This window comes from Oerskovia merdavium (assembly GCF_014836755.1).
Taxonomy (GTDB): domain Bacteria; phylum Actinomycetota; class Actinomycetes; order Actinomycetales; family Cellulomonadaceae; genus Oerskovia; species Oerskovia merdavium.
In genome coordinates this window covers 28,017-129,084 of record NZ_JACSQF010000005.1, presented here as the reverse complement: position 1 = coordinate 129,084, position 101,068 = coordinate 28,017, and the positions used below count along the sequence as shown (strand labels likewise).

The window sequence follows — 101,068 nt, the reverse complement described above, 5'->3', positions numbered from 1 at the left end:
GGGGGGGGGGGGGGGGCCCCCCGGGCCGTCCAGAATCGTCATCGTGGGACCCGGTGCCCTACTCCGCCACGACCGAGGCAGCGGCCGCGGCGTCGGCTCCCTGCGCGGACTTGGCGGCGATGAAGCCCGCCTCGAGGTCCGCGAGGATGTCGTCGACGTGCTCGATCCCGACGGACAGGCGGACGAGGCCGGGCGTGACGCCCGCCTTGACCTGCTCCTCGGGGGTGAGCTGGGCGTGCGTCGTGGACGCCGGGTGGATGACGAGCGAGCGGACGTCGCCGATGTTGGCGACGTTCGAGTGGAGCGCGAGCGCCGAGACGAACGCCTGGCCGGCCTCGGCCCCGCCGTCGAGCTCGAACGCGACGATCGCGCCCGCACCGCGCGGCGTGTACTTCTGCGCGTTGGCGTACCAGGGGCTCGACGGGAGTCCCGCGTAGCCCACGGACAGGACGTCGTCGCGCGACTCGAGCCAGGCCGCGACGGTCTTGGCGTTCTCGACGTGACGCTCGACGCGCAGCGACAGCGTCTCGATCCCCTGGGCGATGAGGAACGCGTTGAACGGCGAGATGGCCGACCCCAGGTCGCGCAGGAGCTGCACGCGCGCCTTGAGGATGTACGCGAGGTTCGCGCCGAGGATGCCGTCCACGCCCAGGTCGCGGGCGTACACGATCCCGTTGTAGCTGGGGTCCGGCGTGTTGAAGCTCGCGAAGCGCTCGGGGTCCTTCGAGAAGTCGAAGCTGCCGGAGTCGACGATCACGCCGCCGATCGCCGAGCCGTGCCCGCCGAGGTACTTGGTCGCGGAGTGGATGACGATGTCCGCGCCGAACTCGATGGGGCGCAGGAGGTAGGGCGTCGCGACCGTGTTGTCGACGATGAGCGGGACCCCGACCTCGTGCGCGGCGGCGGCCACGGCCTCGATGTCGAGGATGTCTGCCTTCGGGTTGGGGATGGTCTCGGCGAAGAACGCCTTGGTGTTCGGGCGGGCCGCGTCGCGCCACGCCTGCGGGTCGTGGGGGTCGGTGACCCACGTGGTCTCGATGCCGAGCTTGGCGAGCGAGTACTGGAGCAGGTTGTACGTGCCCCCGTACAGCGACGGGCTGGCCACGACGTGGTCGCCCGCCTCGGCGACGTTGAGGATCGCGAACGTCGTCGCGGCCTGGCCCGACGCGAGGAGGAGCGCGCCCACGCCGCCCTCGAGGTTGGCGATGCGGTTCTCGACGACCTCGGCGGTCGGGTTGCCGATGCGCGTGTAGATGGGGCCGAGGTCCTTGAGGGCGAACCGGTCGGCCGCGACGCCCGCGTCGGGGAAGACGAACGACGTGGTCTGGTAGATGGGCAGCGCGCGGGCCCCGGTGGTGGGGTCGGGCGTCTGGCCGGCGTGGATCTGTCGGGTCTCGAAGGACCAGCGGGGCTCGGTGCTCATGATGACTCCTGGAAGGGGGAGGGGAGCCGCAGGAGGGGCCGTTCCTGGCCGGGGTCCGCGGCGGGGCAGTGGGTGGACTGGTGCGCACGCGGGGGTGCGGGCCTTCCGGACGAGGCTGGCCGGCTCCTGCCGACGTCGTGGTCGGCGGGTGCAGCTCGTCCCGGAGGGGGTCCGCAGGCAGGCGAACGTGCGCTGGGGGTCAGCTACACATTCGGCGGCAGGTCATGCTGTCGAGAGTAGGTCGGTATCTCATCCGGCGAAACCCGCGTCTTGCGATGTGAGATCTGCCGGGTCGCGCGGCACTGTCCGACCCTGTTGCGTGCCAGGGTCGGCTCGCGCGCGGTCGCGCGACCGGGGAGACTGGACGTCCGCCGCGCCCGCGGCGGCGCCCGTCCGCCCGTCGCGGCAGGGGTGTGTCGTCGATCGATCGGGGAACCCTGGTGCACCCGTTCCCCCCTGCCCGACGGCGCAGCGCGCCCCTCGAGGGCACGTCACCACGGCGAGCGGGCCGTGCCGTGCTCGTCGGGGCCCTGGTCGTGACGCTCGGCGGCGGGATCGCCCCGTCCGTCCATGCCGAACCGCCGACCGACGACGACGTCCGTTCTGCCCAGCAGGACGAGCAGGCCGCAGGGTCGCGGGTGGCCGAGATCGAGGCCGACCTCGCCAGGCTCGCCGAGCAGCGGGACGACGCCTGGGTCCGGGCCGGCCTCGCAGCCGAGGACTACGCCGACGCGCAGGCTGCGCTCGACGCGGCACGCATCGAGGTCGAGGCAGCGCAGACCGCCCTCACGACGGCCGAGGCCGGCGAGGCCGAGTCCCGCTCGGCCATGGGCGCCGTCTACCGTGCCTCCCGGCAGTCGGGCGGGTCGCTCGACGCGCTGCAGGTCGTCGTGGAGTCGGACGGGCTCGACCAGATCGTCGAGTCCGAGCGCGCCCAGAAGCTCACGGGCCGCAAGGTCCAGACCGTCGCCGACGGGCACCGCACCGCCCGGGCGCTCGCGGACGCCGCCAGGGCACGGGCGACCGCCGCCGAGGAGGCGCGTGTCGCGGCCTCGGAGCGTGCCGAGGAGACGTTCGCCGCGGCGCAGGAGGCGCAGCAGGCGATCGAGGGCTCGATCCGGACCGCAGCCGCTCGGCGCGACGAGCTCATCGCCGACCTCGCGGCCGCGCGTGCCACGACCGTCGAGGTCGAGCGGGCGCGCCAGGACGCGCTCGACGCCGAGCGCGAGCTCGCTGCCGAGCGCCAGGCGCAGGCCGAGCGCGACGCCCTGGCCGTGCCCACGCCTCCCGTGACGACTCCCGACCCCCCGGTCGTTCCGCCGTCGGGCGGGGGGAGCGCTCCGGTGACCCCGCCCGTCACGCCTCCCGTGACGACTCCCGACCCCCCGGTCGCCCCACCGGTGGCGCCTCCCGTCACGCCGCCCGTGACGCCCCCGGTCACTCCGCCGGTGACACCTCCCGTGACCTCGCCCGGGTCGGGCGCCGCCAAGGGGCAGGCCGCCGTCGACTGGGCGCGCACCAAGATCGGCGCGCCGTACCTGTGGGGCGGCAACGGGCCCGCGTACGACTGCTCGGGCCTCACGTCGCAGGCCTGGGCCAGCGTGGGCGTGAGCATCTCGCGGACCTCGCGCTCGCAGTACGCGAAGGTCGCCAAGATCGGCTACGACCAGCTCCGACCCGGCGACCTCATCTTCTACGGCGCCGACCCGCAGGACCCGAGCTCGATCTGGCACGTCGCGATGTACGTCGGGAACGGCCAGATGATCGAGGCCATCTACGCGGGCGTTCCCGTGAAGATCAGCGCCGTCCGCTACAAGGACTCGATGCCGTACGCAGGGCGGCCGTAGGCCTCTCCCAGGGACCGTCTCGACGGTGCCGGCCGGACATGACCGTGCCGGCCGGACATGACGGTGCCGGCCGGGCTCGACGTCCGTGATCGGGACGGTGCCCGACGAGGGCGGCGGCGAGGGGACGCAGGCGCGTACGACCCGACGCACGAGGACCCGGCCTCCTGGTGAAGACCGGGTCCTCGTGGTGGTTCGTGGCCGTTCGTCGGCCGGCCCTGCAGAGTGCGCGAGGGTCAGTGACCGGGCGTGTGGTAGCCGCTGTCGATCGCGCGCTGGATGGAGCGCTCGATCTCGGCCTCGGCCTCGGTGCGACCGGTCCAGTGGGCGCCCTCGACGGACTTGCCCGGCTCGAGGTCCTTGTAGACCTCGAAGAAGTGCTGGATCTCGAGACGGTGGAAGTCCGACACGTCGTCGATGTCCTGGCGCCACGCGGCACGCTGGTCGCCTGTCGGCACGCACAGGACCTTGTCGTCGCCCCCGGCCTCGTCGCGCATGCGGAACATGCCGAGCGCGCGGCAGCGGATCAGGCAGCCGGGGAACGTGGGCTCCTCGAGCAGGACCAGGGCGTCCAGCGGGTCGCCGTCCTCGCCGAGGGTGCCCTCGATGAACCCGTAGTCGTCCGGGTAGCGCGTCGAGGTGAACAGCATGCGGTCAAGACGGATGCGACCTGTCGCGTGGTCGACCTCGTACTTGTTGCGCTGGCCCTTCGGGATCTCGATCGTGACGTCGAACTCCACTGTTCTCCTCCAGTTGAACCGGCGCACCCGCTCTGTCGCGGTGTGGCGGTCATGAAATCGGCTGTCGTGCGCACACGGCTCCGGTGGTTCTCTGCCAGGTGGTCCGTGGGCCGACCCGAAGGGCGGCGCGGACCATCGAGGGAGACCGGGCCATCATGCGCCCTCTAGTGTGACACGAACGACCTGGGACAGCAGTGGCCCGTCCCCGGGAACGTTGCGGTTCCTGAGTGATAATGCGCACGGAGAGCGGCCCCACCCGAGGGCGCCGCCGCAGGAGGGAAGAGGATCAGATGGGTTGGGCAGCACGGTCGGCCATCACTGCGGGGATCGTGGTGGTGCTCGCAGGCGGCTACCTGACGGCCGACGCGTACGACGTCGTCCCCGGGATCCTCACGACCGCGCCCGCGGTCGCGCCCGCTGCCCCCTTCCCGGCGCCCCCGGGCGCCGTGGACGCCGCGTCACCTGCGCAGACGCTCCCGGTCCTCGACGAGAGCGCGCCCGTGCCGGACGCCGCGGAGATCGCCTCCTCGCTCGACGCGCTGGTCAAGGACCCTCGGATGGGCAGCCAGGTCGGTGGCGTCGTGCTCGACCGGATCACGGGCGAGGTGCTCGCGCAGAGCAACGCGGGGACCCCCCTGGTCCCGGCCTCGACGCAGAAGATCTTCACGGCCGCCGCTGCTCTCGCGTCGCCCGGACCTGAGGTGACGCTCACCACGAAGGTGGTCGACCTCGGGTCGGGGACGATCGCCCTCGTGGGCGGCGGCGACATGATGCTCGCGGCCGGTGCGGGGGACCCCCTCGCGGTCAACGGCCGGGCCGGGCTCGCCGACCTGGCGGCCCAGGTGGCCGGGAAGCTCCAGCTCACGGGTGCGACGACCGTGCGGCTCGTGGTCGACGACCGGTACTTCTCGGGTCCCACCGTCAGCCCGGCGGTCTTCGAGGGGAACGTGACCGCGGGCTACATCGCGCCCGTCACGGCCCTCGGGGTCGACGTGGCCCGGCTCAGCGACGCGGAGTACGCCAAGCGGAGCCCCGACCCCTCGCTCGCCGCGGGCGAGATCTTCGCGCAGCGGCTCGCCGACGTGGGCATCACGGTCACGGGCGCCCCGGAGCGAGGCGAGGCCCCGGCCGACGCCAAGGTCCTCGGGTCGGTCGAGTCCGCGACGCTCGAGGAGATCGTGGGCTACTTCCTCCAGCACTCCGACAACACCATCACCGAGGTCGTCGGTCGCCTCGTCGCGATCGACGCGGGCCTGCCCGCGACGTTCGACGGTGCGACCGAGGCGGTCCGCGCGAGCATGGGACGCCTCGGGGTCGACATGCAGGGCGCGGTGCTCGCCGACTGCTCCGGGCTGGGCGACGGGTCGGCCGTGACGGCGGACCAGCTCGCCGAGACGCTCATGCTCCTGACGGACCCGGAGCAGCCCGGCCTGCGCGCCGGTGCCGTGGGCCTGCCGATCGCGGGCCTGTCGGGGACGCTCGACGACCGTTTCCTGGCGTCTCCCGGGCGCGGCCTGGTCCGCGCCAAGACGGGCAGCCTGCCGGGCGTGACCTCGCTCGCCGGGACGGTCGTCACCGCGCAGGAGCGTCAGCTCGTGTTCGTCCTCCTCGCGGACGCGCTGCCCGAGGGCGGGTCCTACGGTGCCCGGCTGCTCATGGACGGGTTCGTCGGGGGCCTCGCGGACTGAGCGCGCTGTCGTCGGCGGGCTGGGAGCAGCGGCTACGGTGGGGCGATGACGTCTCCCGCGGTCGGTGCGCCGCTCGTCGACTGGTCCGCAGCCGCGCAGATCGCGGGCCGGGTGGCCCGGCCGGGCCCCCTGGCCTCGCGGGACGAGCTCGCGGAGCTCGTCGCGGGTCTGCGGACCGCGGCGTCGGACGCGGTCCCGCACGTGCTGCGCGTCACGCGCATGGTGCCGGCCGTGCTGCCCAGCGGTGCTGCGCCGGGGGCCGTCGCGAGCGAGGGTCCCACCGAGCTGTCGCAGGTGTTCGTGGTCGACCGCTCGCGCTGGGCGCGGGCGAACACCGAGGTCATGGCGAGCCTGACCGACGGGGTCGCGGACGCGCTGACCGGGAAGGACGACAAGCCGGTCTCGGCGACGACGGCCCTGGTGGGCGCGGCGCAGGTGGGGGCGGTGCTCGCAGCGCTGTCGAGCAGGGTGCTGGGGCAGTTCGATCCATACAGCGCCGCAGGCGGTAGTGCTGACAGCGCCGCAGGCGGTAGTGCTGACAGCGCCGCAGGCGGTGGTGCTCACGGTGCCGGAAACCCCGGCCGCCTTCTTCTGGTCGCGCCCAACGTCCTCCAGCTCGAGCGGGACCTCGACCTGGTCCCGGCCGACTTCCGGCTCTGGGTGTGCCTGCACGAGCAGACGCACGCGCTGCAGTTCGCGGCGGCACCGTGGCTCGCCAACCACCTGCGGGCTCGTGCGCACGACCTGCTCGTGGGGCTCTCGGAGTCGTCGCGCCAGATGGCCGACGCCCGGTGGCGGGAGAAGGTCGCGACCGCGGGCCGCGTCGTCGTGCGGGCGGTCCGTGGCGAGGGCGGCGTGGCCGACGGGCTGCTCACGGCGGACCAGAAGGCTGTGCTCGAGGAGGTGTCGGGGGTCATGGCGCTCCTCGAGGGGCACGCCGACGTCATGATGGACGCCGTCGGTCGCCGGACGGTCCCCACGGTGCGTCGGATCCGGGCCCAGTTCGAGGCGCGCCGCGACGGGCAGGGCAGCAGCACGCTCGACACGGTGCTGCGCCGCTTCCTCGGGATGGACGCGAAGCTCGCGCAGTACCGCGACGGTGCGGCGTTCGTCCGTGCCGTGGAGAAGCAGGTGGGGCGCGACGGGCTCAACGCGGTCTGGTCGGGCCCCGAGACCCTGCCCTCGGCGCTCGAGATCGCGGAGCCCGGCGCCTGGGTGCGTCGGGTCCACGGCTGACGGGCCGCGCCGTGGTCGGACCTCACCCCGCCGACGCCGCGGCACGGCGTGCCGTGCGCGCCGCGCTGCGCGACCTCGCGCCCGGCTCGCTCGTGCTCGTGGCCTGCTCGGGCGGTGCGGACTCGCTCGCGCTCGCGGCCGCGACCGCGTTCGTCGCCTCGCGCGACGGCGTGCGGGCGGGCGCGGTCGTGGTGGACCACGGTCTCCAGGAGGGGAGCGGCGACGTCGCGGCGCGGGCGGGCGAGCAGTGCCGTGCCCTGGGCCTCGACCCGGTCGAGGTGCGCAGCGTCCGGGTGGTGGAGCGGGGCGGGCTCGAGGCGGCCGCGCGGCACGCGCGCTACGCCCTGCTCGACGACGTCGCTCACCGCACGGGGGCGGCCGCGGTCCTGCTGGGGCACACGCTCGACGACCAGGCCGAGACCGTGCTGCTGGGTCTCGCGCGCGGGTCGGGCGCCCGCTCTCTCGCGGGCATGGCCGCGCGTCGGGGGATCTACCGGCGCCCCCTGCTGAGCCTGCGCCGGTCCGACACCGAGGCCGTGTGCGCCGCGAACGGGCTGACGTGGTGGACGGATCCCACCAACGGGGGTCCGGCCCCGCTCGACGCCGCGACCCCGGACCGGGCCGGTGGTGACCTGCCGCTGCGCTCGCAGGTGCGCACCCGGGTGCTCCCGGTGCTCGAGGACGTGCTCGGCCCGGGTGTCGCGCTCACGCTGGCCCGGACCGCCGACCAGCTCCGTGAGGACGCCGACCTGCTCGACGACCTCGCGGCCCGGCTGCTCGACCAGGCACGGGTCGACGAGCCCGACGAACCCCCCGCACCGGCGGGAGCGAGCGCCGGCGACCGGGCGGCTCCGGGCGGGTCGCCTACCGCGACCCGTGCCGTGGAGCCGGCGACCCGAGCGGACGTCGCTGTGGTGCTCGACACCCAGGTGCTGGCGGCCGCCCCGGCCGCGCTGCGCCGTCGGGCACTGCGCGCCGCGGCCCAGGAGGCCGGGAGTCCCGCCGGTTCGCTCTTCGCGAGCCACGTGGCGACGCTCGACGCCCTGGTCACCGCGTGGCGAGGCCAGGGCCCCGCCCACCTCCCGGGCGACCTTCGCGCCTCGCGCACCCGTGGGAGACTCTTCCTACGGCCTGCACGGCCCCCCTCGCTCGCGCGAACCCCATCAGCAGAACCAGCACAGGAGTGAAACCCGTGGACTCATCCGACGTCGGCAACGACCTCGAGAACATCCTCCTCACCGAGGAGCAGCTCCGCGGGAGGCTGGACGAGCTCGCCGAGCAGATCGACCGCGACTACGCGGGCAAGGACCTGCTCCTCGTGGGCGTCCTCAAGGGAGCGGTCATGGTCATGGCCGACCTCGCCCGCCGCCTGCACCACGACGTCGAGATGGACTGGATGGCCGTCTCGTCCTACGGCTCGGGCACCAAGTCCTCGGGTGTCGTGCGGATCCTCAAGGACCTCGACGCCGACCTCACGGGGCGCCACGTGCTCATCGTCGAGGACATCATCGACTCGGGCCTGACGCTCTCGTGGCTGCTGTCGAACCTGCGCAGCCGCGGCCCCGCCTCGGTCGAGGTCGCGGCGATGCTCCGCAAGCCCGACGCCGCGAAGACCGAGGTCGACGTGCGCTACATCGGCTTCGACATCCCCAACGAGTTCGTCGTGGGCTACGGCCTGGACTACGCGGAGAAGTACCGCAACCTGCCGTTCGTGGGCACGCTCGCCCCGCACGTCTACTCGTCCTGACGCCTCACACCAGCCCCGACCGGTGACGGCGGCGGGGGCGACGACCTCGGTCCCGCCTCCGCCGCCCGCCACCGCGGGGCGAGCCGCGGCCCACGCCGCGACCCGCGCGGGACGCCGCTCCTCGAAGCCACGCCCTGGGCGAACAGACCAGCCAACTGCCAGGTTGTGCGTGTAACTTCACTGGCGGAACCATTGCGCGAGTGGAGGGATGCGGGGGCTCGTCCCCGTCGCCGATGAACATCAAGAAGATTCTCAGCGGGCCGATCGTCTGGATCGTGGTGGGTCTGGCGATCCTCGGGATCGCCTTCATGGCCCTGTCCGGACCCAGCGTCCACCGCGTCGACACCTCGACCGGGCTCGAGCTCCTCAAGGACGGGAAGGTCGAGCAGGCCCTCCTGGTCGACGGGGACCAGCGCGTCCAGCTCACCCTCACCGAGAACTACGAGGTCGACGGCAAGTCCCAGGGCAAGAGCGTGGAGTTCTTCTACGTCGCGCCCCAGGGTGAGGCCGTGGTGAACGCCGTGACCGAGGCGAACCCTCCCAAGGGCTACAACTCGGAGATCGCGCGTCCCTCGTTCCTCGCGTCGGCGCTCTCGCTCATCCTGCCCTTCCTCATCATCGGGCTCGTGTTCTGGTTCCTGCTGTCCCGCATGCAGGGCGGCGGCTCCAAGGTCATGGGCTTCGGCAAGTCCAAGGCCAAGCTCGCCTCGAAGGACACCCCGCAGGTCACGTTCGCGGACGTCGCGGGCGCGGACGAGGCCGTCGAGGAGCTCTACGAGATCAAGGAGTTCCTCGCGGAGCCGGACAAGTTCCAGGCCGTGGGCGCCAAGATCCCCAAGGGCGTGCTCCTCTACGGGCCTCCCGGGACCGGCAAGACCCTCCTCGCGCGCGCCGTCGCCGGCGAGGCGGGCGTGCCGTTCTACACGATCTCCGGCTCGGACTTCGTCGAGATGTTCGTGGGCGTCGGCGCGAGCCGTGTCCGTGACCTGTTCCAGCAGGCCAAGGAGAACTCGCCGGCCATCATCTTCGTCGACGAGATCGACGCGGTCGGCCGTCACCGCGGCGCCGGCATGGGCGGCGGGCACGACGAGCGCGAGCAGACGCTGAACCAGCTCCTCGTCGAGATGGACGGGTTCGACGTCAAGACGAACGTCATCCTCATCGCGGCGACCAACCGCCCCGACATCCTCGACCCCGCACTCCTGCGCCCGGGCCGTTTCGACCGTCAGATCGCGGTCGAGGCCCCCGACCTCAAGGGCCGCGAGGCGATCCTGGCCGTGCACGCCCAGGGCAAGCCGATCGTCCCCGAGATCGACCTGGCGGCCGTCGCACGTCGCACCCCCGGCTTCACGGGTGCGGACCTCGCGAACGTGCTCAACGAGGCCGCGCTGCTCACCGCGCGCTCGGGAGCCCAGCTCATCGACGACCGCGCGCTCGACGAGGCGATCGACCGTGTGATCGCCGGCCCGCAGAAGCGGACCCGCGTGATGAACGTCAAGGAGCAGAAGATCACGGCGTACCACGAGGGCGGACACGCCCTGGTCGCCGCGGCCATGCGCTACACGGACCCCGTCACCAAGGTGACGATCCTGCCGCGCGGCCGTGCGCTCGGGTACACCATGGTCATGCCGCTCGAGGACAAGTACTCCACGACGCGCAACGAGCTGCTCGACCAGCTCGCCTACGCCATGGGCGGCCGCGTGGCCGAGGAGCTCGTGTTCCACGACCCCACGACGGGCGCCTCGAACGACATCGAGAAGGCGACCGCGATCGCCAAGAAGATGGTCACCGAGTACGGCATGAGCGAGCGCGTCGGCGCGATCAAGCTCGGGACGGGTGCGGGTGAGCCCTTCATGGGCCGCGACATGGGCCACACGCGCGACTACTCCGAGTCGGTCGCGGGCACGGTCGACCACGAGGTCCGACGCCTGGTCGAGTCGGCCCACGACGAGGCCTGGGAGGTGCTCGTCCAGTACCGCGACGTGCTCGACCACCTGGTCCTCGAGCTGCTCGAGAAGGAGACGCTCAACCAGGCCGAGCTCGCCGAGATCTTCGCTCCCGTCGTCAAGCGCGACGCGCGCGAGGTCTGGCTCTCGAGCGAGCAGCGGTCGGTCTCGCAGCGGCCCCCGGTCCTGACCGAGGCCGAGAAGGCCACCATGCCCAAGGACCCCCAGGGGCACCCCATCGTGGTCCCGCAGGACGAGGCCGCGGCTGCCGCCGACGAGCTCCCGCCCGAGCGTATCGGCGAGCTCCCTGCGGACCGTGTGGTCGACGACGGGCAGGCCTGACGTGGCCCAGGTGCCCGACCAGGGGCTGCGCGCCCCGGCGGACGTCCCCGAGTACGACGAGGAGCGGGCCCGCGCCGCGGTGCGCGAGCTCCTGCTCGCCGTGGGGGAGGACCCGGACCGCGAGGGCCTCCGGGAGACCCCGTCCCGCGTCGCCCGCGCCTACCGCGAGATCTTCGCGGGTCTGCGCCAGGAACCCTCCGACGTCCTGACCACCATGTTCGACCTCGGTCACGAGGAGATGGTGCTGGTCAAGGACATCGAGGTCTACTCGACGTGCGAGCACCACCTGGTGCCGTTCCACGGCGTCGCGCACGTCGGGTACATCCCCAACGCGGACGGACGCATCACAGGGCTGTCCAAGCTGGCCCGGCTGGTCGACGTGTTCGCGCGCCGTCCCCAGGTCCAGGAGCGCCTGACGTCGCAGATCGCCGACGCGCTCGTCGAGAACCTCGCGCCCCGTGGCGTGATCGTCGTGGTCGAGTGCGAGCACCTGTGCATGTCCATGCGGGGCGTGCGCAAGCCCGGTTCGCGGACCGTGACCTCGGCCGTGCGCGGCCAGATGCGCGACGGCGCGACCCGCGCCGAGGCCATGAGCCTGATCCTGGGACGGTAGGCACGACGCGGTGCGGTACACGCAGCACAGCACGGCCCCCGCTCTCCTGCCCGAGCTGGGGGAGCTCGACCGGACGCTCGTCATGGGCGTCGTCAACGTCACGCCCGACTCCTTCTCGGACGGCGGCGAGTGGTTCGAGCCGCGCGCGGCGATCGAGCACGGCCTCGAGCTCCTCGCCGAGGGCGCGGACGTCCTCGACGTCGGGGGCGAGTCCACGCGACCCGGTGCGGGGCGCGTCCCGGTCGAGGACGAGCTGGCCCGGGTCCTGCCCGTGATCTCCGCGCTCTCGGCCCAGGGTGCGGTCGTGAGCGTCGACACGACGCGGGCGCTCGTCGCCGAGCAGGCCGTCGCGGCGGGCGCGCGCATCATCAACGACGTCTCGGGGGGCCTCGCGGACCCGGACATGGCCGGGGTGGTCGCGAGGACCGGAGCCGTGTTCGTCGTCATGCACTGGCGCGGGCACGCGGACGTCATGGACGACCTGGAGCAGTACGACGACGTCGTGACGGACGTGCGCGACGAGCTCGCCGCACGCGTCGAGGCGCTGCGGTCGGCGGGCGTGCGGGACGAGCAGATCGTCCTGGACCCGGGCCTGGGGTTCTCCAAGGCGGGCTCCACGAACTGGCCTCTCCTGACGCACCTCGACGTCCTGCGCGGGCTGGGCTTCCCGATCCTCGTCGGTGCCTCGCGCAAGCGGTTCCTGGGGCACCTCCTCGCGGGTCCGGACGGCGAGCCCGTGCCCCCGCTCGCACGCGACGGGGCGACCGCGGCCATCACGGCTCTCGCGGCGGCAGCGGGTGCCTGGTGCGTGCGGGTGCACGCGGTCCGGTCCTCGGCAGACGCGGTGCGGGTCGCCGCGGCGTGGACTCGGGCCGGGGCGACGGGGGAAGATGCCTCCGGGGGAACGGTCGCCGAGGCGGTCGCCTCCGGCACACCGGCGGGAAGGACCGCTGGTCCCGAGGACCTGCCCGACCGGGCGGAGCAGCGGGCGCACGGCAGCGGAACGAACGACAGCGACGACAGGAGTACGACGTGAGCACAGCGTTCCAGGGAGCGGTGCACGGGACCGACGGTCGCCCCCTCGACCAGATCCGGCTCACGGGGCTCAGCGCGACGGGGCACCACGGAGTCTTCGAGCACGAGCGGATCGACGGTCAGCTGTTCCGTGCCGACGTGGTGCTGCACCTCGACACGCGGCGCGCGGCGTCCGGCGACGACCTCGAGGACACCGTGAGCTACGCGGTCGTCGCGGAGGACGTCGTCGAGGTCCTGGCCGGTTCGCCCGCCGACCTCATCGAGACCGTCGCCGAGCGGGTCGCGGCGGTCGCGCTGCGTCACCCGACGATCGAGGCGGTCGACGTCGCGATCCACAAGCCGCAGGCGCCCATCACGGTGCCGTTCGACGACGTCGAGGTCGTCATCCGTCGCGACCGCGTGAAGGTGCCCGTGGTCGCGGTCGAGTCCGCTCGCGTGGTTCCCCTCCCGGTCGGGTCGATCACCCCCGCGGTGCTCGGGAACGTCTCTGTAGGGGAGCCCGGCCCCGCCGCTGGGGCGTCCGTCGAGGCACCCGCCGTGATGCCTCCGTCGATCCCGCCCGCGGCCCCCGTCGCGGCCCCCGACCGTTCGACCGACCAGGGCTTCCTCGCGGTTCCCGAGGACCTCGGCGCTCCTGCGGCGGAGTCCGTGACGAGCAGCGTCTCGGACGCTGAGTTCGTCGAGGCGCTCGACTCGTTCTACAGCGCACCCGAGGACGCCCTGAGCGCGCCTGCTCCCGCCCCGTTCGTCGAGGAGGTCGTGGTCGAGCCCGCGGCCGTCCAGGAGGTCTCTGCCCCGGAGGCAGCTCCGGCCGTGCCCGACGACGTCGCACCGGTCTCCCTCGAGGCCCCGGCTCTCCCCGAGGCCGTGGCGCCGGAGCCGGCTCCCGACTTCGCTCCCGTGGTCGTCGAGGACGTCTCGCCCGCGCCGGCGCCGGCCGTCGTGGACGGGCCGGTCGCGGTCGACGAGGTCGTCGCGCCCGAGGCGCAGAGCGCCGAGCCGCCCGTGGTGCACGGAGCCGCGGCGTACGAGCCCGTTCCTGCTGAGTCGTTCGTGCCGGTCGTGCCCGTCGCTGCGGCCGAGCCGGTCGCAGACGAGGAGCTGGACACCCCTGCCGAGCACCCCGCAGCGGCACCCGTGCCCGCAGCCCTCGTCGAGCCGAGCGCGCCCGCGGCGTCCGTCGAGCCCGCCGTCGCCTCGATCCCCTCGGAGCCCACTGCGCCGGAGGCCCCGGCAGCGTCTGACCAGCCGGTCGAGCAGGCTCAGCCGGCGCCGATCGAGTCCTTGGCGCCGGTCGCCCCGGTCGACCCGGTCGCCCCGGTCGCCCCGGTGGCCCCGGTCGACCCGGTCCCCGTGCCGGAGCAGCCCGTCGAGATCGTGCACGTCGCGCACACCGAGCCGCCCGTCATCGGCGAGCTCGCCGAGACCGCTGAGACGGTCCCCGCGCTGGAGGCCGCCCAGCTCGCGGCCGAGGCGCCGGCCGCGGCCGAGCCGACGCCTGAGCCCGCGCTCCCTCCGGCGGCGGCCCCGGCTCCCGAGCCGACCGTACAGCCGGCACCCGAGCCCGAGCCCGTGCCGGTGACCGATCGTCTCGACGAGGCTCCTGCGGGCTTCGTGCCGGTCGTCCTCGCCCTGGGGGCGAACCTGGGAGACGCCCAGCAGACGCTCCGTGACGCGGTCACGGACCTCGACCGGATCTCCGGCCTGGAGATCACCGAGGTCTCGCCGCTCGCCCGGACCGCAGCAGTCGGCGGGCCGGACCAGCCCGACTACCTCAACGCGATCCTGCTCGCCCGCACCACCCTGTCGCCGCGAGCCCTGCTCAGGGCCTGCCAGGGCGTCGAGAACGCCCACGGACGAGTGCGTGCGGAGCGCAACGGCCCGCGCACGCTGGACGTCGACCTGATCGTCTACGGCACGGTCGCGGAGATCACCGAGGACCTCGAGCTGCCGCACCCCCGCGCGCACGAGCGGGCGTTCGTCCTGGAGCCCTGGGCGCAGGTCGCCCCCGAGGCGTTCCTGCCCGGGCTCGGCGGTGGGCCGGTCGCGACGCTCGCCGCGACGGCTCCCGACCGTGGGGGCATCCGTTGGCTCGCGCTGGACTGGTTGACGGACGCAGAGCCCGAGCCCGCCCCGGCCGCGACCCCGCCGGCGGTGCCCGTCGACGAGCCGGCTGCCGCCCCGGCGCAGGCCACCCCCGACCAGCTCGCTCCGGCCGAGCCCGCAGTCTCCGAGCCGGCGGTCCCCGAGAGGCCGGACGAGCCCGAGGCTCCTCAGGCAGCGCTCGAGCAGCCCGCGTTCGCACCTGCACCTGCACCCGCACCTGCACCGGCACCTGCACCCGTCGTCCAGGAGCGGCCGGCTGCTCCGGCGGAGCCCGCGCCGTTCGTCCCGGCCTTCCACCCCGTGCACCCCCAGGACGGTCAGGAGCCGCCGCACCCGCAGGTCCCGCCGCTGTGGTCCGACGTGTCGGCGCAGGGCGCCGCGGACCACCTGGGCGCCACCCCGCCGACGGGCTCCTCGGACGACGAGGCCCCGGCCCTCCCGAGCTGGTCCGCGCTGACGGCTCCGGCGCAGCAGGCTGCACCCGGACCGCAGCTCCCGCCGCAGACGGCAATCGCCCCCGAGCCCGTCGACCGCCCTGCCCCGGCCCCCGAGCCTGCCGCACCGGCGTTCCGCCCGGTCCATGAGTCGCCCGCCAGCGCCTTCCAGCCCGTGCACCCGGCACAGCCCGTCCCCCCTGCCCAGCCGGTCAAGCAGGAACCGATCACGGGTGTGCCCATGTCCTTCCCGGCTGACCTGCGCGGTCCGTCGAGCTGATGCAGCGCACCAAGGTCACGACGCTCCTGCTCGTCACGGTCGCCACGACGCTGCTCGGGTGGCTCGTCGTCGTCGGGCTCGAGCGCCGCGCGACCTACCTGCCCGCGGTGCCCTGGATCGTGGACGTGGCACTGGTCGGGCTGGCCGCGGCCGTGTTCTGGGCGGGGTGGGCGGTCCGCTCGTACCTCAAGGGACGTCGGCCGTCGCTCGACCCGCTGCGCGCGGCACGCACCCTGGTGCTGGCCAAGGCGGCTGCCCTCACCGGCTCGCTCCTCGCCGGGTGGTACCTGGCACAGGTCGTCGCGGTGCTCGGCGACCTGGCGATCGAGGCACGCCGCGACCGGGCGATCGCCGCAGGGATCGCGGCGGCGTGCGCGCTCGTGCTCGCCGTCGTCGGGCTCGTGGTGGAGAAGTTCTGCCAGCTCCCGCCCGAGGACACGGAGCCGGGGAACGGCGGTCGGTCGCGGGCGCCCGGCGATCACGAGCCCGAGGCCGACGCCGCGGGCTGACGCGCGTCAGCACTTCGGAGGACGCGGTGCGTGCGCCCTGGATGGGAAGATGGGGCCATGACCGACCACGCCTCCGACCATCCCGTCGACCGGGTCCCGGCGACGGCACCCAGCGGACCCTTCGACCCGCCCGGGGTGACCTGGCAGGGTGTCTCGAGCCGGCTCGTCACCGCACGGCTCGTCACGGTGGCGATCTCGCTCCTCGTGCCGTTCGTCCTGGGGGCTGTCTTCGCGCTGGTCTTCAGCCTCGTCTGGTTGTGGATCATCCCGGCCGTCGCCGTCGTGATCGGCGTCTGGTGCGTCGTGGTCGTGCCTCGGCAGGTCCGTGCGATCGGCTACGCCGAGCGCGACGAGGACCTCCTGATCCGCAAGGGCGTGATGTTCCGCTCGCTCGTGGTGGTGCCCTACGGCCGCATGCAGTACGTCGACGTGCAGGCCGGCCCGCTGGCGCGCAGGCTCCGGATCGCGCAGGTCCAGCTGCACACCGCGTCGCCCGCGACGGACGCGTCGATCGAAGGGCTCGAGCCCGCCGAGGCCGAGCGCCTGCGCGACCGTCTCGCATCGCGCGGAGAGGCACGGTTGGCCGGGCTATGACCGAGCGCAGCACTCCGCCCGAGTCTCCGCCGACCGACCTGACCTGGCATCGCGTCCATCCTGTGACCCCGGTGGTCCGGGGCTGGTCCGTGATCGCGGTCCTGCTCGTCATCGTCGGCAACCGGACCCTCGAGGGGCTCCCCGAGGGGCAGAACATGCTGGCCGGCAACGGCTGGTGGCAGATCCTGGGTGCGATCCTCGTGGTCGGCCTGATCGGCCTGGGCTACTCGGCCCTGGCGTGGCGCATGACGACCTACGCGATCGACGACGAGTCCGTCCGCCTGCACACGGGGGTCCTGTTCAGGCAGCAGCGCAAGGCGCGCCTGGACCGCCTCCAGGCGGTGGACATCGTCCAGCCGCTCGTCGCGCGCCTGTTCGGGCTCGCCGAGCTCAAGCTCGAGGTCGCAGGTGGCTCGGACTCGGGCATCAAGCTCGGCTTCCTCAAGCTCGACGAGGCGAACCACCTGCGGGCCGAGCTGCTCGCGCGGGCGGCAGGCCTGCGTCTCGGCGCGGTGCCCGCACGGCGCGCGGTCGCTCCGGGGACCCCGGCAGGGGGCGCCGTCGGTAGCCCCGCCGTCGGCGACGCTCCCCGTGGGGAGCTCGTCGCGGGGGCTCCCGTCGACGGCGCCGGTGCCCCCGGGGTGGGGGACGTCGTCGGGCACGTGCACCTGGACGCGCCCGAGGCACCCGAGCAGCCCGTCATGGAGGTCCCGCCGGGCCGCCTCATCTGGTCGCTGATCCGCACGGTCGCCATGATCGTCCTCGTCGTGGCCGTGCTCGGCCTGATCGGGGTCGCAGTCGGCACGCGCGAGATCGGGACGCTGTTCACGGCGCTCCCGCTGGTCCTGGGCGTCGGCGGCTACCTGTTCGGACGGTTCACGCGCGAGTTCAACTTCCGCAGCGCGATCTCGCCCGACGGCATCCGGCTGCGCCACGGCCTGCTCGAGACCCGCTCGCAGACCATCCCGCCCGGTCGGGTGCAGGCGATCCGTCTCACGCAGGGGCTCCTGTGGCGCAGCGCCGACTGGTGGCGCGTCGAGGTCAACGTGGCGGGCTACGGTCAGAGCTCGGACGGGACGACCAACAACAGCGTCCTGCTGCCGGTCGGCACGCGCGACGAGGCCCTGGGCGCGGTGTGGCTCGTCCTGCCGGACCTCGGCACGGCCGACCCGCGCGCGCTGCTCGACGAGGCCCTGTCCGGGATCGACGCCGGGGCGCACTTCACGACGGCCCCGCGGCGCGCGCGGATCCTCGACCCGTTGTCCTGGCGCCGCAACGGCTTCGCGGTCACGGGCCGGGCCCTGGTCCTGCGTCGCGGACGCCTGGTGCGCAGGGTGGAGATCGTGCCGCACGAGCGCACGCAGTCGCTCGGCCTCGAGCAGGGACCGTGGCAGCGGCGCCTGCGGGTCGCGACGTTCGCGGTCCACTCGGTGCCCGGCCCCGTCACGCCGTCGGTGCCCCACCTGGACGAGCACGTCGCGGGAGCGCTCATGGACGAGCAGGCACGGCGTGCCCGCGAGGCGCGTGCGCACGCGGGGCCCGAGCTGTGGATGCGGCGCGACGAGGTCGCGGCAGCGGTCGAACGGATCGAGAGCGGTGAAGGAACAGGTGACTGAGGGATGACCGACCAAGGAACGCCCGAGCGCAGGCGCCCCGGGCGGCTGGGCGTGGGGGTCGTGGGCGCGGGCCGCGTGGGCGCGGTCCTGGGCAGCGCGCTGCGCGCGACGGGCCATGCGGTGGTGGGGGCGAGCGGCATCTCCGAGGCGTCGCGCGAGCGCATCGAGATGCTCCTCCCCGGGGTCCCCGTGCTCGAGGTCGAGGAGGTCGTGCGGCGTGCGGAGCTCGTCCTGCTCGCGGTGCCCGACGACGCGCTCCCGGGCCTGGTCTCGGGCCTCGCCGAGGTCGGGGCGTGGCAGGGCGGGCAGATCGTCGTGCACACGTCCGGACGGTACGGCGCGGGGGTGCTCGACCCGGCGCGCGCGCTCGGCGCGATCCCGCTCGCGATCCACCCTGCCATGACGTTCTCCGGTACCTCGCTCGACCTGTCGCGCCTCGAGGGCACGACGTTCGCGGTCACGGGACCGGCACCGGTCCAGCCCATCGGGCAGGCGCTCGTGGTCGAGCTCGGTGGCGAGCCGGTGATCCTCGAGGAGGGGGCGCGCGGGCTCTACCACGCCGCGCTCGCGCACGGCGCGAACCACCTCGTGGTCCTCGTCGCGCAGGCCGCGCAGGCCCTCGAGGCCGCGGGCGTCGAGCAGCCGGGGCGCGTGCTGGCCCCGTTGCTGTCGGCCGCGCTCGACGGCGCGACGCGGTCCGCCGACGCGGGCGGGGGAGCGGGCCCGGGGGCCATCTCGGCCCTGACGGGTCCGGTGTCGCGCGGGGACGTGGGCACGGTCGCCGAGCACCTCGAGGTCCTGCGCGCGCTGGCCGTGACCTCGGCCCAGGAGTCCGCTCCGCACGTCGCCGCGACCGACGTGCCCGCGTCCTACCGCGAGCTCAGCCGCGGAGCCACCAGCCGGGCCCTGGCCGCGGGGCGCATCGACGCCCGCCAGGCCCAGGAGCTGCTCGACGTCCTCGAGGAAGGTCAGTGATGTCTGTCCCCACGCCCACCACCGGTGCGCAGCCGCTCGTCGTGCGGACCCGCTCCGCGCTGCGCACGGCCCTGGAGGCCCCTGCCCGGACCGCCGCCCGCGCGCCTGCGGGCGCTGCGCCGTCGGGCACCCAGGGCACCGGCCCTGCCGGACCCGACGGGCACGGCGACGCGGACCGCGCGACGCGGGCCGTCGTCATGACCATGGGTGCGCTCCACGACGGGCACCTGCAGCTCGTGCGCGCGGCGCGCGAGCGCGTCGGCCCCACGGGGCAGGTCGTCGTCACGGTCTTCGTGAACCCCTTGCAGTTCGGGCCCGACGAAGACCTCGACCGCTACCCGCGCGACCTCGACGCCGACGTGGCGCTCCTCGCAGGGCTCCCCGAGCCCGCGCCCGGCCGCCCGGCCGTGGACCTCGTGTTCGCGCCCTCGGTCGAGGAGATGTACCCCGGGGGGGACCCGATCGTGCGCGTCACGTCGGGGCGCATCGGCACGGTCCTCGAGGGGGCGTTCCGCCCCGGCCACTTCGACGGCGTGCTGACCGTGGTGCTCAAGCTCCTGCACCTGACGCGGCCCGACGTCGCGTTCTACGGCGAGAAGGACGCGCAGCAGCTCCTCGCGATCCGCCGCATGGTCGCCGACCTGAACGTCGACGTCGAGGTCGTCGGTGTGCCGATCGTGCGCGACGACGACGGGCTCGCGCTGTCCTCGCGGAACGCGTACCTGTCCGCGCAGGAGCGCGCCGACGCGCTGACGCTGAGCCGGGCTCTGCGTGCCGGAGCCGAGGCCGCCGCGGCGGGACAGGGCGGTGCGGGGGCCATCGAGGTGGCCTCGGGAATGCTCAACGAGCACCCCGGCGTTGTGGTCGATTACCTCGCGCTGGTCGACCCGACTACCGTGGACGACCTGGAACCGGAGTACGTGGGACCCGCGCTGCTGCTCGTGGCGGCACGTGTGGGCTCCACCCGACTGATCGACAACCTGGCCGTGGACGTGGCGCCCCCCGTCACGAGCACGGCCCGCCCAGGAGGCACGCAGTGACCCAGACGGGACCGCAGGACGGCACGCGCCGCCCCGCTTCCTTGCAGCGACCCATGATGATCGGGAAGATCCACCGCGCCACCGTGACGCAGGCGGACCTCCACTACGTCGGGTCCGTGACCGTGGACGTGGACCTCCTCGAGGCCGCGGACATCATCTCCGGCCAGCAGGTCGACATCGTCGACGTCACCAACGGCTCACGCCTGACGACGTACGCGATCCCGGGCGAGCGCGGCTCGGGCAAGGTCTGCATCAACGGTGCGGCCGCGCACCTGGTGCACCCCGGGGACACCGTCATCCTCATCGCCTACGGCATGATCGCCGACCACGAGGCGCGCCACTTCTTGCCGAACGTCGTGTTCGTCGACGAGGAGAACCGCATCGTCGAGGTCAGCGACGAGCCGGGCCTCGTGCCCGAGGGGTACGACCTCGAGCCGAGCGGGCTGCCCATCGCCCCCTTCCAGTCCGCCTCGGTCGAGTGACCCAGGCCGCGCAGGCGCCGCTCGTCGAGTCCGCGCAGGGCTACCTGCCGGGCGTGGACGGCCGGGTTCCCCGCCGTCTCGCCCGCCGCCTGGCGGCCCCCGCCCCGGGGTGGACGACGACGGCCGACGCGATCGTCGTCGGATCCGGCATCGCGGGGCTCACCGCGGCGCTCGAGCTGCGCACGCACGTCCCGCGCGTCCTGCTGGTGACCAAGGGCGAGCTGTCGTCCGGGTCGACCGTCTGGGCGCAGGGCGGCATCGCCGCGGCGCTCGACCCGTCGGACTCCCCGGCAGCCCACCTCGAGGACACGCTCGCAGCGGGCGGGGGCCTGTGCGACCCGGCAGCGGTCGAGGTCCTCGTGACCGAGGGGCCGGAGCGCGTGCGCGAGCTCGTGGGACGCGGGGCGAACTTCGACCTCGCGCCCGGCGGCGACATCGCGCTCACGCGCGAGGGCGGCCACCACGCGGACCGCATCGCGCACGCAGGCGGCGACGCCACGGGCGCGGAGATCTCCCGGGCGCTCGTGGCCCAGCTCGAGGCCGTGCTCGCCGACCCGGGCATCGAGGTCATCGAGAACGCGCTCGTGCTCGACGTCCTGACCACCTCGCCCGACGCCCCGGGCGGCGAGCGGGCGTGCGGCGTCACGCTCCACGTGCGCGGCGAGGGGTCGCGCGACGGCGTGGGCGCGGCCCTCGGCCGGGCGGTCGTGCTCGCGACGGGCGGGATCGGCCAGGTCTTCCGCTCCTCGACCAACCCGCCCCAGGCCACGGGCGACGGCATGGCAGCCGCGCTGCGGGCCGGCGCGACGCTCGGCGACGTCGAGTTCGTGCAGTTCCACCCGACCGTGCTGTGGCTCGGTCTCGGCGCCAAGGGGCAGCTCCCGCTGATCTCGGAGGCCGTGCGCGGTGAGGGCGCGATCCTCCTCGACACCGACGGCCACCGGTTCATGCCCGCGGTCCACCCGATGGCGGAGCTCGCTCCGCGGGACGTCGTGGCGCACGCGATCGTGCGCCAGATGGCGGCCACGGGCTCCGACCACGTCCTGCTCGACGCCCGGCACCTCGGCGCCGACTTCCTGCGCAAGCGGTTCCCGACGATCACCGAGCGCCTGCTCGACCAGGGCATCGACCTGACCGAGGAGCCGATCCCGGTCGCGCCCGCCCAGCACTACCACTCGGGCGGGATCGTCACGGACCTGCACGGGCGCTCGACGCTCGACGGCCTCTACGCCGTGGGCGAGGTCGCGTGCACCGGGGTGCACGGCGCGAACCGGCTCGCGTCGAACTCCCTCCTGGAGGGCCTGGTCTTCGCCTACCGTGCCGCGCGGGAGATCACCGCGCGCGTCGCGGCCGGCGAGCTGCCGCTCGGCGAGCCCGTGGAACGGGCCGGCGAGGCCGCGCTCGTGCCCGCGGCGGCCCGGTCGCGCGTCCAGTCGATCTCGTCGGCAGGGCCGGGCGTGATCCGCGACGGCGAGGGGCTGCGCACCGCGGCCGACAAGCTCGCGGCGGTCCGCACGGACGCCCACCGGGCGACCGACGTGGTCGCGGCGCCGCAGACCGCCGAGTGGGAGACGACGAACGTCCACCAGGTGGCGACCGCGCTGACCGAGGCGGCGCTGCTGCGCGAGGAGAGCCGGGGCGGGCACTTCCGCACCGACTTCCCGGAGGTTCGCCCCGCGTGGGCCCGGCGGATCGAGGTCACGCTCGGTGCCGACGGGGAGCTGCGGCTCGTCTGAGGTACGGAGCGGACCGGGGGGCGCGGCCGACCGGGGGTAGCGTGAGCGCGTGAACTCTCCCTCTCTCATCGAGCCCGGTCTCGACCCCCGGTGGGTCGCCGACATCGTCACGCGTGCCCTCGACGAGGACCTCGGCCCCACGCCCGGCCGGGACGTGACCACCCAGGCGACCGTGCCGCCGTCGGGCACGGGGACGGCCCACCTCGTGGCGCGCGCCGACGGCGTCGTGGCCGGCCTCGTGGTCGTGGAGGAGGTCACCCGGCAGGTCGCCGAGCGCTTCGGGCTCGCGCCCGTCACGGTCACCTTCACCGCGCAGGACGGCGACGCCGTGACCCGCGGCCGTGTCCTCGCGGCCCTCACGGGCCCGGTCCAGGTGATCCTCACGGCCGAGCGCACGCTCCTCAACCTCGCGAGCCGGGCGAGCGGCGTCGCGACCGCGACCCGCGCGTGGGCCCGCGAGCTCGACGGCACGGGCGCCCAGGTGCTTGACACGCGCAAGACCACCCCGGGCCTGCGCGCCCTCGAGAAGTACGCGGTGCGCGCCGGCGGTGGCACGAACAAGCGCATGGGGCTCTACGACGTCGCGATGGTCAAGGACAACCACGTCGTCGCCGCGGGCTCGGTGGCGGGAGCGATCGAGGCCGTCCGTGCGATGTTCCCCGACGTCCTGATCCAGGTCGAGGCCGACACGACCGACCAGGCCATGGAGGCCCTCGACGCGGGCGCCGACTTCCTGCTCCTCGACAACATGCCCACGCCCGTGCTCGCGGACACCGTCCGCCGGGTGCGCGAGCGCGAGGGCGTCCCGGGCGGTCCCGCGAAGATCGAGCTCGAGGCCACGGGCAACCTGACCCTCGACCGGGCGCGCGAGGTCGCCGGGACCGGGGTCGACTACCTGTCGGTCGGTGCCCTCACGCACTCGGCGCCCATCCTCGACCTGGCCCTCGACCTGATCGGCTGAGCCGCCCCGCCCTGCGGACGGGACGGGACGAGCACCGCGGGGGAGCGCCGGAGACCCTTCCGGCGCTCCCCGGTAGAATCGACGCGTGACCTCCCCCGATCCCGCTGCCGCTGCCGTGCCCGCTTCCGACGAGACGCCCGTCGTGCCCACCGCCCCGGTGCCGGTCGACGAGTCCGACGACCTCCCCGAGCAGCTGCGGGTCCGGCGCGAGAAGCGCGAGCGCCTGCTGGCGCAGGGCGAGGAGGCGTACCCGGTCTCGGTGCCGCGCACGCACACGATCGCCCAGGTCCGTGCGGCGTACGAGCACCTGGAGAGCGGCCAGGAGACCGACGACGTCGTGGGCGTGGCCGGTCGTGTCGTGTTCCTGCGCAACACGGGCAAGCTCTGCTTCGTCACGCTCCAGGACGGTGAGGGCAACCGTCTCCAGGTCATGCTGAGCCAGGCCGTCGTGGGCGAGGAGTCGCTCGCCGCGTTCAAGGCCGACGTCGACCTGGGGGACCACCTGTTCGCCCACGGGCGCGTCATCAGCTCGCGCCGCGGTGAGCTGAGCATCTTCGCGGACGAGTGGAAGATCGCCGCGAAGTCGCTGCGTCCGCTGCCCGTGCTGCACAAGGAGCTCTCGGAGGAGAGCCGGGTCCGCCAGCGCTACGTCGACCTGATCGCCCGCCCTGCCGCGCGCGACATGGTCCGCCTGCGCGCGGGCGTGGTGCGGTCGTTGCGCGAGAACTTCCACGAGCGCGGCTATCTCGAGGTCGAGACGCCCATGCTGCAGACCATTCACGGTGGTGCGGCGGCGCGTCCGTTCACGACGCACATGAATGCGTTCGACATGGAGCTGTATCTGCGGATCGCTCCCGAGCTCTTCCTCAAGCGTGCGGTCGTCGGAGGTGTCGAGCGCGTGTTCGAGATCAACCGCAACTTCCGTAACGAGGGCGCCGACTCGACGCACTCGCCGGAATTCGCGATGCTCGAGGCGTACGAGGCCTACGGCGACTACAACACCATGGCCGAGCTGACCCAGAACCTCGTGCAGCGTGCCGCGCTGGACACCTTGGGAACCACGGTGGTCGAGCTTCCGGGCGGTGAGGAATACGACCTCGGCGGTGAATGGGCGCAGCTCAAGATGTACGACTCGCTCTCCGAGGCGCTGGGAGAGGAGATCACCCCGGAAACGTCGGTGGAACACCTGTCCAAGATCGCGGACCGCCTCGAGATCTCCTACGACACCAAGCGTGCCGGGCACGGCAAGCTCGTCGAGGCGATCTGGGAGCACCTCGTGGGCGACCACCTGTACGCACCGACGTTCGTCCGCGACTTCCCGGTCGAGACCTCCCCCTTGACCCGCGACCACCGCACCGTCAAGGGGCAGGTCGAGAAGTGGGACCTCTACGTCCGCGGATTCGAGCTGGCCACGGCCTATTCGGAGCTCGTCGACCCGGTCATCCAGCGTCAGCGTTTCGAGGCGCAGGCGCTCCTGGCCGCAGCGGGTGACGACGAGGCCATGCGCCTCGACGAGGACTTCCTCACAGCCATGGAGTACGCGATGCCCCCGTCGGGCGGCATGGGCATGGGGCTGGACCGCCTGCTCATGGCCCTGACCGGCCACGGGATCCGCGAGACCATCCTCTTCCCGCTGGTCAAGCCTGCTCAGTGACGTCCAGGTGACGGTGCGGGGGCTGGGTGCGTCGCGGGAGACGTACCCAGCACCCGTGAGCCGGTCGTAGACTGGCGGGCATGACTGATTTCTGGCCGGCCGTCTATGCGCTGATCCCGTCGGTCGGGGTCGGTATCCTCTTCTTTTTCGCGATGCGCGCCATCATCCGTTCGGACCGCACGGAACGCCTTGCCATGGCAGAGCTCGACGCCCAGGCGGACGCGGCAGAGCGTCAGGAACGGGCGGCACAGGAATCCTCGACGACTTCTCGGTAGCCCGGCACGCTGCTTTCGCTTTGACGTGATTCCATGAGAATGGCACACTTCGAGATACCAGCATCAATTCTCGAAGACGCGAGGTAGCACTGTGGCACAGAAGGTTCAGGTAATTCTCGTCGACGACGTCGACGGTGGGTCTGCCGACGAGTCCGTGACGTTCGCCCTCGACGGCGTCTCCTACGAGATCGACCTCAGCTCGGCGCACGCCGAGGAATTGCGTGAAGCATTCTCGAAGTGGGTCGGTCACGCGCGCAAGGTCACGCGTGGCGCTGCGCGTCCGGCGGCCAAGAAGGCGCGTTCTTCCGCAGCCGGCCCGTCGCGTGCGACGGAGATCCGTGAATGGGCCCGGAACAACGGCTACACGGTGAGCGAGCGCGGTCGTATCTCGGCCGACATCCAGCAGGCATTCGACGCGGCGAACTGAATTCGCCGACGTCTTCCGTCAGGGGCGTCCTGACCGGTTCTCCGCAGCGCGGAGGCCTGGTCAGGACGCCCCTGACGCATGTCCGGGTGCTACTAGGCTCTGTGCATGACTTCTACCTCGTCGGCGCCCGTGGCCGCCGCGACCTCTCGGACCCTGTGGCTCGGTACGTACCCGGACGGGGCGGACGCCGGGAGCGGCGAGGGGATCTGGCGTCTCGAGGTCGACGCGGCCACGGGTGAGCTGGGCGAGGCGGCACTGGTCGCGGTCACGCCCTCGCCGTCCTTCCTCGCGCTCGACCCGGACGGCTCCCGGCTGTACGCGGTCACGGAGACCGAGCACGGTGCGGTGAGCGGGTTCGCGCTCACGGCGGACGGTGGGCTCGCCCCGCTGGGCGTCGTGCCCAGCGGTGGCTCCTACCCCTGCCACGTCGTGGCGGTCGACGACGCCCTGTGGGTGGCCAACTACGGTGACGGCACGTTCGCGGTGCTGCCGCTCGACGCCGAGGGAGCCCCGACCGAGGCGCTGCGGCTCGGGCACCAGGGCACGGGACCCGACGCCGAGCGCCAGGAAGGACCGCACGCCCACTTCGTCGGCGAGGTCGGGGGCGCGCCGGTCGTGGCGGACCTGGGGACGGACGAGCTGCGCGCCTACCCGCGCGCGCTCGACGCGCTGCGGGCCCAGGCGGACGGCGGGGTCCCCGCGCGAGTCCTCGCGACGTTCCCCGGCGGTGCGGGGCCGCGTCACTTCGCGGTCCTGCCCGGCGAGGCCGGGGCGCAGGGAGCCCCCGCGGCCCTGCTCGTCGCGACCGAGCTCGACTCGCGCGTCTACGTCCTGGTCCCGGCCGCGGACGGCTCGTTCGAGGTGGCGAGCTCGGTCCCGGCGACCGCGGCCCCGCTGCCCGCGGGGGGCCGCAGCTACCCCTCGCACGTCGCGCTGAGCGCGGACGGCTCGTGCCTGTTCGTCGCGATCCGGGGGGCGGACGTGCTCTCGACGTTCGCCGTCACGCGGGACGCCGCAGGGCCCGACGGCGCCGCTCCCGTCCTCGAGCACCTCGCCGACTCCCCGCTGGGCGGGGCGTGGCCGCGGCACTTCGCGGTGCTGGCCCCCGTGGGCGACGGCACTCCTGCGGGCGACCTGGTGGTCGTCGCGAACCAGAACTCCTCCAACCTCACGGTCCTGCGGATCGACCGGGAGGACGGGTCGGGCGTGCTCGTCGACGAGCTGGCGGTCCCCGTGCCCGCGTGCGTCGTGGAGGCCTGAGCGCCGTGAAGGAGTCCCCGCGCATCGCGATGCTCTCGGTGCACACCTCGCCGCTCGACCAGCCCGGGACGGGCGACGCGGGCGGCATGAACGTGTACATCACCGAGCTGTCGCGGGCGCTCGCGCGACGCGGGGCGAAGGTCGAGATCTTCACGCGCGCGACGTCGTCGGCCCAGCCTCCCGTGGTCGAGGTCGAGGACGGTGTCCTGGTCCGCCACGTCGTGGCCGGTCCGTTCGAGGGGCTCGACAAGAACGACCTGCCGGGCCAGCTCTGCGCCTTCACGGCCGGGGTCCTGCGGGCCGAGGCCCGGCGGGACGCCGGCTGGTACGACGTGGTCCACACGCACTACTGGCTCTCGGGACAGGCGGGCTGGCTCGCGGCCGACCGCTGGGACGTCCCGCTCGTGAACTCGATGCACACCATGGCCCGCGTGAAGAACGCCGCGCTGGCGCCGGGTGACGCCCCGGAGCCGCTCGGTCGGATCATCGGCGAGGAACAGGTCGTCGCCGAGGCCGACGCGCTCGTGGCGAGCACGCCCGAGGAGTTCAAGGACCTCGTCGACCAGTACGGGGCCGACCCCGCGAAGGTCCACGTCGTGCCGCCGGGCGTGGACCTCGAGCTGTTCTCGCCCCCCGCGCCGGGGGAGTCCAAGGAGGCGCTGCGTGCGGCGCTCGGGCTCCCGACGGCGGGCAGGCTCGTGCTCTTCGCCGGGCGCGTCCAGCCGCTCAAGGCGCCCGACGTCCTGGTCAGGGCGCTCGGCGTCCTCGCGGACCACGACGAGCCGCTGCCGACCCTCGTGGTCCTTGGCGGCGCGAGCGGTCGTCTGACGGCCGTGCGCGAGCTCGAGGCGCTCGCGTTCCAGATGGGCGTCGCCGACCACGTGATCGTGCGCCCGCCCGTGCCGCGCGAGCAGCTCGTGCGTTACTACCGGGCCGCGGACGTCGTCGCGGTGCCGTCCCACAACGAGTCGTTCGGGCTGGTCGCGGCCGAGGCGCAGGCGTCGGGCACGCCCGTGGTCGCCGCGGCCGTCGGCGGGTTGCGGACGGTCGTCGAGGACGGGGTGTCGGGCATCCTCGTCCCCGACCACAACCCGTGGACGTGGTCGCGCACGCTGAGCGACCTCCTGGCCGACGACGCGCGTCGCGCCGAGCTCGCCTCAGGCGCCCGGCGCGTGAGCGAGCGCTACGGCTGGGACGCGACGGCCGAAGCCATGCTGTCGGTGTACGCGCAGGCGGCCGAGGTGCGGGCCGCGCGCCCCCGCTGAGAGACCGGTCGACGACTCGGTGCAGCCCGCGGAGGCGCGGCGCCCGCCGTCGTCCGCGACGAGCGGTGCCCGTGCTCGCCGGGCACCGCTGCGGACCGCTCGGGTCAGTCCTGGCGTTCGAGCACGAAGACCGGGATCTCGCGGTCGGTGCGCTCCTGGTAGTCGGCGTACGGCGGGTAGGCCTCGACCGCGCGCTTCCACCACAGGGCCTTCTCCTCGCCCGTGACCTCGCGCGCCGTGTAGTCGTGGCGCTCGGGGCCGTCCTGGAGCTCGACGTGCGGGTCCGCCACGAGGTTGTAGTACCAGACGGGGTGCTGGGGCGCTCCGCCGAGCGAGGCGACGACGGCGTAGTCGCCGTCGTGCTCGACGCGCATGAGCGGGGTCTTGCGGATCTTCCCGCTCTTGGCGCCCAGGGTCCACAGGATGACGACGGGCATCCCGTTCATGGTCGTGCCCTTGGTGCCGCCCGAGCTCTCGTAGAGCTCGGTCTGCTTGCGTGCTCGGTCGTCGGGGCTCGGTGCGTACTCTCCGGTGATGGGCATGTCTGTTCCAACGCGTGGCGCGCGTCACCATTCCCGCGGCGCGAGCTCCCGGTTCGCCGCCGGAAGTTCCACCAGGAGTTCCGTCGTGCTCCCGTGAGCTCCCGCCCGAGCTCCCCCGACGCCCGACGTGTTCCACCTTCTTCGGGGGGAACTTCCCGTTCCGTAGATGTTCGGTGACCATTTCCCGGGACAGCGCTGCCACGGTCGCCGGGGTACGGGATGATGTTGACCATGACCTACACCCTCGTGCTGCTCCGCCACGGCGAGAGCGAATGGAATGCCAAGAACCTGTTCACCGGCTGGGTGGACGTCGCACTCTCGGAGAAGGGCGTCGAGGAGGCGAAGCGCGGCGGCGAGCTCCTCAAGGAGGCCGGCATCCTGCCGGACGTCGTCCACACCTCCCTCCTGCGTCGCGCGATCACCACGGCGAACCTCGCCCTGGACGCTGCTGACCGTCACTGGATCCCCGTGAAGCGCTCGTGGCGCCTCAACGAGCGCCACTACGGTGCGCTCCAGGGCAAGGACAAGAAGCAGACGCTCGAGGAGTTCGGCGAGGAGCAGTTCATGCTGTGGCGTCGTTCCTACGACGTGCCGCCGCCCGCGATCGAGAAGGGCTCGGAGTTCTCGCAGGACGCCGACCCGCGCTACGCCGGCGAGCCCGAGGTCCTCACCGAGTGCCTCAAGGACGTCCTCGAGCGCGAGATGCCCTACTGGGAGTCGGACATCATCCCCGACCTCAAGGCCGGCAAGACCGTCCTGGTCGCCGCTCACGGCAACTCGATCCGTGCGATCGAGAAGTACCTCGACGAGATCTCGGACGAGGACATCGCGGGCCTGAACATCCCCACGGGCATCCCGGTCGTCTACGAGCTCGACGAGAACTTCAAGCCGATCGTCAAGGGTGGCACGTACCTGGACCCCGACGCCGCGGCAGCCGCCGTGGCCGCGGTCGCGAACCAGGGTCGCTGACCTCGACGCACAGCCACGAACGCCCGACGGCGCCGCACCCCCCGGGGGGGGGGGGGGGGGGCGGGGGGGCGTTCGTGGAGCGGGAGACGTGCACCGTGACGCTCGGCCCGGCACACCGGGAGGAGGGGCCCCCGGGAACCCGTTAGGCGCGCGCGGCCTGCCCGCGGTCGTCCGCGAAGTCGCCCGTGACGAGGAACGTCACGCGCTTGGCGATCGAGACGCCGTGGTCGCCGAACCGCTCGTAGTAGCGGCCCACGAGCGTCACGTCGACCGTCTCCTGCGGGGTCCCCGTCCAGTCCGGGCCCAGGACCGCCGCGAACGTGTCCTGGTGCAGGTGGTCCAGCAGGTCGTCGTCGCGCTCGACGTTCGCTGCGACCGTCAGGTCACGCGTCGTCAGGAGCGTCGTGGTGCGGCGCGCGACCCGCGTCGCGGCGTCGTGCATCTGGGCGAACGTCCCCTCCAGCAGAGGGTGGATCGCGTGCGCCGGGTAGCGGCCGCGTGCGACCTGGGCGACGTGCCGGGCGAGGTCGCCCATGCGCTCGAGCGTCGCGCTCATGCGCAGCGCGCTCACGACGACGCGGAGGTCGGTCGCGACCGGCTGCTGCTGCGCGAGCAGCAGGACGCAGCGTTCGTCGAGCTCGCGCTCGAGGGCGTCGATCGCGTGGTCGGACGCGATGACGGACTGTGCGAGCTGGAGGTCGGCAGTGAGCAGCGCCGTCCCCGCCCGACTGATGGCAGACTCGACCAAGCGACTCATCTCGGCAAGGTCGTCACCGACCTGCTTGAGCTCGGCCTCGAAGATTTCCCGCATCGCATCCCTTTCATGGTGACCAGCAACCCCCACCATGTCAGGCCAGGTGAACCGGGAGGTGAACGGTCAGGTGAACGACAGGACGCCGCCAGGTGAACTCTTGGGCGCGCCGCACCGGAACCGTCCCGGAACGGGCGCGGACGGTCCGGCGGGGTCCTCTCCGACCGTACGCTGGAACCGTGGAAGGAATCCAGGAGGGCGTCGGGCTGCTCGTCGCCGGGGTCATCGGGCTGCTCGTGGGCGTGTTCGCGACGCTCGCGTTCCGGTTCAGCGAACGCAGCGCCCACCGCATGCCCGACGGGGAGGCCCCCGAGCTCGACGAGGGGCTGGTGCGCGTGCTCGCGGTGCTGCGCTCGGCCGCCGTGGTCCTCGACGGCGAGGGCGAGGTGGTGCGGGCCAGCCCACCGGCCTATGCCTTGGGCGTGGTGCGGGGTGACGCGGTCGTGCATGCCGCGATCCTCGACATGATCGCCGAGGTCCAGCGCGACGGGGTGATCCGCGACGAGGAGCTCGAGCTCCCGCGCGGCCCGGTCGGCCGCGGCATGGTCATGCTCCAGGTCCGCGTCGCGCAGGTCGGCCCGCACCACATCCTCGTGCTCGCCGAGGACCGGACCGAGGCGCGACGCATCGACGCGATCCGCCGTGACTTCGTCGTCAACGTCTCGCACGAGCTCAAGACCCCGGTGGGCGCGCTCGCGCTGCTCGCCGAGACGGTCCAGGACGCCGCGGACGACCCCGTCGCGGTCCGCCGGTTCACCGGACGCATGCAGCAGGAGGCCACGCGCCTGTCCGCGCTGGTCCAGGAGATCATCGAGCTCTCCCGCCTCCAGGTCGCCGGCGCGCTCCAGGCCGTCACGACCGTCCCTGTGCGGGGCGTGGTCGAGGAGTCCGTCGACCGGGCGCGCACCAACGCCCAGGGCAAGGGCATCGTCCTGACGGTCGGAGGCGACCTCGACGCGGTCGTCTACGGCGACCACGCGCTGCTCGTGACCGCGGTCCGCAACCTGCTCGACAACGCGGTCGCCTACTCGGGCGAGAACACGCGCGTCGGGGTGGGCGTGAGCGTCGTCGGAGACCTTGTCGAGATCGCTGTCGTCGACCAGGGCATCGGGATCTCCGCAGGCGAGCAGCAGCGCGTGTTCGAGCGGTTCTACCGGGTCGATCCCGCGCGCTCGCGCGACACGGGCGGCACGGGCCTCGGCCTCAGCATCGTCAAGCACATCGCTGCCGACCACGGCGGCGAGGTGACCATGTGGTCCGAGCCCGGCCGTGGTTCCACGTTCACGCTGCGCATCCCGGCGGCGGACCCGACCGCGGTGGAGGCTTCGCCGTCGGGCACCGAGGGTGCTGAGGACGCAGGCGGCGCAGAGAACACCGACGGCGCGGCGGACGTTCCCGTGACCCCGCCCCTCACCGAGGCCCAGGCCCCGACCGACGTCGCCGCCCCCTCCCGGGCGGGCGACCCACAGACCGATCCCTACCCCGGCACGTCCCCCAGAACCAAGGAGGTGGGTGCGTGACGCGCATCCTGGTCGTCGAGGACGAGGAGTCGTACCGCGACCCTCTGACCTATCAGCTGGCCCGCGAGGGCTTCGACGTCGTCGAGGCGGCGACCGGGCCCGAGGCTCTGGCCGCCTACGACGCGGGCGGTGCGGACCTCGTGCTGCTCGACCTCATGCTCCCCGGCCTGAGCGGCACCGAGGTCTGCCGCGAGCTGCGCCAGCGCGGCAACGTGCCCGTCATCATGCTCACGGCCAAGGACTCCGAGATCGACAAGGTCGTGGGGCTCGAGCTCGGTGCGGACGACTACGTGACCAAGCCCTACTCGTTCCGGGAGCTCCTCGCGCGCGTGCGCGCCGTGCTGCGGCGCCAGGGCGGGCCGGAGGCCGCCGCGGGGGAGCCCGAGGACGACGGGGCGCTCGAGGTCGGTCCGGTCAAGATGGACGTCGAGCGGCACACGGTCTCGGTGCACGGCGAGCTCGTCTCGTTCCCGCTCAAGGAGTTCGACCTGCTCGAGCTGCTGCTGCGCAACGCGGGCCGGGTCCTGACGCGCGGGCAGCTCATCGACCGCGTGTGGGGGGCCGACTACGTGGGTGACACCAAGACCCTCGACGTGCACGTCAAGCGCATCCGCTCGAAGATCGAGCCCGACCCGGCGACCCCGCGCTACCTGCTGACGGTGCGTGGGCTGGGCTACAAGGTGGCCGACGGCGACGCGTAGCTCAGGTGCGGTGCCGACCCGTCGGGGCGGGCACCGGCGTGTCCGGGCCGGAGAGCTCGGACACGCCGCTCAGCCGCCGCTGGTCCCGCCGGGGTCACCGGTTCCGCCGGGGCTACCGGACGTGACGGGGCTACCGGACGTGCCGGGGCCGCTCGGCTGGTCGCCGCCGGGGCGGCGCCTCGGGCGCCCGCGCAGGGCACCGCGTCGTTCGGGTCCTCGCCGCTCCGCGGCAGGCCTGGGCGCCTGGGGGACGTCGCTGCCGTAGAGCTCGTCCCACTGCTCGGAGATGGTCTCGGTCACGCGGCGCGTGACGTGCTGGGTGAGGACCAGGCGGGCCTGGGCCCGTTCGGCGCGCAGGATCGCGCTGTGCTCCTCACGCAGCGCGATCACGGTCGACAGGGCCATGCCGATCATGACGACCGAGAACGGCAGGGCGATGAGGATCGCGGCCGTCTGCAGAGCGGTGAGCCCACCCGAGATCAGGAGGGCCATCGCGAGGAGGCCCGACAGCACGGCCCACAGGATGCGGTTCCAGACCGCGGGGTGCGGGTCGCCACCCGAGGTCAGCATCCCGACGACGAACGAGCCCGAGTCGGCCGACGTCACGAAGAACACCCCGATGAGCACGATCGCGAGCACCGTGAGGACCGGGCCGCCCGGCAGGTCGCCCAGGAGCTGGAACAGCACGGTGTCGGTGTCGACGCTCCCGTCGGCGCCTATGAGCCCGCCGTCGCCGAAGATCTGCCGGTAGAGCGCCGAGCCGCCGAAGATCGAGAACCACAGGAACGTCACGAGCGTGGGGACCAGGAGCGTGCCCATGACGAACTCGCGGATGGTGCGCCCGCGCGAGATGCGCGCGATGAAGACGCCCACGAACGGGGCCCACGAGATCCACCAGCCCCAGTAGAAGATGGTCCACGACGACTGCCACTCGAGCCCGGCGTCGCCCTGGAAGGCCGTGGTGTCGAACGTCAGGCGGATGACGTTCTGGAGGTAGTACCCCATGGACTGCACGTAGTCGCGCAGGAGGAACAGCGTGGGGCCCACCACGAGCACCGTGAGGGCCAGGACGCCGGCCAGGACCATGTTCCCGTTGGAGAGCCATTTCATGCCGCGCCCCAGGCCCGAGGCGACCGAGAGGGTCGCGACGGCCGTGATCCCGATGATCAGGCCGATCTGGAGCGCCAGGCCCGGCTCGGCGACGTTCAGGAAGCCGAGCCCGGCCCCGATCTGCAGCACACCGAAGCCCAGCGAGGTCGCGACACCGAACACCGTGCCCAGCACCGCGACGACGTCGACCACGTCGCCGAGGCGGCCCTTGACCCGGTCGCCGAGCAGGGGTTCGAGGGCCCACCGGATCGAGACGGGCCGCCCCTTGCGGTGGATCGCGTAGGCGAGCGCGAGGCCCGCGACGACGTAGATCGCCCAGGCGTGCACGCCCCAGTGAAGGTAGCTCTGCCCCATCGCGGCCTGCGCGAGGGCCGCCGGGTCGCCCGTGACGCCCGGCTTGGGCGACGCGTAGTGCGTCAGCGGCTCGGCCGCTCCCCAGTAGACGAGCCCGATCCCCATGCCGGTCGCGAACAGCATCGCGAACCACACGGGCAGCCGGAACAGCGGGGTCTCGTCGTCCTTGCCGAGGACGATGTCGCCGAAGCGGCTCAGGCCCATCCACAGCGCGAAGATGACGAACCCGGCCACGATCAGCACGTAGTACCAGCCGAACGCTCCGATCACGTCGGCCTGGAGCGTGCCCAGGACCGCCGTGGTCCCGTCCGTGAACACCATCGCGAGCAGGACGAACAGCAGGATCAGGCCGGCCGCAGGGTAGAAGACGCGGGGGTACATGCGCCCGGGCGGCACGGGGAGGGCCGCGGCGGCCCCGGCCCCGGCCTCGGTGCCCGACGCCGGGGCGGGAGCGGGGGAGGCGGCGCTGTCGCCCGCCGGCGCGGTCCCGTCCTCGCTCGCATCGCTGGTGGGGTGGTCGCTCGTGCCGTCGTCGCTCACGCGAGGTCTCCTGACGTTCGTCCGTGCGGGTCGTGCGGTGCCCGTGAGCGAGGGGCCGACGACGTGCAGGTCCGGCTCGGTCTGCTCGACGACCTGTTCCTGCCAGCGTTCCCGACCTGCCTGGATGAGGCAACCGCTGGCCCCCGGGAGGGGGCCGCGGCGACCCCGTCACAGTGGTTTATCCACAGGCCGCAAGAGTCTGTGCACTGTTCATCTGTCGTTCACCCGGACAACCGGAGCGCGTCACCCGGGCTGCTTAGCGTCGTTGTTGTCACCGGCGCTCGCTGGTGCCGCCCCCGCGTTGAACAGGATGGAAGAAGAGAGTGAAGCTCAGCCGATTCACCCGCGCAGGTTCCGCAGCAGCCGTCGGCATGCTCGCGTTGACGTTGGCAGCGTGCGGCTCGAACAGCACCGACTCCGGTGGCGACGCCACCACTGATGGCGCAGCGAGCGGCTCGACCGAGGACCTCACGGGCACGCTCGCCGGTGCCGGCGCCTCGTCCCAGGAGAAGGCCGTGGCCGGCTGGATCGCCGGCTTCGGCGACATCGCCCCCGGCGTGACCGTCAGCTACGACGCGGTCGGCTCCGGCGGAGGCCGCGAGCAGTTCCTGTCCGGCGCCACGCAGTTCGCCGGCTCCGACGCCGCCCTCAAGGAGGACGAGCTCGCGACCGCGACCGACCGCTGCTTCGGCGGCGAGGCGATCGAGGTCCCGCTCTACATCAGCCCCATCGCCGTGATCTACAACCTGCCCGGTGTCGACACCGAGCACCTCCAGCTCTCGGCCGAGACGCTCGCGAAGATCTTCAACCGCGAGATCACGACCTGGAACGACCCGGCGATCGCCGCGGAGAACGAGGGCGTCGAGCTCCCCGCGACCGCGATCATCCCCGTGAACCGCTCGGACGAGTCCGGCACCACGGAGAACTTCACCGAGTACCTCGCGGCCGCCTCGAACGGCGCCTGGCCGCACGAGGCCAGCGGCGACTGGCCCCTGTCCGGCGGTCAGTCGGGTCAGGGCACCCAGGGTGTCGTCGACACCGTCACGGGTGCCGAGGGCGCCATCGGGTACGCCGACGCCTCGCGCGCCGGTGACCTGGGCACGGTCGCGATCAAGGTCGGCGAGGAGTACGTGCCGTTCTCGCCCGAGGCCGCGGCCAAGGTCGTCGACGCCTCGCCTCGTGCGGAGGACGCGACCGACAAGCGCCTCGTCGTCGAGATCGACCGCACCACGACCGAGGCCGGCGCCTACCCGCTGGTCCTCATCTCCTACTCGATCGCCTGCGACACCTACGACAAGGCCGAGGACGCCGCGAACGTCAAGGCGTACCTGACCTACGTCGCCAGCGAGGAGGGCCAGGCACGCGCTGCCGAGGCCTCCGTCGCCGGCTCCGCCCCGATCTCGGACGCCCTGCGCACCGAGGTCCAGGCAGCGCTCGACTCGATCACCGTCAAGAGCTGATCGCAGAACTGCACACGGTCACACACCCAGGGGCGGGTCGCGTCGAGGCTGTCAGCCTGATGCGGCCCGCCACGGGCGCGTGACTCCCGGATCGTCGTCCTACCACCGCCGCACCTCAGTCATCGGAGCATCAGTGGCCGTCACCTCTCCTCCCTCCACCCGAGCCGGGCTCGGGTCCGAGCCCCAGGTCCCCGCGACCAAGGGCGGCCTGGCCGGCCGGGTCTTCGCCGGCCTGTCGACCGGTGCCGGGATCCTCATCCTCGTGGTCCTCGCCGCGGTGGCCGTGTTCCTCGTCATCGAGGCGTGGCCCGCGCTGACGGCCAGCCCCGAGGAGCTCCAGGAGATCTCCTGGTTCAAGGCGGACTCGCTGCTCGCGTACGTCGGCCCGCTCGTGTTCGGGACGCTGCTCGCCTCGATCCTGGCGCTCGCGATCGCGGTCCCGGTCTCGGTGGGCATCGCGCTCTTCATCTCGCACTACGCGCCACGGCGCCTGGCGCAGGGGCTCGGCTACCTGATCGACCTCCTCGCGGCCATCCCGAGCGTCGTGTACGGCCTGTGGGGCGCCCTGTGGCTGCTCCCGATCCTCAACCCGTTCTTCACGTGGCTGAGCGGGACGCTGGGCTTCATCCCGCTGTTCGCGGGCTACCAGGCCCCGGCCAAGAACATCATGTCGGCCTCGATCGTCCTCGCGGTCATGATCCTGCCGATCATCACGGCGGTCTCGCGCGAGGTGTTCCTCCAGACCCCGGTGCTCCACGAGGAGGCCTCCCTGGCCCTCGGTGCGACGCGCTGGGAGATGGTCCGCATGGCGGTCCTGCCGTTCGGCCGCTCGGGCGTGATCAGCGCCTCGATGCTGGGCCTCGGCCGCGCGCTCGGCGAGACCATGGCCGTGCTCATGGTCATCTCGCCCGGGTTCCTCTACTCGCTGTTCCTCCTCAAGCCGGGGCAGCAGCAGACGATCGCCGCGAACATCGCCTCGAAGTTCCCTGAGGCGAGCGGCCTCGCGGTGAGCACCCTCATCGCGACGGGCCTCGCGCTGTTCGTCATCACGTTCGTCGTCAACATGATCGCGCGCTGGATCATCGCGCGCCGCAAGGAATTCTCGGGAGCGAACTGATGACGGTCACCGACCTCACCCCCGCCACGCCCGGCGTCCCGGACGGCTCGGGCACCGTCCAGCTCGTCGCGACGCAGAAGCGACTGCCGCGCTGGGCGCCGTGGGCCTTCGCCGCGGGCGGCGTGCTCGTCGCGTTCGGCATCCTCGCGGTCACGGGCACCCCGACGATCGCGGGCGTCCTGGGGCTGGGAGCCGTGCTCTACGCCCTGGGCCTCACCATCACCTCGCGCGTCGTCGAGGGCGCCCGCTGGGCCACCGACCGCCTCGCGACCACGCTCGTCACGTTCGCGTTCCTGCTCGCGCTCATCCCGCTGGTCTCGCTCCTGTGGATCGTGGTCACGCGCGGCGCGAAGCTCTTCGGGGCGACGTTCCTGTCGACCGACATGGTCGGCGTCTACGGCGACATGACGAGCGGCGGGATCTGGCACGCGATCGTCGGAACGCTCCTCATCACGGGGGCCGCGACGATCATCTCGGTCCCGATCGGCCTGCTCACCGCGATCTACCTCGTCGAGTACGGGCGCGGCGCCCTGGCCCGCTGGATCACGTTCCTCGTGGACGTCATGACGGGCATCCCGTCGATCGTCGCGGGGCTGTTCGCGTTCTCGCTCTTCACGCTGATCTTCGGCCCGGCGTACCGCGCCGGGATCATGGGCGCGGTCGCGCTGTCGCTGCTCATGACCCCCGTCGTGATCCGTTCGGTCGAGGAGATGCTGCGCCTGGTCCCCAACGAGCTGCGCGAGGCGTCGCTCGCCCTGGGCGTGCCCAAGTGGCTCACGATCGTCAAGGTCGTCCTGCGGACCTCGATCGCGGGCATCGTCACGGGCGTCATGCTCTCGATCGCCCGCGTCATCGGGGAGACGGCACCCCTGCTCCTCACGGTCGGTCTCATCACGCAGGTCAACTGGGACCTCTTCGACGGTCGCATGGCGACCCTCCCGGTCTTCGCCTACCGCCAGTACGAGCAGGGCGGCGTGGGGATCGACCGGGCCTGGGCCGCGGCCCTGACCCTGATCCTGATCGTCATGCTGCTCAACCTGATCGCCCGGCTCATCAGCCGCCTGTTCTCGCCCAAGACCGCTCGCTGAGCCGAGCCCACCAGTCGAGCCGGACCGCGCACCCCGCGCGACCGGCCACCGGAAGGAAGCACATCATGTCCAAGCGAATCGACGTCTCGGACCTCAACGTCTACTACGGGGACTTCCTCGCCGTGGAGGGCGTGACCATGGCGATCGAGCCACGCTCGGTCACGGCCCTGATCGGCCCCTCGGGCTGCGGGAAGTCGACGTTCCTGCGGACGCTGAACCGCATGCACGAGGTCATCCCGGGCGCCCACGTCGAGGGCAAGGCCGTCATGGACGGCCAGGACCTCTACGCGCCCGACGTCGACCCGGTCGCGGTCCGTCGCCAGGTCGGGATGGTCTTCCAGCGTCCGAACCCGTTCCCGACGATGTCGATCAAGGAGAACGTCCTCGCGGGGGTCAAGCTCAACAACAAGCGCATCTCCAAGTCGGACGCGAACGACCTGGTCGAGTCCTCGTTGCAGGGTGCGAACCTCTGGAACGAGGTCAAGGACCGCCTCGACCGTCCGGGTTCCGGACTGTCCGGCGGTCAGCAGCAGCGCCTGTGCATCGCCCGTGCGATCGCGGTGCGCCCGCAGGTGCTCCTCATGGACGAGCCGTGCTCCGCGCTCGACCCGATCTCGACCCTCGCGATCGAGGACCTCATGTCCGAGCTCAAGGACGACTACACGATCGTGATCGTCACGCACAACATGCAGCAGGCGGCCCGCGTGAGCGACCGCACGGCGTTCTTCAACATCGCGGGCACGGGCAAGCCGGGCAAGCTCGTCGAGATGGGGGACACCGCGACGATGTTCTCCTCGCCGACGGTGCAGGCGACCGAGGACTACATCTCGGGCCGCTTCGGGTGATCGGTGCGGTGCCGGCGCGCGGAGTCGGGGGCGCAGCCTCCTGAGGCCCGCGGGCGGCACCCCGGGCGAGATGCACGACGGCGAGGCTCCCCCAGGAGGGGAGCCCCGCCGTCGTGCGTGGGGCAGCGGTCAGATCGCGGAGCCCTTGAGGGATCCGGTCGTCGGCTCGGTGCCCGCGGTGATGAAGCACTGGACCACGCGGTCGTCGTCAGTCTCCCACCCGACCTGGACCGGGAGCATGGGCCAGATGTCGAGCGACGACTCCTCGTAGCTCAGGCCGACGAAGCCCTCGAACTCGGCGAGGCAGAACTCCTCGGTCAGCGAGGCGATCGCCTCGTCTCCCGGGTAGTCCCCGGCCTCGAGCTCCTTCTCGGCGTAGAGCTCGTCGGTGTGCGGGTCGCCGCACGGGACGACGGGCATGGAGCTGACTTCTTCGTAGTCGTCGCTGTCGGTCGGCTGCTCCGCGTCGGCAGCCACCTGGTTGACGCAGTCGCCGATCTGGAGCGAGAACACGTCGGCGTCGGAGGCCGCGGTGACCTCGCCGTTCGGCTCGTCGCGCTGGGCCTCTTGCGGGCCGAGGATCGCGCTGCAGCCGGAGACGAGGAGCACCGACGTGAGGAGAACTGCGCCGACCGCGAGAGATCGCGTGGGGCGGAGGCGGGCAAGAGCCACGGGCGTGCCGTTTCTACGAGGGGGAGGCCACGACGGCCGATCCCGATGGCGGGATGCTATCGGTCGCCGCCGACACGCGTCAGGGTGATTTCTCCGGTCCGTCCCCGGGGGAAGCACGACGGCGAGGCACCCCTCCTGGGGGCGCCTCGCCGTCGTGCACCGCTCGTCGCGCGGACGGGCACCGACCCTTCCGTCGTGCGGAGGCCGGGCCGTCAGCCGCGGATCAGGGCAGGTAGTCCTCGTACTCCGGCAGCAGGCCGTTGAGCACCGGGACCTCGGCGGTCTGGGTCTCGCCCGTGCTCGACGTGAGGGTCACCGAGATGGTGCCGCCCGGCGGCACGTCGATGTTGCCGAACTGGGCCTCGAAGCCGTTGTCGACGCTCAGGTAGACGGTCTCGCCGGCCTCGAGCGGGATGTCGATCGGGTCGGTGCCCTCAGGGGCGACCGTGATCTCGACGGGCTCGTCGGAGTCGTTGGCCATGCCGCCCAGCAGCGTGCCGGGCTCGCCCTCGGCGGCCGAGATGATGAGCAGGTTGAGCCCGCGCACCTCGTCGGTGAGGTTGATGCGCACGCCGTCGGACGGCGAGTAGGCGATGTCCGTCGTGATGGGCGAGCAGGCCGACACGGCGAGGACGCCGGCCACGATCGCGGGGATCGCGAGCACGAGCGATCGCCGAGTCGTGGTCAAGCGGGACGGGGTGCTGGTCACGTGCGCTCCAATGTGCTGCGGGCAGTCTCGGTGTGCGACGGGTGGGGCCGGTGCTCGGCGCCCGGGCGCACATGACCACAGCCTAGTCGCTCCGACGGATGCGCCGCTCGGGCGGCGTGGCGACGACGTGCGCGCCCCGAGCAGAGCGGCCTGGTCGCAGCCCGGGGCGCCATGGCAGGCGATCCCGTCGGCCGCGATCCGTGCGCCCCGGGCCCCACGGGACGGGTGAACCGCCCGTGAACGGCCTCGGACGTCAGGGGACTGCGGGCGTGATCAGCGGAATCACGGGGCTCTCGCGGGCCACGGGCGAGGCGAGGGCTCGGAATCGCAGGGGCCCCCGTGGTAAGATCGACCTCCGCGAAAGGGGACATCTGCAGATGACGTTCACAGTAGGCGAGACCGTTGTCTACCCACATCACGGTGCCGCAAAGATCGAAGAGATCAAGACCCGCACCATCCGCGGGGAGGACAAGATCTACCTGAAGCTGAAGGTGGCTCAGGGCGATCTGACGATCGAGGTCCCGGCGGACAACGTCGACCTGGTGGGCGTCCGCGACGTCGTCGGCCAGGAAGGTCTCGACAAGGTCTTCGAGGTTCTTCGCGCACCATACACGGAAGAGCCGACCAACTGGTCGCGCCGCTACAAGGCCAACCTCGAGAAGCTGGCCTCGGGTGACGTGATCAAGGTGGCAGAGGTCGTCCGCGACCTGTCGCGTCGTGACGCAGACCGCGGCCTGTCGGCCGGGGAGAAGCGCATGCTCGCGAAGGCTCGACAGATCCTGGTCTCGGAGCTGGCCCTGGCCGAGCACACCGAGGAGGACAAGGCTGAGGCCATCCTCGACGAGGTCCTGGCTTCCTGAGCCACGAACTCACCACGTACCACCGACGACGCACGGGCTGCTGGCAGCCCGTGCGTCGTCGTCTGTGGGCGGTCGGCCGCGCGGGCGCGACGAGCTCCTCGACAGGGCGCTCAGGGCTCTCGGCGCCGACCGGTCGTCTCGACCGCGGGCCGACGACGGTCCACAAGCCGAGATCGTCTACCGTGACGTTGTGACGACCCTTGCCATCCTGACCGCCGCCGGCTCCGGCACGCGCCTCGGTTTCGATCTCCCCAAAGCCCTGGTCCCGCTCCGTGGACTGCCCCTCGTGCTGCACGCCGCGCGCCGCCTCACCGCGTCGGGCGTGGTCGACGCGCTGGTCGTCACGGCACCGAACGGGCTCGTGTCCGCCATGTCGGACGTGCTCGAGCACGACCCGCACGTGAGCGTGCCCGTCGTGGTCGTCGCGGGTGGCGCCACGCGCCAGTCCTCCGTGGCGGCCGGGTTGTCCCGTGCACGCGCGGACGTCGACGTGGTCGTCGTGCACGACGCCGCGCGCCCGCTCGCCCCGGCAGCCATGATCCGACGCATCGTCGAGACCGTGCGCGAGGGGCACCAGGCGGTCATCCCGGGCCTCCCGGTCGTCGACACGATCAAGCTCGTCGCACCCCGGGACCCTCAGAGAGCTCTCCCGGACGGGGTGGACCGGGTCGCCTCGACCCCCGAGCGCACCCTGCTGCGCGCGGTCCAGACTCCTCAGGCGTTCGACCGCGCCCTGCTGGTGCGCGCGCACGCCGCGGGAGCGGCACGAGCACGCACCGAGGCCACCGCGGCGACCGACGACGCGAGCCTGGTCGAGGCGCTCGGCGAGGAGGTCTTCGTGGTGCCGGGACACGAGCTCGCGATGAAGGTCACGACGGCGCGCGACTTCTACTACATCGAGAAGCTCCTCACGGAGGAGGTCCGATGAACCTGCCGCGTACCGGGATCGGGGCCGACGTGCACGCGTTCGCGCCCGAGGGGCAGGACCGCGACCTGTGGCTCGCGGGGCTGCACTGGCCGGGCGAGCGCGGCCTCGCCGGGCACTCCGACGCCGACGTCGCGGCGCACGCGGCCGCCGATGCGCTCTTCTCGGCGTCCGGCCTGGGCGACCTCGGCTCGAACTTCGGGACGAGCGCGCCCGAGTGGGCCGGGGCGAGCGGGGCGTCGTTGCTCGCCGAGGCCGCGCGGCGTGTCCGCGCCGCGGGGTTCGAGATCGGGAACGTCGCGGTCCAGGTGATCGGCAACCGTCCCCGCCTCGGGCCGCGCCGTGCCGAGGGGGAGGCCGTGCTGAGCGCGGCCGCCGGCGCTCCCGTGACCGTCACGGCGACCACGACCGACGGTCTGGGGCTCACGGGGCGCGGCGAGGGTGTGGCCGCGATCGCCACGGCGCTGGTCGTCCCGACCTCGGACTGACGCGCGACGCGGCGGACGCCTGCGTCGTCGGGGACGCAGGGAGGTGCGTCCTGGGCCGTGCGGGCGGGTCCGGGGCCAGGACCCCCGGTGCCCGCACGCACGGCCCAGGACGGGTCGGGTCAGGCTGTCGGGAGCCAGATGCGCATGGTCGACGGGCCACGGTTCGCCCAGTCGTGGTACGGCGTCAGGACGACGTCGAACGGATCGTCCGCTCGGCCGGGGCCGTCGCCCGTGCCGCCCGGAGCCGCCCCCGGGCTCTCCGGGTAGGGCCACGCGGCGTCCACCGGTGCAGACCTCCAGCCGGTCGCGACCACGTGCCCGCCCTGCTCGCGCAGGGGGGAGGACGGGTCGACCACGAGAGCGGCGACGTCGTCGACGGCCTGGTCGAGCGACTCGGCGCACAGCACCTCGGGACCCCGCTCGACCGCGACGCAGCCGCGCACGGCGTCGATCCTGTCGTCGGCCGTCACGACGCGGGGCGACACGTCGAGCTCGAGGAGCACCTCGTCGCCCGCCCGGAAGGCCCGCCGGACCTCGGCCGTGCCAGGCTCGACGCTCCAGGTCTCACCACCCGAGGACAGCCTGGCCGAGGCCGACCACGCCGGGACCCGGACCCGCAGGGACAGCTCGCGGCCGGTGTCCCGCAGCACGCGGAAGGTCACGGCCCCCGAGTCGGGGAAGTCGGTGTGCACGTCGACCTCGACGGGCGTCCCGTCCGGCAGAGCCGTGCGGATCTCGGCGTCGGCGTACTGGTGCACCTGGAGGCCGTCCTCGTCGACGGTCGCGAAGTACGTGGCGAGGCTCGCGAACGTGCGTGCGACGTTGGGCGGGCAGCATGAGACCTCGAACCAGGGGGCCCGGAGCGAGGAGGAGGCGCGCGCGCTCGCGACGTCGACCGGTGGTACGACGCCCGGCACCCGCTGGTGCAGGGTGTTCGTGTAGTAGAACGACGTGCCGTCGTGGGCCGGTGACGTCGCGACGACGTTGAAGAGCGTGCGCTCGACCAGGTCGGCGTAGCGCGCCTCGCCCGTGGCGAGCAGGAGGCGCCAGCTCGTCATGATCGAGCCGATCCCGGCACAGGTCTCGGCGTACGCACGGTCGGGCGGCAGGACGAAGTCCTCGCCGAACGCCTCGTCCTGGTGGTGGGAGCCCTGGCCGCCCGTGATGTAGGTGCGCCGAGCGACGGTGTTCTCCCACTGGGTCGCGACCGCGCGCAGGAGGTCGTGGTCACCCGCGTCGGCGGCGACGTCGAGCGCACCCGCCGCGAGGTAGTTGGCGCGCACGGCGTGCCCCCGGAAGACGGTCGCCTCCCGGACGGGCTGGTCGTCCTGGAAGTAGGAGCGACCGAACTCGATGTCGCGCAGCGTGCCGTTCCCGTGCCGCTCGACGAACAGCGCCGCCTGGTCGAGGTAGCGTCGCTCACCCGTGACGCGGGACAGCTCGGCGAGCGCGACCTCGATCTCGGCGTGCCCGCAGATCCCCTGGTTGCCCTGGTGCCCGAAGGTCGCGCACACGTGGTCGGCGGCACGCCGGGCCACCTCGACCAGGAGCTGGTCGCCTCCCGTGCGGGCCCGGGCCACCGCGGCCTGGATCAGGTGGCCGTAGCAGTAGAGCTCGTGCCCCCACTCGAGGTCCGAGTAGCGCGCCCCCTGGCCGGGACGTCCGAACATCGTCGACAGGTAGCCGTCGGGCTCCTGCACGGCGGCCACACGCCGGACGATCGCGTCGAACCGGGCGTCTAGCTCGTCGTCGGGCCTCCTGCCCAGCTCCCAGGCCATGGCCTCGAGGAGCTTGTACACCTCGGAGTCGGAGAACTCGCGGCCCCGGCGGGCTGCGGGAAGGCGACCCTCGACCGCGGCGTCGAAGTTGCCCAGCCAGCCCTCCTTCTCGAGCCAGTGCTCGATGTGGGTCAGGGTCGCGACGCGGTTCGTCTCCTGACGGTCGGCCCAGAAGCCGCCCGTGATCCGGACTTCGTCGAGCCCGAGCGGGCGCAGGACCGACGAGACGGGGACGACCGGTCGGCCGCCGGTCGACCGGCTGGTGGTGGTGGTCACGGATTTCCTCCGGTGAGGTCGATGCCCACGAGGATGGGCGAGGTGATGGGTGGGGCGGGACGGCGCGGGACGACCGGAGGTCAGCCCTTGAGGGCGCCCGACATGAAGCCCTGGACGTAGTGGCGCTGCAGCAGCAGGAAGAGGACGACGCACGGCAGTGCCAGGACGACCACGCCCGCCTCGGTGGCCCCGTAGTCGACGATGCCCATGATCTGCTGACGCATGTTGGCCACGGCCAGCGGCAGCGGGAGCTTCGACGAGTCGGAGATGAGGATCAGCGGCGCGATGAAGTCGTTCCAGGCCGCGAGGAACGCGAAGAGGCCGACCGTGATGAGCCCGGGCTTGACCGCGGGCAGCAGGACCCGGCGCAGGGCTCCGAACGACGTGCACCCGTCGACCAGGGCGGCCTCCTCCATCTCGGTGGGGACGGACTCGAACGAGATCCGCATCATGAAGGTCGCGAACGGGAGCTGGAACATGGTCAGGACCAGCGCGAGGCCCAGGAGCGAGTTCTGCAGGTGCAGGGCGTTCAGGAGGACGTACAGCGGGATCAGCAGGGTCGCGTAGGGCACCATCAGGATCCCGAGCGTCAGCATGAACAGGATGTTCTTGCCGGGGAACGCGAAGCGGGCGAACGCGTACCCGCCGAGGAGCGAGGTCACGAGGGTGAACAGGACCGTCAGGCCGGAGACGACGACCGAGTTCAGGAGGTACTGCCCGATCCCGGCCTGGTAGCCCGCGAGGGTCACGTAGTTGCCGAACCCCCAGCCGTCGGTCTGGGCGCTGCCCGCCTGGGGCGAGACCGAGGCGACCCCGGCCCAGATGAGCGGGAAGAGGAAGATCAGGGCGAGGCCGCCCGTGAACACGTAGTACGGGGTCCGCAGGGCGAGCCCCCCGAGCGTCGTGGTCGGGGCCGCGCGTCCCACCATCCGCCGACGGCGCCGAGCCGCAGGGGGTGCGGCCGGGGCGGGCGACGGGACGGGAGCGGACGGGGTCTCGGTCGTGGTGGGCATGTCCGGGGTCCTCACTTCTCGTCCGTCTGGCGCATGCCGCGGAACTGCAGGGCGTTGATGACGATCAGGGCCAGGAGCACGAGGATCGACAGAGCGGCAGCACGGCCCAGGTCGTTCTGTCCCTGGAACGCCATGTTGTAGATGAGCTGGACGACCGTGATGGTGCTGTTGTCCGGGCCGCCCTTGGTCAGGATGTAGAACTGGTCGAACGCGAGCAGCGACCCCGTGACGCACATGATCGTGCAGAGCATGAGCGAGGGGCGCAGGAGCGGCAGGGTGATGCTCCGGAAGATCTGGAACGGCTTGGCACCGTCGATGCGCGCCGCCTCGTAGACCTCACCAGGGATGTTCTGCAGGCCCACGAGGAGCAGGAGCATGTAGAAGCCCGCGAAGCGCCACACGATGAGGAAGACGGTCGACCAGAGGGCGGCCGTGGGGGTGCCGAGGAACGAGATCGGCTCGTCGACCAGGCCGAGCTTCTCGAGGAAGGGGCTGATCGGGCCGGACTGCGGGGAGTAGAGCGCGTAGAAGAGGAGCGAGGCCGAGGCCAGCCCGAGCGCGCTCGGGACGAGGAACGCCGTGCGCAGGAACCCCTTCCACCGGGTGCTCTCCTGGACCAGCAGCGCCATCCCGAGCCCGAGGCCAAGGAGGAGGACCGTCGCGATCACGGTGTACTTCAGCGTGAAGACGATCGAGGGCCAGAAGTACTTGTTGGCGACGACGTCCTGGAAGTTCTCGGGGAAGTTGGGCCCGCGGTTGCCCGCCAGGAGGGGCCAGTCGGAGACCGACATCTGCACGACCAGGAGGATCGGGACGATGAAGAAGAGGCCGACGAAGACGGCGGTGGGCATCGCGTAGAGCCAGCCCTGGGCTCCCCGGCCTCGCAGGGCGCTGCGTCGACTGCGGCGCCCGGCGGGGCGCGCCGCGGGCCTCGGGGTGCTCACGGGGGCCGTGGTGTGCGTGGTCACGGGAGTCCTCTCTGACTCGGGTGGACCGTGGTGGGGGCGACGGTCCGCACCCACCACGGTGCTCGTCCTGGGTGGACGGAGCTGGCTACTGGTCGAGGACGGCCGTGATCTCGTCGTTGTCGGCGTCGATGCTCTTCGCGTCGCCGAACACCGCTCCGCGCACGAGCGTCAGCCACGGGCTGTCGGGAGCGTTGAACGCCTGCTGGAAGTTGATCGCGACGGGCGTGCTGCCCTTGGCCGCGACCTCGTTGATGGTCACGAGGCGCGGGTCGACGGCCGCGTACTTGTTGTCGGCCAGGTCCGCGCGCGACACGACGTCGTTGTTCTTGGCCAGGACCTCGACCTGCGCGTCCTCGCTCGTGAGCCACGAGAGGAAGTTCCAGGCTGCGGCCTCGTTCTTCGAGTCCTTGGAGATGCCGATCCCGTCACCGCCCACGAACGTGGACTCCCCGCCGTCGGGTCCGGGGATCGGGGCGACGCCGACGTCGACGGTCTCGGCCGCGGTCGACAGCAGGGTCGCGGGGTACGGCATCACGCCGACCTTGCCCTCCTGGAAGGGACCGGTCCACGTCGCGCCGGTCTCGTCCTTGGTGCCGTTGCCGATCGCGCCGGAGTCGACCATGTCCTTGTAGACCGCGTAGACGTCCTTGGCGGTGTCGCTCGCGAGCAGCGACTCGGTGCCGTCCGCGCTCAGGACCTGGTCGCCGCCGGCCCAGACCGACGGGAACCACGTGAAGAGCGTGCACCCGCCGCAGTTGCCGCCGAAGTACGTGCCGGACACGCCGTCCTTGCCCAGCGCGCTGATGGCCTTGGCGTGCTCGCCGTACTCCTTGAGCGTCGTCGGTGGCTTCTCGGGGTCGAGCCCGGCCTCGCGGTAGAGGTCCTTGTTGTAGAACATGACCGAGAGGTCGAGGACGAACGGCAGGACGTACTCCTGGTCCTCGTACGTCCCGGCGTCGATGTGGCCCTGCGCGAGCTCGTCGGCGTAAGGGAGCCCGTCGATCCGGTCGGTGATGTCGGTGAACAGGCCCTGGGAGGTCCAGTTCGGGACGTAGACGATGTCCGCGGCGAAGAGGTCGGGGAGGCTGCTGCTGCCTGCCGCCGCGCCCACCTTGGCGACGTAGTCGTCGTTGGGCGTGATGGTCAGGGAGACCTGGTTCTCGTGGCTCGCGTTGTACGCGTCGACCAGGAGGGTGGCCTGCTTCTCCATCGGGGCGCGGGTCCACAGCGTGAGCTGGGTACCGTCGTCGACCCCCTCGGGCGAGTCGCGGCCGTGTCGCCGCCCGCCCCGCTGTCGCTGTCCTCGGCGGGCGAGCACGCCGCCAGGCTCGTGACCAGCATGCCGGCCGTGAGGAGGGCCGCCAGCGGGCGGACTGCGCGGATCGACTTCCGTGTGGTGCTCATTCGAGCCTCCAAGCTCTCTTCGTTGAGGGTGGTGCGGGGTGTTCGGGTGCTGCTCTGCACGTCCAGGGGTCCTGCACACGGCGACGAAACCGTTTCGGAAGCGCGTCACGATCATCTGGCGATCGAGATGCACCGGCCTCTACGGCGAGATCCTTTCGCTGAATGAGGCCGCTAGGAGCAGGTTAGCGCTCACATCGCCTCTTGCGAAAGATGCCGAAAAGGTTTTCTGAGACTATTGCGGAGTCGGGGAGCCGTCAACCCGCTCAGGGGGTTACAGTTTCGTCACGACCTCCGGATCCATCAGGGACCGGGACATCTCGAGGGAGCAGGACGATGGTGCGCGAGGACGAAGGGGGATCCCCGCCGGTCGACAGGGCCAAGCGTTCTGTCACGCTGACCGACGTCGCACGGCTCGCAGGGGTCTCGGTGGCGACGGCCTCCAAGGCGCTCAACGGGCGCGACCAGGTCAAGGCCGAGACCAGGACGCGGGTCATGGAGGCCGCCGAGCGGCTCTCGTTCCAGCCCAACGCGCTCGCCCGCGGCCTCCTCGCGGGCAGGACGGGGACGGTCGGCCTGCTGACGAGCGACCTCGAAGGGCGCTTCGTCATCCCCATCCTCATGGGAGCCGAGGACGCGTTCGGCGCCGGTCGCGTCTCGGTCTTCCTGTGCGACGCGCGAGGCGACTCGATCCGCGAGCAGTACCACCTCCAGGCCCTGCTCTCGCGTCGTGTCGACGGGCTGATCGTCGTCGGGCGCCAGACCGACCCGCGTCAGTCCCTGGGGCAGCGGCTCCCCGTGCCGGTGGTCTACGCCTACGCGCCGTCCCAGGACGACGCGGACCTCTCGATCGTCCCCGACAACGTCGCGGGCGGCCGGGTCGCCGTCGAGCACCTGATCGCGTGCGGGCGTCGCCGCATCGCCCACGTCTCGGGCGACCCCACGTACGCCGCAGCCCAGGACCGGGCGGCCGGCACGGCAGCGGCGCTCTCGGCCGCGGGCCTCGAGCTCGCGGGTGACGGCGTGCTGTTCGGGGAGTGGTCGGAGCGATGGGGGCGGAGCGCCACGGCCATGCTCCTGGCCAAGGACCCGTCGATCGACGCGATCTTCGCGGCGAGCGACCAGATCGCCCGAGGCGTGCTCGACACCCTCCGTGAGCTCGGCCGCGACGTGCCGGGCGACGTCTCGGTCATCGGCTTCGACAACTGGGAGCAGTTCGCGCTCGGTGCGAGGCCCGAGCTCACGAGCGTCGACAACAACCTCGAGGTCCTGGGACGCTACGCCGCACAACGACTGTTCGCCGCGATCGACGGGCAGCGGGCGTCGGGCGTCGAGAAGCTCCCGTGCCGCCTCGTGCCGCGCGGATCGACCTCGCCCGTCGGCGCGCTCGGGGCCTAGGCGCGGCAGCCCGTCACCCGGCGGGCGTCACGACCAGGCTGTCGGTCACGGCGCGGGCCTGTGCTGCGCCGTCGGTGTCCTGCGTCGCGTACGACTCCGTGACGAACACGAACGCGGTCCCCGTCCCGGTCGCGACCTCGACGATCGTCTCGACCTGGGAGACCTCGACGCCGTCGACCGAGCGCGTGCCGCCGAACCGGTGGGCGGGGAACCCTGCGAGCTCGATCGGCCCTGGCTGCGTCGGGTCGACGGTCCAGTCGTCCGTCTGCGCCAGGTAGTCGGCGGCTGCGGCGGTCTGCTCGGCGAGCGTCGAGGTGCCGGGGGCCTCGGTCGTGACGACCACGTTGGCCGTGAACCCCGGGTCGCCGAACGGCTTCTCCGTCCGGACGACGAGGGGCGCGTCCTGCCCGGCACGGTCCCAGCCCGCGGGGACGGTCAGCGTGACCGAGACCCCGTCGTCCGTGATCTCGGCCGCGTGCGCGGTCGCGGTGGGCGGCGCCGCTTCCTGCGTGGTGCCGCCGCACCCCGCGAACAGGGGCACGAGCAGCGCGCAGGCGGTGACGAGGAAGAGCGGGCGGTGCGAGCGGGCCACTGGTGTCCTTTCGGCCGAGACGTTCCCGACGGGAACCGATCCTCCCAGCCTGCCACGTCCAGGTCGTGGCCCGTCCTGTCCTCGCGGCTCCCACATGCGAATATGCGACATTGAAGGCATGGTGGACAGCAGCGGGCGACGTTCGTGCGCACCACCGAGGTCGGTCACGAAGGAGTTCGACGATGAGCCGCATGTCCATCGAGGAGCGCCGCGCACAGATCGTCGACGCGGCGATGTCGATCGCCATCCGTGAGGGTGTGGAGGCCGTCACGGTGCGCGGGGTCGCGGCCGAGGCCGGGATCTCGCTCGGGACGGTCCACTACTGCTTCGAGGACAAGGACGCGATGCTCCGGGCCATGGGCCACAGCGTCGCGCTCGTCGCCTCGGACCCGGTCCGCATGGCGCTGGACCCCACCCAGGACCTGTACACGATCGCGCACGCGGCCGCCGACGGGCTGTGGCAGGGACTCACCCCGCGCCGCCACATGCGGCTGCTGACGTTCGAGTTCGCGACCGCCGGGTCGCGCAACGGTGCGCTGCGCCCGGTCGCGCGGGCGCACCTCGAGCAGACGTGGGCCATGACGCAGGGAATCCTGGACCAGCTCTCGGAGATCGCGGGCATCACCTACTCGATGGACACGCCGTTCCTGGCGCGCATCGTCGCGGGGTACATCGACGGGATCGAGATCGCGTGGCTCGTCCAGCAGGACGACGAGGCGACGATCCGCAGCTTCCACGCGCTCGCGGACTACGTCCTGTCGCTCGTGGTGCACCCTGACGGGGCGGCGGACGCTGCGGGCCCCGCCGAGGCGTCCTAGCGGGCCCAGCAGCCTCGGCGGCCGCCGTCCGGTCCGCAGGTCGCTGTCGGTCCGCAGCAGGCCCGACGGCGCCGCTCACCCCGGGTGGTCCGCTCACCCGCGCGGGGCGCCGTCAGCGCGGCCCGAACACCTGGTCCGTGTACGGGTTCGCGAACACCCCGCCCGGGTCGGCCTGGGCGCGGACCCGACGGAAGTCCTCGAAGCGCGGGTAGCGCTCGGCGAGGTCCTCGGCGCCCAGGGTGTGGAGCTTGCCCCAGTGCGGTCGTCCGCCCACGCTCGCGACGATCTTCTCGACGCCCTCGAAGTAGCGTTCGTGCGGGAGCCGGAGGTACTGGTGGACCGCGACGTAGGCGCTCTCGCGTCCGTGGGCTGTGGAGAGCCACACGTCGTCGGCCGCGGCGAACCGGACCTCGACGGGGAACGGGACGTTCTCGCCCGAGGCCCTGACCCAGGCGTCGATGTCCTCGAGCACGTCCACGAGGGCGGCGCGCGGCACCGCGTACTCCATCTCGCGGAAGCGCACGCGCCGCGGCGAGACGAACACCTCGTGCGAGGGAGCGACGTAGGTACGGGGAGCGAGGGCGCGGGCGGAGAGCGCGTTGATGCGGGGCGTCGCGCGCGGCAGCGCCGTCGCGAGCCGGTTGACGACCTCGAACGCGCCGTTGGACAGCAGCTCCTCGTCGACCCAGGCGCGCGCCCGGGTCACGGCGTCCGGCCGCTCGCCGCGGGCCGCGTGCAGGGAGGCCGCGGCCTCGTCGTCGGGCGCCAGGCGGTCGTTGCGCTTGGTGAGCGCGCGGCGCGTGTGCGGGAACCAGTAGAACTCGAAGTGGTCGTGCGCGTTCTCGAGACCCTCGGCGTCCGTGCCGCCCCCGCGGCCGCCCGAGGCCGTGCTGAGCTCCTCGAGGACCCGGTCGAGCGGCCAGGGCTCCTCCTGGGCGCGCAGGTGGAACGCCGGGACGACGTCGAGCGTCACGGCAGCGAGCACACCCGTCGAGCCGAGGCCCAGACGGCTCGCCTCGAACAGGTCCGGGTTCTGCTCGGGCGTGGCCTCGGTGACCGAGCCGTCGGCCCCGACCACGCGCACCCCGCGGACCTGGGTCGCGAGCCCGCCGAGCGAGGCCCCCGTGCCGTGCGTGCCCGTCGAGATCGCGCCCGCGATCGACTGGCGGTCGATGTCGCCGAGGTTGCGCATCGCGAGCCCCGCCGACGCCAGGACCTGGTTGAGCCGGTGCAGGCGGATGCCTGCCCCCACGGTCACGCGCGCGCCGGTCTCCGTGCGCGTCACGTCCTCGACCGTCTGCAGGTGGTCGAGGCTCAGCAGGAGACCGTCGGTGACCGCGGCTCCCGTGAACGAGTGCCCGGCGCCGACCGCACGGACGTGCAGGCCGTCGTCGGCCGCTCTGCGCACGGTCCGCGCGAGCTCGTCGGTGTCCCGCGGGGCAGCGCGGCGCAGGGGATCAGCGGTCTGGTTTCGCGCCCAGTTCGTCCATGAACCGGGAGCCTGCTGGCTCGTCACACCCGGCACTATCTCACGAGGGGTAGGTTTCCTACCATGACGTCGACGCCCGTGCAGAGCAGCACGCAGGACCCGTCCGCCCGGTCCCTCGGGGACGGTGTGACCGGTAGGTCCCGACCATCCGCTCCGTCCGCGGAGCCGCGCACCCTGGGCGAGCGGCTGTCGGCCGCGACCGAGCGCGTCCCGGGCCCGGTCGCCGTCGTCGACCTCGACGTGTTCGACGCCAACGCGCGCGAGCTCCTGGCCCGGGCCGGGGGAGTGCCCGTGCGCCTCGCGTCCAAGTCGGTTCGCGTGCGCTCGCTCGTCGAGCGCGCCGGCCGGCTCGGCTTCGCGGGGATCATGGCGTACTCGCTGGCCGAGGCGCTCTGGCTCGTCGAGCAGGGCGCGCGCGACGTGCTGGTCGCGTACCCGACGGTCGACCGCCAGGCGCTCGGGGAGCTCGCCGCGGACCCGGCCGCACGGCGGGAGATCACCCTCATGGTCGACGACGTCGCGCAGGTCGCGCTCGTGGCGACCGCGCTCGCGGGGCACCGGGGAGCGGACGCGGCGGAGCGCGCGGCCGGTGACGCGGGCGAGGTGGACACCCCGCCCGTCCTGCTGTGCCTCGACATCGACGCCTCGCTGCGGTTGGGGGTCGGACCCTTCACGGTCCACCTCGGGACCCGCCGCTCGCCCGTCCACACCCCCGCGGAGGCCGCGGCGCTCGCGCGCGCGATCGCGACCCTGCCCGGGCTGCGCGTGCGCGGCCTGATGTTCTACGAGGCGCAGGTCGCGGGGCTGCCCGACACGAGCCCCGCGGTGCGGCTCGTCAAGAAGGCCTCGGTCGCCGACCTGTCCACACGCCGGGGCGAGGTCATCGCAGCCGTGCGCGACGCCGTCGGGCACGAGCTCGAGCTCGTGAACTCCGGGGGGACCGGCTCGCTCGAGACGTCCGCCGCAGACCCCGTCGTGACCGAGGTGACGTCCGGCTCGGGCCTGTTCGTGCCCGGCCTGTTCGACGGGTACCGCTCGTTCGTGCCGCACCCCTCGGCGTACTTCGGGCTCGACGTCGTGCGCGTCCCCGCGCCCGGCTACGCGACCGCGTTCGCGGGCGGGTACGTGGCCTCGGGGCCTGCCGGTGCCGCGCGCGTGCCACGCGTCGTCGAGCCCGGGTGGCGGCTCACGTCGTCCGAGGGCGTCGGGGAGGTCCAGACCCCCCTGCACGTCGCCCGAGGGCACCGCGACGCGCGTGAGCTCGCTGTGGGCGACCGCGTCTGGTTCCGGCACGCCAAGGCGGGCGAGCTCATGGAGCGCTTCGACCGCGTGCAGCTCGTGCGCGGCGACCAGGTCGTCGAGGAGGTCCCCACCTACCGGGGCGAGGGCAAGAACTTCGGGTAGCGCCGCCGTCGGGCCCGCGTCCCACCTGCTGAGAAGGTGGCGACCTGCGGGAATACACGCGCGCGCCGCGCGATTGAGCACGGCATGACGAGCCTTCCCGACGCCGCCAAGGCGCTCCTCGACGCCCCCGAGTTCGCCACCGTCGCCACGCTCGAGGCGGACGGCAGCCCGCAGACCTCGGTCGTGTGGATCGCGCGCGACGGCGAGGACGTCGTGTTCTCGACGATCCACGGACGCCGCAAGACCGACAACCTGCGCCGCGACCCCCGCCTGAGCGTGCTCGTCTACCCGCGCGACGCCCCGTACCAGTACCTCGAGGTGCGCGGCGAGGCCGCGATCGAGGAGGACCCCTCGGCCTCGCTCATCCACGCGCTCGCCCAGAAGTACACGGGTGCCGAGCGCTACACGGGTGACGACGGCACGGACAACCGTCGCGTGGTCGTGCGCGTGACCCCGACCAAGGTCCACTGGCGCGACTGACCACTGCCCCGTACCGCTGCGCCGTTCCGCGGCTGCCGCGACGACGGCCCCCCGGGACGACGACCTCCGGGCGACGACCGTCCCGAGAGACCCGCCCGCGCGGGTGAAGACGCGCACCGGTACCCCGCCCCCGACGGGGCGGGTTCTGCCGGGAGGGGTGCACCCCGGTAACCTTGCGGGCGTGAGCCTTCGACTGTTCGACACCGCGACGCGGGACGTGCGCGACTTCATCCCCCAGAACCAGGGTGAGGTCGGCATCTACCTGTGTGGGGCGACGGTCCAGTCGGCGCCGCACATCGGGCACATGCGCTCGGCCGTCGCGTTCGACGTCCTGGTGCGCTGGCTGCGCCGCACGGGCTCGCGCGTGACCCTCATCCGCAACGTCACGGACATCGACGACAAGATCCTCGCCAAGTCCGTCGACGCGGGCGAGCCCTGGTGGGCGTGGGCCGCGATCAACGAGCGCGCCTTCACCGCGGCCTACGACGCGCTGGGCGTGACCCCGCCCACCTACGAGCCCCGCGCCACGGGGCACGTCCCGGACATGGTCGAGCTCATGCAGCGCCTCGTCGACTCGGGGCACGCCTACACGACCGGCCCCGGCGACGTGTGGTTCGACGTCCGCTCCTGGGCGGACTACGGCTCGCTCACCAACCAGCGCCTCGAGGACCTCGCCCCCGCCCCTGCGGACCCGGCCGAGGACTCCCTCAAGCGCGACCCCCGCGACTTCGCGCTCTGGAAGGCCCCCAAGCCCGGCGAACCCGCCACGGCCTCGTGGGACACCCCGTTCGGGCGCGGACGGCCCGGCTGGCACCTCGAGTGCTCGGCCATGGCCCACCGGTACCTGGGGAGCACGTTCGACATCCACGGCGGCGGCCTGGACCTACGGTTCCCGCACCACGAGAACGAGCAGGCGCAGTCCCGCGCGGCCGGCGACGGGTTCGCCCAGTACTGGCTGCACTCGGCCTGGGTCACCCAGGGCGGCGCCAAGATGAGCAAGTCGCTCGGCAACGGGCTGCTCGTCCGCGAGGTGCTCTCCACGACCAGCCCGGCCGTGCTGCGCTACGCGCTCGCCGCGGTCCAGTACCGCTCGATGCTCGAGTGGACCCAGGACACCGTGACCGAGGCCGAGGCCACGTGGGAGCGGCTCAGCGGGTTCGTCCAGCGTGCGAGCGAGCGCGTGGGCGAGGTGGACGTCGCCGACGTGCGCGAGGCCGAGCTCCCGACCGCGTTCGTGACGGCCATGGACGACGACCTCAACGTGCCGGCCGCGCTCGCCGTGGTCCACGAGCACCTGCGGGCGGGCAACTCCGCGCTCGCGGACCGCTCGCCGGCCGCCGACGCGGTCGCCCGTCACCACCTCGTCTCGCTCCGCGCGATGCTCGACGTGCTGGGGCTGGACCCCGCGGGCGAGCAGTGGGCCGACGCCGGGGACACCCGGTATCGGCACGCGCTCGACGCGGTCGTGACCGCCGAGCTCGACGCCCGCGCCCAGGCACGGGCGGCACGCGACTTCGCCACCTCCGACGCGATCCGGGACCGCCTCGCGGCCGCCGGGGTCGTCGTGGAGGACTCCAGCGACGGGGCCCGCTGGTCCCTCGCTGCACGCCAGGGCACCTGACCAGGGGCCCTGGCCCGACGGCCGGACGGCGCCCACCGGGGCGCAGGGTCCGCCACCGACAACTTCACTCACTCACATCGACCGACGGGGCAGACCCATGGCTGGAAACTCACAACGACGCGGCGCGACCCGCAGCAGCAACAAGAAGGGCGCCGTCGCCGGCACGGGCGGCAAGAACCGTCGCTCGCTCGAGGGTCGCGGCCCGACGCCCAAGGCCGAGGACCGCACCTACCACAAGGCGCACAAGGCCAAGGTCGCTGCCGAGCGCCGCCAGGCCACCTCGACGGGGCCTCGCGCGCACGACGCCAAGAGCGCAGCCCGTGGCGGGCGTCCGAGCGGTCGCACGCCCTCGCGCACGACCCGTTCGAGCAGCGCCAACGAGGTCGTCAACGGCCGGAACGCGGTGCTCGAGGCCCTGCGTGCCTACATCCCGGTCTCCGCGGTCTACATCGCGACGCGCCTCGAGGCCGACGACCGCACCAAGGAGATCCTGAACATCGCCTCCGGGCGCGGGTACAACCTCCTCGAGGTCACCAAGGCCGAGCTCGACCGCATGACCGACGGCTCGGTCCACCAGGGCGTCGCGATCCAGGTCCCGCCCTACGACTACGCCGACCCCGAGGACCTCCTCGACCGTGCGCACGAGGCGGGCGAGCCGCCGCTCATCGTCGCGCTCGACGGCGTGACCGACCCGCGCAACCTCGGCGCCGTCCTGCGGTCCGCGGGCGCGTTCGGTGCGCACGGCGTCCTGGTGCCCGAGCGCCGGGCGGCCGGCGTCACGGCCTCGGCCTGGAAGGTGTCCGCCGGTGCCGCGGCGCGCGTGCCCGTGGCCCGTGCGACCAACCTCGTGCGCACGCTCACCGAGTACAAGGCCGCAGGCTGCTTCATCGTCGGGCTCGACGGCGGCGGCCCGGTCGCCGTGGGCGAGCTCGCGTTCGGCAAGGACCCGCTCGTGCTCGTCGTCGGCTCCGAGGGCAAGGGCCTCTCACGCCTCGTGCGCGAGACGTGCGACGTCGTCGCCTCGATCCCGATCCTCTCGGACGTCGAGTCGCTCAACGCGGGCGTCGCGGCCGGCATCTCGCTCTACGAGGTCGCGCGCCTGCGCGCCGCCGAGGACTGAGCCTCCGCACCACGCCGCCCCAGGGCGCCCCGCAGACCGCCACCAGGCGGCGCGCGGGGCGCCCTGCGCGCTTCCGGGGCTCTTGGGGGCTCAGGACGCCGGGCCTGGGCCCCGAAGCGCGGCGCGGGTCCGGGCTCCGCGGGTGCGCCCCGTGGACTCCCGGGGCATGCTCGCGACATGGACCCTCGCCCCGTGCATCGGCACTACCGGGTGCTGCTCCTCGTCCTGACGTTCTCGACGGGCATCATCGACGGCATCTGCTACCTGGCGCTCGACCAGGTCTTCACGGCCAACATGACCGGCAACGTGCTCATCCTCGGGATGGGGCTGGCCGGCGGGCAGGACGTCCCCACCGCCGGCCCGCTCGTCGCGCTCCTGGCCTACGTCGCGGGGGCTGCGGTCGCCGGCTACGCGTTCCGCAACCATCCGGCCGGCTGGCACCGGACGACCACCGGGTTGTTCGCGGGCGTCGGCGTGGGGGTGCTCGCCGCCTCGGTCGTGGTGTACGTGGTGGGCGAACCCCGGGGGTGGCGCCTGCTCCTGGTCGTGGCGGTGCTCGGCGTGTCGATGGGGGTGCAGGCCGCGACGGCGCGGCACCTGTCCGTCAAGGACCTCACGACGACCGTGGTCACCTCGACCCTGACGGGGCTGGCCGCCGACTACTTCCAGGACAGCCACGGCCGCGAGGCGTGGGTCCGGCGCGTCTCGGCCGTCCTGGCGCTCGGCGCGGGGGCCGCGACCGGGGCGCTCGTGCTGCGCGCAGGGCTCGAGGTGGCCCTCGTGGTGCCGGGGGTCATCGCGCTCGGTGCAGCCCTCGTGGGCGAGCGCTACCGGCGCCAGGACGTCGGGGCAGCACGAGCAGCCCGCCCCTTGCCGTCGGGGTCCTGACCGTCGCGGCCCTGGACCCCGGAGCCCGGCGCGCCGGTCCCTACCCAGGGAACCTCACTCCTGCTGGTCGACCTCGCCCGGCGCCAGGCCCAGGATCGCCTTCTCGTCGGGCCGGTGCCGCAGCACGTTCTCCACGTACGACGCCGTGGCCTCGGGCATGGGGATGTCACGCCCGGCCTTCTCGGAGATGAACCAGCGGTGGTCGAGGATCTCGTGGAAGAGCTGCGCAGGCTGCAGCTTGCGCCGCAGGTCGCGCGGCACGGCCTGGATCGTGGGCTCGAACACGCCGCTGAGCCAGTCGTGCGCGACGAACTCCTCGTCGTCGTTCTGCCGCTCGGCCGCCGCCCGGTAGGAGTCGAGGTCGTTGAGGAGCCGGCGCGCCTGGTTCTCCTGGACGTCGAGCCCCGTGAGCCGGATGAGGCGGCGCGAGTGGTGCCCGGCGTCGACGACCTTGGGCTGGATCTGGACCGTGGTCCCGTCGATGTCGGTCGTGATGTCGAGCTCGCCGACGTCGAACCCCAGGTTGTTGAGGCGTTCGATGCGGGCCGCGACGCGCCACCGCTCGTCGGACGCGAACGACTCGGCGTTCGTCAGGGCGTCCCAGAGCTCGTTGTACCGGGCGACGAGCGCGTCGCCCACGAGGATCTCGTCGATGTCCTCGTCGAGCAGCTCACCCGCGGAGAGGTCCATGAGCTCGCCGATGATGTTGGTCCGGGCGAGGTCCACGTCGTAGCTGCGCTGGCCCGGGCTCAGCTCGCGGTGCAGGTCACCCGTCTCCGCGTCGACGAGGTAGGCCGCGAAGGTCTCGGCGTCGCGTCGGAAGAGCGTGTTGGACAGCGACACGTCGCCCCAGTAGAAGCCGATGAGGTGCAGGCGCACGAGCAGCACGGCGAGGGCGTCGATGAGCCGCGTCGCGGTGTCCGGCTGGAGGGCCTGGCTGAAGAGCGCGCGGTAGGGCAGCGAGAACTGCAGGTGCTCGGTGATGAGCACGGCCTCGAGGCGCTCGCCGTTCGCGTCCGAGCGGCCCGTGATGACCCCCACGGGCACGACGCTCGGCACGTCCATGCGGCTGAGCTGGCGCAGGAGCTCGTACTCGCGGTACGCGACGGACTCCCCGATCTCCTTGATCGCGATGACGCGCCCGGACATGCGCACGAAGCGCACGATGTGGCGGGAGATACCGCGGGGGAGGGCTGCGAGCACCTCGTCCGGCCACTGCTCGAGCGGGATGTCCCAGGGGAGGTCGAGCAGGGCTGGGTCGGGGGCTGACGCGGTGATCTGCAGGTTCTGCACCATGACAGGTCCTTTCTCCGCGGTGGCCGGTCGCGCGGGGTGGCTCGACGGACTGCGGTGCGCGCCGTGCGGCAGGTCGCCGCGGGTCCGCACCCGACGTCGGTCACGACTGCGGACGTTCCGCAGCCACGGGGAAGGATATGCGAAAGGGGCGGACCCGGCACACAGCCGAGCCCGCCCCCGTGTCGCTGTGGGTCAGCTGAGACGCAGGCCCGTCGCGGTCGAGAAGATGTGCGTGTTGCCCGGGCGGATCGCCACGTGGATGCGCTCGCCCTTGGCGGGCACGTTGCGCGGGTCGACGCGGACGATGATCTGGTTGTCACCAGCACCCGAGTGGACGTCGGCGCTGGCCAGGTCACCCTTGAGGGTGCCGTAGACGAACGCGTCGGAGCCGAGCTCCTCGACGATGTTGACCTCGACGGCGAACGCGTTCTCGTTCGCCTGCGTGGTGACCTCGAGGGACTCGGGGCGGAAGCCGACCGTGACCTTGCCCTTGTCCGCCTCGGTGATCTTGGCGACGACCTCGCGGTCGAGCGGGATGCGCGCCGCGCCGACCTCGGCAGCACCGTTGTTCACGGTGAAGGTCGCGAGGTTCATGGCCGGCGAACCGATGAAGCCGGCGACGAAGACGTTGGCCGGGGTGTCGTACATGTCGCGCGGCGTGCCGACCTGCTGCAGGAGGCCGTCCTTGAGGACCGCGATGCGGTCACCCATGGTGAGGGCCTCGGTCTGGTCGTGCGTGACGTAGACGGTCGTGACGCCGAGACGGCGCTGGAGCGACGCGATCTGCGTACGGGTCTGGACACGGAGCTTGGCGTCGAGGTTCGACAGCGGCTCGTCCATGAGGAAGACCTGCGGCTGGCGGACGATCGCGCGGCCCATGGCCACACGCTGGCGCTGACCACCCGAGAGGGCCTTGGGCTTGCGGTCCAGGTACTCGGACAGGTCGAGGATCTTCGCAGCCTCCTCGACGCGCTGGCGGATGTCCGCCTTGGGCGTGCCGGCGATCTTCAGCGCGAAGCCCATGTTGTCCGCGACGGACATGTGCGGGTACAGCGCGTAGTTCTGGAACACCATCGCGATGTCGCGGTCCTTGGGCTGCACGTCGGTGACGTCGCGGTCACCGATGAAGATGTGCCCGCCGTTGACGTCCTCGAGGCCCGCGAGCATGCGGAGCGAGGTCGACTTGCCACAACCCGAGGGGCCGACGAGGACGAGGAACTCGCCGTCCTCGATGTGCAGGTTGAGCTGGTCCACCGCGGGGCGCTCGGTCCCCGGGTAGAGCCGCGTTGCGTGGTCGAAAGTGACCGTAGCCATGATGGGTACATCCCTCCACCGGCAGGTACGTGCCGGACGATCCGTTGTGTAGTGACGTGCCGCGCTTTCACGTGGTGCGTGTCTGCTGTGACACAGAAGAAGTCGAACCTCCAGGGTTTCCGGTCGCCCGGGGACCTGGGGGTCCGACGTCATCGTTGCTCGGCATCCTACCCCTGCCCGCTGAGTTCTCCGTCACACCCCGGTCACGTCCGGGTAACGGTCCTCAGGCGCCCAGCAGGTCGGCGAGCGCCGTGAGGGCCCGGGCTGCCTCGGCGGGGTCGGCGACGCGTCGGCGTGCGAGCGTCTCGCCCGGGCCGACCTTGATCCCGAGGTCGGCCGCGCCGAGCACGGCGAACGCCCTCTCGTCGGTCACGTCGTCGCCCAGGTAGAGCACCGCCGGCGACCCCAGCCTCGTGCGCAGCGCGTCGAGCGCGATGCCCTTCGAGGTGCTCGTGACCGCGATCTCCACGACGTTCTTCCCCGTCATGGCGTGCGCGCCCAGCTCGTCGCCGAGCCGAGCCGCGGCGGCCGAGGCCTTGTCGGCCGCGGGGTGGGGAGACAGGCGGGTGTGCAGCACGGCCGCCGAGGGCTTGTGCTCGACCCACGCTCCCTCGACGGGGTCCGCGATCTCCTCGAGGCCCTGCGTGACGTGGGCCAGGAGGGCCGTCTGGGCGTCGTCGAGCGCGACGGGCACGAGGCGGACGCGGGCCGTGGTCCCGTCCGCGCGGACCTGGCTCCGCGCGCCGGGCGCGACGCCGGTGCGGTCCTCCCCGCCGGCATCGCCGGCAGCACCAGGACCACCGGCCGGACCGCCCTCGGGGGCAGGAGCGAGGACCTCGCCCGTCTCGGCGCCGTGGCTCCCGACGAGCAGCGCCCCCACGGGCGGCGAGGCCAGGCGCGCGAGGTCCTCGATCCGTCGACCCGACACGAGCGCGACCCGCACGCGGTCCGGGCCGAGCGCCGCGAGCCGCGCGAGCGCCGCGGCCGCGGCCGCGGTGGGGCGCGACGCGAGAGGGTCGTCGCCCAGGGGGGCGAGCACCCCGTCGAAGTCGCTCGCCACGAGCAGGGGGCCGCCCGCCGGCGCGCCGCCGTCGGGCGTGCGGGGGACGAGCGCCGCGAGCGCGGCGAGGTCGCGTCCGAGCCCGTCGTCGAGCGAGGTCACGGGGCCCGACGCCGTCACGCGCCCTCTCCCTCGACCGGCTCCTGGCGTCGGGGCGTGTCGCGCGACGGCATGGCCTGCAGCACGCCCAGGAAGGACTCGGACCACTTCGAGACGTCGTCCGCGAGGACGCGTCGACGCAGGCGGCGCATCCGCTTGCGCTGCTCGCGCGGGTCCATGTGGGCCGCCGCGACGATGATGTCCTTCATGCCGTCGATGTCGTGCGGGTTGACGAGCAGAGCACCGCTCGCGAGCTCGTCGGCCGCGCCCGTGAACTCCGACAGCACGAGCACGCCCTGGTCGTCCGAACGGGCCGCGATGTACTCCTTGGCGACGAGGTTCATGCCGTCGCGCAGCGAGGTGACGAGCATGACGTCGGCCGCGAGGTAGAGCGCGGCCATCTCCTCGGGCGGGTACGAGTGGTGGAGGTAGTGGATCGCGGCGTGGCCGATCTCGGCGTACTCGCCGTTGATGCGTCCCACGAGGGCCTCGACCTGCTCGCGCAGCTCCTGGTAAGCGCCCACGTTCTCGCGGCTGGGGCTCGCGACCTGGACGAGCGTGACGTGCTCGACGTCGATCCGCCCGTCCTGGAGGATCTCGCCGTAGGCCTTGATCCGGTGCCGGATGCCCTTGGTGTAGTCGAGCCGGTCGACCCCGAGCATCATGACCTCGGGATCTCCGAGGTCGGCCCGGATCTCGCGCGAGCGGGCCTGGACCTCAGGGGTCCGGGCGAGCTCGTCGAACGTGTGCGAGTCGATCGAGATGGGGAAGGCCGCGGCGCGCACGTGGCGGGCGGGGCTGTCCTCGGTCGCCGGGGTCGTGACGATGGGCCCGCGGGTCGTGTAGCCGGTCAGGCGACGCACCGCCCGGATGAAGTTCGAGGCGTCGCCCGCGCGCTGGAAGCCGATGAGGTCCGCGCCCAGGAGCCCGTCGATGACCTGGCGGCGCCACGGGAGCTGCTGGAACAGCTCGAGCGGCGGGAAGGGGATGTGGTTGAAGAAGCCGATGCGCAGGTCCGGTCGCTGCTCGCGCAGCATGCGGGGCACGAGCTGGAGCTGGTAGTCGTGCACCCAGACGGTCGCGCCCTGCTCGGCCTGGGCCGCGGCGGCGTCGGCGAAGCGCTGGTTGACGCGCCGGTAGGCGTCCCACCACTGCCGGTGGAACGCGGGGGGAGCGATCACGTCGTGGTAGAGCGGCCACAGCGTGTCGTTCGAGAAGCCCTCGTAGTAGCGCTCGATCTCGGTGGCCGACAGCGTCACGGGCACCAGGCGCATGTCGTCCGCGTCGAAGGGCTCGACCTCGAGGTCAGGCGCGCCGGACCAGCCCACCCAGGCGCCGTCCGACTTCTGCATGACCGGCTCGAGAGCCGTGACGAGTCCTCCCGGAGAGCGCTTCCAGTCGACGCGTCCCTCGTGGTCGACCGTGAAGTCGACCGGGAGCCGGTTGGACACCACGACGAGGTCGTAGCCGTCTTTGCCAGTCAATGGAGATCTCCTTGATATTCGGTTGAACGTCCGTGAATCTCCACCCAGGTTATCCGTGCCGCGTCTCACCTGCTCACGGGAGAGCAGGGCGCGGACGCGAATTGTCGATACCTTGACACCATGGAGGAGCCCAGCAGCAGATCTGTCGACCCGGCGCGGAGCAGCGGCACCGCGCGCCGTGGCGGGCTGCCGGCGGGCAGCGAGGTCGGGGGCTACCGCATCCTCGCGCGGCTCGGCGCCGGCGCGATGGGGGCGGTCTACGAGGCCGAGGACGGCGGCGGGAACCTCGTCGCGATGAAGTTCCTGCACGCGCACCTCGACGTCGACGCCCAGGGCCGCGACCGCCTGCGCCGCGAGGCCGTCGCGCTCCAGCGGCTGCGGCACCCCGCCGTCGCGCAGATCCTCGACGTCGAGCTCGACGGCTCGGACGCCTTCATCGTGACCGAGCTCGTCGACGGCCCCAACCTCGAGGAGGAGATCGCGACGGGCGGCCCGCTCGACGCACGCGACCTGTTCGAGCTCGCGGACCAGCTCGCCGAGGCCCTCGAGGCGGTCCACAGCGCGGGCGTGGTGCACCGCGACCTCAAGCCGAGCAACGTCCTGGTGACCCAGAACGGCCCGGTCCTCATCGACTTCGGGATCGCGCACGGGCTCGACGAGGCCCGCGCGACCTCGACCGGCCTGGTCATGGGCACGCCCGGGTACCTCGCCCCCGAGCTGCTCGAAGGGGCGGCGCCGAGCGCGAACAGCGACTGGTGGGGATGGTCGGCCGTGCTCGCCTTCGCCGCAACGGGCCGCCCGCCGTTCGGCATGCGTCCGGTCGAGGCGGTCCTGGCGCGCGCACGGACGGGCGAGGCGGACCTCGCGGGACTGGGGCCCCGCACTGCGGCCGCGCTCGCGGCGGCGCTCCGGGCAGATCCGGCGCAGCGCCTGGGGCCGTCGGAGGTCGCGGAGGTCCTGCGGCGTGCCGCGGACGAGGGGGACGGCCCGACGGCGCCACCCGCCACGGGAGCGACCGCGATCGTCCCGCCCACCTTCAGCGGGCAGGGGGTCGGCGCAGCGGCGGCCGGGGCCCTCGCCGCGACGCTCGCGGCCGCGGGCAGCGCGGCGGCCACCACCCCGACGGTCCCCGCCGCGACGCGGCTCGCGGGCGCTGGTGCCGGTGCTGCGGCCACCGTGGTGCTCCCCGCGTCGGCCGTCGACGTCATGCCGACGAGCGTCGTGTCCGCGACCCGTTCGGCGGTCCCGGTCCCCGGCGCTCCCTCGATCCCGCCGCTCGCGGCAACCCAGGTCCTCGCCAACGACGGGCGGACCGTCGCGATGCCTGCGGTCCCGCCGGGGGCACCGGTGCCGGCGCCGCAGCCGCCGCCCTCGGTGGTCCCGCGCGTCTCCCCGGTCCAGCTCCAGGGCCCCGTCCCCGCTGCAGCGCCAGGGCGGGCCCCGGTCCCTCCGCCCGGGTACGCCGTGCCCCCGTCCGCCACGACCCCCTACCCGCCGCAGCCGGGCCGACCCGCCGGTGCCGCGCCGTCGGGCACCGTGGCGCAGCCCGGGGGACCGGTCGCGGCGCCGCCCGGGCGGGACCCGTTGTTCGACGCGTTCGGTCAGCCCGTCGTGGCAGCCCCCGCCGATGCGTACGCCCGCCCGTCCCACCGGCACCGGAGCGGGACCCTGCTCGCGCTCGGCCTCCCGCTCGTGCTGCTCGCGGGCAGCCACCCCGGGGTCGCGTTCGTGCTCCTGTGCCTGCTCGTGGTCGCCGCGCGCGTCGTGGGCGTCGCCGCCGACTCGTTCCACGCGCACCGCGAGCGCAAGGGCGTCCAGCGCAGCGACGGCGTCCGGGTCGCGGTCTCGGTGCCCTGGTACGCGCTGCGGGCGGCCGTCGGAGCACTGCCGTCGCTCCTCGTCGCGCTGTGCGGCGGGCTGCTCGTCGCGGTCGGGGCGTGGTGGCTGCTCGCGCCCGGGATGGTCGTCCTCGCGCCCCAGCAGACGGTCGAGGCGCGGTCGGCAGGAGGCATGAACGAGGACTGGGTCTTCACCGTGGTGCTGTGCCTCGCGATGGCGGTGGCGGTGCTCCTCGCCTGGTTCGGCCCGCTCTCCGCGCTGACGCGGTTCGGGGCGCGCACGACCCTCGTGCACGTCGCACCGGGACGGGTGGGGGCGATCGTCCTCGTCGTGGTGGGGCTCGCGCTCGCGGCCATCGTGCTCTTCTCGCTCGGGAACGGGGCTCCCGTCGAGTGGGCGCCGTTCCCGGGTCCACCCCCGAGCATCTGATCCCGCAGCCTCACCGAAAACTCCCAGGCTGTCCGAGTACGCTGACCCCGTGACCAGGACGTCCGCACCGGGCGCACCACACGGTGCGTCGCCCGGAACGCCCCCGAACGAGACCGCGCCACGCGCTGCGGTCCGTACGGTCGTGCGCGCGCAGTCCGTCCGCGCGGGCTCCGCAGAAGCCTCGGTCCGCCGGTTCTCGACCGTGACCTCGCTCGTCGTCGCCGGGTTCCTGCTCGTCGTCGGGACCCTGTCCCTCCTCGCGGACCGCGGCTTCAGCGTCGTCCACCAGTGCCTGCCCGCCCCGGGAGGCTGGGGCGTCGCCGGTATCCACCTGGCCCTCCTGCGAGAGACCGCCGAGTGCCCGGCCGGGACCGCCGCCCTGGGGGGAGACCCCACGCGGGTCGTCACGGTCGTCGGGGTGCTGGCCCTGCCCGTGCTGCTCGCGCACCTCGCGCTCCTGGTCGCGGGCTGCGGCCTCGCCGCCGTCGCGCTGCGCGTCCGTGACCGGCTCGTAGGCGTCCTGCGCCCCCGGAACCTCGCTGTGCTGCTGCACCGCCCGCTCGCCCCTGTCGCCGACGCGTGCCGCCAGGTCGTCCGCTCGGCCACCAAGGTCCTGCACCATCTGGCGCTCGCCGCGGTGCGGTCGCTGCGGGGGCCACCGGTGGCTCTCGCGGCCGCCTGACGACTCGCCACCCGACTCGTCACCGCCGCGCGACCGGTGCCACCCGCACCCCGGCGCGCGCGGCACGGCCGCCTTCACGCGACCTGCGCGGCCCCTTCCGGGACACCGCGCCCCGAACGACTTCCAAGGACTCTCATGTCGACGAACGAATCCCGTCAGACCAAGGCCGACCGCCGCGACGCGGCCCGAGCCGAGGCCCTCGCGCTGCGCGAGGCACAGGCCAAGCGCGACAAGCGCAACCGAGCGATCACGATCGGCGCCCTCGTGGGCGGCCTCGCGGTCCTCATCGGCGCCTTCCTCTGGGTGTTCATCCCAGCGATGAACCAGAAGGAGGCTCGCGTCACCGAGCCGCTCACCGGAGTCACCGCGCCCGGCACGGCGAGCGACACGGCCGGCATCTCCATCGGGGCGGACGGTGTGGCCGGCACCAGCACCGACGGCGCGGTCGACGTCGGCGTGTACTTCGACTACATGTGCCCCATCTGCGGGCAGTTCGAGGAGATCAACGGCGCCTCGCTCGACCAGCTGCGCGAGGCCGGCGACGTGAACGTCGTGCTGCACCCCGTGGCGATCCTCGACCGCATGGCGAACGCCCAGCAGTTCTCGACGCGCTCGGCCGCTGCCGCCGCCTACATCGCCGAGCACGCTCCCGAGCAGCTCAACGCGTTCAACTCGGCGATGTTCGTCAACCAGCCCGAGGAGAACAAGGAGACGCTGACCGACCAGCAGATCGCCGAGATCGCCAAGAGCGTGGGCGTCCCGGCCGACGTGGCCGACAAGATCGCCGCGGGCGACGCGGTCGACCAGTTCGGCGACTGGGTCGAGGGCGCGACGAACCTGGCGACCCAGAACCCGGACCTCGCCAACCCGCAGAGCGGTGGGTTCGGCACGCCGACCATCACGATCAACGGTGAGCGCTGGGACGGGAACTGGAGCGACCCGACCGCGCTCTCCGCTGCGGTCGAGGCGGCCAAGGGCTGATCCCCTTCCGGTGCCGAGCATGCGGTTGCCGTCGTTCCCGGGCTGGGAACGGACGCCGACCGCATGCTCGGCGCACGCCGACCGCATGCTCGTGCCGCGGCGGCCCCCGGCGATGCCCGGTCGAGGGACGTCCATCGGATGCACCGGACGTCCACGGCACGCCCGGCACCCGGTAGGCTGTTCGCGCACCTCAGGGTGCCGCTGCCCTCGGGTGGCGTGCCGCCTTAGCTCAGCTGGTAGAGCACTCGCCTTGTAAGCGAAAGGTCGTCGGTTCGAACCCGACAGGCGGCTCCGTCAGGAACGACGAAGGCCGGTGTCCCGCAGCTCGAGCTCGCGGGACACCGGCCTTCGTCGTCGCAGCACCAGGGGGTGCTCGTGCCTCAGGGACGCCGACACCCTGCAGGCGCCCGGGCCTTGTGCCCGGCTCGCTACTGCGACTGCACGGGCGTCAGCACGGGCACCTTGGGCTCTCGCAGGTCGCCCGAGGACTGCCCGCGGAGCCGCCGCGTCGCCCACGGGTACACGTGCACCCGCACCCACTCGGCGTTCTGCCGGGCGCGGTCGAGGAGCGGGACGGGCGGCAGTGGCGACAGCGGGTCGTCCCACGCGGCGTCGTCGGGCGCCTGGCCCAGGCCCACGAGCGCGGCCTGCGCGACGCGCCGGTGCCCGTCCGGGGTCAGGTGGATGCGGTCCTCGGACCACATGCGCCAGTCGTGGAGCGACGCCATGCCCCACAGGTCCAGGACGTGCGCGCCGTGACGGCGCGCGATCGACCAGATGTGGGTGTTGTAGACGCCCACGCGGCCGCGCGTGAGGCCCACGAGGGGCGACCCCGACGTGTCGAAGCCCGTGCCCAGGAGGACGTCGATGCCCTCGGCGCGCAGCCGGGCGACCGCGTGCTCGAGGTTGCGGGCCAGGCGGTCGACGTCGGCCGCGGGACGCAGGATGTCGTTGCCACCGCCGATGAGGCTCACCAGGTCCGGCTTGAGCGCGATCGCGGCCGGCACCTGCTCGGTCAGGATCGAGCGCAGGAGCCGGCCGCGGATCGCGAGGTTGGCGTACTGGAGCGGGGCCCGGCCTGCGGCGCTGCGTCGCGTCGACAGGTGCCCTGCGAGGAGGTCGGCCCAGCCGCGCTGGCGGTCCGGGTCGTTCGGGTAGGGGTCCCAGAGTCCTTCCGTGAACGAGTCGCCGATCGCGACGTAGCTGGCCCATCGGGGCGTGTTCTCATCGTCCGGGTGCGAGGTGGTCACCGGTCCATTGTGTGACAACGGGGGCCGTGCGTCGCGTGACCTCCCGGCCCGACGGCACGACCCGGCCCGGCCCGACGCCGTGCCTCAGGCCGCTGGCAGCGTCCAGTCGACGGGGGCCGCACCCTGGGCGACGAGCAGCTCGTCGACGCGCGAGAACGGCCGGGACCCGAAGAACCCCCGCCGGGCGGACAGCGGGCTGGGGTGCGCGCTCTCGACCACGGGCGTGCTGCCCAGGAGCGGCTTGAGCGTCGCGGCGTCGCGTCCCCAGAGGATCGCGACGAGCGGGCGGTCGCGGGCCACGAGCGCGCGGATCGCGGCCTCGGTGATGGCCTCCCAGCCCTTGCGGCGGTGCGACCCGGCGTCGCCGTCGCCGACCGTCAGGACCCTGTTGAGCAGCATGACGCCCTGGTCGCTCCACGCGGACAGGTCGCCGTGCACGGGCGTCGGGGTCCCGAGGTCGGTCGCCATCTCGGCGTAGATGTTCTGGAGCGAGCGTGGCACGGGGCGCACGTGCGGCTGGACGGAGAACGACAGGCCCATGGCGTGGCCGGGTGTGGGGTAGGGGTCCTGGCCCACGATCAGGACGCGTACGTCGGCGAGCGGGCGCTGGAAGGCCCGCAGGATGTCCGACGGCGCAGGCTGGTACGGGCGTCCGGCCGCGGTCTCCGCGCGGAGGAAGTCGCCCACGGCGCGCAGCTGCGGCTCGACGGGAGCGAGGGCGGCCGCCCAGTCGGGGGCCATGATCTCGTCGAGCGGTCGTTGCGAGACGGTGGCCGAGGAACGGTCGAGGGAGTCGGCGGAGGCGGGCGTCGCGGAGCTGTTCACGCGGCGAGAGTACGCGAGCCGTTGAATGACACCTTTGTCGTTCGCGCGTAGGCTGAAGACGCCCAGGTCCCCACCGTTCGTCGGTGCAGGACGTCCCGACGAGTGAGGAACTGCCCATGAGCGAAGCGTTCGCCGAGACCGAGCACCTCGTCGCACCGTCCCTGGACAGCACGGGGCCGGACGAGCAGCAGGGTTCTGGACTCTCGGAACGCGACCAGCAGATCCTCGCTTTCGAGCGTCAGTGGTGGAAGTACGCGGGCGCCAAGGAGCAGGCTGTCCGCGAGCTCTTCGACATGACGGCGACCCGCTACTACCAGGCGCTCAACGCCCTGATCGACTCCCCTGAGGCACTGGCCCACGACCCCATGCTCGTGAAGCGTCTGCGCCGGATGCGGTCCACGCGTCAGCGCGCCCGCTCAGCTCGCCGGCTCGGCGACGTTTAATCTGCCGGGCGAGACGGGCTACCCTGTCGGCGTGAGCAAGAGCGATTACCCCTACGCGCCCGACGAGTTCGACGTCCCCGCGCCCGAGGGCGCGCCCGTCGGGGTGTACCGCGCTCCGCGCAGCAGGTGGAGCAAGACCTGGCCGTTCCTGCTCGTCGCCGGGATCTTCGCTGTCGTCGGGATCGGCGGCGTCTACGCGGTCTCCGGAGGTTTCGGCGGAACGACGCCCGAGGCCGAGGCCAAGCCCCCGGCAGCGTCGGCTCCCGCCGAGGAGCCCGCGACCGAGGAGACCCCGGTCGAGGAGGAGCCCTCGACCGAGGAGACGCCGGTCGAGGAGGAGTCGCCCGCGGACCCCGCGACCGACATCACCGCCCTGCTGGCAGCAGCCGACAAGGGAGCGTTCGTCCGCGTCCTCAACGACAAGGGCCCCGAAGGGGAGTCTCGTGTCGGCAAGGCAGCCCTGGACGCCAAGGGGTTCACCAAGGTCGAGTTCGCGGCCTACCCCGGTGACTCGGGCGTCACGGTCAACTCGATCTGGTACGCCGCGGACCGCAAGGAGACGGCGATGGCCGTCGCCGCTGTCCTGGGTGTCCCGGCCGAGCAGGTCAAGCAGGTGGACGTCCGCGAGGGCGACGTCCTGGTGATCGTGAAGTCCGCGCTGACCGTCGCCCCCTGACCTGCCGCGTGCGGGTCTGCGGCGGCTTCTCGTCGGCTGACGGACCGCAGCGCTCAGGGTCCCGTCCGTCGCCGCCCCCGTCCTGAACGTCCTCGGCGTGCACGGCGTCGCGCGTACCGGTGACGGCGCGCACCCCGCGGGCTAGGCTCGGAGGCACCGAGGGCGGTGGTCGTCCTCGGGCGACCGCGGCAGGTCCGCGCCGGCACACGAGGAGACGTCCATGGCCCAGGGCACCGTCAAGTGGTTCAACGCCGAGAAGGGCTTCGGCTTCATCACCCCCGACTCGGGCGGCCAGGACCTCTTCGTCCACTTCAGCGCGATCCAGAACGACGGCTACCGCACCCTCGACGAGGGGCAGGCCGTCGAGTACGAGCCAGGACAGGGCCAGAAGGGCCCCCAGGCAGAACAGGTGCGCCCGCTCTGAACGCCGTGACCCCGGCGCGTCACCTGACCGAGGTGGACGTCGTCGTCGTCGGATCCGGGCCCAACGGCCTCGCCGCGGCGGTGACGTGCGCCAGGGCCGGGCTGTCCGTGCGGGTCCTCGAGGCACAACCCACGATCGGGGGCGGGTCGCGGACCCTGGACCTGGGGCTGGCCGAGGGCTTGGTCCACGACATCTGCTCCGCGGTGCACCCCATGGCGTGGGCGTCGCCGTTCTTCCAGGCGTTCGACCTTCCCTCGCGCGGCGTCGAGCTGCTCGTCCCGGAGGTCTCGTACGCCCAGCCGCTCCCGGGGGGCCGCGCGGGGATCGCCTACCGCGACCTCGACCGGACGGTCGACGGGCTGGGGGTCGACGGCGCCGCGTGGCGTTCGCTCGTCGGCTCGCTGTCACGCAACACGGGCCATGCGGTCGCGACCGCTCTGGGCGACAAGCGGAGCATCCCGGCGGGGCTCCTCCCGCGCGGGGTACCGACCGCGGCCCGGTTCGGGCTCGGCGTCCTCGAGCAGGGCACCCGGGCCTGGGACCGACGCTTCGTCGGGGACGTCGCCCCCGCACTCTTCACGGGCGTCGCAGCGCACGGGATCGCGCCCATGCCCTCGCTGGCCTCGGCCGGGGTGGCGATGCTGCTCGCGTCGCTCGCGCACACCGAGGGCGGCTGGCCCGTCCCGCGCGGCGGCTCGGGGGCGATCGTGACCGCGCTGGTCGCGGACCTCGAGGCGCACGGGGGTGAGGTCGTGACGGACCACCCGGTGCGCTCGGAGTCGGACCTCCCGCCCGCCCGGGCCGTCATCTTCGACACGACTCCCCGCACCGTGGTCGAGGTGTTCGGTTCCCGTCTCACGGGACGCGCGGCCAGAGCGCTCACGGCGTTCCCCTACGGCAACGCGGCCGCCAAGGTCGACTTCGTGCTGCGAGGCCCCGTGCCGTGGCAGAACGCCGAGGTCGGGCGTGCCGGGACGGTCCACGTGGGTGGCGCACGGGCCGAGATGGCCGCCGCGGAGGCCGCGGTCGCGCAGGGGCAGCACGCCGAGCGGCCCATGGTCCTCGTGAGCGACCCGAGCCTCGTCGACGAGACGCGTCGGGTCGGTGACCTGCGACCCCTGTGGTCGTACGCGCACGTCCCGGCCGGCTCCACGCTCGACGTCACCGAGGCGATCACCGCCCAGATCGAGCGCTTCGCACCGGGCTTCCGCGACGTCGTCGTGACCTCGCGGTGCGTGCCCGCCGCGCGCATGAGCGAGCACAACGCCAACTACGTGGGCGGGGACATCGCGGCGGGGGCCGTCAGCATGTGGCGCGTCCTGGCACGCCCGAGCGCGCGCCTCGACCCGTACGCGACCGGCCTCGACGGGGTCTACCTCTGCTCGGCGTCGACCCCACCGGGACCCGGTGTCCACGGGCTCGGCGGGTGGTACGCGGCCCAGCGCGTGCTGCGGCGGGAGTTCGACGTCCCGCACCTGCCCGCGCTGGCTCCCTGACGGCTGCCCGACCTCGGACCGCGCGAGGAAAGCACGAGGGCCCCACGAGGGAGCTCCTGCGTCCGGACCCGCAGGGAGCCGGGTCTCGGGTGGTTTAGGCCCAGGCCCAGGCCCAGGCCCAGGCTCAGGGGGCCGGGGCCGCCGCCTCGGCCGCCGCCTCGATACGCCGGTCCTCGAGCTCGACCAGCGTCAGCACCACGAGCGACGAGCTCCACGTGAGCGGTGCGACCGCCGCGGGCGAGCCGTCCGCGAGGACCTTCTCGGGGATCGCGCCGGACGCCGTCCGGTGCGTGCCGAGCCAGTCGAGCCAGCTCTCGGCGGCCTCCTCCTCGCCGATCGAGGCGCCCGCGAGGGCGAACAGCGCGGTCTGCGGCGTCCAAGACACGCCGTCCGTCCGCCAGCCCGCTCCCGGGGCCACCCCACCGGCCGGACGGAGCATCGACATGACCGAGGACCGCCAGGCGTCCTCCGCCCCGCTGAGCGCCGTGGGCTGGAACGGCGGGAGCGCGAAGGTCGTCGCAGCGTCCTGCGCCCCGCCCGACACGGCCCGCGGGTAGCCCTGCGAGCCGAACCGGTCCTCGATCGCGGACCGCAGGCGCATCGCGGCGCTCGCCGCGCCCGCCGCACGGTCCCACCGCTCGCCGTCGCGGTAGAAGGCCATGGCGCCCTCGAGCCCGGCGAGCAGGGGGGCTGCGGTCCCGAGGGTCAGGTCGGTCGGGTGCACCTCCCAGTAGTCGCTCGACGGCGGCGGCAGGTCCGTGTCGTCGTCGAGCAGCGCGAGCACGTGCTCGGTCGAGGCGTCGACGAGGGGCGCGAGGCGCTCACGGGCGTCGTCCCGGGCGCCCGGGGCGTCGATCTCGTCGAGCACGGTCCATGCCGCCCACAGGGCCCACCCGTTGCCGTCCGACTGGATCCCGCGGTCGTCAGGGACCCCTGAGGCGTCGGGGAGGTATCGGGCGTGGAACGAGCCGTCGGGCTCCTGGACCGAGCGCAGGAAGTCGAGCACGCGCAGCGCGTCGTCGACGTGACCGGTCCGCGCGTACGCGGCCGCCGTGAACGACGAGTCGCGCGGCCACACGTAGCGCCAGCGCGGGGACGCCGCGGCGAGCGAGGCGCCGTTCTCGAGCGTCAGGGTGTGCAGGTCGAGCAGGGCGTCCTCGCCGAGCTCCTCGAAGCGGGTGCCTGCGCCCGGGACCCGGCCGGCGGCGAGCCAGGCCCGGGACGCGGCTCCGCGCGCTCGGCGCCCGCGACGTCGAGCAGGGACCCGGCGGTCACGGGGGAGCCCGCGACCTGGCTGAGCCGGTCCACCTCGCCGTCGGCCGCGTCGATCCCGTCCGTGAGCCAGGCGGGGTCGAGGGCTGCCGGGTCGAGGACCCTGCTGCCGTCGAGGTAGGTGGCGCCCATGCCCGCGGGGAGCCGCAGGAGGACGCCTGGGCCTGCGGTCGCGACGCCGTCCTGGTACAGGTCGATCTGGACGTCGGTCGGCTGCGGGGTCGGGGTGGCCCCGGCCGTCACGAGCACCACGACGGGGGCGATCGCCGCTCCGAGCACCGCCAGTCGCCACCTCTTTGTCGCGAATCTCACACTGGGCATCCTAGGGCGAGCCGGACGTGCGTCGTTCCGCTGGGGGCGATAGGGGTCGTACGGCCTTGCACTCGCACCGGCAGAGTGCCAATAATGGCGTTAGCACTCTCGTCATGAGAGTGACAGTTTTCTCTGGTCGTCAGGTGAGGCCCGCGAGTCGGCGTGACAGGAACGTCGTCGTGCGCGAGCCGTCCGTCGCGGGCGCCGACCGACCGTCACACGCCACCAGCGGAGGATCAATCCCCATGGCAAAGATCATCGCCTTCAACGAGGAGGCACGTCGCGGGATGGAGCGCGGGCTCAACGTCCTCGCCGACACCGTGAAGGTCACGCTCGGCCCCAAGGGCCGCAACGTCGTCCTCGACAAGAAGTGGGGCGCGCCCACCATCACCAACGATGGTGTGAGCATCGCCAAGGAGATCGAGCTCGACGACCCGTACGAGAAGATCGGTGCGGAGCTCGTCAAGGAGGTCGCCAAGAAGACCGACGACGTCGCGGGTGACGGCACCACCACCGCGACCGTGCTCGCCCAGGCGCTCGTGCGCGAGGGCCTGCGCAACGTCGCGGCCGGGTCCAACCCGATCGCCCTCAAGCGCGGTATCGAGAAGGCTGTCGAGGCCGTGACGGCCCAGCTGCTCGTCGCCGCCAAGGACATCGAGACCAAGGAAGAGATCGCTGCCACGGCCGCGATCTCGGCCGGTGACCCCGCGATCGGCGAGCTCATCGCCGAGGCCCTCGACAAGGTGGGCAAGGAAGGCGTCATCACCGTCGAGGAGTCGAACACGTTCGGCCTCGAGCTCGAGCTCACCGAGGGCATGCGCTTCGACAAGGGCTTCCTGGCCCGCTACTTCGAGACCGACCCCGAGCGTCAGGAAGCGGTCCTCGAGGACCCGTACGTCCTGATCGTCGAGTCGAAGATCTCGAACGTCAAGGACCTGCTGCCGCTGCTCGACCAGGTCATGAAGGCCGGCCGCAGCCTCCTCATCATCGCCGAGGACGTCGAGGGCGAGGCCCTGGCCACCCTCGTGCTGAACAAGATCCGTGGCACGTTCAAGTCCGTCGCCGTCAAGGCTCCGGGCTTCGGCGACCGCCGCAAGGCCATGCTGCAGGACATCGCGATCCTCACCGGTGGCCAGGTCATCTCCGAGACGGTCGGCCTCAAGCTGGAGACCGCGACCCTCGACCTGCTCGGCCAGGCTCGCAAGGTCGTCGTCACCAAGGACGAGACCACGATCGTCGAGGGTGCCGGCGACGCCGACCTCATCGCGGGTCGCGTGAACCAGATCCGTTCCGAGATCGAGAAGTCGGACTCCGACTACGACCGCGAGAAGCTCCAGGAGCGCCTCGCCAAGCTCGCCGGTGGTGTCGCGGTCATCAAGGCCGGCGCCGCGACGGAGGTGGAGCTCAAGGAGCGCAAGCACCGCATCGAGGACGCCGTCCGCAACGCGAAGGCTGCCGTCGAGGAGGGCATCGTCGCCGGTGGTGGCGTGGCCCTCATCCAGGCCGGTGCCGTCGCGTTCGAGACCGCCGCGATCACCGACCTGGTCGGCGACGAGGCGACCGGTGCGCAGATCGTGCGCGCCGCGATCGACGCCCCGCTCAAGCAGATCGCGATCAACGCCGGTCTCGAGGGTGGCGTCGTGGCCGAGAAGGTCCGCAACCTCCCCTCGGGCCACGGCCTGAACGCCGCGACCGGCGTCTACGAGGACCTGCTCGCCGCAGGCGTCAACGACCCGGTCAAGGTCACGCGCTCCGCGCTGCAGAACGCTGCGTCCATCGCAGCGCTCTTCCTCACGACCGAGGCGGTCGTCGCGGACAAGCCGGAGAAGAACCAGCCGATGCCGGGTGGCGACGGCGGCATGGGCGGCATGGACTTCTGATCAGTCCGTCCGCGCCGCGGGGCTCGTAGAGCCCGCGCAGCCGACACGAAGGGCCGTCCGACCAGGGAGACCTGGCCGGGCGGCCCTTCGCCGTTCCCGGTCCCGGCCGGCACGGCGCCTCAGCCCGTGACCCGATCGTGACCCGGGAAACGGAGCGTTAACACCGCGGGCAGCGCCGGCGAAACACCGTCTCCCTAGCGTCTACACCAGTGGGCACAGCGTTGTATACGCCCCTCGTGGACGGCCGGGAGAGGTCGCCAGAGGGCGCCCACCGACCGCACGACGGACCGCTCGGCACCGAGCGCTCCGGTCCTGTCGACCTTCGGTGAAAGGAACCTCGGTGGCCACCTCACGAGCAACCGCACGCGCTCTGCCCGCTGCAACCCTCGTCCTCGCGCTCGTCCTCTCCGGGTGCGGCGCCCGGACCGACGCGAGCGGGGGGAGCGCCTCGTCCGCGGCGGCCAGCTGCGTCGACGTCTCGGGCGACAGCGTCAAGATCGGACTCCTCAACTCGCTCTCCGGGACCATGGCGATCTCCGAGCAGACGGTCCACGACTCGCTCCGGCTCGCGGTCGCGGAGATCAACGCCGACGGCGGCGTGCTCGGCAAGCAGCTCGAGGTCGTGGCCGAGGACGGCGCGTCCGAGCCCACGACCTTCGCGGAGAAGGCCGAGAAGCTCATCACGGACGACTGCACCGCGGCGGTCTTCGGCGGCTGGACCTCGGCCTCGCGCAAGGCCATGCTCCCGGTCTTCGAGAACAACGACGCGCTGCTCTTCTACCCCGTGCAGTACGAGGGCCTGGAGTCCTCCCCGAACATCTTCTACACGGGCGCCACGACCAACCAGCAGATCGTGCCGGCCCTCGACTACCTCAAGGAGCAGGGGGCGACCTCGATCTTCCTCGTGGGATCCGACTACGTCTTCCCGCGCACGGCGAACAAGATCATCAACGCCTACGCGGAGGCCAACGGCATCGAGGTCCTCGGCGAGGAGTACGCGCCGCTGGGCCACACCGACTTCTCCACGATCGTCAACAAGGTCAAGGCCGCCGGTGCGGACGCCGTGTTCAACACGCTCAACGGCGACTCCAACGTGGCGTTCTTCAAGGAGTACAAGAACGCGGGCCTGGGCCCGGACGCCATGCCGGTCGTGTCGGTCTCGATCGCCGAGGAGGAGGTCGGGGGCATCGGCATCGAGAACGTCGAGGGCCAGCTCACGGCCTGGAACTACTACCAGACCATCGACAGCCCCGAGAACACCACGTTCGTCGAGGCCTTCAAGGCCGAGTACGGCGACGACCGGGTCACGTCCGACCCCATGGAGGCCGCGTACGCCTCGGTCTACCTCTGGAAGGGCATGGTCGAGAAGGCGAAGTCCTTCGCGGTCGGCGACATCCAGGAGGCCGCCGGCGGCGTGACCTTCGACGCCCCCGAGGGGACCGTCACGGTCGACGGCGAGAACCACCACATCGCCAAGACGGCGCTCATCGGCAAGATCGGCCCCGACGGGCTGATCCACACCGAGTGGAGCTCGGGCGAGCCCATCGAGCCCGACCCGTTCCTCACGGGCTACGACTGGGCCGAAGGCCTGTCCTGACCTGACCCCGCACCCCGGTGGGGCCCGACGGCGGAACGCACGCTCCGCCGTCGGGCCCACCGGGGGCGCGGCGCCCCCGTCCCGCACGCACCCCACCGGAAGGCTGACCGCCCATGGACGTGCTGTTCTCACAGCTCTTCGCCGGGCTGAGCCTCGGCTCGGTCCTGCTCCTGGCCGCCCTCGGCCTCGCCCTGACGTTCGGCCAGATGGGCGTCATCAACATGGCCCACGGCGAGCTCATGATGGCCGGCGCCTACACCGCGTTCGTCGTCCAGGGCGTCGTCTCGGACGCGGGACTCTCGCTCCTCGTGTCGCTGCCGGTCGGCTTCCTGGTCGGCGGGCTCCTGGGACTCCTCCTCGAGGTGACCCTGATCTCGCGCATGTACCGGCGCCCGCTCGACACCCTCCTCGTGACGTGGGGGGTCGCGCTCGTGCTGCAGCAGGTCGCGCGCGACGTGTTCGGGGCGCCCAACGTGGACGTCCGCGCCCCGTCCTGGCTGAGCGGCGCCGTCGAGATCTTCGGCGTCGGGATGCCCAGGACGCGCGTGTTCATCCTCGTGCTCGCGCTCGTCTGCGTGGGCGTCCTGGCGCTGGTCCTGCGGACGACGCCCCTGGGGCGCCGCATCCGCGCCGTGGTGCAGAACCGCGACCTCGCCGAGGCCTCGGGCATCTCGACGCGCCGCACCGACCGCCTGACGTTCTTCATCGGCTCGGGCGTCGCGGGGGTCGCGGGCGTCGCGCTCACGCTGCTCGGCTCGATCGGCCCGACGCTCGGCACCAACTACATCGTCGACGCGTTCCTCGTGGTCGTCGCGGGCGGGATCGGCCAGATCAAGGGCACCGTGATCGCCGCGTTCGGCCTCGGGATCCTCCAGGCGACCTTCGAGTACTCGACCACGGCGAGCGTCGCCAAGGTCCTCGTGTTCGTCGTGATCGTCCTCTTCCTCCAGGTCCGCCCCCAAGGACTGGTCACCGTCCGGACGAGGAGCCTCGCATGACCTTCCTCCAGCGTCTCCTCACCAACCCCCGCAGCCGGGTCCTCCTGGGCTTCGCGCTCGCCGCGGTCCTGCTGTTCGCGGTCGCCCCGGCGACCATGTCCACGTTCCGGCTCAACCTGCTCGCCAAGTTCCTGTGCCTCGCGATGGTCGCGGTCGGGATCGGTCTCGCCTGGGGCCGGGGCGGGATGCTGACGCTCGGCCAGGGCGTCTTCTTCGGTCTCGGCGCGTACATCATGGCCATGCACCTCAAGCTGGCCGACGCGGGCCCGGGCGGGGTGCCCGACTTCATGATGCTCTACGGGTCGGGCGTCGTCCCGGCCTGGTGGGAGCCGCTGCGCAACCCCGTGCTCGCGGTGCTCCTGGTCGTGCTCGTCCCCACGGCTCTCGCGGTGGTGCTGGGGCTCGCGATGTTCCGTCGGCGCGTGCGGGGGGCGTACTTCGCGATCCTCAGCCAGGCGCTCGCAGCCGCGTTCGCGATCCTCCTGGTGGGGCAGCAGGCGACGACGGGCGGGACCAACGGTCTCAACGGCTTCCGGTCGTTCTTCGGGTTCGACCTGACGGACCCGGTCAACAAGCGCATGCTCTTCTTCATCGCCGCGGGCACGCTGCTCGTGATGGTGGCCGTGGTCCGTCAGCTCATGCTCTCGCGGTTCGGCGAGCTCCTCGTGGCGGTGCGCGACCAGGAGAACCGGGTGCGCTTCCTGGGGTACGACCCCGCGACGATCAAGGTCGTCGCGTACGCGGCCGCCGCGGCCATGGCGGGGATCGGCGGGGCGCTGTTCGTGCCGGTCGTCGGGATCGTCTCGCCCGCCGACGTGGGTGTGGTGCCCTCGATCGGGTTCCTCATCGGCGTCGCGATCGGCGGTCGGGCCACGCTCCTGGGCCCGGTCCTGGGCGCGGTGGCGGTGAGCTGGGCGCAGACCTCGCTCTCCGAGCAGTTCCCGTCGGGCTGGATCTACTTCCAGGGCGCGCTGTTCGTCCTGGTCGTCGCGTTCCTGCCGGGCGGTCTCGCGTCGCTCGTCTCGCGGTGGGCCCGACGCCGGAGCGCGCCGCCCGCGCCCGGTGCGCCAGCCGCGGGGCTCGCCCCGGAAGAAGCGCCCGTCGTCGGGAGGTCGGCATGACGCAGGAGGAGAACATGGAGACGACCGAGGGTCCGGCCCCGGTGGGCATCGACCTGGCTGCGGCCGACGCGGTCCTGGGGGCCGACGACGAGCGCTTCCGTCACGACTACCTCGAGGTCCGGGGCCTGCACGTCGAGTTCGACGGGTTCGTCGCGGTCCAGAGCGTCGACCTCACGGTCGTCCAGGGCGAGCTGCGCTTCCTCATCGGTCCCAACGGTGCGGGCAAGACGACGATCGTCGACGCGATCACGGGGCTCACGCGCGCGAGCGGGTCGGTGCGTTTCGGCGGGACCGAGCTGCTCGGGCGCAAGACGCACAAGATCGCGCGCGCCGGCGTGGGGCGCACGTTCCAGACCGCGAGCGTGTTCGAGGAGCTCACGGTCCTGCAGAACCTCGACATCGCCGCGGGGGCCGGCCGGGGGCCGCTCACGCTGCTGCGGCAGCGCCGGGGCGTGCCCGAGCCGGTCGAGCAGGCCCTCGAGACGATCGGCCTCGCGCACCTGCGCGACACCCGCGCGGGCATCCTCGCGCACGGGCAGAAGCAGTGGCTCGAGATCGGGATGCTCCTGGTCCAGGACGCGCGCCTCCTGCTGCTCGACGAGCCGGTCGCGGGCATGAGCCAGGCCGAGCGCGAGCAGACGGGGCTGCTGCTCCAGCGGGTCGGCGAGCAGCGCACGGTCGTCGTCGTGGAGCACGACATGGAGTTCCTGCGGAGCTTCGCGTCGTCGGTCACGGTGCTCCACATGGGGTCGGTGCTCTCGGAGGGGACGTACGCGCAGGTCCAGGCGGACCCGCGCGTGCAGGAGGTCTACCTCGGTGCGGCGGGGGCCGCGCGCGGTGCCCGACGGCGCCGCTCGCCCGGGGCCGGGACCTCGCCCGGTGCGGAGGTCCCCTCGGGCGGGCCGGCTCTCTCGGGCGAGGCGGCCGCGCCTCTCCGGGCGCCTGCCGACCCGATGCCCGCCAACCCCGACGAGCCGTCGCCGAACGAGGCCCCCGTGGCTCCGGGCACGGCAGCCGTCCAGGACCCCTCTGCTGGGGCCGACCGCACGGCCGTCGCACCGACGACGAAGGAGAGCTGATGCTCGAGATCACCGACCTGCACGTCGGCTACGGACGCACCGAGGTGCTGCACGGGGTGGACCTGAGCGTGCCCCCGGACGGGGTGGCCGCGGTCCTGGGGCACAACGGGGCGGGGAAGACCACGCTGCTGCGTGCCGTCGTCGGGCTGCTGAAGGTGCGCACGGGGACCGTGTCCTTCGACGGGACGGACATCACGCGCCTGCCCACGTTCGAGCGGGTCCGGCGCGGGCTCGCCTACGTGCCCCAGGGGCAGCAGGCTTTCGGCGACCTCACGGCCAAGGAGAACCTCCAGCTCGTCGCCGACACCCGGCGAGACGGGGCCCGGCGCACCGACGAGGCGCTCGACCTCTTCCCCGCGCTGCGGGGACTGCTCGACCGCCGGGCCGGGCTGCTGTCCGGCGGTCAGCGGCAGCAGCTCGCGATCGCGCGCGCCCTGGTGACCGCGCCGCGGCTGCTGATCCTCGACGAGCCGACCGAGGGGATCCAGCCCTCGGTCGTGACCGAGATCGAGGACGCGATCCTCTCGCTCACCGAGGCCGGCGGGCTCTCGGTGCTGCTCGTCGAGCAGCACGTGGGCTTCGCGCTCGGGGCCGCGGAACGCTTCGTGGTCCTCGAGTCCGGCCGGGTGAGCGCCGAGGGCGAGGGCGGCGCGAGCGCCGAGGCCGACGTGCGCGCGATGATGGCAGTGTGATGACGGGTCGGGCGCTGCCTGCACGACCCGACGGCGGAGGGAAGTGGGCCAGATGAGTGGGACGACCGAGGCGGCGGAGGTCGCGCCGACCTCCCTGCGAGAAGCGGTCTACGCGGCCCTGCGGACCGAGATCCTCAACGGGCGCGTCGGGCCGCGCGAGCGGCTCACCGAGCCCAAGCTCAGCAAGCGGTTCGAGGTCTCGCGCACGCCCGTGCGCGAGGCACTGAGCCGGTTGCTGTCCGACGGCCTGGTCGAGCGGACGGACTTCGGCTACGCCGTGGTGCTGCCGAGCCTCCAGGACCTGCGCGACCTCTACGAGCTGCGGGTCACGCTCGAGCTGCGCGGGGTGTCGAGGATCATCGAGAACGCCGACCTCGCGTACGACCTCCCGGCCGTGCGCGCCGAGCTCGACCGGTGGTACGAGATCCGCGAGGACGTCCCGCCACCGGACCCGGGCTTCGTGATGCTCGACGAGCAGTTCCACACCGCGCTGTCCCGTGCGGCGGGCAACCAACGGCTGACCGACGCCCTCGTGGTGGTCAACGAGAAGGTGCGTGCCGTGCGCATGTACGACTTCATCGAGCACGAGCGCATCCAGGTCACGGTCGACGAGCACATCGAGATCATGGAGCTCGTCCTGGCCGACGACCTGCTCGCGGCCAGGACGGCGCTGCACAAGCACGTGGGCGAGTCGCTCGAGGTCGTCATGGAGCGGGCCAGCGGTGCCATGTCCCGCATGGCGCTCGCGGGCTGAGCGGCCGCGGCCGGTCCGGACGGGTCCTGCCCGACCGGACCGGCCGTCTCGTAACACGCGCTTAACGGCGTGACCGACCCTGCGAAACAGCCGCTTCCTAGCGTGTGAGCACTGGATACCGAGGTGTATACACCCCGGTCCACCTGTGCTCCGGACCGACCGGAGACCGTCCTCACGGGGGTCCTCATGTTCGACACGCTGCTGGTCGCCAACCGGGGCGAGATCGCCGTCCGGATCATCCGGGGGGCGCAGGGCCTCGGTCTGAAGACCGTGGCCGTCTACTCCGACGCCGACCGCGACGCACCGCACGTCCGGCTCGCCGACGCCGCGGTCCACCTGGGGCCCGCTCCCGCCGCGCAGAGCTACCTCGACGTCGAGCGCGTGCTGGGCGCGGCCGCGGAGTCCGGTGCCGGTGCGGTGCACCCCGGCTACGGCTTCCTGTCCGAGAACGCGGCGTTCGCGGCCGCGGTCGAGGCGCGCGGGATGGCTTTCGTCGGTCCGACCCCCGAGCACCTGCGGGTGTTCGGCGACAAGGCCTCGGCCCGGGAGGCCGCCGCGCGCAGCGGGGTCCCGCTCGTCGCCGGCAGCGGAGTGCTCGACGGCGTCGAGGACGCCCTGGCGCAGGCCGGGCGCATCGGGTACCCCGTGATGCTCAAGGCCGTCGGCGGGGGCGGCGGGATCGGGATGCACGCGTGCCACGGGCCCGCCGACCTGACCGACGCCTACCTGCGCGTCGAGCGGCTCGCGGCGTCGAGCTTCGGGTCGGCGGGACTGTTCCTCGAACGGTTCGTCACGCGGGCCCGGCACCTCGAGGTCCAGCTCTTCGGTGACGGGAGGGGCAGGGTCGTGTCCCTCGGCGACCGCGACTGCTCGCTCCAGCGCCGCCACCAGAAGGTCGTCGAGGAGGCCCCCGCGCCAGGGCTCGACGACGCGCTGCGCGAGCGGCTGCACTCCTCGGCGCGCCGCCTCGCGGCCTCGGTGGGTTACCGCTCGGCGGGCACGGTCGAGTACGTCTACGACGTCGAGCGCGAGGAGCTCTCGTTCCTCGAGGTCAACACCCGTCTCCAGGTCGAGCACCCGGTGACCGAGGCCGTCACCGGGGTCGACCTCGTCGCCTGGATGCTCCGCCTCGCGGGCGGCGAGGACGACCTCCTCGACGGCGTGCCCGACGAGGGCCCGACCCGCACGGGGCACGCGGTCGAGGCGCGCGTCTACGCCGAGGACCCGCGCCGGGGCTACCGGCCGAGCGCAGGTCTGCTCACGCACGTCACTCTCCCCGAGGACGAGCCGGGCATCCGGGTCGACACCTGGGTCGAGGCCGGCCAGGAGGTCACCTCGCACTACGACCCGCTGCTCGCCAAGGTGATCGGGCACGGGGCGGACCGCGAGGCGGCGCTCGACGCCCTGGCCGCGGCGCTCGCGGGCTCGCGGCTCGTGGGCCTGCAGACCAACCTGCCGCTCCTGCGCAGCGCGCTCGACGACGCCGTGGTGCGCGCGGGCGAGCACACGACCGGGACCCTCGCGTCGGTCGTCGACGACGAGCCGTGGATCGAGGTCCTGGCCCCCGGCGTCATGACGACCGTCCAGGACTGGCCCGGGCGCGTGGGGCACTGGGACGTCGGGATCTCGCCCTCGGGCCCCATGGACGACCTGTCGTTCCGGCTCGGCAACCTGGTGCTGGGGAACGGTGAGGGAGCGCCCGGGCTCGAGTGCACCCTCACGGGGCCGCGGCTGCGCTTCTCGCACGGCGCGACCGTGTGCGTGACGGGGGCCGACGCGGTCGTCACGGTCGACGGGGAGCCCGTGCCCCAGTGGGAGCCCGTGGTCCTCGCCGCAGGCTCCGTGCTCGAGGTCGGGGCCCCGCTCGACGCGGGGCTGCGCACCTACGTCTTGATTGCCGGAGGCCTCGACGTCCCCGACTACCTGGGCTCGGCCTCGACGTTCACGCTCGGCGGGTTCGGCGGGTACACCGGTCGGGCCCTCGTCCTCGGTGACGTGCTGGTCCCGGGCGAGGCCGAGGCGTCGACCGGGGCTGCGGCTCGCGCCGTGCCCGTGGCCGACCGCCCCGTCCTGGGGCACGCGTGGGAGATCGCGGTCCAGGAGGGACCCCAGCCGGCGCCCACCTACTTCACGCGGGGCGACATGGAGCTGATCTACGGCACCACCTGGGGCGTCCAGTCCCACGCGAACCGCACCGGGATCCGGCTCACCGGGCCCGCGCCGACCTGGGCGCGCCCCGACGGCGGGGACGCGGGCCTGCACCCGTCGAACCTGCACGACAACCCCTACTCGGTCGGCGCGCTCAACGTCAGCGGCGACACGCCCATCCTGCTCGGCCCCGACGGACCCAGCCTCGGCGGCTTCGCGTGCCCGGTCACGGTCGTGGCGGCCGCCCGCTGGAAGCTCGGTCAGATCCGGCCGGGGGACACCGTCCGGTTCGTGCCGGTGACCCCGGCCGCCGCGGACGAGCTCCGTGGCTCCGACCGGCTGCGTGCGCAGCCCACCGTCTCGCCCGGGTCCGTCCGGACGACGGGCGACGACGGCGTCCTGGCGACGTCGGGCGTGCGGCGAGGGACGCCGTCGGGAGACCGGCCCGAGGTCGTGTACCTGCGCGGAGGCGACGACAACGTGCTCGTGGAGTACGGCGAGCGGACGCTCGACCTGGGCCTGCGGATGCGCGTCCACGCGCTGTCCGAGGCGCTGCTCGCGCTGGGGCTCGCGGGTCTGGTCGACGTGACGCCGGGGGTCCGGAGCCTGCACCTGCACGTCGATCCGGACGTCCTGCCCGTCGGGCGGCTCGTCGGGATCCTGCAGGACCTCGAGGAGGACCTGCCCGCGACCGTGGACCTGCGCGTGCCCAGCCGCCGCATCCACCTGCCGCTGAGCTGGGACGACCCCTCGATCCAGGAGGCCGTCTCCCGGTACGCCGCGGGCGTCCGCCCCGAGGCCCCGTGGCTCCCGTCCAACATCGAGTTCATCCGGCGCATCAACGGCCTGGACACGGTCGAGGACGTGCGACAGGCGGTGTTCGACGCCGAGTACCTGGTGCTGGGCCTCGGCGACGTCTACCTGGGTGCGCCCCTCGCGGTGCCGCTCGACCCGCGCCACCGGCTCGTGACGACCAAGTACAACCCGGCCCGCACGTGGACCCCGTCGGACGCGGTCGGCCTCGGGGGCAAGTACCTGTGCGTGTACGGGATGGAGAGCCCCGGCGGGTACCAGCTCGTCGGCCGGACCGTGCCCATCTGGAGCGGGCACCGTCAGCGCGGCGTGTTCGAGCAGGGCAAGCCCTGGCTCCTGCGCTTCTTCGACCGGGTCGTGTGGCACCCCGTGAGCCCCGAGGAGCTGCTCGAGCAGCGCGCCGACTTCGCGGCCGGGCGGCTCGACGTCGAGGTCGACGACGAGACGTTCGGCCTCCGCGAGCACCTCGACTTCCTCGCGGAGAACGCGGGGTCGATCGAGGCGTTCACCGCTCGCCAGGACGTCGCCTTCGCCGCCGAGCGCGCGGCCTGGGCGGCCTCGGGCGAGCTCGACCGGGGGAGCGAGGGCGAGGCTCCCAGACCGTCGACGGGGACCGGCGCGGCCGACGGCACGCTCGACGTCGACGTCCCCGACGGCCACCACGTGGTGCACGCCCCCATGGTCGCGAGCGTCTGGCGGCTCGAGGTCGAGGTCGACCAGGTGGTCGAGCAGGGGGACCCGCTGCTCGTGCTCGAGGCCATGAAGCTCGAGCTGCGGGTGACCGCGACGGGTGCCGGTCGCGTCGCCCGCCTCCTGGTCGAGCCCGGGCGGCTCGTCGGACCCGGGACGCCGCTGGTGCTCGTCGCCGACGCGTGAACGCGCCGCGCCCCCTACCTGCCGGCCAGCAGGTCCGGGGCGCCTACCCAGCCCAGTCCCGCACGAACGACGGAGAGCCGAATGACGACCACGCACGACCACGCGACGACCGACGGGCGAGCGCTCACCCCTGACGGACCGGACGGCCCCGAGGGGTCGGCCGCCGACCGGGCAGCCGGTCACCCGGACGGCCGGGAGGCGGGTCCTGCCGTGACGAGGGTCGCCGCGGCCTATGCACGCCTGCGCGAGGTCGACCGGCCGGAGGTGTGGATCACGGTCGTGGACGAGGCCGCGGCGCTCGCCGCCGCGCGCGAGGTCGACCGCCGGGCAGCAGCGGGCGAGGACCTGCCGCTCCACGGCACGGCGCTCGCGGTCAAGGACAACATCGACGTCCGGGGGCTCCCGACGACCGCCGCGTGCCCGTCGTTCGCCTCGGTGCCGGGAGCGAGCGCGACCGCGGTGCAGCGGCTCGTGGACGCCGGGTGCGTCGTGATCGGCAAGACGAACCTCGACCAGTTCGCGACGGGGCTCGTCGGGACGAGGAGCCCGTACGGCGCGGTCCGGCACGCGTCGCTGCCCGACCGCGTCTCGGGCGGTTCGAGCTCGGGCTCGGCCGTCGCCGTCGCGCTGGGGATCGTCGACGTCGCGCTGGGCACCGACACGGCCGGCTCCGGGCGCGTCCCGGCTGCCCTCCACGGGATCGTGGGCATCAAGTCGACGATCGGGCTCGTGCCCGTCACGGGGGTCGTCCCCGCGTGCCGGAGCTACGACGTCGTCACCACGTTCACGCGCGACGTCCGGCTCGGCGTGACCGCGACCGCGGTCATGGCCGGGCCGGACGGCACGGACCCGACCGCCCGGACGTGGCCCGTGGACGCCCGGGCCGCGCTGCGCGAGCGACCTGTCGTGGGGCTGCCCACGAGCGAGGGCCTCGCGGCGCTCCAGCCCGCATGGCGGGGTGCGTTCGAGAGCGTGCGCGGGCGGCTCGCGGCGATCGGTGCCGAGGTCGTCGAGGTCGACATCCGTCCGATGCTCGACGCCGCGAGGCTCCTCTACGACGGCGCGATCGTCGCGGAGCGGTTCGCCGCGGTCGGTGCGCACATCGAGGCCGGGGGGCCGGGGCTCGACCCGACGGTCGCGGCGATCATCCTGGGAGGCAAGGACATCCCCGCCGCGCGGTACGTCCAGGACCGCGAGACGCTCGAGCGTGCACGGGTCGCGACCCTCGCCGCGATGGCGGGGGTCGACCTCCTGGTCCTGCCCACCACGACCGAGCACCCCACGCTCGCGGCGGTCGCGGCGGAGCCGGTCGAGATCAACCGTCGCATGGGGACGTTCACCAACTTCGTGAACCTCCTGGACCTTGCGGCGGTCGCGGTCCCCGCGGGCGAGGCCGACGGCGGGCCGTTCGGGATCAGCGTCATCTCCCGGGCGTTCGACGACGCGTCGGCGCTCGACCTCGCCGAGCGGTTCGTCGCCGGGGGAGAGGTCGGGCTCGCGCCCGGGGGGCGGGGGGACGGCGGGCCACGGTTCGGGCCGCCGGTCCGGCGCCTCGCGGTGTTCGGGGCCCACCTGCGGGGCCAGCCGCTCAACGGACAGCTCCAGGACCTCGGGGCACGCTACGTGGGTCCCACGCGGACGAGCGACGCGTACCGGCTCGTGGCCCTGCCGACGACGCCGCCGAAGCCCGGGCTCGTCCGCGTGGCGCCGGGCGAGGGGGCGCCCGTCGAGGGCGAGGTCTGGGAGGTCACCGACGGGGCCCTCGGACGCTTCCTGGCCGACCTGCCCGCACCCATGACCCTGGGTCAGGTCGAGCTGGAGGACGGAGGGTCGGTCGTCGGGTTCGGGTGCTCGCACCGTGCCGCGGAGCAGGGGGCCGACATCACGCACCTGCGGTCGTGGCGGGCGTACCTGGAGGTGAGCGCCTCGGGGAAGGAGGTGCTCGCGCTCGACTGACCCTCGCGAGAAGGGGCGGGCCGTCCGGCCGGGGAGACCTGGCCGGGCGGCCCGCCGGTGTTCCCGGCGACGCCGGGGGCGGAGACGAAGGACCGGACAGGTCCCCAGAGCGTACGAGATGGCAGATCGTCATGATCTGTCCGTTCCTTGGACGCCCCGTTTCGGGCGCGCGAACTTTCTCCGTTCTCGTCGTAGATCTCGCGCGGCCCGACAGGCGGCCCGACGGGCCCGTCACGACGCACGTGGACGACCGTGGCTCCCGGCCCGACGGCGTAGCTCGACCCCTCGTCGACCGGCCCGAGGTCCCGGCTCGCCGTGACCTGACCCTCCGGACCCAGGACCGAGACGACCATGGCGTCCGCGGTGCCCGACAGGCACAGCAGAGGACCGGCCTCCTGGACGAAGGTTTGCCACGTGCCGGACCGGCCGCAGATCGCGTCCGGTCCGACCACCGCCTGCCACACCTCGTTCCCGGACAGGACGTCGACGGCCGTGAGGCCCTCGACGCCGACCTGGCCCAGGAGCAGGCCCCCGGACGGCATCCAGACGCGGTCGCTCAGGTCGAGCGACCACAGCTCGCGCGGTGGTCCGGTGAAGGGAAGCACGCCGCCCTCGCTCGCGACGAGCCGCGACGCGGTGCGTCGCTCCTCGATCTCCCCGCCGATCGCGAGCCCGCCGACCACGAGGGCCAGGACGCCGGCGGCGGCCGTCCACGGCTTCCAGCGGATCGCCCGCCCGCCCGACGGCGCGTCCCCGACCCCGGAGGCCGGCTCACCGAGGCGCCTCGGGGCGACGTCAGCACCCTCACCAGCACCGCTGCCGAGGTCCCCGGCCGGAGGGGAGCCGTCGGCCGCCGCTGCCTCCGCCGAGGCTCCCGGGGGCACGAGCTCGTCGTCCAGGTCCTCGACGACCTCGAACGGCACGGCACGGGAGGCGGCGGACTGGCGGCGGCGCGGCATGGAGGGGAGCCTAGCGGCCTCCGCGAGCCCGGTCCTGCGGGGTCAGCGCAGGAACAGCCTCGACGCCTGGGCCTCCGCGTCGGCGTACGTCTGAGCGGCCGATCCCAAGGCTGCGGTGATCGAGTCCAGCGCTGTCTCGACGTGCACCTGAGCCCCCTGCCACTCGGTCATGACCCCGGCGAACGCGGTCGCCGCGCCGCCCTGCCAGCTCGCCTGGAGGTCCTGGAGATGACGCAGCATCGCTCCGACCTCGGTGCGGATGGCCGTGACGGAGCCTCCGACCGCGGTGCTCGCCTGCGCGACCCGTGCACTGTCGACCTCGTACCTGCTCATGACGTCCTGCCTCTCCAGCGTCCGCGGGGGCACCGGTCGGCGCCCCGACCCGGCGCGGAGTGCGCGACCGGGTGAGCAGGACGCTAGAGGGGAGCGACGTCGTCGGGCAGGGAGCGACCCGGCGCCTGTGGACAGGGCCTCACGAGGCGAGGCCGTGCACGGCCCGTCCCACGGGGACGGCACCGCGGGGTGGCGGCGCGCGAGGAGGAGCTGCTCAGGAGGGAGACGGTGCGACGAGCGCCGGCGGCGCCGACGCCTGCAGCTTGGCCTGCTCCTTGCGCAGGCGCTGGAGCTCGGCATCCAGGTTCTGCCGTGCCGGCTCCTCCCACGCGGCGCCCATGGGGCTCGAGAAGAGGGTGCGCCGGTCGAGCAGCTTGGTGATGATCGCGATGCGCGCCCGCAGGTAGTCCGGGAGCGGGATGTGCGCGTACTCGTCGCGCACGTCCTTGAGGTACTCCTTGTACCGCTGCGGCTCGCCCGCGAGCATCGCGAGGTCCGCGTCGCACAGCACCGCGCAGTCGAAGTCCGCGGGGTCGGGGGCATGTCGCACGAGCGCGTTCACGAGGAACGCGACCCGCCGGCACGCCTTCTCCGGCACGCCCAGCGAGGAGAGCTGGTCGAACGCGAGCGCGGCGCTCGCGGTCTCGTCCTCTCCGCCCTTGTTGGCGTACGCGGCCTTGCGGGCCGCGTCGAAGATCGCGCCGTGGTACCAGGCAGCGAGGCGGACCACGTCGGCGTCGTGCGTCTCCTGCGCGAGCTCGTCGACCCGGCCGAGGACGTCGGCGAGGTGCCGCACGTTGTGGAAGTGACGGTCCGGCTGGCTCCAGCGCTCGAGGAGACCGTCGCCCACGGCGCGGATCTCGTCGTCGGGGGCGGTCGCCCCGGCGCCTCGGCAGCTACGGGTCCAGGAGGTGAGCAACCACTGCGGTGCGTCAGAGGTGGTGACGCCCATGAGATCAGCCTTCTTCGATGCGGGAACGGGGTGCGCCGTCGGTCCACAGGTTCATCTCGAGCCTACGTCCGATCGGGCGACGACCCGTCATCGTAGCGTCGTGTCGGGAGTTCCACATGAACCGTGAGGCCACCGCCCTGCGTGGGGGCCACCGAGATGTGTCCCTGGTGCGCCCCGACGATCGCGGCGACGATCGCCATCCCGAGTCCCGAGCCTCCCGAGGCGCGGTTGCGCGACGAGTCGGCGCGGTAGAACCGCTCGAACACGTGGGCCGCCTGCTCGGGCGTGATGCCCGGCCCGTGGTCGCGGACCTCGAGCACCGCGACGTCCGCCCCGCCGCCCTCCTGGGGCGCGCCGGTCCCGAGCGCGATCTCGACCGGGGTACCTGCGGGGGTGTGCTGGGAGACGTTGCCGATGAGGTTGGCGAGCACCTGCCGCAGCCGGTCCTCGTCCCCGATCACGGTGAGCTCGGACGGCGCGTCGGCCGCGCCCCCGCCCAGGCCGACGACACGCACCGGACGGGTCGGGTCCAGGGCGTGCAGGTCGCCCGCCGAGTCCCGGGCGAGGGCCGCGAGGTTCACGGGCTCGTGGCGGATGGGACGTCCCTCGTCGAGGCGGGCGAGCGCGAGCAGGTCGTTGACGAGCGTGCCCATGCGCGTCGCGGAGTCCTCGATCCGCCGCATGGTGTCGTCCATCTGCTCAGGAGTCGTCAACGCCCCCATCCGGTACAGCTCGCCGTAGCCGCGCACGGTCGCGAGCGGTGTGCGCAGCTCGTGGCTCGCGTCCGAGACGAAGCGTCGCATGCGGGCCTCGGACGCCTCCGAGGCTGCGAACGCCCGTTCGATGTGGTTGAGCATGGTGTTGAGCGAGGCCGCGAGCGAGCCGACCTCGGTGCTCGGCGGGGCGGGGCGGATGCGCCGGGTCAGGTCGCCGCCCGCGATGTCGGCTGCGGTCTCCTCGATCTCGCGCAGCGGGCGCAGCGCCCGCTGGACCGCGAGGTAGGCGACCGCGCCACCGATCAGCGCGATCCCCAGGGCGCTGACCGCGAGCGTCCTGCCGAGCACCTTGACGGTCTCGTGGATGCCGCTGAGCGGGAGCGCGACGTAGGCGGTGCCGACGGTCTCGCCCGTGAGCTTGCTGATGACCGGGTAGGGCACGACGCGCCACTCGGCCGGCTTGGTCCCGCCGACCGACGAGACCGTGAACGGCGTGCCCGTGCGCGTCGCCACCTCCTGGGCCATGAACGTCGGGATCTGCGGCGTGCCCGAGCGCTCGACGACCGGGTCCCAGTAGTTGGGCGTCTCGGCGCCGTTGTTCCAGCGGATCAGGACGTAGTACTCGCTGGGCAGCGTGGACCTCGACTCGTTGCCTCGGAACGTCTCGTCGGCGACCGCGGAGGCGGTGAGGTCGAGCTGCTGGTCGACCTGCCCCACGAGGTACTGCGCGACCACGGTCGTCGTCGCGAGGGCCGTGATGCCCAGGCCCGCGGCGAGCAGCAGCGCGATGATCGCGACGAGACGTGCCCGCAGGGGCACCCGGGCGAACCAGCCCCAGTTCTCGGTGGGGACGGGGCGACCGTAGGGGCGGGGCTCGTCGGGCGAGGGGACGGGTGGCGCGTCGGGGCCGTGGCCACCGGCGCTGGGGGGACCGCTCGCGCGGTCGGCACCGCCGGAGCCGCCGCTGCCGGAGCCGGGATCGCCGCCCGACGGCGCCGCCTTCCTCCCAGGACGCGCCGCACCCTGGGTGCGGGGCGTCGAGGAGGGGCGTGACGTCGTCGGGCCGGACGACCGGGACGGCGGAGGCGGCGGGACCGGGGGCAGCGCGCCCCCGGATGCCCCGGCCGGGCGGCCGGACGAAGGCGTGCTCATGACCTGCGGGTGCTCCCGGACTCCGGGGGCGTGCGCAGCAGATAGCCCACGCCACGCTTGGTGTGGATGAGCGGCTGCACGGGCTCCTCGGTGCCGTCGGGACCGGTCACCGTGAGGTTGTCGATCTTGCGACGCAGGTACGAGATGTAGGACTCGACGATGTTCGCGTCGCCGCCCCAGTCGTACTGCCAGACGTGGTCGAGGATCTGCGACTTCGAGAGCACGCGGCCGGCGTTGAGCATGAGGTAGCGCAGCAGCTTGAACTCGGTCGGGGACAGGTCCACGACCTGACCCGCGCGGCGCACCTCGTGCGAGTCCTCGTCGAGCTCGAGGTCCGCGAAGCGCAGCACCGCGGTGTCCTCGGGCTCGGCGTGCGTGCGGCGCAGCACCGCACGGATGCGGGCCACGACCTCTTCGAGGCTGAAGGGCTTGGTCACGTAGTCGTCGCCACCGACCGTGAGGCCCGTGACCTTGTCCTGCGTGTCGTCGCGCGCCGTGAGGAACAGCACGGGTGTGTGCTGACCCGTGGCGCGCATGCGCCGGGTCACGGTGAAGCCGTCCATGTCGGGGAGCATGACGTCCAGGACCACGAGGTCCGGCTCGACCTCGCGCACGAGCTTGAGCGCGCTCGTGCCGTCCGCCGCGGCGAACACCTCGAACCCCGCGAAACGCAAGGAAGTGGACAGCAGCTCACGGATGTTGGGCTCGTCGTCGACGACGACCAGCCGCGCCTCGGGTTCGCTCATGGTTCCAGTGTGCGACCGAACCCTGGGAGTCGCCTGGGCGCGAACGGTGCGCCGAGGGGCTGTGGGTGGTGTGCCGGAGCATGGGGGCCGGAGCCGCCCTGGCACTGACAGCAGCCGGTCGAGACGGAAGGATGCAGGCATGCGGATCAGCGACGACCAGAGGAGGGCGCGGCTCGTCGCGCACCAGCTCGACCTCGGGGCGGGCGGTCCCGCCCCGGAGAGCACGGTCGAGGGCGTCGTCGACCGGCTCGTCGCCCTCCACGCGACCGACGCGCCCAGCGTCTACCTCTCGGTCCTCGCGCGCGTGCCCGAGCTGCGCATCGAGGACGTGGCGGCCGCGATGTACGACCGGCGCACCCTCGTGCGCGTCCTGGCCATGCGCCGCACCCTGTTCGTCGTGGCGCGCGACATGGTGCCGGTCGTCCACGCGGGGGCGAGCGCCGCCGTCGGGCGCCGGCTGCGAGCCCGCCTCCTGAAGGAGCTCGCGACCCTCCCCACGGACCCGCCCGTCGAGGACGCCGAGACCTTCCTCGCGGCCGCCGAGGAGCAGGTCCACGACGCGCTGGCCCAGCACGGGCCGCTGACCGGGGCACAGCTCTCGGCGCGGGCCCCCGTGCTGCGGACCGCGTTCCTGCCCACCACGACCAAGTCCTGGGACGTGCGGCGCTCGCTCACCTCGCCGCTGCTGTCGCTGCTGTCGGCCGAGGGACGGATCGTGCGGGGCGAGCCGACCGGTGGCTGGGCGTCCAACCGTTTCCTGTGGCGGCCCGTCGAGGACTGGTTGCCCGGCGGTATCCCGGAGCTCGACGAGGCCGAGGCGCGCGTGCGGCTCGCGCAGGCCTGGCTCGAGGCGTTCGGGCCCGCGACCCTGGCCGACCTCCAGTGGTGGACCGGGTGGAACCTGGGGCAGACGCGGGCAGCGGTCGCGGCGCTCGACGTCCGGGAGGTCGAGCTCGAGGGGCTCGGTGCGGGGGTGGTGCTCGGCTCGACCGTGCTGCCGTCGGCTCCGGGGCTCGGGTCCGCTGCCGGGCACGTCGCCCTGCTGCCCTCGCTCGACCCCACCGCGATGGGCTGGAAGCACCGCGACTGGTACCTCGGTCCGCACCGCGAGCAGCTCTTCGACTCGGCGGGCAACATCGGCGCGACCGTCTGGTGGGAAGGGCGCATCGTGGGGGCGTGGGCCGTGCGGCCCGACGGGGAGGTCGTGTCCCGGCTGCTCGAGGACATCGGGACCGACGGTGCCGCAGCCGTCGAGGCCGAGGCCGCGCGGATCGGGTCGCTGCTGGGCGGGGGAGGCGTGACCGCGTCGTTCCCCACACCCCTGTACCGCGAGCTGCGGGGCTGAGCCCGCACGCGCTGCCCCGGGGCGGCGTGATCGGGCGGGCTGCGCAGAGCACGAAGGGCGGGGTCGCGCGTGCTGCGCGGCCCCGCCCCTCGGTGGACTCAGAGGTAGCGCAGCGGGTCGAACTCCTCGAGCGGGATGATCCGGACGCGCGGCAGGATCGTCGTGAACGCCCCCACGTTGTCCTCGAGGTCGTAGAAGCTCAGACCGCGCGAGGCCAGCTCGGAGAAGCGCGAGTTGACGAACTCACGGAAGCAGAGGAGCCCGACGCGGCGGTCGCTGTCCTCGAGCAGGTCCTCGACCTGCGGGATGAAGTCGCCGTCGTGGCTCGCCAGGAGCACGTCACCCTGGCGGTCCTTGAGCGCCTCGAGCGTGCGCTGGATACCGATGTCCACGACCTTCTCGGAGCTGGACCCGGCCAGCGGGATGGGCCGGAAGCCCATCGCGAGCAGCGCCTGGACGAACGCCATGGGCATCTGACCCGACGACGCGTTCAGGAAGAACAGCGGCGTGACGTCCTGGGCCCACAGGTTGGCCGCGAAGTCGACGATGCGGTCCCAGCGCGGTCGCTCCTCGGGGTTGGGGCGGTGCCCCAGGACGCTCATGCCGAGCGTCGCGTCGATGTTCTCCCCGTCGACGATCAGGTAGGTGCGGCGCGGCGCCTCACCCTGGGTGCTGACGAGGCCGTTCGACGTGCTGAAGTCCGACATGGGCTCAGCCTATCCGGCGGGGCGCGAGGAGTCGGACGGGCGCCGGACGACCGCAACCTCGTGCTCGACGGCCGGGGTCGCACGCCCGCCCCTGCCCCGTCCCCGACACGGATCGGGTCGAGGCGTGAGCACGGTTTGCACCGGACCCCCTGGGGGCGAGTACCTTTCAGCGGTGAACCAGCAGCTTCTCGACCCGGTCCGGATCACGGTCGTCCAGAACTCCCCGGACGTCACCCTGGACGCCTTCGCCGACCGGCTCGGGCCCGACGTCCGCCTCGTGCGTCCCTTCGACGGGGATGCCCTGCCGGACGCGACCGACCTGGGGGACGGTCTCGTCGTCCTGGGCGGGCAGATGTCGGCCTACGCCGACGACGTCGCCCCGTGGCTCCCCGCGCTGCGCGACCTGCTGGCCGCTGCCGTGTACTCGGACGTCCCGACGCTCGGGATCTGCCTCGGTGCCCAGCTGCTCGCGGTCGCGGGCGGCGGGAGCGTGCAGGTCGCGGCCCCTCCCGGTCGCGAGGCGGGCCTGACCCGCGTCTTCTGGAAGGCGGGCGCCGAGGGCGACCCCGTCCTGGGGCCGATCGCACGTGCCGCGGCGGGCACGGGCAAGCGTGCACGCTCGCTGACGGTCAGCATGCACGCCGACGCGATCATCGACCTGCCCGAGGGCGCGTCGTGGCTCGGCATGTCGGACATGTACCCCTACCAGGCGTTCCGCCACGGCTCGGCCCTGGGGGTCCAGTTCCACCCCGAGGCGACGCTCGCCACGATCCGCGGCTGGGCCGACCAGCACGACGACGTCGACACGACCAACATCCTGGCCGACGCCGCACCGTTCGAGGGCGAGGTCCTCGAGACGGGCCGCCTCCTTGCGGAGTCGTTCCTCGCCGCCGTGCACGACGACGTCGCTCGCCGAGGCGTGCGGGCGTAGGCCGCGCGGGCTCGCCCCGGCGACGACGGGGCGGGGTGTGCGTGTCCGCCCGGGTTGACCGGGTGGTCGGTGGCAGGGTGTCGGGATGATCCGTCACACCGTCGCCTTCCGCCTGCGCCACCCCGAGGGGTCCGCCGCCGAGACCGCCTTCCTGACCGACGCCCGCGTCCTCGCGGCGATCCCGGGGGTCGAGCGGTTCGAGCAGCTCCGTCAGACCAGCGCCAAGAACGACTTCACGTTCGGCTTCTCCATGGAGTTCGCGGACGCTGCGGCGTACGCGGCCTACGACCAGCACCCCGACCACCGGGCGTTCGTCGCCGACCGCTGGGTCCCCGAGGTCGAGGACTTCCTGGAGATCGACTACGAGCCGCTGCCTGCGGCCTGACCCGCCGAGACCGAGGGCTCTCCGGCGGGCACCACTGAGAAGGCGCGCGGACACTGGACCGGCCCCTGCGACCGCCCTTCCGACGACACGGCGACGGCCGGTGACCTCGTGGTCGCCGGCCGTCGCCGAGCGTGGGGTGCCCTGCCCCGTGCGAGCCGTCAGGCGCCTACCACTCGCTGGGCGCGTCCTGCGTGCCGGCCTCGATCGAGGTCACCGTCGTGGGAGAGATCTGCGGCGCGGGGGACGAGCCGCCGCTCTTGAGCGCCGCGAGCCGCGCCTCGATCTCGATGTTGGCCCCCGAGGTCTCGAGCTCCTCGAACTGCGCGTCGAGCGAGGACGCGGCGACCTCGGCCTGGCCGAGCGCCTTGGCCTCCTCGCGGCGCACCTTCTCCTCGAAGCGCGAGACCTCGCTCGTGGGGTCGAGGACGTTGATCGAGCTGATCGCCCCCTGGACGGTCTGCTGCGCCTCGGCGGACTTCTGCCGCGCGACCAGCGAGTCGCGCTTGGACTTGAGCTCGCCCAGCTTGTTCTTCATCTGCGCGAGCCCGGTCTTGAGCTTCTCGACCGTCTCGCGCTGCGAGGAGATGAGGGGCTCGGCCTGGCGGACCTCGCCCTCCGCGGAGATCTGCTTCTGGAGGGCGACCTTGGCGAGGTTGTCGAACTTGTCGGCGTTGGCCGAGTCGCCCGCGGACCGGTACTGGTCCGCGCGCGCGGACGCGGCCGCGGCCTTGTCGCCCCACTCGCGCACGGCGGCGACGTCCTCGTTGTAGTCCTGCTCGGCGAGGCGGAGGTTCCCGATGGTCTGCGCGACGGCCTGCTCGGCGTCGGCGATGCTGTTCGTGTAGTCGCGGACGAGCTGGTCCAGCATCTTCTGCGGGTCCTCGGCGCCGTCGAGGAGCGCGTTGATGTTCGCCTTGGCCAGCTGGGTGATGCGTCCGAAGATGCTCTGCTTCTCTGCCATCGGTCGTGCCTTCCTGCTCGTGGGTGCGTGTACGCGGTGCTGTCGTGACGACGTGGTGCGCGGGGTGCGACCTGCGGGGCCGCCCCCTAGAACCGTCCTCCTCTGCTGGAGCGTCCGCCCGACGAACGGCCGCCGGACGAACCGCGCGAGGACCGGCCGGACGAACCGCCTCCGCCGAACCCGCCGCCGCCGAAGCCTCCGCCGAACCCCCCGCTCGAGCGACGGCCTCCGCCGCCTCCGCCGCGCAGGATCTGGTCGAGGAGGATGCCGCCGAGAACCATGCCGCCGACGTTGCTCCCGCCTCCCGAGCCGCCGCCGCCGAACATGCCGGGACCGTTCTGCTGCTGCTCCCACGCGGCCGCGTCGCGCTGGGCCAGCTGGGCTGCGGACTGGGCGAGGGAGTCGGCCTGCTGGGCCGTGGCGAGGGCGCGGACGGGATCGGTGGGCTGCAGGGCCCGTGCCTCGCCGAGGTAGCGGATGGCCTCGGAGAGCCGGGTCCGTGCCTCGGGCCCGACGGCGCCGCGCCGGGTCTCGATGAACGAGTTGGTCGCGCGGATCTGCGAGTCGACCCGGCCGAGGGTGTCGCGCAGCAGCGCGGCCGCGCGCGCGGCCTGCTCGGCGCTCTCGCGGAACGGAGCGAGGGCCGCGTCGATCGCTGCCTCGGCGTCGGTGAGCCGACGCAGTGCCGCGAGCGGGTCGCCGCCGTTGCGTGCGGCCTGGGCGTCGGCCACGGCGGCCTGGGCCTCGGTGGACCGGGCGGTCACGGCCGGGTCGCCCGGGGCGAGGCGCGCAGCGTCGGCGATGTCCGCGGTGATCGAGGCGACGGCCACGTCGAGGCGCTTGCCGGCCTGGGCCAGGTCGCCGCCCGCGGAGTCGACCGCGTCGAGGAGCACGACGGCCTGCCCCACGGCGTTCTCGGCGGCGCGGGCGTGCGCGACGGCCGACGCTCGGTCCTTGCCCTCGAGGGCCTCGCGTCCTGCGGCGACGGCCTCGCGGGCGCCCGTGAGGAGCTGTGCGGCCTGGTCGGGGTTGGCCGCGACCGACGCGAGCGCGGCCTCGGGGTAGGTCGCGAAGAGTCCTACGAGCGTGCTGCGGGCAGGGGCGATGCGGGCCTCGACCTCTCCGGCGCGACGCTCGACGGTGTCGAGCACCTCGGGGGCGCGGGACTGGAGGTCGCGCAGCTCGTCGAACTGGGCGGACTCGGCGTCGAGCGAGGCCGCGACCTCGCCGCACAACGTGATGATCTGGGCCATGAGGGAGCGCGAGACGGGCTCCGTCTCGGGGGTCTGGTCGTCGAGCTGCTGGCGCAGCGCGAACGCCTGCGAGACCTTCTGCTTGCCCGTCTCGAGCGCCGCCTGGAACTCCTTGGTCGCCTCGAGGCCGAACTGTGCCTGGGCGAAGCCGAGCTCCTGCTCGGAGGTCTTGATGGCGTCGTCGATCGCGACGAGGGCCGAGCTGGAGCGGCGGTTGAGCTCGTCGGTCGGGAGCTGCGAGAGCTCGTCGGCCTCGTCGGGACCGCCCGGCTGGGCGGCCGTGCCGCGGCGCCTGCGCAGGAGCGAGCGGACGACGAAGAAGCCCGCGATGACGAGCAGCCCCACCACGAGGGCGATCAGCCAGCCGGACCCGCCCGACGACGACGAACCGGTCGCCTCGGTGCGCAGCGTGTTCGCGGCGACGATCGCGGACTGCGCCCACTCCTCCTGGCTGAGCTCGTCCTCGACCGCGGCCTGGACCTTGTCGAGAGAGGCGTCCGAGAGCCCGATGTTGTTGTCGGCCGAGAGGTCGTAGCGACGGTCTTCGGTCGCGACGGCGAGCAGGACGTCGTCCCGGCCCAGCCCTGACAGGTTGGCGGTCGCGGTGGCCCAGGTCTGGGCGTCCTGGCCGTCGAACGTGTCGACGTACACGACGTAGAGCTGGTACGGGGTGTCGGCCTCGAGGCGGTCCATCGCGGCCTCGACCTCGTCGGTCTGGCTCCCCAGGACCCCCTCGGGGTCGGTGATGCGGCCTGGGAGGTCGAGGGGTTGCGCGGCGGGCAGGCGGCTCGTGGTGGTGACGGGCACGGTCGTCGTGACCGGCGCCGAGGCATCTGCCTGGCCCTGCCAGGTCGGTCCGGCGGCGACGGCGGGTGAGGCGAACGTCGCGAGTCCCAGTGCGCCGAGGGCGACCAGGGAGAGCCAGGTGCGCACCGCGGACCGGGGCGTGCGGGCAGGGCGAGAGGGCGCGGCGGTATCGGACGACGAGGTCACCTCGTGATCCTTTCCCAGGGCGAGCAGACCCGCAATCGCGATTCCGGACACCGGTGGGCATTTCACCCGGCCTTCGTCGGAGGTCGGATCGGGGTGATCCGGACCTTTCAGGCGTTGCAGCCACCTCGGGTGGTGGGTGCTCGTCGTCGGGTGCCGGTCGGCACCGGAGGGGAATATTCGTACGGCGTACAGTGTTCTCCGAGCGTCACGCCCCGACGAGAGGTCCTCATGACACCCCGCACGACGACGTCCTCGCCCGCCGCAGCCCCTTCCGTCCGGTCGCCCGACCCCACGACGCTGTCGTCCGGCACCCCGGGCGCGACCCCGTCCGCGCTCCTGCCCCTGCCGTCCCTGGCCCACCAGGCGGAGCGCTTGATCGCGCTCGGCGTCCACGACCTCGCCGGGCTGTCCGGGCGCGAGGTGCGTGACGCCGTCGGGCGCCTTGCGGCGAGCGTGCCCGACGGCGGATTGCTCGCCGTCCACCCGCGTCTCGCCGCACCGTCCGTCCTCGCGCCGCTGCTCCGGCTGGGGGACAAGGAAGGTTTCGTCGTGGTCGACATGGACGACGTGGACCGGTTCGAGCCCCTCGAAGGGCTCGAGCTGCCCGAGGAGGCGCTCTACGTGGTGACGGACGTCGAGCGTGGGGACGACATGGCGAACTGGTCCCCCGACGAGGCGCTGCCGGAGATCGTCCGGCGGGGGCGCACGCCCCTCGTCCTCAGCGAGGGGATCCACTGGGCCCTGCAGGCGCCCGACGTCGTGGCGCGCAACCACTGCTTCATGACGATCGGGTCGCGGCTCCGCAAGGACAAGGGGCGCCTCGACTCCCGCACGCCCGCAGTGTGGATCTCCAACGGCACGGGGCGCGACGGCAAGGAACGCCGCGGAGCGCCCAAGGTCGGCTGGTGCTGGGCGGGCAACCGTCACACGTGGCTCGGGTTCGCGTCGGGCGCGCGTCGCGTGGGTACCGAGGGGCGCTGAACCTCGCTGCCGGCCGACCCGCCCGAGGAAATGGCTGGCGACCGTGCGTCGGGGGGTGCCACGCTCGCGCCGTGACCACGACGATCAGGCCCTTCCAGCCCGCCGACACCGAGCATCTGACGGATCTCTCGCTCCGCGCCTGGGAGCCGGTGTACGACGCGTGGCGCGCCCTCCTCGGTGAGGCGATCTACGCGCTCGCCTATCCGGACTGGCGCCGGATCCAGGCCGCGACGGTGCGCACGACGTGCGCCCAGCACGCCGCGACGACGCTCGTCGCGGAGGTCGACGGACAGGTCGTCGGGTTCGCCTCCGTGGTCCTGGGTGCGCACGACGCGGACGGCCCGCGGAGCGGTGACCTCGAGCTCATCGCCGTCGACCCGTCGGCACACCGGGCGGGAGTGGGACGCGCCCTCACCGACGCCTGCTTGGACCTGATGAGAGAAGCAGGGTGCGCGTACGCGAGCGTCTGGACCGGCGGCGACGACGGGCACGGCCCGGCGCGAGCCTTGTACGAGGCGAGCGGATTCACGGCCCTGCCCCTCGTGCACTACTACCGAGAGCTCTGAGCTGCGGCGGGCCCGCCGCCCGACGGCGGAGCCTGCCCGTCGACCAGGAGCGGCCCCCGGTGGGTCTCGGGCATCGGAGGCGGGGCCGGGGGTGGGGGGGGGGGGTT

The 101,068-nt window shown here is 72.9% G+C and carries 88 protein-coding genes and 1 tRNA gene; 61 read left to right on the top strand and 28 right to left on the bottom strand.

The window, feature by feature from the left end:
- Nucleotides 1-58: 58 nt before the first annotated feature.
- Nucleotides 59-1,423, bottom strand: a complete 1,365-nt coding sequence (locus H9641_RS06600; RefSeq protein WP_191802094.1) for a bifunctional o-acetylhomoserine/o-acetylserine sulfhydrylase — start codon at nucleotides 1,421-1,423, stop codon at nucleotides 59-61.
- A 440-nt stretch (nucleotides 1,424-1,863) separates the two neighbouring features.
- Between H9641_RS06600 and H9641_RS06595 the strand changes: the two genes are divergently transcribed.
- Nucleotides 1,864-3,270 carry a C40 family peptidase gene (locus tag H9641_RS06595; RefSeq protein WP_191802092.1) on the top strand — a complete coding sequence of 469 codons (1,407 nt, stop codon included), beginning with the start codon at nucleotides 1,864-1,866 and terminating at the stop codon, nucleotides 3,268-3,270.
- A 233-nt stretch (nucleotides 3,271-3,503) separates the two neighbouring features.
- Here H9641_RS06595 and H9641_RS06590 read toward each other — a convergent pair whose 3' ends face one another.
- Nucleotides 3,504-4,007: an inorganic diphosphatase gene (locus tag H9641_RS06590; protein WP_056645206.1), complete on the bottom strand. Its 504-nt coding sequence runs from the start codon at nucleotides 4,005-4,007 to the stop codon at nucleotides 3,504-3,506.
- 290 nt (nucleotides 4,008-4,297) lie between these two features.
- Between H9641_RS06590 and dacB the strand changes: the two genes are divergently transcribed.
- The 21 genes from dacB (at nucleotide 4,298) to mshA (ending at nucleotide 28,228) form a co-directional block, all read left to right on the top strand.
- Complete coding sequence (dacB, locus tag H9641_RS06585) at nucleotides 4,298-5,695, top strand: D-alanyl-D-alanine carboxypeptidase/D-alanyl-D-alanine endopeptidase (RefSeq protein WP_191802090.1); 1,398 nt, start codon at nucleotides 4,298-4,300, stop codon at nucleotides 5,693-5,695.
- 45 nt (nucleotides 5,696-5,740) lie between these two features.
- Nucleotides 5,741-6,931: a zinc-dependent metalloprotease gene (locus tag H9641_RS06580; RefSeq protein WP_191802088.1), complete on the top strand. Its 1,191-nt coding sequence runs from the start codon at nucleotides 5,741-5,743 to the stop codon at nucleotides 6,929-6,931.
- Nucleotides 6,932-6,942: 11 nt separating this feature from the next.
- Nucleotides 6,943-8,118, top strand: coding sequence for a tRNA lysidine(34) synthetase TilS (gene tilS, locus H9641_RS06575; protein WP_191802086.1), 1,176 nt, complete (start codon nucleotides 6,943-6,945; stop codon nucleotides 8,116-8,118).
- Nucleotides 8,119-8,123: 5 nt separating this feature from the next.
- The gene (hpt, locus tag H9641_RS06570) at nucleotides 8,124-8,678 is read left to right on the top strand and encodes a hypoxanthine phosphoribosyltransferase (RefSeq protein ID WP_056645212.1); all 555 of its coding nucleotides are present in this window, start codon (nucleotides 8,124-8,126) and stop codon (nucleotides 8,676-8,678) included.
- Between the two features lie 233 nt (nucleotides 8,679-8,911).
- The gene (ftsH, locus tag H9641_RS06565) at nucleotides 8,912-10,966 is read left to right on the top strand and encodes an ATP-dependent zinc metalloprotease FtsH (protein WP_191802084.1); all 2,055 of its coding nucleotides are present in this window, start codon (nucleotides 8,912-8,914) and stop codon (nucleotides 10,964-10,966) included.
- A gap of 10 nt (nucleotides 10,967-10,976) precedes the next feature.
- Nucleotides 10,977-11,579: a GTP cyclohydrolase I FolE gene (folE, locus tag H9641_RS06560; RefSeq protein ID WP_191802262.1), complete on the top strand. Its 603-nt coding sequence runs from the start codon at nucleotides 10,977-10,979 to the stop codon at nucleotides 11,577-11,579.
- 82 nt (nucleotides 11,580-11,661) lie between these two features.
- Nucleotides 11,662-12,615, top strand: a complete 954-nt coding sequence (folP, locus tag H9641_RS06555) for a dihydropteroate synthase (protein ID WP_191802260.1) — start codon at nucleotides 11,662-11,664, stop codon at nucleotides 12,613-12,615.
- Nucleotides 12,612-15,434: a 2-amino-4-hydroxy-6-hydroxymethyldihydropteridine diphosphokinase gene (folK, locus tag H9641_RS06545; RefSeq protein ID WP_318244419.1), complete on the top strand. Its 2,823-nt coding sequence runs from the start codon at nucleotides 12,612-12,614 to the stop codon at nucleotides 15,432-15,434. The genes folP and folK overlap by 4 nt, the downstream gene beginning before the upstream one ends.
- The gene (locus H9641_RS06540; protein ID WP_191802082.1) at nucleotides 15,434-15,943 is read left to right on the top strand and encodes a DUF3180 domain-containing protein; all 510 of its coding nucleotides are present in this window, start codon (nucleotides 15,434-15,436) and stop codon (nucleotides 15,941-15,943) included. Before folK ends, H9641_RS06540 begins: the two co-directional genes overlap by 1 nt.
- A 57-nt stretch (nucleotides 15,944-16,000) precedes the next feature.
- The gene (locus H9641_RS06535) at nucleotides 16,001-16,537 is read left to right on the top strand and encodes a PH domain-containing protein (protein WP_191802080.1); all 537 of its coding nucleotides are present in this window, start codon (nucleotides 16,001-16,003) and stop codon (nucleotides 16,535-16,537) included.
- Nucleotides 16,534-18,153, top strand: coding sequence for a PH domain-containing protein (locus H9641_RS06530; RefSeq protein WP_191802078.1), 1,620 nt, complete (start codon nucleotides 16,534-16,536; stop codon nucleotides 18,151-18,153). Before H9641_RS06535 ends, H9641_RS06530 begins: the two co-directional genes overlap by 4 nt.
- 3 nt (nucleotides 18,154-18,156) lie before the next feature.
- Nucleotides 18,157-19,128 (top strand): Rossmann-like and DUF2520 domain-containing protein, encoded by a 972-nt coding sequence (locus H9641_RS06525; protein ID WP_191802076.1) that lies wholly within the window; start codon nucleotides 18,157-18,159, stop codon nucleotides 19,126-19,128.
- The gene (gene panC / locus H9641_RS06520; protein ID WP_191802074.1) at nucleotides 19,128-20,168 is read left to right on the top strand and encodes a pantoate--beta-alanine ligase; all 1,041 of its coding nucleotides are present in this window, start codon (nucleotides 19,128-19,130) and stop codon (nucleotides 20,166-20,168) included. The genes H9641_RS06525 and panC overlap by 1 nt, the downstream gene beginning before the upstream one ends.
- A gap of 53 nt (nucleotides 20,169-20,221) precedes the next feature.
- Entirely contained in the window at nucleotides 20,222-20,650 is a 429-nt protein-coding gene (gene panD / locus H9641_RS06515) for an aspartate 1-decarboxylase (RefSeq protein WP_225220106.1), read from the top strand.
- Nucleotides 20,651-20,703: 53 nt separating this feature from the next.
- Complete coding sequence (locus H9641_RS06510) at nucleotides 20,704-22,386, top strand: L-aspartate oxidase (protein ID WP_191802254.1); 1,683 nt, start codon at nucleotides 20,704-20,706, stop codon at nucleotides 22,384-22,386.
- A gap of 49 nt (nucleotides 22,387-22,435) precedes the next feature.
- Nucleotides 22,436-23,347, top strand: coding sequence for a carboxylating nicotinate-nucleotide diphosphorylase (gene nadC / locus H9641_RS06505; protein WP_318244418.1), 912 nt, complete (start codon nucleotides 22,436-22,438; stop codon nucleotides 23,345-23,347).
- Between the two features lie 142 nt (nucleotides 23,348-23,489).
- Nucleotides 23,490-25,001 carry a lysine--tRNA ligase gene (gene lysS / locus H9641_RS06500; protein ID WP_191802250.1) on the top strand — a complete coding sequence of 504 codons (1,512 nt, stop codon included), beginning with the start codon at nucleotides 23,490-23,492 and terminating at the stop codon, nucleotides 24,999-25,001.
- A gap of 80 nt (nucleotides 25,002-25,081) precedes the next feature.
- The gene (locus H9641_RS06495) at nucleotides 25,082-25,276 is read left to right on the top strand and encodes a hypothetical protein (protein WP_068626860.1); all 195 of its coding nucleotides are present in this window, start codon (nucleotides 25,082-25,084) and stop codon (nucleotides 25,274-25,276) included.
- A 91-nt stretch (nucleotides 25,277-25,367) separates the two neighbouring features.
- On the top strand, nucleotides 25,368-25,703 hold the full coding sequence (locus H9641_RS06490) for a histone-like nucleoid-structuring protein Lsr2 (protein WP_056645228.1): 336 nt from the start codon (nucleotides 25,368-25,370) through the stop codon (nucleotides 25,701-25,703).
- Between the two features lie 105 nt (nucleotides 25,704-25,808).
- Complete coding sequence (locus H9641_RS06485; protein WP_191802072.1) at nucleotides 25,809-26,963, top strand: lactonase family protein; 1,155 nt, start codon at nucleotides 25,809-25,811, stop codon at nucleotides 26,961-26,963.
- 29 nt (nucleotides 26,964-26,992) lie between these two features.
- Entirely contained in the window at nucleotides 26,993-28,228 is a 1,236-nt protein-coding gene (gene mshA / locus H9641_RS06480) for a D-inositol-3-phosphate glycosyltransferase (RefSeq protein ID WP_191802248.1), read from the top strand.
- 104 nt (nucleotides 28,229-28,332) lie between these two features.
- Here the strand turns inward: mshA and H9641_RS06475 are convergent, their stop codons facing one another.
- Complete coding sequence (locus H9641_RS06475; protein ID WP_191802070.1) at nucleotides 28,333-28,770, bottom strand: nitroreductase family deazaflavin-dependent oxidoreductase; 438 nt, start codon at nucleotides 28,768-28,770, stop codon at nucleotides 28,333-28,335.
- Between the two features lie 231 nt (nucleotides 28,771-29,001).
- Between H9641_RS06475 and H9641_RS06470 the strand changes: the two genes are divergently transcribed.
- Nucleotides 29,002-29,739 carry a phosphoglyceromutase gene (locus H9641_RS06470; RefSeq protein WP_191802068.1) on the top strand — a complete coding sequence of 246 codons (738 nt, stop codon included), beginning with the start codon at nucleotides 29,002-29,004 and terminating at the stop codon, nucleotides 29,737-29,739.
- A gap of 142 nt (nucleotides 29,740-29,881) precedes the next feature.
- On the opposite strand, the gene phoU is transcribed toward H9641_RS06470, so the two are convergent.
- On the bottom strand, nucleotides 29,882-30,550 hold the full coding sequence (gene phoU / locus H9641_RS06465; RefSeq protein ID WP_191802066.1) for a phosphate signaling complex protein PhoU: 669 nt from the start codon (nucleotides 30,548-30,550) through the stop codon (nucleotides 29,882-29,884).
- A gap of 179 nt (nucleotides 30,551-30,729) precedes the next feature.
- Here phoU and H9641_RS06460 point away from each other — a divergent pair, with 179 nt between their 5' ends.
- Entirely contained in the window at nucleotides 30,730-32,070 is a 1,341-nt protein-coding gene (locus tag H9641_RS06460) for a sensor histidine kinase (RefSeq protein WP_191802065.1), read from the top strand.
- Nucleotides 32,067-32,771, top strand: coding sequence for a response regulator transcription factor (locus tag H9641_RS06455; protein WP_191802063.1), 705 nt, complete (start codon nucleotides 32,067-32,069; stop codon nucleotides 32,769-32,771). Before H9641_RS06460 ends, H9641_RS06455 begins: the two co-directional genes overlap by 4 nt.
- A gap of 69 nt (nucleotides 32,772-32,840) precedes the next feature.
- Here the strand turns inward: H9641_RS06455 and H9641_RS06450 are convergent, their stop codons facing one another.
- Nucleotides 32,841-34,775 (bottom strand): BCCT family transporter, encoded by a 1,935-nt coding sequence (locus H9641_RS06450; protein ID WP_318244417.1) that lies wholly within the window; start codon nucleotides 34,773-34,775, stop codon nucleotides 32,841-32,843.
- A 371-nt stretch (nucleotides 34,776-35,146) separates the two neighbouring features.
- Here H9641_RS06450 and pstS point away from each other — a divergent pair, with 371 nt between their 5' ends.
- The 4 genes from pstS to pstB all read left to right on the top strand — a co-directional run bounded on the left by pstS (nucleotide 35,147) and on the right by pstB (nucleotide 39,285).
- The gene (gene pstS, locus H9641_RS06445) at nucleotides 35,147-36,235 is read left to right on the top strand and encodes a phosphate ABC transporter substrate-binding protein PstS (RefSeq protein WP_191802244.1); all 1,089 of its coding nucleotides are present in this window, start codon (nucleotides 35,147-35,149) and stop codon (nucleotides 36,233-36,235) included.
- Between the two features lie 133 nt (nucleotides 36,236-36,368).
- Nucleotides 36,369-37,352, top strand: coding sequence for a phosphate ABC transporter permease subunit PstC (gene pstC / locus H9641_RS06440; RefSeq protein ID WP_056645239.1), 984 nt, complete (start codon nucleotides 36,369-36,371; stop codon nucleotides 37,350-37,352).
- Complete coding sequence (pstA, locus tag H9641_RS06435) at nucleotides 37,352-38,440, top strand: phosphate ABC transporter permease PstA (RefSeq protein WP_191802061.1); 1,089 nt, start codon at nucleotides 37,352-37,354, stop codon at nucleotides 38,438-38,440. The genes pstC and pstA overlap by 1 nt, the downstream gene beginning before the upstream one ends.
- A gap of 65 nt (nucleotides 38,441-38,505) precedes the next feature.
- Nucleotides 38,506-39,285, top strand: coding sequence for a phosphate ABC transporter ATP-binding protein PstB (gene pstB, locus H9641_RS06430; protein WP_191802059.1), 780 nt, complete (start codon nucleotides 38,506-38,508; stop codon nucleotides 39,283-39,285).
- A 129-nt stretch (nucleotides 39,286-39,414) separates the two neighbouring features.
- Here pstB and H9641_RS06425 read toward each other — a convergent pair whose 3' ends face one another.
- Both H9641_RS06425 and H9641_RS06420 read right to left on the bottom strand, forming a co-directional pair.
- Complete coding sequence (locus H9641_RS06425; RefSeq protein WP_191802057.1) at nucleotides 39,415-39,957, bottom strand: hypothetical protein; 543 nt, start codon at nucleotides 39,955-39,957, stop codon at nucleotides 39,415-39,417.
- Between the two features lie 223 nt (nucleotides 39,958-40,180).
- Nucleotides 40,181-40,666 carry a hypothetical protein gene (locus H9641_RS06420; protein WP_191802055.1) on the bottom strand — a complete coding sequence of 162 codons (486 nt, stop codon included), beginning with the start codon at nucleotides 40,664-40,666 and terminating at the stop codon, nucleotides 40,181-40,183.
- Nucleotides 40,667-41,043: 377 nt separating this feature from the next.
- Between H9641_RS06420 and H9641_RS06415 the strand changes: the two genes are divergently transcribed.
- From H9641_RS06415 to ispF, 3 genes are all read left to right on the top strand, one after another.
- Nucleotides 41,044-41,526 (top strand): CarD family transcriptional regulator, encoded by a 483-nt coding sequence (locus H9641_RS06415; RefSeq protein WP_030144079.1) that lies wholly within the window; start codon nucleotides 41,044-41,046, stop codon nucleotides 41,524-41,526.
- A gap of 190 nt (nucleotides 41,527-41,716) precedes the next feature.
- On the top strand, nucleotides 41,717-42,454 hold the full coding sequence (gene ispD / locus H9641_RS06410; RefSeq protein ID WP_191802053.1) for a 2-C-methyl-D-erythritol 4-phosphate cytidylyltransferase: 738 nt from the start codon (nucleotides 41,717-41,719) through the stop codon (nucleotides 42,452-42,454).
- Nucleotides 42,451-42,939: a 2-C-methyl-D-erythritol 2,4-cyclodiphosphate synthase gene (gene ispF, locus H9641_RS06405; RefSeq protein ID WP_191802051.1), complete on the top strand. Its 489-nt coding sequence runs from the start codon at nucleotides 42,451-42,453 to the stop codon at nucleotides 42,937-42,939. Before ispD ends, ispF begins: the two co-directional genes overlap by 4 nt.
- 119 nt (nucleotides 42,940-43,058) lie before the next feature.
- On the opposite strand, the gene H9641_RS06400 is transcribed toward ispF, so the two are convergent.
- From H9641_RS06400 to H9641_RS06385, 4 genes are all read right to left on the bottom strand, one after another.
- Nucleotides 43,059-44,993 carry a glycoside hydrolase family 127 protein gene (locus tag H9641_RS06400; protein ID WP_191802049.1) on the bottom strand — a complete coding sequence of 645 codons (1,935 nt, stop codon included), beginning with the start codon at nucleotides 44,991-44,993 and terminating at the stop codon, nucleotides 43,059-43,061.
- 80 nt (nucleotides 44,994-45,073) lie between these two features.
- Nucleotides 45,074-46,006 carry a carbohydrate ABC transporter permease gene (locus H9641_RS06395; protein ID WP_404821924.1) on the bottom strand — a complete coding sequence of 311 codons (933 nt, stop codon included), beginning with the start codon at nucleotides 46,004-46,006 and terminating at the stop codon, nucleotides 45,074-45,076.
- Nucleotides 46,007-46,017: 11 nt separating this feature from the next.
- A complete protein-coding gene (locus tag H9641_RS06390) occupies nucleotides 46,018-46,974 on the bottom strand; it encodes a carbohydrate ABC transporter permease (RefSeq protein ID WP_318244415.1) in 957 nt (318 codons plus the stop codon).
- A gap of 85 nt (nucleotides 46,975-47,059) precedes the next feature.
- Nucleotides 47,060-48,292, bottom strand: a complete 1,233-nt coding sequence (locus H9641_RS06385; protein WP_318244414.1) for an ABC transporter substrate-binding protein — start codon at nucleotides 48,290-48,292, stop codon at nucleotides 47,060-47,062.
- A 419-nt stretch (nucleotides 48,293-48,711) separates the two neighbouring features.
- Here H9641_RS06385 and H9641_RS06380 point away from each other — a divergent pair, with 419 nt between their 5' ends.
- Nucleotides 48,712-49,773, top strand: coding sequence for a LacI family DNA-binding transcriptional regulator (locus tag H9641_RS06380; protein WP_191802047.1), 1,062 nt, complete (start codon nucleotides 48,712-48,714; stop codon nucleotides 49,771-49,773).
- Nucleotides 49,774-49,786: 13 nt separating this feature from the next.
- On the opposite strand, the gene H9641_RS06375 is transcribed toward H9641_RS06380, so the two are convergent.
- Nucleotides 49,787-50,365 (bottom strand): hypothetical protein, encoded by a 579-nt coding sequence (locus H9641_RS06375; protein WP_191802045.1) that lies wholly within the window; start codon nucleotides 50,363-50,365, stop codon nucleotides 49,787-49,789.
- Between the two features lie 182 nt (nucleotides 50,366-50,547).
- Here H9641_RS06375 and H9641_RS06370 point away from each other — a divergent pair, with 182 nt between their 5' ends.
- Nucleotides 50,548-51,183, top strand: coding sequence for a TetR/AcrR family transcriptional regulator (locus tag H9641_RS06370; RefSeq protein WP_191802043.1), 636 nt, complete (start codon nucleotides 50,548-50,550; stop codon nucleotides 51,181-51,183).
- A gap of 112 nt (nucleotides 51,184-51,295) precedes the next feature.
- On the opposite strand, the gene H9641_RS06365 is transcribed toward H9641_RS06370, so the two are convergent.
- Nucleotides 51,296-52,699: a D-arabinono-1,4-lactone oxidase gene (locus H9641_RS06365; RefSeq protein ID WP_191802041.1), complete on the bottom strand. Its 1,404-nt coding sequence runs from the start codon at nucleotides 52,697-52,699 to the stop codon at nucleotides 51,296-51,298.
- Between the two features lie 36 nt (nucleotides 52,700-52,735).
- Between H9641_RS06365 and H9641_RS06360 the strand changes: the two genes are divergently transcribed.
- The 5 genes from H9641_RS06360 to H9641_RS06340 all read left to right on the top strand — a co-directional run bounded on the left by H9641_RS06360 (nucleotide 52,736) and on the right by H9641_RS06340 (nucleotide 58,185).
- A complete protein-coding gene (locus tag H9641_RS06360) occupies nucleotides 52,736-54,076 on the top strand; it encodes a type III PLP-dependent enzyme domain-containing protein (RefSeq protein ID WP_191802039.1) in 1,341 nt (446 codons plus the stop codon).
- 84 nt (nucleotides 54,077-54,160) lie between these two features.
- Entirely contained in the window at nucleotides 54,161-54,556 is a 396-nt protein-coding gene (locus H9641_RS06355; protein WP_191802037.1) for a PPOX class F420-dependent oxidoreductase, read from the top strand.
- 181 nt (nucleotides 54,557-54,737) lie between these two features.
- Nucleotides 54,738-56,177 (top strand): cysteine--tRNA ligase, encoded by a 1,440-nt coding sequence (cysS, locus tag H9641_RS06350; protein ID WP_191802034.1) that lies wholly within the window; start codon nucleotides 54,738-54,740, stop codon nucleotides 56,175-56,177.
- A gap of 97 nt (nucleotides 56,178-56,274) precedes the next feature.
- Nucleotides 56,275-57,297, top strand: coding sequence for a 23S rRNA (guanosine(2251)-2'-O)-methyltransferase RlmB (gene rlmB, locus H9641_RS06345; protein WP_191802032.1), 1,023 nt, complete (start codon nucleotides 56,275-56,277; stop codon nucleotides 57,295-57,297).
- A 177-nt stretch (nucleotides 57,298-57,474) separates the two neighbouring features.
- The gene (locus H9641_RS06340; protein ID WP_191802030.1) at nucleotides 57,475-58,185 is read left to right on the top strand and encodes a YoaK family protein; all 711 of its coding nucleotides are present in this window, start codon (nucleotides 57,475-57,477) and stop codon (nucleotides 58,183-58,185) included.
- 54 nt (nucleotides 58,186-58,239) lie between these two features.
- Here H9641_RS06340 and H9641_RS06335 read toward each other — a convergent pair whose 3' ends face one another.
- The 4 genes from H9641_RS06335 to otsA all read right to left on the bottom strand — a co-directional run bounded on the left by H9641_RS06335 (nucleotide 58,240) and on the right by otsA (nucleotide 63,438).
- Nucleotides 58,240-59,481 carry a DUF4032 domain-containing protein gene (locus H9641_RS06335; protein ID WP_056645273.1) on the bottom strand — a complete coding sequence of 414 codons (1,242 nt, stop codon included), beginning with the start codon at nucleotides 59,479-59,481 and terminating at the stop codon, nucleotides 58,240-58,242.
- Between the two features lie 192 nt (nucleotides 59,482-59,673).
- On the bottom strand, nucleotides 59,674-60,795 hold the full coding sequence (locus H9641_RS06330) for an ABC transporter ATP-binding protein (RefSeq protein WP_056645275.1): 1,122 nt from the start codon (nucleotides 60,793-60,795) through the stop codon (nucleotides 59,674-59,676).
- 223 nt (nucleotides 60,796-61,018) lie between these two features.
- Nucleotides 61,019-61,975 carry a trehalose-phosphatase gene (locus H9641_RS06325; protein ID WP_318244413.1) on the bottom strand — a complete coding sequence of 319 codons (957 nt, stop codon included), beginning with the start codon at nucleotides 61,973-61,975 and terminating at the stop codon, nucleotides 61,019-61,021.
- A complete protein-coding gene (gene otsA / locus H9641_RS06320; protein WP_225220087.1) occupies nucleotides 61,972-63,438 on the bottom strand; it encodes an alpha,alpha-trehalose-phosphate synthase (UDP-forming) in 1,467 nt (488 codons plus the stop codon). Before otsA ends, H9641_RS06325 begins: the two co-directional genes overlap by 4 nt.
- A 120-nt stretch (nucleotides 63,439-63,558) precedes the next feature.
- Between otsA and H9641_RS20035 the strand changes: the two genes are divergently transcribed.
- The 4 genes from H9641_RS20035 to H9641_RS06300 all read left to right on the top strand — a co-directional run bounded on the left by H9641_RS20035 (nucleotide 63,559) and on the right by H9641_RS06300 (nucleotide 67,660).
- On the top strand, nucleotides 63,559-65,706 hold the full coding sequence (locus H9641_RS20035; protein WP_225220086.1) for a protein kinase domain-containing protein: 2,148 nt from the start codon (nucleotides 63,559-63,561) through the stop codon (nucleotides 65,704-65,706).
- Between the two features lie 49 nt (nucleotides 65,707-65,755).
- On the top strand, nucleotides 65,756-66,388 hold the full coding sequence (locus H9641_RS06310) for a hypothetical protein (RefSeq protein ID WP_191802028.1): 633 nt from the start codon (nucleotides 65,756-65,758) through the stop codon (nucleotides 66,386-66,388).
- 135 nt (nucleotides 66,389-66,523) lie between these two features.
- The gene (locus H9641_RS06305) at nucleotides 66,524-67,369 is read left to right on the top strand and encodes a DsbA family protein (RefSeq protein WP_191802026.1); all 846 of its coding nucleotides are present in this window, start codon (nucleotides 66,524-66,526) and stop codon (nucleotides 67,367-67,369) included.
- 218 nt (nucleotides 67,370-67,587) lie between these two features.
- A tRNA-Thr gene (locus H9641_RS06300) sits at nucleotides 67,588-67,660 on the top strand.
- A 137-nt stretch (nucleotides 67,661-67,797) separates the two neighbouring features.
- Here the strand turns inward: H9641_RS06300 and H9641_RS06295 are convergent.
- Together H9641_RS06295 and H9641_RS06290 are read right to left on the bottom strand one after the other, a co-directional pair.
- The gene (locus H9641_RS06295) at nucleotides 67,798-68,619 is read right to left on the bottom strand and encodes an SGNH/GDSL hydrolase family protein (protein WP_318244412.1); all 822 of its coding nucleotides are present in this window, start codon (nucleotides 68,617-68,619) and stop codon (nucleotides 67,798-67,800) included.
- An 84-nt stretch (nucleotides 68,620-68,703) separates the two neighbouring features.
- Nucleotides 68,704-69,444 (bottom strand): uracil-DNA glycosylase, encoded by a 741-nt coding sequence (locus H9641_RS06290; protein ID WP_318244411.1) that lies wholly within the window; start codon nucleotides 69,442-69,444, stop codon nucleotides 68,704-68,706.
- 116 nt (nucleotides 69,445-69,560) lie between these two features.
- Here H9641_RS06290 and H9641_RS06285 point away from each other — a divergent pair, with 116 nt between their 5' ends.
- The 4 genes from H9641_RS06285 (at nucleotide 69,561) to H9641_RS06270 (ending at nucleotide 72,483) form a co-directional block, all read left to right on the top strand.
- Nucleotides 69,561-69,887 carry a DUF3263 domain-containing protein gene (locus H9641_RS06285; RefSeq protein ID WP_225220085.1) on the top strand — a complete coding sequence of 109 codons (327 nt, stop codon included), beginning with the start codon at nucleotides 69,561-69,563 and terminating at the stop codon, nucleotides 69,885-69,887.
- Between the two features lie 31 nt (nucleotides 69,888-69,918).
- A complete protein-coding gene (locus H9641_RS20655) occupies nucleotides 69,919-70,563 on the top strand; it encodes a LytR C-terminal domain-containing protein (protein WP_191802024.1) in 645 nt (214 codons plus the stop codon).
- A 220-nt stretch (nucleotides 70,564-70,783) separates the two neighbouring features.
- On the top strand, nucleotides 70,784-70,987 hold the full coding sequence (locus H9641_RS06275) for a cold-shock protein (RefSeq protein ID WP_056645298.1): 204 nt from the start codon (nucleotides 70,784-70,786) through the stop codon (nucleotides 70,985-70,987).
- 5 nt (nucleotides 70,988-70,992) lie between these two features.
- A complete protein-coding gene (locus H9641_RS06270) occupies nucleotides 70,993-72,483 on the top strand; it encodes a phytoene desaturase family protein (protein ID WP_318244410.1) in 1,491 nt (496 codons plus the stop codon).
- A 124-nt stretch (nucleotides 72,484-72,607) separates the two neighbouring features.
- Here the strand turns inward: H9641_RS06270 and H9641_RS06265 are convergent, their stop codons facing one another.
- Together H9641_RS06265 and H9641_RS06260 are read right to left on the bottom strand one after the other, a co-directional pair.
- Nucleotides 72,608-73,561, bottom strand: a complete 954-nt coding sequence (locus H9641_RS06265) for a glycoside hydrolase family 15 (protein ID WP_191802023.1) — start codon at nucleotides 73,559-73,561, stop codon at nucleotides 72,608-72,610.
- Nucleotides 73,562-73,611: 50 nt separating this feature from the next.
- Nucleotides 73,612-74,067, bottom strand: coding sequence for a hypothetical protein (locus H9641_RS06260; protein ID WP_191802021.1), 456 nt, complete (start codon nucleotides 74,065-74,067; stop codon nucleotides 73,612-73,614).
- Nucleotides 74,068-74,312: 245 nt separating this feature from the next.
- On the opposite strand from H9641_RS06260, the gene groL reads away from it, so the two are divergent.
- The 9 genes from groL (at nucleotide 74,313) to atzF (ending at nucleotide 87,981) form a co-directional block, all read left to right on the top strand.
- Nucleotides 74,313-75,947: a chaperonin GroEL gene (gene groL, locus H9641_RS06255; RefSeq protein ID WP_056645303.1), complete on the top strand. Its 1,635-nt coding sequence runs from the start codon at nucleotides 74,313-74,315 to the stop codon at nucleotides 75,945-75,947.
- Between the two features lie 340 nt (nucleotides 75,948-76,287).
- Nucleotides 76,288-77,544, top strand: a complete 1,257-nt coding sequence (urtA, locus tag H9641_RS06250; protein ID WP_191802019.1) for an urea ABC transporter substrate-binding protein — start codon at nucleotides 76,288-76,290, stop codon at nucleotides 77,542-77,544.
- 113 nt (nucleotides 77,545-77,657) lie between these two features.
- Nucleotides 77,658-78,542: an urea ABC transporter permease subunit UrtB gene (urtB, locus tag H9641_RS06245; RefSeq protein WP_191802017.1), complete on the top strand. Its 885-nt coding sequence runs from the start codon at nucleotides 77,658-77,660 to the stop codon at nucleotides 78,540-78,542.
- A complete protein-coding gene (gene urtC / locus H9641_RS06240) occupies nucleotides 78,539-79,663 on the top strand; it encodes an urea ABC transporter permease subunit UrtC (protein WP_191802015.1) in 1,125 nt (374 codons plus the stop codon). The genes urtB and urtC overlap by 4 nt, the downstream gene beginning before the upstream one ends.
- Complete coding sequence (gene urtD / locus H9641_RS06235) at nucleotides 79,660-80,742, top strand: urea ABC transporter ATP-binding protein UrtD (RefSeq protein ID WP_225220084.1); 1,083 nt, start codon at nucleotides 79,660-79,662, stop codon at nucleotides 80,740-80,742. Before urtC ends, urtD begins: the two co-directional genes overlap by 4 nt.
- Nucleotides 80,742-81,434 carry an urea ABC transporter ATP-binding subunit UrtE gene (gene urtE / locus H9641_RS06230; protein WP_191802013.1) on the top strand — a complete coding sequence of 231 codons (693 nt, stop codon included), beginning with the start codon at nucleotides 80,742-80,744 and terminating at the stop codon, nucleotides 81,432-81,434. Before urtD ends, urtE begins: the two co-directional genes overlap by 1 nt.
- 52 nt (nucleotides 81,435-81,486) lie before the next feature.
- Nucleotides 81,487-82,188, top strand: coding sequence for a GntR family transcriptional regulator (locus tag H9641_RS06225; protein ID WP_191802011.1), 702 nt, complete (start codon nucleotides 81,487-81,489; stop codon nucleotides 82,186-82,188).
- A 186-nt stretch (nucleotides 82,189-82,374) separates the two neighbouring features.
- Entirely contained in the window at nucleotides 82,375-86,025 is a 3,651-nt protein-coding gene (gene uca, locus H9641_RS06220) for an urea carboxylase (protein WP_191802009.1), read from the top strand.
- 81 nt (nucleotides 86,026-86,106) lie between these two features.
- The gene (gene atzF, locus H9641_RS06215) at nucleotides 86,107-87,981 is read left to right on the top strand and encodes an allophanate hydrolase (protein WP_191802007.1); all 1,875 of its coding nucleotides are present in this window, start codon (nucleotides 86,107-86,109) and stop codon (nucleotides 87,979-87,981) included.
- A gap of 1,001 nt (nucleotides 87,982-88,982) precedes the next feature.
- On the opposite strand, the gene H9641_RS06210 is transcribed toward atzF, so the two are convergent.
- The 4 genes from H9641_RS06210 to H9641_RS06195 all read right to left on the bottom strand — a co-directional run bounded on the left by H9641_RS06210 (nucleotide 88,983) and on the right by H9641_RS06195 (nucleotide 92,839).
- Nucleotides 88,983-89,273, bottom strand: a complete 291-nt coding sequence (locus H9641_RS06210) for a WXG100 family type VII secretion target (RefSeq protein ID WP_191802005.1) — start codon at nucleotides 89,271-89,273, stop codon at nucleotides 88,983-88,985.
- 214 nt (nucleotides 89,274-89,487) lie between these two features.
- Nucleotides 89,488-90,225 carry an HD domain-containing protein gene (locus H9641_RS06205; RefSeq protein WP_191802003.1) on the bottom strand — a complete coding sequence of 246 codons (738 nt, stop codon included), beginning with the start codon at nucleotides 90,223-90,225 and terminating at the stop codon, nucleotides 89,488-89,490.
- Between the two features lie 62 nt (nucleotides 90,226-90,287).
- A complete protein-coding gene (locus H9641_RS06200; protein ID WP_225220083.1) occupies nucleotides 90,288-92,093 on the bottom strand; it encodes a sensor histidine kinase in 1,806 nt (601 codons plus the stop codon).
- Nucleotides 92,090-92,839: a response regulator transcription factor gene (locus tag H9641_RS06195; RefSeq protein WP_191802001.1), complete on the bottom strand. Its 750-nt coding sequence runs from the start codon at nucleotides 92,837-92,839 to the stop codon at nucleotides 92,090-92,092. Before H9641_RS06195 ends, H9641_RS06200 begins: the two co-directional genes overlap by 4 nt.
- Nucleotides 92,840-92,978: 139 nt before the next feature.
- On the opposite strand from H9641_RS06195, the gene H9641_RS06190 reads away from it, so the two are divergent.
- Nucleotides 92,979-94,184, top strand: a complete 1,206-nt coding sequence (locus H9641_RS06190; RefSeq protein ID WP_191801999.1) for a winged helix DNA-binding domain-containing protein — start codon at nucleotides 92,979-92,981, stop codon at nucleotides 94,182-94,184.
- 98 nt (nucleotides 94,185-94,282) lie between these two features.
- Here the strand turns inward: H9641_RS06190 and H9641_RS06185 are convergent, their stop codons facing one another.
- The gene (locus H9641_RS06185; RefSeq protein WP_191801997.1) at nucleotides 94,283-94,891 is read right to left on the bottom strand and encodes an NYN domain-containing protein; all 609 of its coding nucleotides are present in this window, start codon (nucleotides 94,889-94,891) and stop codon (nucleotides 94,283-94,285) included.
- 172 nt (nucleotides 94,892-95,063) lie between these two features.
- Here H9641_RS06185 and H9641_RS06180 point away from each other — a divergent pair, with 172 nt between their 5' ends.
- Both H9641_RS06180 and H9641_RS06175 read left to right on the top strand, forming a co-directional pair.
- On the top strand, nucleotides 95,064-95,822 hold the full coding sequence (locus H9641_RS06180; RefSeq protein ID WP_318244409.1) for a type 1 glutamine amidotransferase: 759 nt from the start codon (nucleotides 95,064-95,066) through the stop codon (nucleotides 95,820-95,822).
- An 85-nt stretch (nucleotides 95,823-95,907) separates the two neighbouring features.
- Nucleotides 95,908-96,207 (top strand): Dabb family protein, encoded by a 300-nt coding sequence (locus tag H9641_RS06175; protein ID WP_191801993.1) that lies wholly within the window; start codon nucleotides 95,908-95,910, stop codon nucleotides 96,205-96,207.
- 166 nt (nucleotides 96,208-96,373) lie between these two features.
- Here the strand turns inward: H9641_RS06175 and H9641_RS06170 are convergent, their stop codons facing one another.
- Together H9641_RS06170 and H9641_RS06165 are read right to left on the bottom strand one after the other, a co-directional pair.
- On the bottom strand, nucleotides 96,374-97,168 hold the full coding sequence (locus tag H9641_RS06170; RefSeq protein WP_191801991.1) for a PspA/IM30 family protein: 795 nt from the start codon (nucleotides 97,166-97,168) through the stop codon (nucleotides 96,374-96,376).
- Nucleotides 97,169-97,254: 86 nt separating this feature from the next.
- Entirely contained in the window at nucleotides 97,255-99,414 is a 2,160-nt protein-coding gene (locus H9641_RS06165) for a TPM domain-containing protein (protein WP_318244408.1), read from the bottom strand.
- A 228-nt stretch (nucleotides 99,415-99,642) separates the two neighbouring features.
- On the opposite strand from H9641_RS06165, the gene H9641_RS06160 reads away from it, so the two are divergent.
- Both H9641_RS06160 and H9641_RS06155 read left to right on the top strand, forming a co-directional pair.
- Nucleotides 99,643-100,395 carry a DUF5701 family protein gene (locus H9641_RS06160; protein ID WP_225220082.1) on the top strand — a complete coding sequence of 251 codons (753 nt, stop codon included), beginning with the start codon at nucleotides 99,643-99,645 and terminating at the stop codon, nucleotides 100,393-100,395.
- Between the two features lie 71 nt (nucleotides 100,396-100,466).
- Nucleotides 100,467-100,961 (top strand): GNAT family N-acetyltransferase, encoded by a 495-nt coding sequence (locus H9641_RS06155; RefSeq protein ID WP_191801989.1) that lies wholly within the window; start codon nucleotides 100,467-100,469, stop codon nucleotides 100,959-100,961.
- Nucleotides 100,962-101,068 lie beyond the last annotated feature (107 nt).

Coding starts and splice junctions, on each gene's coding strand:
- H9641_RS06600 (WP_191802094.1), bottom strand. CDS start 1,423: ATGAGCACCGAGCCCCGCTGGTCCTTCGAGACCCGACAGATCCACGCC.
- dacB (WP_191802090.1), top strand. CDS start 4,298: ATGGGTTGGGCAGCACGGTCGGCCATCACTGCGGGGATCGTGGTGGTG.
- H9641_RS06580 (WP_191802088.1), top strand. CDS start 5,741: ATGACGTCTCCCGCGGTCGGTGCGCCGCTCGTCGACTGGTCCGCAGCC.
- ftsH (WP_191802084.1), top strand. CDS start 8,912: ATGAACATCAAGAAGATTCTCAGCGGGCCGATCGTCTGGATCGTGGTG.
- folP (WP_191802260.1), top strand. CDS start 11,662: ATGGGCGTCGTCAACGTCACGCCCGACTCCTTCTCGGACGGCGGCGAG.
- H9641_RS06540 (WP_191802082.1), top strand. CDS start 15,434: ATGCAGCGCACCAAGGTCACGACGCTCCTGCTCGTCACGGTCGCCACG.
- H9641_RS06535 (WP_191802080.1), top strand. CDS start 16,001: ATGACCGACCACGCCTCCGACCATCCCGTCGACCGGGTCCCGGCGACG.
- H9641_RS06530 (WP_191802078.1), top strand. CDS start 16,534: ATGACCGAGCGCAGCACTCCGCCCGAGTCTCCGCCGACCGACCTGACC.
- H9641_RS06525 (WP_191802076.1), top strand. CDS start 18,157: ATGACCGACCAAGGAACGCCCGAGCGCAGGCGCCCCGGGCGGCTGGGC.
- panC (WP_191802074.1), top strand. CDS start 19,128: ATGTCTGTCCCCACGCCCACCACCGGTGCGCAGCCGCTCGTCGTGCGG.
- panD (WP_225220106.1), top strand. CDS start 20,222: ATGATGATCGGGAAGATCCACCGCGCCACCGTGACGCAGGCGGACCTC.
- H9641_RS06495 (WP_068626860.1), top strand. CDS start 25,082: ATGACTGATTTCTGGCCGGCCGTCTATGCGCTGATCCCGTCGGTCGGG.
- H9641_RS06485 (WP_191802072.1), top strand. CDS start 25,809: ATGACTTCTACCTCGTCGGCGCCCGTGGCCGCCGCGACCTCTCGGACC.
- mshA (WP_191802248.1), top strand. CDS start 26,993: ATGCTCTCGGTGCACACCTCGCCGCTCGACCAGCCCGGGACGGGCGAC.
- H9641_RS06475 (WP_191802070.1), bottom strand. CDS start 28,770: ATGCCCATCACCGGAGAGTACGCACCGAGCCCCGACGACCGAGCACGC.
- H9641_RS06470 (WP_191802068.1), top strand. CDS start 29,002: ATGACCTACACCCTCGTGCTGCTCCGCCACGGCGAGAGCGAATGGAAT.
- phoU (WP_191802066.1), bottom strand. CDS start 30,550: ATGCGGGAAATCTTCGAGGCCGAGCTCAAGCAGGTCGGTGACGACCTT.
- pstS (WP_191802244.1), top strand. CDS start 35,147: ATGCTCGCGTTGACGTTGGCAGCGTGCGGCTCGAACAGCACCGACTCC.
- pstA (WP_191802061.1), top strand. CDS start 37,352: ATGACGGTCACCGACCTCACCCCCGCCACGCCCGGCGTCCCGGACGGC.
- pstB (WP_191802059.1), top strand. CDS start 38,506: ATGTCCAAGCGAATCGACGTCTCGGACCTCAACGTCTACTACGGGGAC.
- H9641_RS06415 (WP_030144079.1), top strand. CDS start 41,044: ATGACGTTCACAGTAGGCGAGACCGTTGTCTACCCACATCACGGTGCC.
- ispF (WP_191802051.1), top strand. CDS start 42,451: ATGAACCTGCCGCGTACCGGGATCGGGGCCGACGTGCACGCGTTCGCG.
- H9641_RS06395 (WP_404821924.1), bottom strand. CDS start 46,006: ATGCCCACCACGACCGAGACCCCGTCCGCTCCCGTCCCGTCGCCCGCC.
- H9641_RS06380 (WP_191802047.1), top strand. CDS start 48,712: ATGGTGCGCGAGGACGAAGGGGGATCCCCGCCGGTCGACAGGGCCAAG.
- H9641_RS06370 (WP_191802043.1), top strand. CDS start 50,548: ATGAGCCGCATGTCCATCGAGGAGCGCCGCGCACAGATCGTCGACGCG.
- H9641_RS06360 (WP_191802039.1), top strand. CDS start 52,736: ATGACGTCGACGCCCGTGCAGAGCAGCACGCAGGACCCGTCCGCCCGG.
- H9641_RS06355 (WP_191802037.1), top strand. CDS start 54,161: ATGACGAGCCTTCCCGACGCCGCCAAGGCGCTCCTCGACGCCCCCGAG.
- rlmB (WP_191802032.1), top strand. CDS start 56,275: ATGGCTGGAAACTCACAACGACGCGGCGCGACCCGCAGCAGCAACAAG.
- H9641_RS06340 (WP_191802030.1), top strand. CDS start 57,475: ATGGACCCTCGCCCCGTGCATCGGCACTACCGGGTGCTGCTCCTCGTC.
- H9641_RS06335 (WP_056645273.1), bottom strand. CDS start 59,481: ATGGTGCAGAACCTGCAGATCACCGCGTCAGCCCCCGACCCAGCCCTG.
- H9641_RS06330 (WP_056645275.1), bottom strand. CDS start 60,795: ATGGCTACGGTCACTTTCGACCACGCAACGCGGCTCTACCCGGGGACC.
- H9641_RS20035 (WP_225220086.1), top strand. CDS start 63,559: ATGGAGGAGCCCAGCAGCAGATCTGTCGACCCGGCGCGGAGCAGCGGC.
- H9641_RS06305 (WP_191802026.1), top strand. CDS start 66,524: ATGTCGACGAACGAATCCCGTCAGACCAAGGCCGACCGCCGCGACGCG.
- H9641_RS06285 (WP_225220085.1), top strand. CDS start 69,561: ATGAGCGAAGCGTTCGCCGAGACCGAGCACCTCGTCGCACCGTCCCTG.
- H9641_RS06275 (WP_056645298.1), top strand. CDS start 70,784: ATGGCCCAGGGCACCGTCAAGTGGTTCAACGCCGAGAAGGGCTTCGGC.
- groL (WP_056645303.1), top strand. CDS start 74,313: ATGGCAAAGATCATCGCCTTCAACGAGGAGGCACGTCGCGGGATGGAG.
- urtB (WP_191802017.1), top strand. CDS start 77,658: ATGGACGTGCTGTTCTCACAGCTCTTCGCCGGGCTGAGCCTCGGCTCG.
- urtC (WP_191802015.1), top strand. CDS start 78,539: ATGACCTTCCTCCAGCGTCTCCTCACCAACCCCCGCAGCCGGGTCCTC.
- urtD (WP_225220084.1), top strand. CDS start 79,660: ATGACGCAGGAGGAGAACATGGAGACGACCGAGGGTCCGGCCCCGGTG.
- urtE (WP_191802013.1), top strand. CDS start 80,742: ATGCTCGAGATCACCGACCTGCACGTCGGCTACGGACGCACCGAGGTG.
- H9641_RS06225 (WP_191802011.1), top strand. CDS start 81,487: ATGAGTGGGACGACCGAGGCGGCGGAGGTCGCGCCGACCTCCCTGCGA.
- uca (WP_191802009.1), top strand. CDS start 82,375: ATGTTCGACACGCTGCTGGTCGCCAACCGGGGCGAGATCGCCGTCCGG.
- atzF (WP_191802007.1), top strand. CDS start 86,107: ATGACGACCACGCACGACCACGCGACGACCGACGGGCGAGCGCTCACC.
- H9641_RS06210 (WP_191802005.1), bottom strand. CDS start 89,273: ATGAGCAGGTACGAGGTCGACAGTGCACGGGTCGCGCAGGCGAGCACC.
- H9641_RS06205 (WP_191802003.1), bottom strand. CDS start 90,225: ATGGGCGTCACCACCTCTGACGCACCGCAGTGGTTGCTCACCTCCTGG.
- H9641_RS06200 (WP_225220083.1), bottom strand. CDS start 92,093: ATGAGCACGCCTTCGTCCGGCCGCCCGGCCGGGGCATCCGGGGGCGCG.
- H9641_RS06195 (WP_191802001.1), bottom strand. CDS start 92,839: ATGAGCGAACCCGAGGCGCGGCTGGTCGTCGTCGACGACGAGCCCAAC.
- H9641_RS06190 (WP_191801999.1), top strand. CDS start 92,979: ATGCGGATCAGCGACGACCAGAGGAGGGCGCGGCTCGTCGCGCACCAG.
- H9641_RS06185 (WP_191801997.1), bottom strand. CDS start 94,891: ATGTCGGACTTCAGCACGTCGAACGGCCTCGTCAGCACCCAGGGTGAG.
- H9641_RS06175 (WP_191801993.1), top strand. CDS start 95,908: ATGATCCGTCACACCGTCGCCTTCCGCCTGCGCCACCCCGAGGGGTCC.
- H9641_RS06170 (WP_191801991.1), bottom strand. CDS start 97,168: ATGGCAGAGAAGCAGAGCATCTTCGGACGCATCACCCAGCTGGCCAAG.
- H9641_RS06160 (WP_225220082.1), top strand. CDS start 99,643: ATGACACCCCGCACGACGACGTCCTCGCCCGCCGCAGCCCCTTCCGTC.